Genomic DNA, 115,343 nt, shown 5'->3' with positions numbered 1-115,343 from the left:
GTTACAAAGGTCAATAGCAACTTACTTTTTAGAAACATAGTCATTCTTTAATCTATATGGTATATATTCTCGACATGAGCCAGCCCCGAAGTTTTGATGGTTGGGTACTGGATACTGACCCTGACTTTTGAGGTACCCTCGGCTTCGACCTTTCCTAGCATCGCATTCAGGGCAGTCGCATCCACCGAGCAAGTCCCGGACGCCTCTACATCCAACTCCACTCCCACACCGGAGAGTAGGGCCTCACTCGCACCTGAGACCTCCAAGTCCATCTCCTCAAAGTCCCCGCTGTGGGACAGAGAGGAGGCCCCGGAAATATCGTACGAAACCTTTCGGATCCACTGAGTACCGACAGAGGCACGAGAAGCCCCCTTGAGCTCCACCTCTAGGTCGTTGGCCTTTCCCAAAAACGACAGCTCGGAAGCCCCGGAGACCTCGCATTCCAAGTCACCAAACAGCAAATCCCGAGCATGCAGGCTAACCTTGCTCTGCCCCGCCAGCTTCAGCTCCCGGAGACGGGCTAAGTCCTTGAGGCCAATCCTCAGATCTATCAGAGTCGGCTTGGAAGAAAAGCCCAACACCGTCGCCAACGATTTCTTTTGGACGATGGACAGCTTATTGCCCTTCACTCGGACCCGGATATTGTCCAAGTCGGTTTGATTGAATCGCAAGGTTGTGCTATTGTCGTTCACTACAGTAACACGAAAAGCACCATCAATATGGAGTTCAGAGATATTCGCACTGATATTCCGCACGGTTTCTTGCGCCGACACAAAATTCATCGAAGACAAAACAGTCAACACCAGTGCCACCACTGTTACCCTAAAATATGGCTTCACACGCATGAGCTAATGTTCTTTTTTGGAGTTATAAATGGATACGATTGACGCAAATCTAATGAAATCCACGGCACTTTCATTGCACTCTAGATCCCGCAAGCGGTGGCAGGGACAAAGTGATAAAAGCGTGTGAAAGCACAAGAAGGCTCCCTCATGGTCATTGGAGGCTTTCACCTCACCACCATCCTCAATAAATGAAATTCTAAAGGTTAAAAAGTCATCCCGATGTACTTCCAAACTATTTTTCCCGGATGAAAAACTCAAAATCACTATGTGATTTATTCAGATCACTAAGTGGTTTATTCAAATCACTGTGTGATTTCTAGAAATCACACAGTGATTTTATCTTTTACTTGGACATAAGCAACTTTTTCTCCGACCTCGTCGGCTTTTTCTTCCCCCAAAAATTGTCCTCCCGAAGGTTCGGAGACAATCATGAACTACCCGGAACGAGTCATAATCTACAGGATTGAGACGCTATGCCTTTGGCGAAGTGATATTTTTGTGCTAAATTTGCACTGAGTTACCGAGGAGACATCTCGATCGTAACACCAAACGGTTCCTTAGCAAAGTGGTTATGCACCGGACTGCAAATCCGTTTACGGCGGTTCGAATCCGCCAGGAACCTCTTTCAATAAGAAGCATAGCGACTCCAATTCATTGAGTCCTATGCTTTTTTTTGTGCAAGCGCTCTCCACTCTTTTTTTTCATCAAGTCAATCAGCTTGCTCCATATGAGGCATATTTCTAGCTTCAATGATAAAATAGTACTTTTGCACATGGTGGCACTCGGTGACAGCCACCCTAGAGAATGAACTAACGTATGAATATAAATGATATAACGGACATCGGTAAATCTTGCATTGATTGCAGGTGTTCGTGTTGTTCGGACAATGGGAGCGGGATGCTGGAGAGTTTTGACTACCTCTATGACATTCCGGACCTTGCTTCAGACACGACCAAGTATGTAGAGATCAGCTTCAAAAGTACCAGAAAGGGGTTTTACGTCAACAGCTACGACCTTCCGCTCAAAAAAGGAGACTTGGTAGCCGTAGAAGCCAACCCCGGACATGACATTGGGACGGTATCCCTAACCGGGAAGCTGGTGCAGATACAGATGCGCAACAAGCGTATAAAGACCAACACCCCTCCTCTCAAAGTATTTAGGATCGCCAAGGCCAACGACCTGGAGCGCTACAAAGAGGCCAAAGCAAAAGAACAGGAAACAATGATTCGGAGCAGGCAGATTGCGAAGTCGCTTGCGCTGGAAATGAAAATCGGCGATGTAGAGTATCAAGGAGATGGGCAGAAGGCAATCTTTTACTACATTGCCGACAAACGTGTGGACTTTCGGCAACTCATACGAGAGCTGGCCAGTGAATTCAAAATAAAAGTGGAGATGCGACAGATCGGGGCAAGACAAGAAGCCGGTCTCATCGGTGGTATTGGGCCCTGTGGCAGACAACTTTGTTGCTCAAGATGGATGACCGACTTCAAGTCCGTGAGTACAAATGCCGCACGCATCCAGGATATTTCGCCCAATCCTCAAAAGCTAGCCGGACAGTGTGCCAAACTAAAATGCTGTCTCAACTTCGAAGTAAACACCTACTACGAGGCACAAGGACTCCTGCCAAACAAGAGTGTCGAGCTGCACACCTCGTCCGGAATCTACAAATACTACAAGGCCGACATACTCGCACAGCAAATCACCTACGTCCCTGCAGATGCGCCGGTGTCAATGGATGAAGCCTGTGTAATCTCTGCGGATCGCGCCAAGGAGATAATCGCCCTAAACGAACGTGGGCAAGAGCCATACAGCCTACAGAGCGACACAGAGGTTGGACACCCCCTCCCCCCGAAAAAGATCTCAAAAGACATCTTGGTAGACAGTAGCCTTACACGCTTTGACGCACCGGGAAAAGGACAGAAAAGCAAGTCACGAAAGCGGAACAGCCAAAAGCCAAAAGCCGCATCTCGCCCCAATACTCCAAGAGAAGATGAACCCAGGCCGGCACGAGAAAGGTCAACGAAAGAAGCAACCGAAAAAAAGCAAGGTCGAGGGCAAAACAGAGGAAACAAGAGCTGGGGCAGAAACCGCAACCAGAATCGCCCCCCAAAAACCAATAGTACGCAAGAATCCACCGGCAAGTAAACAATAGCATCCTATGCTCACTTACCTAAGAAGTGCGATAGCTATTTTGACTATAGTCGCTCTATCTCACGGTTGCACTAGGGTCAAGTCTCCGATATACAGTTACTTCTACGAAGTCAAGGACTCCAAGTGGTGCCAAACAGACGAGTACTTCTTCCCGGTCGCAATAACTCACGAGGTGGACACCACAGCCAAGTACACAGTCTCCGGTGTCATCCGGATAGCAAGTGACTATGCACTGAGGACCTTGCCAATAGGAGTAGTCATCGAATATCCGGATCATACCTTCAAGACTGAGACTGTGAAAATTGAGGCGCAAGACATGAGGAAAGATCAACAGGGCTACAACTGCACGGAGGTCTCTTTCGTGATAGCGGACGCAGAGATATTTCCTCACACCGGGATCTACAGCTTTAGTTACCGACATCTCTTGACCGACAGCATTGTCTCCGGTGTCCGAGAAATCGGAATATGGATTGAGCAACACCCATGAGTCTTATTTATCAACAAAGTGCCAAAGCCACGCTTGCCACACTGGTGGGGGCGTTTATTGGGTTCCTGACGACATTCTTTGTCCTTGTCCAATACCTTACGCCGGAGGAGATTGGGCTCACTCGATTGGTGGTCGAGGTTGCTATGCTACTGGGGGGCTTCGCTCTGCTCGCCACGCAGTCTTCGGCCATACGGTATTACCCGTCATTTCGGACAGAGGACGGACGAGATGGGGGCTTCGTATGGTACGCATTGGGGATACCGCTTGTCGGGCTCGTGTTGTTTTCTCTGCTATACTACGTGTTTCGGGAGCCACTAGTGAGCTATTTCACCCCTAGTGACAAGGCCGGAGGTGGGCTATTCCAAAAGTATTACCTCCTAGTCCTGCCCCTGATGGCTTTCACGATGTACATGACTGTCGGCGAAGTGTACAGCACACTAAAGCAAAGGGTGGTGGTTCCACGCACAATCCGAGAAGTCGTCCTAAGGGTCCTACTCTGCATTGCATATGTACTCTACGGCACGAGAGCCATTGATTCGCTTGATTCTTTCCTCGTCTTATTTGTCGGTTGCTACGGCGTATGTATGGTGCTGGACCTAGGGTACATGGCCCATATATCGCCCAGGTCTTTTACTTCTGACCTCACATTGCCAAGCCCATCGATCCGAAAAGACTTCCTAAACTACACCGGACTTACACTCGTCAGTGCCCTAGGCAGTAGCATCATTGCTCGGCTCGATCTCTTCATGGTTTCGGCCCAAATGGGACTTGACTATGCCGGGATCTACTCTATTGCCTTTTTTATCGTTGCAGTCATTGAGATGCCCTCCCGATCGATTACGGCTATCAGCTCTCCACTGATTTCAGCCGCACTTCATGAGCAAGACACTCCTCGCATCCAAAAGCTCTATAGGACAGTCTCTGAACAACAATTACTGGTAGGTCTCATCCTATTTACCCTGATCTGGACAAACATTGACTTCATATTTGAGGTGATGCCCAATACCCAAACTTACGCCCGCGGAAAGTGGGTGGTGCTTACGCTGGGGCTAGCTCGGCTGATCGACCTTTCGTTCTCGTTTGGCAACGCCATCCTCCGCTACTCACGACACTACATCTGGAGCCTGGTCTATACCATTTTCGTCGCCATCTTGACGGTATCACTCAACTATCTACTCATTGAGCAAATTGGCCTCGAAGGGGCCGCCCTCGCCACACTGCTCACGCTCATCGTCAGCTATATATTCCAGCAAGCCATCCTCTGGAGAAAGCTCCGACTCACACCCATCACCAAAGAGCATGGCTGGCTATTCATCACCACAGCCACGGTAGTCCTCCTCTGTACACTCATTGGCAAGACCTCCGGCATTGTGCCGGTACTCCTAAAAAATGCACTGGTACTGACGACGGCATACCTTTTGTTGAGGCGCACCAATTCATTCCGACTACTCCTTTCCGAAACAAAAGCTTTCATCCAAAAACTATGAAAAACACGACCCCAAACAAGACCGGAAAAACGACCTTGATCTCCTACAGCGGGATTGCCAAGCGACTTAGGACCATCGCTTCTTTCATAGAAGTCCTAAAAGAGACCGAAAAGGAGGCCGAGATCATTTGGTTCAGGACAGACAGCTTCAGTTGCCCATACAGTCGGCTATTCACTCTGTCTCCCAAGTTCGTGCCATCATCTATAACCATCAGAGACTCCAGCTGGACCGACTGGTTCTTGAACGACACCCCTCGCAAAGCCAATCTTTTCTTTCCCGCACCGTTTATATTCCTACGGTATGACCGCTTCATATCGCCCCAAAAAGTCTCCAAGCTAAAGGCAGAAAACCCAAAAGAACTCCTACACTGGCTACAGGCGCAAAATGAACAATGCCTTGTGGCAACCAACGAGCCTTTTGTGCAAAAAAGAGAAATGTACCAAGCCATTGATCCAACGGTAGAAGTAACAAACATCCGCAACTCACGCATGTCGGGGTGGTCGGACAACGTAGTCGGCATACATATCAACCGTCAACAGCGTGGATCCTCGACACAGGAGTGCCCGACGGACTTATTCATCAAAAAAATGCAATCAATGCTCGAAGCTGACCCGACCATACGCTTCTTCGTTGCCACCACATCAATGGATGAGCGCGAACGGCTCCAAACACTCTTTGGAAACAATGTGTTCGCACCATTCTCTATTAGCTCTCAAGATTCTGAAGAGGGGGTTATCGAAAGCTTTGGAGAGTTGTTGGCACTGGCGAATACCCGGAAAATCCTCACGACCCCAAACAGCTCATTCTCAGAGGTTGCAGCAGAGATCGGGCACATACCAATGGAGCAGTTGAGCATCTACAACCTCATCAGCGAATAAGGTCCCTGAACCACCAAGTGTGTGCCGAAGCAATTGACACCCCAACCCCGGCTGGAGATGTGGGTTGAATGTATCAGTATATTTCCGTAGCTTTGTCGTAACCATTGGGAGCAATGGAACCCTTACTGGCGAAATAGAGAGTACGATATTCGCGTCGGGCAATTGGGAAACTCATCAATACATTACACATCCGAGATCCTTGATCTATGTGATGTCTGGCCGCAACCCCTAGTAGGGTTCATCATTACGATGACAGCGGATTACAGAGCATAGGTCAGCCTCAAATCCTTATATTTCGGAGTTTTGTCACTATTTCCCGACGCGATTTTGAATAGTAGAGGCCCTAGAGTCACAACAGCGACTCTAGGGCCTCTATCATTTGATCGCCATGCTCCGCGTGGCTATTTCATCCGCTTTTATTATTTTTTAGGTTCGGAAAGTAGTCCACCGATGGGACCAAGAGTTTTGTATCGGACAAAAATCCCCCTCAAGTAATACCGGTGTATCACTCTAAGGACTCTTTCTGTGTATCTCAGCAGGGCGCATCGAGGAGTTGGTTCCGCCACTCCCCTTATTGGCACTGTGCCGACTAATCAACGCAACCGGAGAATATCTCCCTCCGCAGGGTAATAGTCATCGTTGAGGCCATTCAGCCTATAGAGTGACTTTAGCCGGATCCCATACCGCTGCGCGATGGTGTGCATGGACTCCCCCACCCGTACAACGTGCTCGTAGTATGGGGGCTCGGCCTTGGTGTGCTTGGGTTGGAGGTAGATGATGTCTCCGGATCGTAGTGGATAGCCTCTCGGAAAGTCGTTGTAGCGCTCCAGTACCCGCTCTGTGAGATCGAGGTCTCGTGCGATGCTCGCCAGATCATCATCCGACTTGGCAAGGGTGTAGTAGAGTCCATAGCTAATGTAGACCTCTCTAATGTCGGTGCCGGCCGGTTCTTGGGTAGCCGGGGTCTCGTATTTGAGGGGATTGGGGTCGACGGTGCGCGGTGGTTGCTTGGGTTCGTTGTAGCTGTAGGTGCGGGAGAGGTTTCCCTCGGTGATGAGATACAGCCGATAGTCCTCTATGATCTTGATCAGCTTATTGGCATAGCCCTTGTCGGTCGCATATCCTGCTCGTTGCAGTCCGATTGCCCAACTTTTGTAGTCCATGAGATCGAGGCGAAAAAGACTCCGATACCTCGCCTGAGAGCTAAGAAAGTAGCCATGGTCATCGTAGGACTCTTGGACTGTGTCATAGGCACGAAAACACTCGTTGGGACGATCATCGGAGTGGTAGGCTCTGCCACCTGTCCAGGAACGGTGACACTTGATCCCAAAGTGGTTATTGGCCTTGCGTGCCAATTCGCTCCGGCCTGCCGAGCTCTCGAGGAGTCCTTGGGCGAGGGTAATGCTGGCGGGTATTCCAAATTGTCTCTGGCTGACCAAGGCTCGTGAAGCATGAGCTTGGATGTAGCCGTCATAGGCACTCCGACCTGTGCCCAGGGCACCGGGGGAAACACGCCCCCCTCTGCGCTGTGACGCTCCACAGGCGGTGAGGAAAATAAATAGCGCACAAAAGCTGATGGCTTGACAAATGTACTTCATGGAAGATGGATAGCTAGCTTGCCAGAGGACAAACGAGTAGTAAGGGGAACGACATCATAGATACTCTGTCGGAGGCAGTAGTCGAGTGCCTGAGCGTGACCGGCTGAGACGAGTCGAGCAAAGTGGTCACTCTCTTTTAGGACCTTGTGCAGTCGGCTCGGATCGTAGGCTGCCAGCACGATTCGGAGGGCATCGGAGCCAATGGTGTGAGAGGCTCTGAGCTCAGTCGCCAAGGCGGCACCATACAAGGCATCCTCTAGGGAAACCTTTCCCTCCCAACCCGCAGCGGCAACTAGTACGTTTTTGTCTCTACAGTATTCGGCCACCGCAGCTAGATTGGTAAAGGCACCAATGACAACCGTCGTGTCCGGCTTCATTCCAAAGCAGGCATTGATGGTTTTGGTGCCGTTGGTGGTGGTGAAGTAGATCTCCTTGCCGGATACGGCACCGGCTGTGTACTCGAGTGGGTCGTTGCCCAGGGTGGCAAAGTCGCACTTTTTCACATTGCGCTCGGCACCAACAATGTACCTTTCTCGGGCTTTTGCTTTGGCCTCGTCCAGTGTCTCAATGGGGTAAATGGCTTTGACCCCATTGGCAAAAGCCGCAACAATCGTGGAGGAAGCTCGGAGAATATCAGCCATAATGTAGACAGTCTCCTCGTTCGGTGGATAGTGGGGGATAAGTGCGGGAGAGAGAATGATATCAATGGATTTCATTTGAATGAATTGATGAGTTTTTGGACCTTGGATGCGTCAGTTTGTGGATAATCACAGGGTATGATCTCTGGTCGAGACGGGCGGGCGATGTCGGAGTAGAGATGCGTGGCCGGGCTCGTAACCATGCTCTGGAGGGTGCCATGGATCTCGGTCACACCGGTCCGTGCCACCAAGTCTGCTGCATTTTCAGCCGTGATACCACAGCCTGCCATGACGATGATTCGCCCATCTGCTTTTTGTCGAAGCTTGCGGATCATGTCAGCGCCTAGCAGTGCGGAGGGTTGTCCACCGGAGGTCAGGACTCGGGTAAAGCCTAGGTCGATCGCCTGCTCGAGTGCGACCTCTAGGTCCGCAGACATGTCGAATGCTCTGTGGAGCGTAACCGGAAGCCCCTCGGCAGCGCGAAGCAACCGGTGATTGATCTCTGAGTCGAGCATGCCAGAAGCCGTGAGAGCGCCAAAAACAAATCCGGCGACCCCAAGCTCCCGAAAGGCGTACATGTCACTAAGCATCTGCTTGACCTCCAACTCGGAGTAAACAAAGTCACCGGCTCGTGGGCGTATGATCGGAAAGATAGGTATACCCACCTCTCGCAGTGCAACCTTTACCATACCCAGCGATGGGGTCGTACCCCCCTCGGGCAAGCCGGCGCAAAGCTCGATCCTATGGGCTCCGCCAGACTCTGCCTCAATGCAGGACTGGGGCGAATTGGCACAATTTTCGAATAGTATCATGGAAGTAATATATCATTGAGGCAGGTGAAGCGTAGCTCCTTGAATGATGAATCCCGAGATATGCCCGGATGCTCAATCGTAATAGTGTATGACTGCCCGGGAAGAATGTCGAGATAGTTGTCGGAGTATTTGGCACCCTGCCAGTGTGGGGTTTCGATGAATAGATCCTTCAACAAGACGGGTGAGGAGATCCGAAGGGTGAGCCTCCCCTCCTCGGCATAAAGTGTGGTATGAAGCTGAGACTTGGGAAGGCGCATCTCCTTGGGGAGTGCCGGATAAAAGACTTGCTCGGCTATGACTCGTCCAGAGGTGTCTGTCACCGTCATGCACACGTACATCTGCTTAGAGGCAAAGTGGTCGGGTGCTATTCGAGCAACGGGCTTGGAGCAAGGTGTGTGCGTCACAGTGGTAGAGTACCCTTGTGTCCACAAAAGTTGCCCACAAAAGTCATAGGCATCTAGCTGGATGCCTAGGAAGCCAGTGAGTGAGGTGCTATCCGAGACCAACCAAAGCCGATACTCGTCATCCTGCCGGACGAGGTCGACTATGGTTGGAGCGTACGCACGACATACCTTGTAGTGCATCGCCTTGTAGTTGCCCCAATAGTCTATGCTGGACCAACTGACGGTGGGCCAGACATCGTTGAGTTGCCAATACAGTGCCCCCATGTTTTCTGGATAGGCTCTTCGGATGGCACGCAAGGCATAATCCATGCCATGCCCTTGCAAGATCTGCCCGACATATACATAGTCACGAAAAGAGCTCGGTACCGGATAGGTGCGAGACATATAGTCCGTAATCCTTTCATTACCGATGAAAGACCTCTGCCGGTGGCGTAGTATCGGATGGTCAATGCTCAGACTATCCGTGCAACCATTTGGCAAAATGGACTCAATGGTTTTCATCTCCGGAAATGACTGAAATCCAAACTCACTGGCAAACCGGCCATGTCGTGTGTCAAAGATGGAAAAGTCCTCCGAGCCAAACCAAACACCCCAGTAGTGGCTATCTCCGAAGCTCAGGCTCTGGGGACGTCCCCAATTGGATGAGATGGGAGAGCCGTGGATGTAATCGACATGAGGGGCATAAGTCTCCACCAGATTCTTTAGGAACTTTCGGAAGAAACTATCGTAGTCTTCAGTCATCTTTTTCCACTGTCTATCGCTGTATCCATACTTTTTTTGCCAGCCCCAATGATTCATCCCCTCAAGGATTTCATTGTTTCCGCAAAAGAGGGCAATGGATGGATGGTTCCGAATACGGGTAAGCTGATCACGGACCTCTAGAGCAACACGGCTTCTGAAGACAGGGTCATTGGGATAAGTGCTACATGCAAAGGGAAAATCCTGCCAAATAAGAATCCCATACTGATCCGCCAAGCGATAAAACTCCTCCATCTCGTAATCTCCACCGCCCCACACGCGGAGCATATTGAAGTGGGCAGGGAGCAAATCTTCCCTGAATAGCTGTTCCAAAGACCGTCCGCCCCCACCGAAACGTCTGTCGTGAGGTAGGTAGTTTGCTCCCTTTATATACAGGGGCTTTCCATTGACGACAAAAGTAAAGCTTTCGCCAAGACTGTCCTTTTCTTGTAACAGTTTTATCTCCCGTATTCCAAAACTAAGGGTGTCAGTGGCTTGGTGGCTCTCGGAGGTTATGGTTCGGATCAATTGATACCGATCTTGCCTCCCTGCACCATTTGGGTACCACAGAAAGGGACTCCGGATCTCAAAAGTCACCGAGTCATTGCCCGTTGCGTTGATTTGCGTTTCATTGACTTTGTTTTGGAATGGATCGATAATGGCAATGGTTAGTTTGGCACCACGCTCCGTGAGGTATCCTGTAGCGGAACTGACGGAAACAGTCGCCGATCCAGGGTGTAGTATAGATCGCACGTAGCAGTCTTCAAGTGTAGGTCCACTGATACGCTCAAACCTTATAGGCTCACCAATGCCATAAGACAACATCCTTGGCCCCCAATCCCAGCCAAAATGATAGGGACTTTTTCGGACATAAGGGCTGTAGTGAATGACACTCCTGTCGTTGTCCGCTGGATAATTGACCCCGGCACTCAAATACTGGGCATGGGCAATCCTTGTGGGTGAGAGCATCCTTAGGACTAACCGATTTTTTCCGGGAAGAATGAACTTGCCGACAGAGATCGAATAACTGCGAAACTGGTCATCGGCTCGTGCGATGAGTGTGCCATTGAGATAAACCTCGGCATAGGTGTCTACTGCTCCCATAATCAAACGATAGTCAACAGCCGTTGAAAAATCAAGGCTGTCGACTATGAAAGCAGTACTGTATAGCCAATTTTTATCACTGACCCACTGAACACTATCCTCATTCGTTCCAATAAAATGATTGGGGATAATCCCATATTTTATCAGATCCTGCTGAAGTGTTCCCGGCAAAGTCACATCATAGGACTCATCGGCTCCCTCCATCTGCAGTTGAAAGTGACTGAGGACCTCTACCTGTGCAGTACTAGGTAAGTAAAACAGGAGCACTAACCAAATTCGGGCAAAAAGAGATCGGTACATCATAGTTTTACTTTCTTCCCTGGAAGCAATGCGCTTACCTCAAATTGATTTTCAGTATCCGTTCAATTTTAATTGTGAGGTATTGGCTTTACATCCAAGCACAACTCATCAAGTTGGGCTTGGTCAATGCGAGATGGGGCATCAATCATGACATCACGACCGGAGTTGTTTTTGGGGAATGCAATGGTATCCCGAATGCTGGAAATTCCAGCAAAGAGCGATACCCACCTATCAAAACCATAGGCAATACCGCCATGGGGGGGGGCACCGTACTGGAATGCATTCATGAGAAAACCAAACTGTTCCTTGGCCCTTTCGGGAGTAAACCCAAGGACCTCAAACATTTTCTCTTGAAGTTGACTGTCATGAATCCTTATTGATCCACCTCCGACTTCGACTCCATTTATTACCATGTCGTACGCATTGGCACGAACCGATCCTGGGTCTGAGTCCAAGAGATGTATATCTTCTGGTTTGGGAGCGGTAAAAGGATGGTGCATTGCATAGTAACGTCCATCCTCTTCGTTCCACTCCAACAAAGGAAAGTCTACCACCCAGAGGCAAGAGAAGTTACTGGGATCTACAAGTCCATCGTTTTTGGCGACCTCAAGCCTAAGTGCACCGAGTTGTTGACGACACTTTAGGATGTTGTCACCGCTTATGATAAGGATGAGGTCATTCCCTTTTGCAGACATTTTATTGGCAAGGAGCTGAAGTTTTTCTGCCGAATAAAACTTATCTATAGAGCTCTTGAATGTTCCATCCTCCTTGACACGAACGTACACTAACCCTTTTGCACCTATTTGTGGAGTCTTGACAAAATCGGTCAGTGCGTCAAGTTGCTTTCTAGAATAGTTATCACCGCCTTTCACACACAGGCCACCGATGTACTTTGCCTCATCAAAAACCTTGAATCCTTCGCCTTTCAAGACATCATCCAGCTCTACGATCTTCATGTCAAATCGAGTGTCTGGCTTGTCTGAGCCGTATAGTCGCATTGCGTCATGCCAACTGATACGAGGATAGGCCTCTTTTTGCTCAATATTAAGGATAGACTTGAAAAGATGCTTACTTAGTTTTTCAAAGATGTTCAAAACATCCTCCTGCTCCACAAAGCTCATTTCACAGTCTATTTGTGTGAATTCGGGCTGTCTATCCGCACGAAGATCTTCATCCCTAAAGCATTTGACGATCTGAAAATATCGATCAAAACCGGCCACCATCAACAATTGCTTGAAAGTTTGAGGAGACTGTGGCAGGGCATAAAACTCTCCGGGGTTCATTCTTGAGGGAACGACAAAGTCTCGTGCGCCTTCCGGAGTTGACTTTATTAGGACAGGAGTCTCTACTTCCATAAAGTTGAGATTGTCCAAGAAACTTCTGATCTGAATAGCCATTCTATGGCGAAGCTCAAGATTCTTTCGGACAACTTCTCGACGAAGATCAAGGTACCTATACTTCATCCTGAGTTCATCACCACCATCCGTGTTGGTCTCTATGGTAAAGGGGGGAGTGAGGGATTTGTTTAGGATCGTCAACTCTGATACTTCGACCTCAATCTCACCGGTAGTCAGTGTGAAGTTCTTGGCGGAACGTTCAACCACTTTTCCCGTAACCATAATTACGTATTCACGACCGATATGACCGGCAGTTTCAACGAGATCGGGATTACTTTCTGAACTAAACGTCAGCTGGGTCACCCCATACCTATCCCGAAGGTCTATAAAGACCATCCCGCCTAGCTTTCTGTTTTTCTGAACCCATCCGGCCAGGGTTACTTGCTGTCCGACATTGTCAATGCGTAGCTCACCGCACGTATTTGTTCTGTACATACTACTTAATTGTTCGAGTTATTTTGCATTAGCCGGTGTTTTGAACAAACGCACCAGCGTTATTTTATTTTCCGTTGCTCGGAGTATTTTGGCTTTGAAACCATGGGAAAGCGTAATCACCGCACCACGTTCCGGAATCCCTTGATAAGTATTGAGGATATACCCAGCCAAGGTCTTGTACTCATCACTCTCCGGAATATGGAGGTCAAATGTTTCGTTCAAAATATCAACCTCTGCTCTTCCTGAGATCAAGTACTCATCATCATTATCCTTGCGCATGATAACCTTGTTATTGTCATGCTCATCCTCTATTTCACCAAAAATCTCCTCCACCACATCCTCCAATGTCACTATACCAGCCGTACCTCCGAGCTCATCTACAACTATTGCAATATTTCTCTTTTTTTGCAAAAGCTTTTTCATGGCCTTTTCCACCGGCAAAGACTCAGGAATATAGATTGTTTGTTTTATATGTGAGCGCCAATCCGTACCGTCTTGATGGCATTTGAACATCTCAATACTGTGGATATAACCTATAATATCATCAATCGTGTCACGATACACCAGTATCTTGGAGAAGCCTGTCCTGTCAAAAAGCTGAATCAACTCCCCGATGTCATCTTTCTCCTCTATGGCGGCAATTTCATTTCTGGGGATCAAGCAGTCTCTTACTTTAAGATCAGAAAACTCAAGTGCATTCTGAAGTAGTCTAGCTTCCGATGCCACAGTTTCTTCTGGAGTCGCATTTGCTTCTATATAGTAGTCTAGATCTATCTTGCTAAGTGGCACAACACCGTTATCAGTGTTTTTTACGCCGAAAACTCTGAGCAGTATGGCCGTAACGCCACTTGCAATCAAAGTAATAGGCAAAAGCAACCAATACAAAAAAAATAACGGAATGGATGAAAAGCGGAGTTGAGCATTTGGACTCATTTTGGCAAGTGCCTTGGGGCAATACTCGCCAAGAACAATAATGATGGCAGTCGACACTAACGTCTGAACTAGAACTATTATGAGATCCTCCCCCCCTAGCAGTGTTCGCAAAGGTTTTTCCAACACCTTTGCCACAAGCATACCATAAATAACATTTACGATATTGTTTCCGACCAGAATAGTAGTGATATATTTCCCTGATCGATTGTAAAAAAAATCTTGGATCTGGGGGATCAGTTTACCTTTGGCCTTGTCCAACTCCACCTTAAGCCGATCTGCAGATAAAAACGCAATCTCACTTGAGCTAAAGAAAGCGGACAGAAGTAACGTCAGAAGAATAAAAACGTAAATCATTCGTCTTCTATTTTTCAGTGTGATTGATCACCCTACCCTTTACGGCTACATCCTTGACCACCGTATCAGGTACATTTTGTTTCTGAGGTGGATTTTTCTTCTCCCACTCATCTGTGGCAACACTATCAACACGTGCTACAGGCTTATCCTCAACATCCAAGTGGCCACTAGACGAATAAAGCTCGTATCGGGTCATACTTTGATTACTCTTGAACCCATACTTACTCGTCAAAAACTCACCGCCCGGTCGTTCAATACGTACCGAGTCGTGTGAATACACATCCTCATCCTTTTCATCCCAAAACAAGGTCTTCGCAAAAAAACGTTGTCCCTCTCTGTTGAGTAGTTTCACGTTTCCTTTGAGTTCCCATAGGTTTTTATCTTGGTAATAATATGCTGTGTCTGCTTGAATTGATGCCTCAATATTGAATAGTGTATCAAACTGCTCTACATACAGTCCTTCAGGAAAATACCATTTGCTCTCAGGAGCATCAAATGTGTACCAAACTTTGGTTTGAAGTTTGTATTTAGTAATACCACTATCAGAAATCAACGTATATACATTTTCCGTCATAGTCGTGAATGCGAGGGTGTCAGTTCCTCCATCAAGGAGGTCACTCCGCTTGGGACCACATGCAGTAACACTCACCAAAAAGTAAACAAAGAAGCATGCACACCACCATAGGCTGGGGTGTACAAGCTTCTTTGTTCTGGAGTCAAACTTTATGACCGATCGGCCGTCTTCCAAAGTATTGATTTACTTTGTTCTTATCGTGGTTGTTTCTCCGATCCAACCTCCTACCGTAAAAGAGTCACCTGCATTCAGGTCGGGGTGCATGAAGACATCTTCCTTGGATGGATAGTGCTGGCTATATTGCCCTATCAGACGGTTCGCTTCAGCAGTGATAGAAGAGTCCATAGCTTTCGCTTGTGTTGCCTTATCAACAACCAAACAGTACACTATGCGTTGACGAATCGGATCATCAGGATAAATATTTCGAGCGCTGGACGCATACATTGATGCAATGAGAAGCATTGGCGCGCCAAATCCCTTTTTGTTACTCATTGCCGAATTGGCATACGTACGTGCTTGTGCAAACTGTCCACGATCATAACACATCACCGCCAACATGTAGTACACTTCGCCTTTCTCATTGCTGTCATCACTCATTGAGACAGCTTCTTTGAAAAACTTCTCTGCACGATCATACTGTTTGTCACGATAGGCCTTGGTAGCAATACCTAGTGCAGCCTTGGCACTTGGCTCAATGTTGTACAAGTGTTCCGATGCCGCAAAATAGATTGGACTCTCGGTACAGCGGACACTCTGAAGTAGAGCTACTATTGTGGACAAAAACTCCTTGTCGCCTTTTTTCTCCTCTATCTGAGGGGCATAAATACGCTCCATTGTCTTGCAATCTGCAGCACCACTTGCAGCAAAAGCCGACTCTCCGGATTCCTTGAACTGCTCGTAATACTCAACCTTGGATTCATCTCCCTCAGCCTTTGCCAAGGCTATCTCATCTGCATAATAACCATCAACCATGAAATGATCCTTCACATACTGCTCTTTGTGGGATGGATCATGCGACATCTTTACTAGCGACGAATACAGATAATAATATAGTGCCAAGGGATCCGTTTTGGCTTTTTTCTCCGCAACAATAGGCTTTAGCTGATCATATATCATACCATAGTCTACTGCATCTCCGAAGTAGTTGATATAATCCGCTATTTTACTTCCCATGACATAGTCCACCCCATACTCCGGATCATTTCCAAAATACTTCAAGCGGGTATCATACATTTGCATCAGTTCTTTTTTGAACTGCTCCTTCTTCTCAGGGGTTTCTGCGTTTTCAATGTTCTTCTTCAGAATATCAGCACCAATTATATAAGTGTCCTTTGAGGCGGCGGGGCAGTTGTCAAAGACCTTTTTCCAAAAAGTGTAGGCATCAGCGTAGCTACCACTTTTGGCATAAGTCTTGTAGAACGTAATATTTCTCACGCAGTCAATGCTGTCTTTTCCGACACCATATGGCGTGTTACTTTGCACCCCTGTCTGAGCATAAGAGACTATCCCCACTACAGAGGCAGCAACAGAAAGTAAAAGCTTCTTTTTCATATCGTCTTGTTTAATTTATTACTTAACGTCAGAAGTCTGTGCAATCCGTCCTTACATTATGGATTCAGTCTTTTGACGTGTGGTTCTATATTTTGTTTAGTAAATTCTCAACTCTCTGAACCAAGTCTCATTAAAGGTAATTCCTAGGGTTAACTTGATTACGTCCAATGTGATGCCAGTTCTTTTTTTCTCGCCAAAGGTTCGATCATAGTTTAGTGAAAGGTTGAGCACAGAGGGGCGCTCTGTCCCAAAAAAGTTCACCGGCAACCCCATCCCCAAGGAAGCACCGATCGTATGAGTTTGTCCAACAGGAGAGAACTTCAGGTACGATCCTGAGTAAGACATACCCAACCTATACTTTATCACCTCGCTATACTTGCGAGAAAAAACATTCGGCAAATACTCAAAGCCAAGGCCTGCACTGTACGAGTCTTCAAAAGTCACCCCGTCGTTGCCAAATACGCTTGGTACCCTTCCCCATCCTGAGTAAGCGACATCCAGACCAAGCACATACTTATTGGGCCTAGTCCACGAAAAACCGACCGCCACTTCGTTTGGCAATCGAGTATTCATACGCTCCACTTTTGTCTCAATCTTAGGCCGCAAAGGGTCTCCTGCATTTTCATTACTTTGCACGGTGATGGTTGGCCTCAATGGCATTGTTGGACTATATGTAGCCCCGACAATCAAGAAATCCTTTGTTTCAGTATCCAATGGTTGCAAATACTGCATGCCCAAGTCAACCCCAAAATCTCTTAAACGAATCACATTCGTCATAATAGATTGAGACATATTGGTCGAATTGGGTGTCGTAGCGACCGTATGCGACAAGTGCCCAAAGAGGTAATTCACATTGGCCCCAATATAAAATCGATCAAAGACTCTTCCTGCCAATCCTAAGTATGCTTTTTGGATCGCACCCTTACCGGTGAATGTCTGGGTCAGAACAGCCTTATCCTCTTTTCCAATGGATGAAGTGGATACAAGGCCATAGCCGGAAAACGAAAAAGGCTTGACTCCAAAACTTAGTCCCAAAAGATTCCGATAAACCGGGAATTGTATTGCCACATATTCCAGCCCTCCTAGAAAGGCATTTCTGGAATGTTGGACATCTTGGAAACGCCCCATATTTACCGAAACACCAACATCCATAAGAAAAGAGAGCGAGTCAGTACCTGCATATGCGGCAGGATTCTTGAGGTTAATAACTTGAGAGTCATTCAGCCCGACTCCTACTCCCCCCATACCCTGCCATGCGACAGCTACCGGTCCCTTTAGGGTCCCATAAGCCATACGAGACAATGGATTGGATTGCACATCCTGAGCCTCCAGAGTCGTTATGGCAATGGATGATAGCAGAAGCAAAACAGTAAAAAACTGCATCCTATAGCCCAATCGATTTTTCTCAGTGTGGTGTGTATGCATTTCGTAGTGCCAGTATCTCATTGTCTTAGTTCTTAAACCTTCAAACGTCAACAGGTAAAAACACCCTATTTCGGACGCCATGCAAATATATCTTTTTTCCCCATACAACAAGTAAAGGTAGGCAAACCCATCAAGCCTCTCCCTGATGTCATTGCCACGCATTTGCATGCGTAAAGATACTAAACTTTCCCTTCACTCATAGAGTTTAGGCCAGCCATATTGGAGATAAGCATTCAAAATAACATTAGTGCAATCACGTATACCAAGGCCTAGGAAAACTTCTTTCGATATAGTTCATCCTTTAGAGCGCTGGATGACAACCATGTTTGCCCTGCGCCACACACTTTCGGGCACACTTCACAACACATTGACCAACAAGAGTATACGACCATTTCAAGTTTAGACGGATAGTGGAAAAATATTTCACGGATAGAAACGTTCGGTTTCACGGATAGAAGCAATCTGTTTCACGGATAGAAGAATTATAAAAGTAAGGAGTAAGAAAAAAACGGAATCGGACATGTGGCTTAATACCACAATACAATATGAGCAGATATCTAAACAGTCCGTGACCCGTCTACACTATTGGGAAGAAAACCGAATACACCGGAGGCATGAGACACTCAATCAGAGAAATAAATCCGACAATTAGGGTAAGAAAAGAAAATTCATTAACTTTGCGGTCCCAGCTAGAGCTTACTAGCTAAACAAGAATAACAGATCAAGTAAGGCGACAATGCTACGGAGGTGGCAAGCTTTATATTGAGAACCTATAAGTTTTGAATAAAATGACTAAAGCAGAACTGGTAAACGAGATTTACAAACGCACCGGAATTGAAAAAACACTTGTACTCCAGACCGTTGAGACGTGCATGGATGTCATAAAAGATACTATGGCATCACATGAAAATGTATATCTACGAGGGTTTGGAAGCTTTGTCGTAAAGCAAAGGGCACCAAAGACCGCACGGAACATTACGGAAAATGTGACCATACAGATTCCTGCCAGAAAGGTACCTACATTCAAGCCATCAAAGACCTTTACTGAAGCTGTAGATAAATAACAACCATCTGTCGTCAGACTCCTTATTTGTTATAGGTGCTCTCCCTCAGAAGACTAACTAATTATAAATACTAACATATAATCGAGTAAATATGCCAAGCGGAAAGAAAAGAAAGAGACATAAGATGTCTACGCACAAGCGGAAGAAAAGACTTCGTAAGAATCGTCACAAGAAAAAGAAGTAACCACCGCTCACTAATGATTATGTAAATGAGCGGTTTGGTGGCACACACACCTATAGATTTAGCCTATAGGTATGATGTTACAAAAGCATTGATTGTCGCTCATTTCACTGAAAATAGCCTTGGTTGATTTAGGACTCTGCTTATGGGGAGTCGTAATACGACCGGGGCTACTATTCTTTAACAACCCTTTATTTTAAGTACAACTCGCGTGAAAAGTGAACTGATCATAGACGTTCGTCCCAAGGAAGTATCTATAGCAGTCCTTGAGGATCGGCGCCTAGTGGAGCTACAGAGAGAGAAGCGAAACATATCTTTCTCTGTTGGGGACATCTACCTAGGCACCGTTAAGAAAGTCATGCCGGGACTCAACGCTGCATTTGTAGATATTGGTCATACCAAAGAGGCATTTCTCCACTATCGAGACTTGGGCAGCAGTTTCCTCACGGCACAATCATTCTTGGCGTCGCAAAGAAAATATGGGAAGAACTTTTCTCCAGAGCGGGTTAAACTAGAAAAACCGATTGACCGTGATGGGTCTATCGCAGATCGACTCAAACAAGGCGATGAGGTTATTGTCCAAATAACAAAAGAGGCCATTTCCACAAAGGGGCCACGATTGTCATCCGAACTATCATTTGCCGGTCGTTATTTGGTTCTTATACCCTATTCCGACAAGGTTTCTGTATCACAGAAAATCCGCAACAACGAGGAGCGCAACAGGCTAAAGCAACTAATACTCAGCATAAAGCCTCAAAATGTTTCCGTTATTGTCAGGACCTCGGCAGAAGGAGTGAAGGTTGCAGAGCTAGACCACGAATTACGAACCCTGGTCAAGAGGTGGCAGAAAGCTATTGATAACCTCAATAACATTCCCTCTCCATCAAATGCAGGTAAGCGTGGAGGCAACAAAAAGCTAGCCGATGAAAAAAGGCTAATCCATGAAGAATCTAGCCGAACTCTAAGTATCCTCAGAGACACCTACAACTCTGGCTTCAAAGACATATGGATCAACGACAAAGAGCTGGTTTCCGAAGTAACAGAGTACATTGAGTTGATTGACCCCGGCAAGGGAAATATCGTCAAATTTTACGATGACTCACAAAAGCCGATATTTGATCACTTTAATATTTCAAAGCAGATCAAGCACCTTTTTGGCACATCGGTAACCTACAAGCAGGGTGCATACCTCATCATTGAGCAAACCGAGGCCATGCATGTCATCGACGTAAACAGTGGAAACAGAGCCAGAGGATCAAAGCAACAAGAAGACACAGCCATAGACGTCAACCTCTCCGCTGCCGAAGAGATCGCACGCCAACTCAGGCTAAGAGACCTTGGTGGCATAATCGTGATCGACTTTATTGACATGAATTTGGCGGCCAACAGGCAGAAACTCTTTGAGTACATGAATGAGTGCATGAAGAATGATCGTGCCAAGCACACCATTCTTCCACTTACGAAGTTTGGTCTCATGCAGATTACCCGCCAGCGCGTGCGACAAGCGATGCGCATCGAAACAGAGGAGACCTGCCCCACTTGTCTCGGAACAGGCAAGGTACAGCCTTCCATTTTCTTTGTGGATACGCTAGAGCAACACATCAAGACGCTTACCGAGCAAAATATTCGTAAGTTTAAGCTACACGTCCATCCATATGTCGCTGCCTATATTTGTGCTCGAAAAGGAGGCATCCTTGGTATCGCCGGTCGTTCTATTCTCACAAACTGGAAGAGCGCATATACGAAGGGTATATCGGTCCAAGCTGACCAATCACTCGGACTACTTGACTTTGAGTTTTACGACAACGACAACAACGAATTGTCCCATATACTTGAAGATGCGACTGACAGCAGAGAAAAAGAAGAAGAGCTTGATGATTTGGACCAATAACTTTCTAGTTTAACTCATCTCACTTGTGGAGATGACGACAACCCTATGAAGAGCTTGAGGTGCTATGCGCCTCAAGCTCCTTTTTGTCACCATGAGTTGTGAGCATCATGATGTAGAGTATTGGCAAACTGAATTCAAGGAAATAGGTACCTTTGTGGTACGTACCTTGCGAAAGTAAGAGACAAAATTACGCAAATAACTATACCACTAAATATTTTTATGAGTAAAGGCTTGAAAAGAGTGCTTCAGATTCTTTGGGCCACATTCGGTCTTGGAGTACTTGCAACACTAGCTGTTTTTCTGCTGATTTCGACAGGTGTAATTGGCTATATGCCACCTATTGAAGACCTCCAGAACCCTATTGACAAATATGCATCGCAATTAATCTCCGAGGACAACGTAACTCTCGGAACTTTTGCGAGAGCCAATAATAATCGGCTATATGTAACCTACGACCAGCTTTCCCCAAAACTTGTCCAAGCATTGATTGCAACAGAGGACAAGCGATTTATTGATCACTCAGGCATTGACGTCCGTGGTGTCTATAGAGCATTGTTCAAAACGGTTGTTTTGGGAGATAAAAGCTCTGGAGGAGGAAGTACTATTACTCAACAACTAGCGAAACAACTCTATTCTCCAAAAGCGAATAGCATATGGGAACGAGCCTTACAAAAGCCGATAGAATGGGTTATTGCCACTAAGCTGGAGCGTTTTTATACGAAAGAAGAGATCATCACTCTTTATCTCAACCAATTTGACTTTCTCTACCAAGCTGTTGGAATAGAATCTGCGGCTCTTACCTACTTTAGTAGTACTCCAAAAGAATTGAAGACAGAGGATGCTGCGCTGCTCGTTGGCATGGCCAAAAACCCCTCTCTGTACAACCCCAAGCGATTTCCTGAGCGATCACGTGATCGTCGCAACGTCGTTCTGGACCTGATGGCCGACCAACACTACCTTACTAGGTCAGAAGCGGATAGTCTCAAGAGTCTGCCAGTAACACTAAAATTCAATAGGCAAAGCCATAGAGACGGATTAGCACCATACTTCCGAGAGTATATCAGGACTATTATGATGGCAGAAAAGCCTCGGAAGTCAGACTACAGAGGTTGGCAGATCGAGGACTACAAGCGTGATTTGTATGAGTGGGAAAACAATCCGCTCTACGGATGGTGTCATAAAAACAAAAAAAACAACGGGGAATTCTACGACATTTACACAGACGGTCTCAAAATCTATACGACTATCAACGCTCGCATGCAAGCTCATGCAGAGGACGCAATGGCAGAACACTTGGGCGGATATCTGCAACCTGCTTTTGACCGGGAAAAGAAGGGTCGCAAGTATGCACCGTTTTCAAGTAAAATCACATTGGAAGAACGTAGTGAGCTAATAGAACGATCTATCAAGCTTAGTGACCGGTACCGTACGATGCGAGAATCCGGAGCATCAGAGCTGGAAATTGCCAAAAGTTTTGACACTCCAGTAGAGATGACTGTCTTCACCTATGGGAAAAATGGAGAGAAGTTGCAAAAGGACACACTGATGACACCAAAAGACTCTATCCTGTACCACAAATCCTTCCTGCGTTCGGGATTTATGGCCATGGATGTGCAAACTGGAGAAGTCCGAGCATATGTGGGCGGTGTAGACTACAAAACGTTTCAGTACGACATGGTGACCCAAGGTCGTCGACAAGTCGGTTCTGTCATGAAGCCCTATTTATATGCCATGGCAATGAACGAAGGGTTCACACCTTGTGACCAAGTCATGCATGTACAGCCACATATACGGACCGAGTCCGGAAGCATTTGGACCCCCCGTAATGCGGGAGCAAAACGTGTGGGAGAGATGGTAACCATTGAGTGGGGGTTACAAAACTCCAGTAACTGGGTGACGGCATGGCTGATGAGTCAGATGTCGCCATATGCATTTGTAGATCTTCTCCATAGCTTCGGGATTACTGGTGAAATGGATCCTGTAATGTCCATATGCCTAGGAACTCATGACATCTCTGTCAAAGAAATGGTTTCCGGATTTTCTACATTTGCAACAGCCGGTATTCGTGCAGAGCCAATCTATGTAACCCATATTGAAGATCAGTATGGAAATGTGGTTGCCGAGTTTACTGGCAGACATATAGAAGTATTACCTGCAGAGGCGAGCTACAAGACTTTGCACATGCTTCGGAGTGTACTCAATGGAGGTACTGGTAGCCGAATGCGATTCCGGTACAATATAACCACAGATATGGGAGGAAAAACTGGAACCACCCAAAATCAATCTGATGGATGGTTTATGTGCTTCACCCCCAGACTATCAACAGGATGCTGGGTCGGAGGTGAAGATCGATCAATCCATTTTGACGGGATGGCCATGGGACAAGGAGCAAACACTGCCTTACCCATAGTGGCTAAATTTTTCCAAAAAGTATACAACGACAAAGAGCTCGAAAAACGTGCCAATTCACTTGGGATAGGCAAAGATCTAAAGTTCGGAATACCTCCTGAATATCAAGACCCCTGCAAGCAATCCGCTGGAGAACACAATGACCATCTTCCCGTACAACAAGGAATTGATGACCTATTTAATTAGTTTATACCCTAACCTCTGCTTTTTGGGATACACCACACTTGGTAGAACTTAAGTCAGAGCAAAGAAAGGGTAAGCTAATTTGTCCTACGTCGGATAAAATTTTCATCACCATGTCTACAGTAACATTGGCAATGAATAAAATTGAGGAGGATAGTATTGGTGAACTAAAACTAAGACAGGTATATGACAATATATCAGAGGACAATGCAAAATAATTAACTCGAAATCAATTGGCTAGCTCGTCATGAGCATTTGTCTCCCGCCATCATTCGCTACTCTCCTCAAAATCGTGTATCTTTGGTATAGAAGGAATATACAATAGCGACCTATTATATCTGCCACGGAACATGGGAAAATCCTCATCAATTCAAGAATACATAGATAAGCATAAAGAAGACTTTCTAGAAGAGCTTTTTAAGCTCATTCGGATACCGTCTGTCAGTTCACAGCCAGAACATGCCGCTGATATGCAGCACTGTGCAGAGTTATGGGCTGATCTATTGTTGAAAAGCGGAATGTCCTACTCCAGGATAATTCCGACAGCCGGCAACCCTGTTGTTTTTGCGGAGAAGATTTATTCACTTGATGCACCGACTGTCCTCGTATATGGGCACTATGATGTGATGCCGGAAGATCCTGTGGACAAGTGGATTTCTCCTGCATTTGAACCAGAAGTCAGGAATGGACTCATATATGCTCGTGGTGCAGATGATGACAAAGGTCAGTCCATGGCTCAAGTCAAAGGGTTTGAAGTGGCTGATAAGCTTGGTCTTTTGAGGTGCAATGTCAAGGTTATATTAGAAGGAGAGGAAGAGATAGGCTCACCTAGTTTGGAAGCGTTTTGCCAAGAGCATCGAGATCTTTTGTCATGCGATGTTATATTGGTTAGTGACACCGCAATGGTTGCAAAAGACATCCCTTCTATCACCGTTGGATTAAGAGGTATTTGCTATTGGGAAATTAAGGTGCAAGGACCAAATCGAGATTTACACTCGGGTAAGTACGGTGGTGCCATTGCCAATCCACTCAATGTTCTCTGCTCGCTGATCAGCCAACTGACTGATTCCAAGGGAAAGATTACTATTCCTGAATTTTACGATGATATCATAGAGCTATCCGACAGAGAGAGAGAAATGATAAGCAAGGTGCCTTTTGATGAAGAAGGTTTCAAAGCAGACCTTGGCATTTCCGAAACATCTGGAGAACTCGACTATACAGTCACTGAACGACTGACTTGTCGCCCCACCCTAGATCTATGCGGTATTTTTGGGGGATACACCGGTGATGGAGCAAAAACCATCTTGCCATCGGAGGCCACCGCCAAGGTATCATGCAGACTAGTCACCAATCAGGACCACGTAAAAATAGAGCAAGATTTGGCAAAGTACATAAAAGATCTAGCGCCAAAAGGAGTGAAAGTAACGGTCCAAGCTCTACATGGTGGTAAGCCCTATTTGTGTCCTGTGACCCATCCAGCATATCAGGTGGCAGAAGAGGCCTACGCCGCCACATATGGAGTAAAGCCTATAGCTATGCGTAGTGGTGGAAGTATCCCAATCATCAGCACCTTTGAGAAAGTGCTGGGGGTGAAAAGTATCCTTATGGGCTTTGGCCTCAATAGTGATGACATACACTCCCCGAACGAAAACTTTCCTCTAGACAATTTTTATAACGGCATTAGGACTGTTGCTGAGTTTTATGTGAGATATGGACATGGTGAACAATCAAAATAAAATCTTCATCAAAGACGTACGACTTCCAGATGACAGGATCGGAAGTATACTTATAGAGGGTAATACAATTACACACGTTGGGAAGGTGCCAAAGAAGTCAACAGAGGGTGCCTTGACTCTGGATGGAACAGACAAAGCTGCTATACCAGGACTGGCAAATACCCATACTCATGCTGCCATGACCTACTTCAGAGGGTATGGTGATGATCTAGACTTGATGGATTGGCTGAACAATATGATTTGGCCTGTGGAGGCTCATCTCACCCCTGAAGACGTATACTGGGGGGCAAAAATGGCCTGCGTGGAGATGATCAAAACAGGGACAACTGCTTTTCTGGATATGTACACCTATCCAGAAGCGACCGCTCAAGCCGTAGAGGAAAGTGGTATGCGTGCAGTGCTCTCGTACACTATGTTTGACCGAGGAAATGAACAAAGAGCTAAAATAGATCGGGACAACTTAAGCCACTACTACGAACTATTTCAAGGCTTTTCGGATCGAGTGCAATTTTCGGTAGGGCCACATGCCATATACACTGTGTCTGGAAAACAGCTGCAGTATGCACATCAGTTTGCCGCTGAACACGATCTTTTGGTTCACCTCCACCTAAGTGAGACATACACGGAGTGGAAAGACGCTTGCCGTCTATATGGCACCACTCCTGTTCGATATCTGAATAAACTTGGAATTTTATCACCAAGATTGGTGTTGGCTCACTCACTATGGATGGATAGTGAAGAGTTACAAATGCTTGCAGACAACGGCTGTAGCACTGTCCACAACCCAGCCTCCAACATGAAACTTGCGAGTGGGTTCAGGTTTAGGTACAACGAAATGCGCCAACGAGGGATCAAGGTAGGGATTGGTACAGATGGATGCTCTAGCTCCAATACATTAGATATGACCACAGCCATGAGGTTAGCCTCACTCCTTGCAAAAGCTTGGGAAGGAGATCCGAAAGTAGCATCAGCCCAGCAGATTTTTGACAGTGCCACAAAAAGTGGATACGAAATCTTGAGAATTAATGGTGGTGAAATAGCTGTAGGAAAAGTGGCAGACTTATGCCTAGTAGATTTGTCGGTACCCGAAATGACCCCGACTCACAACCTAACATCCAACATGGTCTATTCGGCCAGTGGTAGCTTTGTGAATACAACCATTGTTGATGGCACGATACTGATGCACGATCGAGTGGTGGAGAATGAGCAGGAGATAAGGAGTCAGTTCATGAAACATTGTCACAATCTTTTTGAAAGAAGTAAAAAATAAACCTATCATAAAAACAAGGAATCAAGACACCATGATGAAATATAGTGAATACAAGGAGGCGGCAGACTACCTACGCCAATATGTTCCGCAAGGGACAAAGTGTGCTATTACCCTTGGCAGTGGACTAGGAGCTCTGGCAGACAGGATTGAGGCAAAACAGATAATTCCCTATGGAGACATTCCCAACTTCCCTATTTCCACAGCCATCGGGCACAAGGGAAATATGATAATCGGCACCCTAGATGGTTCACCTGTCATCGCCATGCAAGGTCGTTTTCACTACTACGAGGGCTACGGGATGGATAAAGTGACCTTTCATGTCCGTGCCTTTAAGCTACTCGGTATTGAAACACTATTCGTATCCAATGCTGCTGGCGGTCTTGATCGCAAGTTTAGAGTCGGCGATCTAATGATTATCAATGATCATATCAACCTTTTGCCCAATCCTCTGATCGGTCCAAATGTTGATGAATTTGGAGTTCGCTTTCCGGATATGACTCGTCCATATGATGGGAAATTGATAGAAACCGCAAAAAAAATAGCGGCTAGTAAGGGAATAGCCCTACAAGAAGGAGTATACATTGGATGGACTGGTCCCTCATACGAGACACCAGCAGAATGCCGATTTTTGGAAACAATCGGGGGAAATGCCATCGGGATGAGTACGGTACCAGAAGTAATTGTGGCTAGGCATGCAGGAATAAGAGTCTTTGGAATGTCCGTTATTACCAACGAATGCTTTACGACAGCCGAAGGATATGAAAACGATGGAGACGATGTAATCAAGCAAGCCAATGCGGCATCGGAGCGTATGAGTAGCTTGTTTTCCGAACTCATCAAAACATTGTATTGAACGAACCAATCGTTTTGAAATAAGCCATTTGTTATTCTCTTAGTTTTCATTATTTTTGCACGCCGTGTAGTTTTGAGTAGCATACCCAAACGGGGCATATCAATATTTTACACAACCCAAAATAAGCGATTGAGATATGTACTGGACACTTGAATTAGCCTCCAAGCTGGATGACGCACCATGGCCAGCCACCAAGGACGAACTTATTGACTATGCACAAAGAACTTGTGCTCCTATGGAAGTTATTGAAAACCTACAGGAAATAGAGGATGAGGGCGAGACCTATGACTCCATAGAAGAGATATGGCCTGACTACCCAAGCAAAGAAGATTTTTTCTTTAACGAAGAGGAGTACTAAAACTCTGATTAGCTAGCAAACACAAATGCGCAACTTCACCTTCCAAAACCCTACCCGACTAATATTTGGTAAAGGAAGTCTCTCAGAGCTTCGTAGACAAATACCTAATGGAGCTCGGATTCTCCTCACGTTTGGTGGGGGCAGTGTCATCCGTAACGGGATACTGCAACAGGTGAAAGATTGTCTAGGCGGATTAGTTATTTTTGAATTTGGAGGAATAGAATCCAACCCTGATTGCTCAACCATTGACCGAGCGATTGCCTATGGGCGAGAGTGTGGTTGCACATTCTTAATTGCAGTGGGTGGAGGATCAGTGCTTGATGCGACCAAACTGATAGCAGCGGGGATCAAGACTCCTAGTTTGTCTGGATGGGAGATCGTAAAACAGAAACGATACACGGACATACTCCCATATGGAACGGTGCTGACCGTTCCCGCCACCGGATCTGAGATGAATAGAGGAGCGGTAATATCCAATAGAGCGAAAAAAGAAAAATTCTCATTTTACAGCGAATTCCCTCGTTTTTCCATATTGGATCCAACTTTTACTTACACTCTATCCGATCATCAGGTTGCCTGTGGTATTGCTGATACTTTCGTGCATATTCTTGAGCAGTACCTTACCTACCCTGGACAAAGCGGTGTCATGGATCGCCTATCCGAAGGCTTGCTCATGAATATCTTAGACTTTGCTCCTTTAAGGCTCAAGTCACCTGAGGACTATGACGTAGCTTGTGAGTATATGCTTTCGGCTACTGTTGGGCTAAATGGTTTTTTGTCAATGGGGGTTGATCAAGATTGGTCCACACATGCTATAGGTCATGAGCTGACCGCACTTACCGAAACTACCCATGGAGCTTCCTTAGCCATGATCCTTCCAGCACTCATTCAGGTGATGAGACCTGAAAAAGAGAGGAAGGTACTGCAACTCGGATCTCGCGTTTTTGGACTAATTACTCCGAAATTTGAAGAGGTTGTCAATTGCATCAAAGATTTCTTTCACAGTTTGGGGCTATTCGCATCAATAAAAGAGGCCAAAATCAGTCCTATCATCATTGAAGAAATTGAGCAACGTTTTTATGATAGAGGTTATGCCTTAGGAGAAAACGGGATTGTTACTCCTGAAAAGATCAGTAGGGTACTTCGGATATCTTCAGGATTATGACCTATAAAAATCTCTATATATTCTTGTCCGTTGTGGGACTGTGTATTCTCCTCTTAGGACGCTGTACACCACCTACTAACATAGGAGGCTTGACAGCGAACATTACAGAACACGTAGCCTCACAGGATGGAGACACTCTGAAGGTCATTATCACATCTAATGAGGACTGGAAGGCCACGACAAACGACAGTTGGTTGCAACCAAATATGGATCAGGGTATAGCCAATGGTCGAGTGAAACTGACAATAAAAGTGCAACCCAACCTGACCAATAAAGACAGAGTCGGGACGGTAAGTATTGCGACCTCATCTAGCTCAATCTCTATTAAAGTGACTCAACTACATGGAGATGTTGATGCCGAAAGGTATCAGTATAATATTCCGGTAATCTTTCATGTCTTATACAACAAAGAGTATGAGAAAGAATTGGTTGCAGACAACAAGCCAGCGGAGGGGCTGGAGTACTTTCCCCTCAATAGTAGCACGCTCCAGGAAATCATAGAGGAAGTGAACAAGATCTATGAGGGGATGCCTAAGGAACCACAAGATTGGGGATTTTTCAGGCATGCAGCATATGGTCACCGCCCCTTCCTTAACCTCAATGTGAAATTTAGCTTGGCCACAAAGGACCCAAGCGGGAAAACCCTTAATCCAATTGGTATAGTTAGGCACGAAATCAATGAACGTGAGGTAGATCCCATACTTGTCATGAATGACAAAAAGGGAGGAGTATACCATACCATGAGCTATCCGGTGACCGACTATGTCAATGTCTTTATTTTCCCATTTGCGACAAAGGGTGACAGCAATTACGTCACATTGGGGATAGCCCATCTTCCATACGGAACTACAAACAATCAGATTGCAGGGCTCAAGAACTTTGATAAAAGGGTAAGTAAGTTTGATAGTTACAATCATTGTGCCGTCATCAATGCCAAGGTATTTGAACCGCTGATGCAACGTCGCCTGCCCTTGCAATCAAGAGCTCCCATACAGACGATTGCGCATGAGCTAGGACACATCGTCGGACTATTCCATATTTTTTCAGAAAAGAAAGATGATAGTGGGGTACTAACAAACAATGAGCAAAACACCTGTGAAGACACGGACTACTGTAGTGATACTCCTAGCTACAATCGTTACAAGTACGAAGAAAACAACAAGATCATCATCCGAAGTGGTATAGGGGCACTCAACCGAGAACAAATATCGGGGTTGCTCAATCGTTTTACTTGTGCTCAGCAAAACATACTCTCAACAAATGTCATGGACTATGACTGGACTTACGGTGATCGCTTTGAGCTCCAACAAAAAGAACGTGTGCGCCAGGTGCTATACTACAGCATGTGTATCCCCGGGCTAAAACTAGCCGATCCTCCCCACGCTACAAGGTCGGATATGGAGCCGACTCCTGTTGTGTCCACTTGTCGTTCTACAATCTTAAAATGAAAACTCATAGACGATCACAATTCATCAAGTACCTGGCATCACGCGAATACGCACTCCTTTTGCTTATTATTGGGGCTGTCAACTTGATTCCCTTGGTATTTGTTACTGACGTTGAGCCAAAGTATGCAATAACGAATAGTATCAGCCCCTTGCTGGATGGCTGTAAAGCTTTTCTAGCCAGGTTGAACGACGGCATACTTACTTCGTCTTTGGCACTATTGCCATCCCTTGTTGCATACTTTCTTATTATCTTGAGAAGTTTTGCGTTCTTTAGGCAAAAGACCTCTATAGAGCGTGCTTTGCTTGGAGTATTTGTGATGCTTACTTTTGCAGGATTGCACAGCCATAGTCTATTTTTCGAAGGGAGTATTTTCCCTGTTGCATTTCTATTGTTATCACTTTATAGCATGTATTCTTGGATTGAAAAGGGTCACAACTCACTTCCTCCAATAACATCGGTGCTATGGGGATGTATGGCCACCTTATCTCACAGTCCGTGGATACTTTTGATTCCTATCTCCACTATTATACTATATATGTGGATACGAGGACAGCGTACATTGTTTATCCTCAGATCTACATTGTGCTATGCTGTGGCTACACTTTTGATAACAGCAATATGGTATTATTGGCAACTAGGGTCGTTATGCAACTATTACCTATTGCCTCAATGGACTTTATTTGGAAACCTACAATCAATTCTAATAGGACTGTTACCCTGGTGTGTTTTAGTTCTTTTTATTCCGTGGAAGCAAGCCCGTACTGCCAACCAAGAATTGCGAAAAACGCCCTACCACATTTTTGGAGCGGTAACGGCAGTAGTTTCACTGATGTTTGGCATCAACTCATCTGAAGAGTTCCAATTTTTAGCCCTTGTGGCGTATCCTTTTTTAGGGATGCTAGCGGCAGAGCTTCTTTTCTATTTGGCAAAAAGTAATCGCCCTCAATTGGTGTATTTTACTTGGCTACTAAATATCCTCGCTGCTTGCATTTGTTTAGGATTACTGCTAGCATTCATGGGGTTCGCAACATGCAGTGACCTTATTGGAGAGCAAGCAAAAACGCTAACCGTCATTCTGAATCAATATAATGGCATTACGGTTACGATGATGCTTTTGATATTTCTTGCTATGCTCACCACTGTTTATCAGTTGTATCGAAAAAGCTATAGCAAGCTGGCATACGCCAATATATTTTTAGTCTATATATGCCTGCTATGCATGGATTTGACCGTCACGTTGTATAGCTGTCTACCTACCAAGCCTCTAATAGACTTTTTTTCATTTCTGTAAAGTATGAAAAATTGGTGGAGTATTATACTACTCTCTTTCATGTTCTTTGGATGTGAAAGCACCCCACCAACCATAGGTACCCTAGTAGTCAATAGCGACCTCCCCTATACTGCGACTGGGACATTAAAGATTGGGCTAACCCTCAATCCCACCTCGGAGGGGCGTGACGTTTTGACTAAAAACATGATTGTCAATGGCTCATTTGATCTGGCCCCGACTCTCACAAATGGGAAATACGATCACACGGCAAAAACCGTCACAACGCCTAATGGGTATACGACTTTTTATCCTCTTCCTGATTATGTATATCCTTGGGTTTTATGTGGAGGAAAGGGTTTTATAAGGGTCGATACGAAATCTAATAAAACCAATAACCATTACTATACCATCACTATTGCTCAAAAAGACAGCATATCCTTTGCAACGCTGGAAAACAAGACTTATTTCAAAGTCAAAAAAGGTCAATCATTTAGATTCAAAGCCCATTTGCAAAGTGACAATTGCTCCCTTCGAGCTTGTCTTGTATCCCTATCCCCAACCCGTGTCATCAGCAATCTAACCAATATCACTCCATATAGCGACTGGAACGATTACCAGACCACTCTTACAGCACTAGAGGATCAAGACAGTGTTTGCCTCAGGATTCAGGCAATTCCATCAATGATAAGTATGGGGAATAGCTCTCATATCGAACCTAGTATTGATATTGATGACGTCTGGCTAGAACCAGAGAAGCGAATCTCATTGGACAAACTGCTAAAGCCTCTTTCTCCCTATTTCCTTAGATTTCCGGATGGTGCTACTGCGAATGGATTTTACCCTGGTACATACCCTCTTCACTTTCAAGGGAGTCACCCAGACTCCGTTCCTATATGGACCATACACGGGGCGGAATACACCGGAAGTTTTTCCGCTAGGGACTTCATCAATTTATCAAGAGCAATTTGTGCCCAACCCATCTTGGTTGAAAACATTGGGTTCACAGATCCCTCTGCAGCTCAGAGGATAGAGGATATAGCACTCGTAACTAAGCGAGCAGAGTACTTCAAGCACATTTTCCAAGTCGCTCAATACGACTCTCTCCTTCTACAACTCGGCTATAATATGCCTGCGGTAGAGTATCAAAAGCGCTTTACGGCAATTGAGAAATCTTTTATAGAAGACACGCTTCGTACAAACTTTATTTCAGGAACATGGTTGACCAATGATAAACAGCCGTATAGTGATTACATCTGTGACTTTGCTCTTCCTGTGCTCCTCAGTCCCGATTTTTCATCCCTTCTGCCCCCTGATGCGCTCCAATTATTTTCGCAATCACAGCCATTTATGCTAGGTGAAGTTCACTTTGCCTCTTCATTGACACTAGACCATTATATTCCTCCACTAACACTTCGGACAGCATTTCTTATCCAAGCAGAAAATTATGCTCATCTTATTAGGGGAATTGCTCTCTATCCCCTAATTTCTCCGAACATGGAAGATATGCCTATTCTCTTGCTGGAGGGTGGAGACTACCGTCCAACACCGCTGTACGACTACCTCTATCACTATGGAGAATATAGCGGAGAGATCCTAAGGAGAATTGAGAAAGACTCCAACGATGATAATGGTCTATATACCTCGCTTACCTCCAACAGTGACAACTCAATCTTTTTTTTAAAGCTCACAAATACAACTCGTCATCCCCTCCCTTATACCATACAGATGAAAGGTAAGGACTTTCGGCCAACAAAGTATAAGGCATTGCGGTTCAGACCAGAAAGTCCGACGACAGTTGGTGATCCTCGTCTAATGAACCAGTTTCTAACTGTTGAAGAAAAAGGGAAAGTAAAAAAGAAGCGACTCTTTCTTTCGATCCAACCATTTGAATCTGTTCTACTAAAAATGTACTCCGGTGAATAACTACGACAGATGCACAAATAACCGAAAGTGCTGCCGTCAGAAAAAAGAAGCAATGATGCCGTCAGATAGATCTATCCCGGACTGTGTCAACCGAAACTGTTCGTTTTGGACAACCTCTACATATTTTTCCTCTACCAACCTTCTCAGAATACCCAGGGTATGTGAATAGTATTCGGTGCCAAAACGCTCATTGATCTCCACAACATCAATACCATCAGAGGTTCGAAGGCGTGTCAGTATATATTCTTCGTACGCCAATCTCGGCGTGATCTTCTCATACGAACGCTCCAAAAAATGCGCCCCGGAGAGCAGTTGGCTACAATAAAGATTCAAGTCCGAGGGGTTCCATGACCTCCAAGGGTGCACATAGCTATGAGCCGAAGGGCCAAACCCCAAATATGGCACCCCTGCCCAGTAGCTTGAATTATGCAACGAGCGATATCCAAGCAAAGCAAAGTTGCTGATCTCATAGTGCTCATAGCCATGGCGTGTCAACATCTCGTGGACAAGATGACTCATCTCCAAGCTTAGCTCTTCATCGACTTCCTGCACTTTTCCTTCAAGCAAGTCTTTCCACAAAGGCGTTCCTTCTTCATAAATAAGATGGTAGGCCGATATATGTTCCGGCCTCAATGAGAGAGCCACCGACAAGTCATGAGCTAGTGTATCTATAGATGTTCCGGGAATGCCATACATTAGGTCTAGCGAAATGTTTTTGACACCGGCCTTTCTAAATGAAGTAAACATTTCCCTTGTCTCATCAGCGTCGTGACGGCGGGACAAAAATGAGAGGACGCCTGGGTCAAAAGACTGGGCACCAATGCTCACGCGATTTACTCCGGCTTGTATTATGTTCTGGATACTCAGATCACTCAAGTCTCCGGGATTACACTCCATAGTCACCTCGGCTTTTGGATCTACATGAAATACAGCTCTTATTTCTTGAAGAATCAAAGCGATCTGAGCACTACTGAGCAAGGATGGAGTACCTCCTCCTAGATAAATAGTTTGGACCGAGTGACCATTGAGCTCATATGCTCTTTGTCTGATCTCTACGAGAAGTGCATTAGTAAACCCATCACGTTGACGAGCATTAGTAACAGAGTAAAAATCACAGTACCTGCACTTTGTCTGGCAAAAGGGAATATGGATGTAGACTCCTGCCACAAGCAATCAAAAACCTCTTTATTTAGCGATTTCGTCTAATTCTACAAGCTTATTGATAATGGCGTAAATCGTTAGTCCAGATGGACTATGGATATTGAGCTTGCGGGCAATATTTCTCCTGTGCGTAATGACTGTATGGGTGGACAAAAAAAGCTCTTCCGCAATTTCTTTGTTGGTATGCCCCTTTACTACAGCAATGACCACTTCGCGTTCACGTGGGGTCAGCACTTGCTCATCATCTTGGTTGAGATCCACGGCAAGTGCATCTGCTATTAGCTCCTCTATCTCAGTCGGATTATCTCCAATCTCTATTTTTGCGTCAAAGTTTTTTTGATACTGCTTTTCCAATACCGTGATGCAGTAGGAGACAAACTTAGTATTCACAAGCCCTGTTTTCTCCTTGATTAGTGGGATCATTAGGTCACTGATAATGATAGGAGATACCAGGACAAGCTCCGGACGACGCTCTTTCAAGATATCCTGGATATTGTAAGGGTCGGTCACACGTGTTATGTGGCACTTGATATTGGTCTTTTTTTTGAGAAGATGCTCCATCTGTTGATTCAGATCATCAGTAGGGAGCGCAAGTAGAATTTCGTATTCCATAATGAAACCACGTCAGTGATTTTATTTTGACTTCCTGGCAGACTCTTCGATCTCCTTGATACAGGGTATGAAGATCAAGTCTTCAATGGCATTGTGTATATACAGTTCATCGCCACAAGTATATAGCTCATGCAGTGCGTTGTTCATTCGGAGAGGGTCGCCTCCGGTATAGTACTTGATGAGAATATTCTTTAGCTCAAGCATTTTAAGTTCTACCTGGTCATGCTTTTGTTCAAATATCTGTATAGCATAGGATGGTGAAGCCTCTCCCTTTAGTAGATTTTCCACATAGGGAAATACAACATTGTTTTCATACGACATATGTTGGTTCACTTCCTCTGCATACTCATCAAAATAACGCTTGATGACAAACTCTACATCCTGTGAAGTCGTACTGAGTACATCTAGGATGCGTGTGCGAATCTGTGGCAAGCGGTACTCTAAAAAGTAGGAGTGGCTCCTTTTTAAGAACTTTATGAGTAGCGGAATATCCAATTTTTGCGGAACTCCACCCGTGGCGTGATGATTGGCAAGATCTCCCCATAGGAGAAAATGAACCAAGTAGATGAATGTATCAACATCAATGTTGTATTCTTGACAGACTTCCTTGATCGTCTTTTCCCCCATGCCTAACTTGATATCAAAGTTGAAAATAAGAAGAAAAATACAATAGTGATCACATAGTAAGTCTGCCATCTTTGACGATGGAGTATAGTGGCGTTTAGCTTTGCCACAAACGGGGGAGGTTCTGTATTGTGTTGTCATAAAAGGATTGCTTATGTTCTAACCATACCGAGGCCTGTTAACTCCTCTAGTCTTGTCGAATATCAAATATAGTCAATTTCGCCAACATCTGACAAGCAGTCACCATCTAGCCAGTGAGGCACTTTTTGGCTGGTTCACATTTTGAGTTGCTGAGACGGGATAGAAAGGATCTAAATCTTTGATCCGTCTATGCGAACGCTTCTATCCGTGAAAAGTTTTGCTTCTATCCGTGAAACCGATCGCTTCTATCCGTGACACTTGAGGTCCTCTACAAGCGTCTGATTTTCAATGCCTCCAAAAGGCACTTTTTCACCCCTGAAATCGAATGTTTTCCAATCGTTAGTGGGACAAAAGTAGATTAAACAAACTCCACCCTAAGGGAGGCTAACCCCCTTAGGGTGGATATAAGGCATTACTCTTGTGTTATGAGTAAAAACGCAATCCCCATGGCCAAGAGTAATGTTCTCTACATATTGTACTCCAATACTTGATCCGCTTGCAATGATCGAGGAATATCAATGATTCTTTGATTTGAACTTCCACGAAAAGGTAAATCGGGATCATAAAGTCTTTGTACAAATGGGCCATCAACAAGTACATCTATGTACGTCAACAAGTCTTTGGCACTCGGCAATCGCAAGAGGTCTTCATATAAAAAACCGGTATAGCACCAGATTGTCTTTTGGGACTGCGTTTTGACTTTGCGTGCCAACTCTGCAAATCCCTGTGCTTGGTAAAAGGGGTCACCACCTGAGAATGTGACATCAGCGTAGCGTTGATCCAAAATAACCTGCAACAACTGATCGACAGTATATAGCCTACCGCCCGAGAAACTCCATGATTGAGGGTTGTGGCATTCCGAACAGTGGTGTGCGCATCCGGCACAGTATATAGACGTCCGAAAACCCGGGCCATCAACCGTTGTGTCCAAAAGAATGTCGAGTACCCGGATCTCTGAAGTGCTATTCATGAATCACACGATCATTTAGCTCTGCCAACTTGGCGCTATTCCATCGATCCGTTGTGCCTACCAAATACCCTGTTATCCGTTGCAGACGATCTACATTTTCACTACCACACTTAGGACAAACTTTTTCGCTTTTCTTGGCATCCTCATGGCCACAATCCAAGCATCTGTTTCGCGTGTGATTGACTGACGCATACCCCATATTTAGGTCATCCATCATATCTACAACTTTTTGTATCGCCTGAGGGTTGTGAGCTGCGTCACCATCAACCTCAACATAAAAAATATGACCGGCTCTCGTCAGCTCATGATAGGGAGCTTCAATCTCTGCCTTGTGCTGGGCACTGCATTTGTAGTAAACCGGAACATGATTGGAATTGGTGTAGTAGTCGCGGTCTGTCACTCCCTCAATAACGCCATAATCTCTCTTATCGCGCTTCGTGAACCTTCCTGCCAAGCCTTCCGCAGGAGTAGCCAATATTCCAAAGTTGTGCTGATATTTTTCGGAGAACTCATTGGCTCTATCACGCATGTGCCTAATAATTCTCAGCCCCAAATTTTGGGCCTTTTCGTTTTCTCCATGGTGGTAGCCGATCAGGGCTTTTAGTGCTTCTGCGAGCCCAATAAAGCCAATCCCCAAAGTTCCCTGATTGATAACCTTCTCGATGGTTTTCTCTCCCTCCAGTTGGTCGTGATTTACCCAAAGCGATGACATCAACAAGGGGAATTGTTTTGGTGCCGCCATCTTTTGAAAATCAAATCGATCATTGAGCTGAGAAGCGGTAACATCAAGGAGGTTGTCCAATTTATGAAAAAACAAAGCCAGTCGTTCTTGCTCCTCTGAGACATTACGACACTCTAGCGCCAATCGCACAAGATTAAGGGTTGAAAACGACAAGTTTCCACGTCCAATAGCTGTCTTTTCACCAAATCTATTTTCGAAGACCCGCGTCCTACACCCCATGGTTGCAACCTCATAGTAGTAGCGATGGGGGTCATCAGCTCGCCAAAGCTCGTGTTGATTGAATGTGGCGTCAAGATTCAAAAAGTTAGGGAAGAATCTCCGCGCACTCACCTTACATGCCTGCAAGTATAGGTCATAGTTGCGATCACTAGGCAAATAGTTCACCCCTCTCTTTTTCTTCCATATTTGTATGGGGAAGATAGCTGTCTGTCCGCCACCAACGCCCTCTTCTGTGCTATTGAGCAACTCGCGAATGATACAACGACCCTCCGCAGAGGTGTCTGTTCCATAGTTGACAGAGCTAAACACCACTTGATTACCGCCTCGTGAGTGAATGGTATTCATGTTGTGTATAAATGCTTCCATAGACTGGTGAACCCGTGTCACGGTTTCGTTGATAGCATGTTGCAATAACCGCTCTTCTCCATCTAGCGTGCCAAGATCCTTGATGACAAAGTCATCGACCTGGATATCATATAGGTGAGATAGATCTTGATTGGTTAGTCGCTCAAGTATTTTTAGCTCTTCAACAAAACTACTCCTGACGAAAGGTGCCAAATAAAAGTCAAATGCAGGAATTGCTTGTCCACCATGCATTTCATTTTGCGCTGTTTCAAGAGAAATACAAGCGAGCACCGAAGCCGTCTCAATTCTTTTTGCCGGACGTGATTCTGCATGACCTGCATGCAGACCATTTTTAAGTATTTGATCAAGGGGGTGCTGTACGCATGTCAGGCTACGTGTGGGATAGTAGTCTTTATCGTGAATATGAAGAAGGTTGTCTCGCACAGCGTACTTAGAAGATGGAGAAAGCAGATAATCATCCACAAAGGGCTTGGTCGTCTCGCTCGCGAACTTCATCATCATACCCGCAGGGGTATCTGCATTCATGTTGGCATTTTCTCGCGTTATATCATTGGACTTCGCCTCTATTATCTCCAAAAATATATCCTTCGTCTTTGCCTTTCTTGCGACATTTCGCTGATCGCGGTAGGCAATATACTTTTTTGCCACATCCCTGCGGTCGCTTTTCATGAGTTCTTCCTCGACAAGATCTTGAACCTCCTCCACTGTCATCTCTGTCTTACCTACACCACAGATATACTTAGCAATAGAGCATGCCAATTGCTCGTCTTCTCCTAGGTCAGTGTGTACCATCGCTTTTTTGATAGCCGCACATATCTTCTCTCCGTCAAAGTCTACGACTCTTCCGTCACGCTTTACAACAGTCCTTATCATGGTCGTGTGATTGTTTGTGTGATCTACTTAGTTATTTTCATTGCTTTTATCTGACGCAAATCTAGCCAGAAAAAGTCAAACGGTAAAACATTTTGGGGAACTTTTTCTCTAGGATTCAGAAAAAAGTTCCCCAAAATGAATAACAAACACCTATCCTCGGCAGAATTCAAGGATATATCTCATAGAAACTAATGACTAATGACTAATTAATGGATATTACGATCATTTAGCTCACGCTGATACAATGCAGCGTTTTTCAGATGCTCATTATAGGACTCAGCAAAGGTATGGTAGCCGCTAAAGTCATGCTTGGCACACATATATAAATACCGATGGCTGGTCGCATTGAGAACACCGTCTATAGCCTCTTGGGTTGGCACCCGTATAGGCCCTGGAGGCAACCCCTTTATCCGGTAAGTATTGTATGGGCTATCCACACTCAAGTGTGTTTTCAGTAGACGTCTAATACTGAAATCCTGCAAAGCGTACTTGACTGTCGGATCAGCCTGAAGAGGCATGCCACGCTCTAGCCGGTTTAGATACAACCCTGCTATCATTGGGTATTCGTCAACTTTGTTGCTTTCTTCCTGAACAATCGAAGCCAACACAACTACCTGTCGAGGTGTTAGGTTTAACGACTGCGCTTGCTTTTGCCGATGTGCACTCCAAAATCGACTATATTCGTTGACCAATTGAGCGACTAGATCGTTCGGAGAAATGGACCAACAAACCTCATAAGTTTTTGGAAGGATGTGGTAGAGTGCAGTGCTGTCGCTAATACCCAGCTTTTGAAGCATAGTGGTATCTGTCATAGCACGGGCAATGGAGAGACTATCAGACATCACCTGTCGCGATACATTTTTCCACATAGATCCTGACTGCCTCACGGAGCCTATTGTTAGAGCCACTGGTGATTGTAACCCATAGAATAGTAAGTTGTACACCTGCCTAGTAGTACTGTTTCGTCCAATTAGATAGGCACCCACCTTGGGTGAGGTTGCGGATCTAGTCAGCGAGTACAAATACAAGTCAAATGAGTGCGACGCATTCATCGACACAGAGATTGTGTCTGTCACAGACTTCCATGTAGAGCCAGGATATACATATACCCACACCCCACCCTTACCATCAACATTATAGTTGGGCAAACGAAATAATCGGTTATAGGCATACAGAAAGATCAAAGAGAGAAGTGCAATCCCTCCGGCAATTGGGAGCACAGACAGTTTTTCTCTCTTTTTCATAGAAAACGCAGGACAATAGGTCTAGGGTGCGCTAAATATTTAGCAACTCAACGATCTCATTGAGCTCTTTGGCTAGCCTTGCATCCGTTGCCTTCAGTGAGTCGACACTCTTATGCCCATAGATCACAGTAGAGTGATCCCTATTTCCCAACTCTCGACCTATTGCCTTGAGTGATGCGTCGGAGTACTCTTTTGCCAAATACATGGTCACCTGCCTAGCTGTCGTGACCACTCTCGTGCGCTTCCTGCCGACAATATCATCTTTAGAAAGGTTATAGTACTCTCCAACCACCTTCAATATCTCGCTGATCGTAAGTACATTTTCTTCAATACCAACCGTTTGAGCCATCACTTGTTTAGCAAGCTCTAGATTCAAAGGATGGTCACTAAATAGAGAATGCGCCAGTAGAGAGGTTAGCGTTCCTTCAAGATCACGCACATTGTCCTTGGCATGCTTAACGATGAAATTAAAAACATCATCAGACAACTCAACACCCGCCTCGTCCACCTTATTCCTTAGAATAATCTTCCGAAGCTGTACGTCAGGCCTTCCAATTTCCACAGTAAGTCCCCACTTCAGTCGTGTATACAGCCTCTCTTCCAGTCCTTTGAGTTCTGCCGGAGATCGGTCGCTCGTAATAACGATCTGCTTTCCTAGCAACTTAAGGTTGTTGAATATCTGAAAGAATGCATTTTGCGTTGCAACCGCATCACTTAGCTCCTGAATATCGTCAATCAGCAGGACATCTATATTTTGATAATAGTCAAAAAAATTGTCCGTATTTTTATCCACAATGGTAGCTGTGACAAACTGACGCTTGAACGTCTGGGCCGGTACGTAGACAATTTTTTTATCTGGCATTCTGGTAACGATCTCGTTACCAATGGCATGCATGATATGTGTTTTTCCAACCCCGGATGCACCGTGCACAAACAAAGGATTGAAAGCATTCTTTCCTGGACTCTCAATAATGCCTATTGCAGCAGAATAGGCAAGACGGTTGCAGATACTTTCGTGGAATGCATCCAACGATAGACGGCTATCCAGGTGCGTCAAAAAGGGGGCCTTTTTCTCTACTTTTCCCTCGGAAGAGGCCATATCAACCCTTTCTCCATCCGTTGGTTCAAGAACTTGACGATTATCAGGTATCTGATACTGAAGTTGCACACTACGACCAAATGCCACCATCAGCCCCTTAGACAGCACTTCTAGATAGTTCTGTTCAATACGCATATAGCACTCGGTTGAAGGTACGCGTATAGTTAGGACATTATTTTCCCAATTAATAGGTCTGATCGGCTCGAACCACTGCTTGTAGTCGTCCGTCGTAGCAGGAAGTTTTTGTTGCACTACTTCCAAAAATCTATCCCATTGGGTCTTGAGCGCAGCGGTCATTTTGCGAGTGATACCTAATTTATCTTGTCTATTAAAACGCGATTCACACAATTCCGAAATCTCTCCGAATATGCGAGTCCTCGAAAATATCTATTGAGTTTTTCTGAGCAAAAAAAAGAAGCCTTTAGAGTCCCGGAAGTGCCCCCTCTTCAAGCTTCTCACCGCAAAGATTATCAAACATTTTGAAACAAAAAAATGAGAATCTGCCCCCATTGACGCATAGTAGTAGGATTCAAGACATTACAAATACACAACTGATAGACAGCCACTTAAAGCCACTCAAACACATAACGATCTGTATAAAAGGTCCTTTGAGAAAGTGCCGAAAAAATGTTAATAAAAAAACAACACAAAGTTGCTATACTCAAACATTCTGACACTACAAAATCAACTGCTTTCGACTTTGAAACAGGCTAGTTCCAGGCTCAAGTACAAGGTCGTCCAAAATCAACATACGTATGGGCAAAAGGAATATTTTCTCAAGCGCACACCTTTTTAATCTTATGCATCGCAATTAGCCGTGAAGATCACTTATACACTCATTAAATATAAGTTAATCGCCGATCATCCAACCAGTTTTGCCAACCATGGTTTGCAAAACTAAAAACTTATACCTAAATTTGGCGAGCATTACGAATAGGCTGTACCTAAAAGTAGTGACCACATATACATGGAGCAGTACTTGGTGAAAAAACTTTGATGGAAGCTTTCTACAAAGCATACAAACGCATGAAAAGGGCAGACCCTCAACGTGTAATACGGCGTGATCTGATGGACAAAATTGATCGCAACGACCGACTGATATGCATCAGAGGACCACGTGGCATAGGGAAAACCCGTTTTTTATTGGACTTCGCACAAGAGCATTGGCCGGCAGAAACCTCTCTCTATGTGAACATGAACCACTTCTACTTCTCTGTGTATGCTCTGACGGACTTTGCCAAAGAATTCTCTGCCTCTGGGGGAAAAGTCCTATTGCTAGACCAGATATTCAAGTACCCACAGTGGGTTAGCGACCTAGAAAAAATCCATCGAGAACTCCCGGATCTTACCATCGTCTTTAGCACTTCATCAGTGATGACCCTAGATGAAGACTTTGGCGCACTAAAAGAGATTATAAGAGTATACGATCTCCATGGCTTCTCGTTCAGGGAGTTTCTCAACTACCACTCCGGGCTAGACTTCAAGCCCATTAGGTTTGAGGATCTTCTCCGTCACCACAGATACTATGCCTCACAGGTTGTGAGTGAGTTGCATCCGCACGATTACTTGCCAGCCTATCTAACACAAGGATATTACCCACCGGAAGTAGATAATACACTATTCGGTGAGTTATTGGTCAAGAACCTCAACATGCTTCTAGAGGTAGATATAGTATATATCCGTCAGATTGACCCTTCATACCTACATAAGCTCCGTCAGCTTCTGTACGTTTTGGCAACGGACAAGCAGGCCAAACCCAACATAACAAAGCTCAGTGAGGCCATTGGTGCAAGCCGTGCGACTGTCATGAACTACCTCAGGTACTTGAGTGATGCGGGTATGATCCGCTTACTATACAAAGGGGAAGCCACATTTCCTCGCAAGCCCGACTCGGTTTTCATCAACGATACAAATATCCTGAATGCTATTTATCCGCACGAGCCAACAAATGCCGATATAAGCAAGGTTTTTGTCCTATCTCATGTGCATAACGCAGGACTGAGTGTAGAAATCTCGGAGGTCTCTTCAGCAGACTTCGTCATTGACAGAAAACATCACATCAAAACCCTACCACATGCCGGTGTTCGATCAAGAAACGACACCTACTATGTGTTGGATGACATCATGGTGGGAGATCAAAACCGGATTCCACTATGGTTATTTGGTTTTTTATATTAAATATTAAGCACACCATTTGAATACAGAAAACAAAGTCCATATATATTTTCACTAGAAACGATATGAGTAGTAAAGAGAAAAAATTCATCACATGCGATGGTAATACCGCAGCCGCTACAGTGGCATACATGTTTAGCGAAGTGGCCGCCATTTACCCCATCACTCCATCGTCTACAATGGCAGAGTTGGTTGACGACTGGTCCGCAAATGGCCGTCATAACCTATTTGGTGAAACCGTCCGGGTACAAGAGCTCCAGAGCGAGGCCGGAGCAGCTGGAACCATCCACGGATCGCTACAGGCCGGAGCTCTGACCTCAACTTTCACAGCCTCCCAAGGTCTGTTGCTGATGATCCCCAACATGTACAAGATCGCCGGAGAGTTTTTGCCCACAGTTTTCCATGTGGCTGCAAGATCTATTGCGCGTCATGCACTATCTATTTTTGGAGATCACCAAGATGTAATGGCGGCTCGGGCTACAGGATTTGCTATGCTCTCCACAGGATCAGTACAAGAGGTTATGGACCTGGCTCCTGTCGCACACCTAGCTACTATCAAGACCAGGGTGCCTTTCATGCACTTCTTTGACGGTTTTCGGACCTCACATGAGATTCAAAAGATAGAGGCTATTGACATGGAGGATCTACGTCCGCTCGTAGACATGGACGCTGTGAGAGCTTTCAGAAAGCGTGCCCTCAATCCAGATGCCCCAGTAACAAGAGGCACTGCACAAAATGGCGACATCTATTTTCAAGCCATTGAAGCCGGGAACGGCTTTTATGAAAATGTAGCAGGAGCGGTGCAGCACTACATGGATGAGATCGCAAAGATTACTGGAAGGCAATACCATCTTTTTGACTACTACGGAGCAGAAGATGCTGAGGATGTGATCATCGCCATGGGATCAGTCTGTGAGACAGCAAGAGAGGTCATTGACCATCTTCGTGAACATGAAAACCGAAAAGTCGGACTGCTCTGTGTACACCTATATCGTCCATTCTCAGCAGACCACTTCTTATCCGCCCTACCCGAGTCGGTAAAGCGCATTGCGGTACTTGACCGAACCAAAGAACATGGTGCAGACGGAGAGCCCCTCTTCAAGGATGTGAAGAGCGTGTTTTATGGTAAAGAAAAAAGCCCAGTTATCGTTGGCGGTAGGTATGGACTGTCGTCCAAAGATGTCACCCCCGAGCAGATCTTGGCAGTCTATGACAACCTTAGGATGTCAATGCCGAAAAATGGCTTTACAATAGGTATCAATGACGATGTAACCTTTACTTCACTTCCACTCAAAGATGATTTTGAGATCAACACCGGACTTTATGAGGCCAAGTTTTATGGTCTGGGCTCTGACGGCACAGTGGGAGCCAACAAAAACTCCGTCAAGATCATAGGTGAAAACACAGACAAGTACTGCCAGGCATATTTCCAATACGACTCCAAGAAGTCAGGAGGCTTCACTTGTTCACACCTACGCTTCGGAGACACTCCGGTTCGATCAACCTATTACGTCAACAACCCACACTTTCTAGCCTGTCACGTACCTGCATACCTACGCATGTACGATATCACCAAAGGACTCAGAAAGGGAGGCACCTTCCTTCTCAATGCCATCTGGGACAAAGAAGACATTGAGGCACATATTCCTAATCGTGTAAAGCGTTACCTAGCAAAAAACGACTGCCGTTTCTTCATCATCAATGCGACAAAGATCGCACAGGAGATCGGCATGGGCAATCGTACCAACACAATATTACAGTCTGCCTTCTTCAAGATTTCAAACGTCATCCCCTACGACCTAGCAGTTGAGCAGATGAAAAAATTCATCGTCAAGAGCTATGGGAAGAAAGGCGAAGACGTAGTCAACAAAAACTATGAGGCGGTAGCGCGCGGTGAACAAGTGGTAGAGGTAGAGGTAAAGCCGGAATGGGCTAACCTACCAGATGACGTAGATCCCAAGTATGAGACAGACACACCATTTATTACCAATATTGTTCGCAAGGTAAACGCCCAAGCAGGCGATTCTATCCCCGTCAGCTTCTTCAAGGGGTACGAAGATGGCACTTGGGAAAACGGCACAGCAGCTAGCGAAAAACGTGGTGTGGCAGCCAATGTTCCCGAATGGAATAGCGAAAACTGCATCCAGTGCAACCAGTGTGCATACGTCTGTCCTCACGCTACAATTCGTCCATTCTTGCTGGATGAGGCCGAAGTAGAAAAGGCGCCAGAAGGCTACAACACCCTGAATAGTATCGGTCGCACACTCAAGGGAACACAGTTCCGGATCCAAGTGGACGTAATGGACTGTCTCGGTTGTGGCAACTGTGCTGATGTTTGTCCAGGCAACAAAAATGGCAAGGCACTGACGATGCTACCACTCGAGTCTCAGCTAGGCCAAGCTCCTCTCTGGGACTTCTCAGTACGCGAAGTGACCAACAAGGCACACTTAGTCGATGTGCGCCAAAATGTTAAAAACTCGCAATTTGCACAACCCCTCTTTGAGTTTAGTGGTTCATGCGCCGGGTGTGGAGAGACTCCGTACGTAAAGCTCCTAACCCAACTCTTTGGAGATCATCAGATCATAGCCAATACCACCGGATGCTCATCAATATACTCAGCCTCCGCACCATCAACCCCGTACACTGTGAATGCGTGTGGACACGGACCGGCATGGGCCAACTCACTATTTGAAGACAATGCTGAATTTGGATACGGTATGTACCTAGCATACCAAAAACTCCGGACTCGACTTGTAAACCTAGCAGAGGAGATTGTATCCGGCCAAAAGGCATGTGTCAACAACGAAGCAAAAGCACTCCTTAGCCAGTGGCTAGAAAATAGAGACGATGCTGATAAGTCACGCGAACTGGCTGACCAGATCACGGCTTCAGTAAAAGACAGTGACTGTGACGCCTGCAAGGCAGTCAGCGAACTCTCACACTATTTGGCTAAACGCTCTCAGTGGATTATTGGAGGTGATGGTTGGGCATATGACATCGGCTACGGTGGTTTGGACCACGTCTTAGCTTCTGGTGAAAACGTAAACGTACTGGTACTTGATACCGAAGTTTACTCCAACACGGGTGGACAGAGTTCAAAGTCCACTCCGAGAGGAGCTGTAGCCAAATTTGCCGCTGGTGGACGTCGTATACGCAAAAAAGACCTTGGCATGATGCTTGCCTCCTACGGATATGTATACGTAGCACAGGTAGCCATGGGAGCCAATCAAGCCCAATGCCTCAAAGCCATCCGCGAGGCCGAAGCCTACAACGGGCCATCCATCGTGATATGCTACTCACCATGTATTGAGCATGGACTAAGGAGCGGCATGGGCAAATCTCAAGATGAGGAAAAACGCGCAGTAGAGTGTGGCTATTGGCACCTATGGCGCTGGGATCCAACTTTGGAAGAAGAAGGAAAGAATCCATTCCAGCTTGACTCCAAAAACCCGGATTGGGACAAATTCCATGACTTCATGATGGGGGAAGTTCGTTACCTATCACTGAAGAAACAATTCCCCGAAGAGGCTGAGCAACTATTTGCCGCAGCGAAAGCAGATGCTCAATATCGCTACAATAAGTACAAACGATTTGAGGCGATGGAGTATCATAGCAACGATGAAAATGAGGTGACCGACAGCCAACAATAAGGATTGGTAATCACCCAATAACTATCCCTAGTCGGGTGCGTCAAAACAATAGTTTTGGCGCACCCGATTCTCGTTTCGAAACACTTTTCGAAAAACCGGAGGTGACACACATTTACAAAGATAAGCCCAACAGACTGCTCCAAAATCTTCTGTACTGAAAGGGCATTGATATCACCAAACTGTCACGAGTACACAAAACAAGGGTTTATTTACGCTGTTAGATATAGACAAACCTTTTAATTAGGTACCTTTGCGCATCATGGCACAGATATTGTAGGTACTCTATTGATCAAATGCCACAACGACAACATATGTTTTGATAGAAAGGTAGACAACCAATCACAATGATAGATATTGATATAGATATGGACCTCACAGATGGAAGTGCAAGTCTCAAGCAGATGATGCCTATGATCCTACCAGATGATGACTACTCTGCAACCTATGACGAAGACATCGCACGTTTGCCAAAAACACTGCCCGTACTTCCTTTGCGAGATGCCACAGTATTCCCCAACGTTGCCATACCGGTAATAATAGGCAGAGACCGCTCCAAAAATCTACTCAACTATTTGGAGACTGCCCCCAACAAACACATACTGGCGGTCACTCAAAAGAATCCGACAGAAGAAGATCCGACTTCTGTCAAGGCTGTGATAGCCGAGGGGACCATCGCAGAAGTCCTTAGGGTCATGCAAGTCAATGAAGATCTTCTGACCATAATCATACAAGGCAAACGTCGCGCTCATTTGGACAGCTATACCCAACGAGAGCCTTTTTTGAGAGGTCGCTATACACCTATTGAGGATTATAGTCCCGGACAAGGAGACATGGAGTACCAACAGCTTGCCAAGTCTCTGCTTGAGACCATGATCCGAGTCCTGATAATGCGTGGGGACGCGCCAAAGCCGTTTGTAGAGTCTCTCAAGCAACTACGAAACCCGGAGACCATCATCAACTTTGCGTCCAATAACTTCCCGGAAAAGATGGAAGAGAAAATATCTCTCCTCTTGACCAGTGACCTCAAGCAACGCGGTTACATAGCCCACAAGCTACTCAGCATCATCTGCGAACAAGAGGAAGTGCGTCAGCAGATCCTACAACGCACCCGACACGAGATGGACAAACAACAAAAGGAGTACTTTCTCCAACAACAGATGCGTGTCATCCGCAAAGAAATCGAGGACGATGAGGACGAGGCCACAGACCTTCTGAATAGAGCTTCGGAGAAGAAATGGAAAGAATCTGATCTAGACAACTTTGAGAAAGAGATCAAAAAACTACAACGCATGGCTCCGCAAAGTCCGGACTACAGCATACAGTTGCAGTACCTGGAGACCCTGTTGGAGTTACCATGGCAAGAGTTTACGGCAGACAACTTTGATATAGGCAGAGCACAAAGCATATTGGACCAAGACCATTTTGGCTTGGACAAAGTAAAAGAACGCATCCTCGAACACCTTTCTGTCCTCAAGCTCAAGGGAAACCTTCACGCACCTATCCTCTGCTTATATGGGCCTCCTGGTGTAGGAAAGACCTCTTTGGGCAAAAGTATCGCCAACGCACTTGGTCGCAACTACGTAAGAATATCCCTTGGTGGACTACACGACGAGGCCGAGATACGCGGACACCGTAGGACCTACATCGGGGCTATGCCCGGTAGGATCATCAAGGGTTTTTTGAAAGCCGGCAGTAGCAACCCTGTCTTTGTACTAGACGAGATTGACAAGCTAGGCAATGACTACAAGGGTGACCCGTCATCTGCCCTTCTGGAAGTATTGGATCCCGAGCAAAACAACACCTTCCACGACAACTATCTAGACATTGACTACGACCTGAGCCAAGCCCTTTTCATTGCCACGGCCAATAGCGTCGGAGACATTCCCCCCGCCTTACGAGATCGTATGGAGATGATCGAGGTAACCGGTTACATTCAAGAAGAGAAAGTGGAGATCGGCACAAAACACCTTTTGCCCAAGGCACTAAAGCAAGTAGGACTAAACGATGGAGATATCCGGATATCTCGCCCCATCCTTGCAGATATCATTGAGGACTATACCAGAGAGAGTGGAGTCCGTGAGTTCGACAAGCGCATCAGCGAAGTGATCCGCAAAGTGGTCAAAAAGGCCGCACTCGCCAATGAGGAGTGCATAGAGACCTACTTCCCTGTGAGCCTCAAGAAAAGTGACATCAAGACCTACCTCGGCACCCCCAAGTACAGCCGAGAAAAGTACGATGGCAACAAGTATGCAGGTGTCGTCACCGGCCTTGCATGGACAAGTGTCGGTGGCGAAATCCTGATGGTGGAGAGTGCACCAAGCCCAAGCAAATCCGGGAAAATGACCATCACCGGGAACCTGGGTGATGTAATGAAAGAGTCAGCTATTTTGGCACTTGAGTACCTCAAGAGTCATGCCCAGATGTACGACATTCCTACAGAGATTTTTGATTACTGGAATGTACACATACACGTACCCGAGGGGGCCATCCCCAAAGACGGTCCATCTGCCGGAATAACCTTGGTCACATCATTGGTCAGCACATTCACACAACGGCAGGTATTGCCCAACATAGCCATGACCGGAGAAATCACTCTCCGAGGAAAGGTCCTCCCCGTAGGAGGTATCAGAGAAAAAATACTGGCGGCCAAGCGCTCGGGGGTGACCAAAATCATCCTCTGCAAGGAAAACCAAAAAGACATCAATGAGATCAAGCCGGACTACGTGAAAGGACTAGAGTTTGTGTACGTCACCGACATCAGTGAAGTCATCAGCCATGCCCTCTCCAACGACAAAGTCGACCACCCGATAGACCTCATGGAGCGCGTCAGAAAAGCTCACGAAGCAGAAAAAGTAGCACATCAACGTAATCAAAACAAGTAATAGCATGTCACTCCAATGCGGAATAGTAGGACTGCCCAACGTCGGCAAGTCGACACTTTTCAACTGTCTCTCCAACGCCAAGGCACAATCTGCCAACTTCCCTTTTTGTACCATTGAGCCCAACGTCGGCGTCATCACTGTCCCGGACAATCGGCTCAACGAACTGGCGGATCTAGCCCACCCACAACGCATCGTCCCAACAACTGTGGAGATTGTAGACATCGCAGGGCTGGTAAAAGGGGCAAGCAAAGGTGAAGGATTGGGCAATAAGTTTCTTGCCAATATTCGAGAAACAGACGCCATCATACACGTACTCCGTTGTTTCGATGACCCCAATATCACCCACGTAGACGGTGACGTCAACCCCGTGCGAGACAAAGAGGTCATTGACACCGAGCTTCAGCTCCGAGACCTTGAGACGATAGAGACACGAATGAAAAAAGTTGAGCGTCAAGCAAAATCTGGCGAAAAAGATGCCAAGATACAGTACGAACTACTGGAGCGCTACCATATGGCACTGTCCGAGGGAAAGAGTGCTCGTACCGTGGATCTATCCGAGGAGGAGGAAAAGCTCACCCGCGACTTCTTTCTTCTGACCAATAAACCGGTTCTTTATGTCTGCAACGTAGATGAGGACTCCGCTGTAAGTGGCAATGCGTATGTTGATGCCGTAAAGGCCGCCGTGGCTGACGAAAATGCGGAAGTACTTGTCCTAGCCGCACAGACCGAGAGTGACATTGCCGAACTCGACACATACGAGGAGCGAAAGGAGTTTCTCGAGGCAGTAGGGCTCAAGGAGAGTGGCGTGAGTCGCCTTATCCGCTCAGCCTATGCTCTGCTCGACCTAGAGACGTTCTTCACCGTTGGTGAAGTAGAAGTTCGGGCATGGACCTACCACAAGGGGAGCAAAGCCCCGCAGTGCGCCGGTGTGATCCACTCGGACTTTGAGAAAGGGTTCATCCGAGCAGAGGTCATCAAGTATAGCGACTACATCCACTACAAAAGCGAACAAGCTGTGCGCGAAGCCGGAAAGCTGAGCGTAGAGGGAAAAGACTATGTAGTGGAGGATGGAGATATCATGCACTTCAGATTCAACGTCTAGGTTCATTGTTTTCCCCCAAAAACGACAGAGGAGCCTTCTGGGGCTCTTCTGTCGTTTTTTTCTTGCTTCAATAAAGGCAGAGATCGGACGGGAACCATATTTTGCCTACATTTGTCAATCCTAGGGCGACAAAAGCCTTGGTCTACCAATCAAAATAGAAAAGAGACACCATGGAGGAATTCGGACAAAACAACTATGCCATCTGTATTGGCCGGTCATTTGGAAGTGGAGGGGCAGAGTTTGCCAAAGCACTAAGCCTGAGACTGGGTATTCCGATGTACGACAAAAACATATTGGACCAAGCCGCTGCGGATGCCAATATCCGTCGTGAGCTTTTTGAGCGGATAGATGAGTGCAACAACTTTGACATTCCTATGATCTACGGTGCCGGCTTCACGGTCCCGAGTTCGTTTTTCGTCTACACCGACAACTACCTCTCCAACGAAAACCTATTTCGCATGCAGGCGGATACCATCCGTGAGCTGGCCCAAAAAAGCTCTGCGATCTTTGTAGGCCGATGCAGCGACTTTGTCCTACGCGACCACCCACACCTTTTGTCCATCTTTGTCGCCGATGACGAGCAACACCGTATGCTTAGGATACAGGAGCGAATTGAGGATGTCTCCGACGAAGACGGTGCCCGAAAGATTATGGAGAAGTTGGACAAAGAGCGACGTGAGTACTACAACTACTACACGGGAGGACACTGGGGAAGGGCCGAAAGCTACGATCTTTCCCTAAAGTTGTCGCTTTTTGGCATAGATTATGCAGTTAGTCTGGTGGCGGATCTGATCCGACAACTCGGATTTCCCGACAAACGGACTCCAACAGCATAGACCGCCACTGAGACAAAACACTAGAAAACAATCAGACCCCAATGCCTTCACAACACAACATGAACATACCCCAAAAGTCCTCCCTCCACCGACCGGTCTGCATGGCTGTCAACACTCCGGAGTCGGAGGACCTCAGTGAGTACGATGAGCTAGCCGGCACAGGCAAGGCCAGTGGCACAAACGCACAGACCACTCGCCCTACACCCAAGGAGCCGGACCGGAGTGGTAGCAATAACGACACCCCGACACTCGACAAGTACGGAGTATCGCTCAATGACCTGGCAAGAGCCGGCAAGCTTGACCCCGTATACGGACGGGAAGAGGAGCTCCACAGAGTGGCACAGATACTAGCACGCAAGCGCAAAAACAACCCCCTCCTGATCGGCGCCCCCGGCGTAGGCAAGACCGCTGTTGTTGAAGCACTGGCACAAAAAATTGTCAACAACGATGTTCCCCTCTTCCTTCTCAACAAAAAGATTATCTCCGTAGATCTAGCCTCCATCGTCGCCGGAGCCATGTACAGAGGACAATTTGAGGAGCGTATGAAAACCATGATCGACGAGCTCCGAAAAAACCCACACATCATCCTCTACATAGACGAGATCCACACCCTCATGGGCGGAGGCAACAGCCAAGGGGGCCTAGACGCTGCCAATATCCTCAAGCCCGCCCTTTCGCGCGGTGAGATCCGTTGCATCGGAGCCACCACTCCGGAGGAGTACCGCAAGACGATCGAAAAAGACGGCGCCATGGACCGCCGATTCCAAAAAGTGACCATTGAGGCACCGGACAGCTCGCAGACACTCAAAATTCTCCAAAAGCTAAAGCCCACCTACGAGATGCACCACCACGTTCTCTACACCGACGATGCACTCCGAGCCTGCGTCCGCTACACCGATCAGTACGTCACGGATCGCTTCTTCCCTGACAAAGCGATAGACGCCATGGACGAGGCCGGGGCCTATGCCTACATGAATAGTCAAAAGCCTATTGACTTCTCCATCTACGAAGATCGGATCCAAGCCGCACGGCAAAAAAAACTCCAAGCCGTCAAGGACGGCAACTATGAGGATGCCTCTAGATACCGAGACGAAGAAAAGCAATACGCAAGTCGACTGGATCAATTCAAAAAAGACCTCGAGGCCGGCAAGTACCAAGAAGCTCCGGTCAGTGTGGATGTCGCCACAGTCGAGCACATCGTCAGCCTATCGAGTGGAATACCGGTCTCATCATTCACCCGAGACGACCTTACCTCACTCGCCGGACTCTCCGACCGACTCAAAGCTAAAGTCAAGGGGCAAGACCACGTCATAGAAGCCGTGTCTGGCGCTATCCGACGAAACAAGATCGGGCTACGAGACCCGTCACGCCCCATTGGCACCTTCCTCTTTCTCGGCTCATCCGGAGTCGGCAAAACCCACCTATCCAAACAATTGGCACGAGAGCTTTTTGGATCAGAAGAGGCCATGATCCGGGTAGACATGAGCGAATTCATGGAACGACACACCGTGTCGCGACTCATCGGAGCACCCCCGGGATATGTAGGCTATGACGAGGGTGGAGAGCTGACCGCCAAGGTACGTCGACGCCCCTATTCCGTCATCCTTTTTGACGAAATAGAGAAAGCACACCCCGATGTGCACAACCTCCTACTCCAGTTGCTTGACGATGGCATACTCACCGACAGCAATGGTGGAAAGGTCAACTTCAAAAACACCATCATTATTATGACCTCCAACGTCGGCACACGCCAGCTCAACGACTTTGGTGCAGGCATCGGCTTCCGCGATGAGCAGGCGGACCTCCACAAGCTCTCTGAAGAGGTGATCAAAAAGTCCCTAAAAAAAGCCTTCTCCCCGGAGTTTCTCAACCGCATTGATCGCATCGTCACCTTCAACCCCCTCACGCCGGACATTATCCGAGACATCGTGGATATTGAGCTAGAGGCACTCAATCAGAGGATTGGGGAGATGGGCATGACCATCACCCTCACCTCGGAGGCAAAAGACTTCTTGGCAGAAAAGGGATACGACCCGGCCCTCGGAGCACGCCCTCTACGGAGAGCTATCGCCATGTACGTAGAGGAGGTGATTACCCAAGCCCTACTCGACGAAACAGCCCACCGAGACGGGTCCTACACCTTGAGCGTCAATAGCGACCACACCACTCTCAAGCTAACTCCCTTGGAGAGCTAGTACATTATCTCACAACATCGGCACATGCACCAAGCGAAAGAATGCCATGCCACTCGGAAGCGACTGCAGTATCATACTAGGAGACTGCAGTCGCTTCCGTTTTAGATTAAAGCCTCCTATGAGACTATAGTTTCAGTCCGTAGAAACTACAGTTTCAGTCCGTAGAAACTACAGTTCCAAGCCGTAGAAACTACAGTCTCATACGATGGGACCAATGTTTTCTCAAAAATGGACTAAAACAAGTCGTCTACCTGTAAAAAGAGTAGTACATTTGTGACAGAAAATAACCCACCACTTAACAAACAAGAACTAAGGACAACAAACTACTGTCCTAACTTTATTACCTTAAATTATTATGCTATCTACAGCACGCAACACCACACCTCCGGATCTTTATTCAATCTGTACCTCCGAAACTTGCCCCAAGCGCAACAACTGCCTCCGTGCACTCATTGCACCTGAGGCCCTCAAGGAGAAGCAATTCTACATGCAGATCAACAGGAGCCACCCAAGCCACAGAGAAGGTGAGGGGTGCAAATTCTTTCAGTCCGAGCAGCCAGAACGCTACGCTTTTGGATTTTCGAAGGCAATGAACAGCCTTAGCCATACCAATTACGATGCCTGCACGAGGTACTTGACATCTAGATTTTCCAAGTCTACATTTTACCGCAAAAAAGGTGGCAGACTACCCATCTCTCCCGCTGAGCAAGAAGAGCTACGCAGTGTCCTCCTTGACTATGGATACAACGGAGATATGGAGGCTATTTTTGACCGATACGAGCTACTGATCACTTGGGAATAACGGCGGGAGTGGAGCGTCCATTGTGGACACATTGCACTGTGACCGGTCATCTTCGGCATCGGTCACATTTTTGTGTCGCTACGGAAAGCGTTATCTTTGACCCACAAAAACAAGAAGTCTGCGGATCTTTCACACACTCACACTACACGATATGAAAAAAAACTTGGCAACCACCCTGCTTTCACTGATCACACTTCTCAGCTTGTCTGTCGGCTGCTCGGGACGCAAGGGCGAGGAGGTACCGGATTTTCCGGCGGACCCACTCACTTATGTCGACCCTTGGATAGGCTCTGGCGGACATGGACACGTCTTCGTCGGTGCGGGCGTACCGTGGGGAATGGTGCAGCTAGGGCCTACCGGAATACCTGAGGGGTGGGACTGGGTCAGTGGCTACCATGTTTCGGATAGCACGATCATTGGTTTTTCGCACACCCACATGAGTGGTACCGGGATTGGTGACCTGCTGGACCTGACGGTGATGCCGGTCACGGGCGAAGTAACACCGGGACGTGGCACAGAGGCTGACCCAAGCAGTGGCCAGTGGAGCTACTCCGTCCGCAGCCGTGAAGTGGTGCGTCCAGGATACTATAGCACGCACCTGGAGCGTTACGGGATAGATGTGGAGCTGACGGCCACTACTCGCGTGGGGTTGCACAAGTACACCTTTCCCAAAGATGCTGAGCTTCCGGGGGTCATCATTGACCTAGTCAACGGTGGTAATTGGGACCGCCCTACCGATGTATTGATCCGACAAGTGGACGACCACAAGGTAGAGGGTTACCGCAGGAGTACGGGCTGGGCAAAGGACCAAGTGGTCTACTTTGCGGCCGAGTTTTCCGAGCCCATCAGTGACCTAGAAGTGACCGTTGACGGGAAAGCACAGAGTCGCGAGGGACAAGGAACAGAGCTGTACGCCCGTGCCAATCTCTCGGAGGCCAACCGCCAAGTACTCGTAAAAGTAGCTCTCTCTCCGACAAGTATCGAGGCCGCTTGGGCCAATATGGTCGCCGAGCTACAGGGATGGGACTTTGAGCATACCCAAGCGCAGGCAGCCGACCTTTGGCGCAAAGAGCTGGGCAAGATTCGGATGACAGCTAAGCGTGAGGAGACGATGCGTGTCTTTTATACCGCACTCTACCATACTATGATTGCGCCATCAGTCTATGCGGATGTGGATGGATCGTACATGGGAGCGGACCTAAAGGTGCACTCCGACCCAGGATTTGTGACACGTACCACCTTTTCGCTCTGGGACACCTACCGAGCCGCTCACCCACTGATGACACTGATCCACGGTGACCTAATGAAAGACATGGTCGGCACCCTCCTCAGCATATATGAGAAGCAAGGGAAGCTCCCGGTATGGCACTTTTATGCCAACGAGACCAACACCATGGTCGGCAACCCCGGGATACCCGTGCTTGCCGATGCTATCCTCAAGGGGTATGTCAAGGACAAGGAGAGGGCCTACACTGCGCTGAAGAATAGTGCCATGCTCGATGAGAGAGGACAAGACCTCCGCAAAGAATACGGCTACATCCCTTGCGACAAAATGGCCGAGAGTGTCGCCTACGATCTGGAATACGCTCTGGCGGACTGGGCTGTGGCCAAGGTTGCCAAGAGCCTGGGACACACTGAGGACTATGACTACTTCCTCGATCGAAGCCAAAGCTACAAGCATTTATTTGATCCCGAGACGGGCTTCATGCGGGGCAAAAGTGCCACGGGGCAGTGGAACACCCCTTTCAACCCCTTCTTCTCCAACCACCGCGAAGACGACTACTGCGAGGGCAATGCCTGGCAGTACACCTTCTTGGTTCCCCACGATGTTGAGGGGCTCGTAAGCCTCTTTGGGAGCGAAGAGCTATTTTTGGAAAAGCTGGACAGCCTCTTTACCGTACCTAGTGAAATTGCCGGCGAAAACACGTCACCGGACATTTCCGGAATGATTGGGCAATTTGCGCATGGCAATGAGCCAAGCCACCACATCCTGTACCTCTACAGTATGCTGGGACATCAGGATAAGGCCGCACCACTCCTGAGACGTGTGATGAACGATCTTTACCATGCCCAACCCGATGGACTGAGTGGTAATGAGGATGTGGGGCAGATGAGTGCGTGGTATATCCTGTCGGCATTGGGTTTTTATCAGCCGGAGCCTGCCGGTGGGCGGTATTTCTTTGGCTCTCCCATCATTGATGCGGCAGACCTGAGTGTGAGAGACGGTCTCTTTCAGATAAGAGTCCACGACAACAGCGACCGAAACGTATATATCCAAAAGATAGAACTCAACGGCAATCCGCTCAACAAACGCTGGCTGGACTACGAAGAGATAGCGACGGGAGGACGCCTAGATATCTACATGGGAGATCAACCCAATAAATGGTAATAATGAAGAAAAAACTTGTCGCCCTAACCGGTGCCGGAATAAGCGCCGAGAGTGGACTGAGTACCTTCCGAGATTCGGACGGTCTGTGGGAAAACTACAGAATAGAGGAGGTAGCGACACATGACGCACTCCTGAGAAATAGGGAAATGGTAGTACGCTTTGCCAACATGCTGCGCAAACAGTGCGTAACTTGCCAACCCAACCTCGCACACCGGTTGCTAGCTGATCTAGAAAAGGAATACGAGGTCACAGTCATCACCCAAAACATAGACAACCTCCACGAAAAGGCCGGTAGCAGCCACGTTATTCACCTACATGGCAACCTCATGAAGTGTTGCACTATGGATCGCCCGGACATCCCCCTCGACTTGCCCAACGGGGAACTGGAGATGTCGCCTGACGCCACAGACAAAGAGGGCAATCTACTACGGCCGTTCATCGTCTACTTTGGCGAACCGGTCCCTATGATGGATGCCGCCATCAAGGCGACACGATCGGCCGACATCTTTGTGGTCATTGGCAGTAGCCTCAACGTCTACCCGGCTGCCGGTCTGACCTCGATCACTCGGCCCAATATCCCGTGCTATGTGATCGACCCCAAGCCGGTACGATCCGCTGTGGGCTTTGAGCAAATCACAGCGACTGCCTCGGAAGGAATGCAAGAACTCACAAGAAGACTACGAAATGTCTGATATGACTTGGAGCTCACTCATCAGTGATCGACGATTTGGACTCGAACACCATGAGCAAAAGCAGAGCAATAGGACTGACTTTCAGCGAGACTATGATCGCTTGATATTCTCCGCACCATTTAGAAGGCTGCAAAACAAGACGCAAGTCTTCCCGCTTCCGGGCCAAGTCTTCGTCCACAATAGGCTTACGCACAGCTTGGAAGTAAGCTGTATCGGTCGCTCACTCGGCACAGAGATCGGACACCACCTCAAGGAGAGAGAGCCGGATCTGTGGTTTGATTTTTCGGATATAGGGGCAATCGTCTCAGCAGCCTGTATCGCTCACGACATGGGCAACCCTCCATTTGGACACGCCGGCGAACGAGCCATAACGGCCTATTTTACAGAAGGCAAAGGGGCTAGATGGGAGCAACAAGTCCGGGATGAAGGAGGACGCTGGGAGGACTTCTCGGCCTTTGAAGGCAATGCCAACACCATTCGCCTATTGGCGCACTCATTCCAAGGAAGACGGGAGGGGGGCTTTGCCCTAACATACAGCACACTATCCTCCATCGTAAAATATCCCTATACTTCCGTTTGCTCGGAAGGTAAGGGAAAATTTGGATTCTTTGCCACGGAAGAAGAATCCTATAAAAGAATCGCCACACACCTAAATATAAAGCAACTGTCCGGACCCAATGAGCCACTACGATTTGCCCGCCACCCCCTTGTCTACTTGGTAGAGGCTGCAGATGACATCTGCTATCAGATCATGGACTTGGAAGATGCGTTCAAACTCAAGATCCTGACATTTTCCGAAGTCAAGGAGCTCATGCTGGCTTTCATGACCCACGCCGAACAAGAGCATGCTCAGCAAATAGAGAAACGAGTGTACGATACCAATGAACTTGTCGCCTACTACCGCTCTTGTGCGATAGGAGTACTTGTTCGTGCCACAGTTGCAACCTTCAAGAAACACGAAAAGGAGATCCTTGCCGGCACGCTCGACAAGAGTCTGATCCAGTCCATGGATGCCCCTATACGAGATGCCTACATGCATGCTCGAAAGGTGGCTTTTGACAAGATCTACTTTGTCAAAGAGGTGTTGGACATTGAATTTGCCGGCTTCAGAATCTTTGAATTCATACTCGACACTCTCATCGATGCACAGATCAATCCGGAAAAAGCCTACTCTAAACTGTGGTTTTCTCGCATTCCCGAGCAGTACAATATGTTTAGACCCACACTCTATGGCAAGATACAGTCTGCGCTTGACTATATCAGTGGCATGACAGATGTCTATGCGTTGGATCTATACAGAAAGTTCACCGGAATGAGTCTTCCTGCCATATGATAGACAGCCAGTTTTTTGAAAACAAACGCGTAGCTTTTTATACCCTCGGGTGCAAACTCAACTTTGCCGAGACCAGTCATCTTGCCCAAGCTCTACACGAGCTTGGAATGATTACAGCCTCGGATGGGGAGCAAGCAGATCTCTGCCTAGTCAATACTTGTAGCGTGACCGAGGTGGCAGATAAAAAGTGTCGGCAACTCATTCGGCGAATTCATCGACAGCATCCGAACGCCAAGATTGTGGTGACGGGGTGCTATGCTCAGCTTGATCCGAAGCGGATCTCAGAAATAGAGGGCGTGGACCTTGTACTTGGAGCCGGACAAAAAGGGGATCTGGTACAGTACGTCCAACAAATGAAACGAGGAGATGTACTTGATGGTAGCGGACATATCCTTCACAGTCCGATTGGTGATGTCCGTGCGTTTGCTCCATCGGTGTCACGCGAGGGACGGACACGACACTTCCTCAAAGTCCAAGACGGATGCGACTATAGCTGTAGCTATTGCACAATCCCGATGGCTCGGGGGCGCAGTCGCAACGGCGCCATAGCAGACCTTGTACACCAAGCCGAAAAGGTAGCGCAAGAGGGAGGTAAGGAGATTGTCCTTACCGGAGTAAATGTCGGAGACTTCGGTCGGAGCACAGGAGAATCATTTCTGGGTCTTATACGCGCACTAGATCAAGTAGAGGGGATTGAGCGCTTTCGGATTTCCAGCATAGAGCCCAACCTAATCACTGATGAGGTGATTGACTTTGTCGCACACTCGCAGCATTTCGTTCCACACTTCCATATTCCCCTACAGAGTGGATCCGATGCTGTCCTAAAACTCATGCGCAGACGCTACAAGCGAGATGTTTTTGCACACAAAGTTTCGGCCATACGAGAGTTGATGCCTGATGCATTCATCGGAGTAGATGTGATTGTTGGTACTCGTGGTGAAACAGAGGAGTATTTTCAAGAGAGCTATGACTTTATCAGCACTTTACCAGTGACCCAGCTACATGTCTTCAGTTACAGCGAACGACCGGGTACCGATGCCCTCAAGATTAACCACATCGTACCGCCACAGCAAAAGCACCTAAGGTCGCAGCGGTTACTTGCACTGAGCGAAGAGTTGCTACGGGCATTTTACGACTCACAATTGGGGACCACACGGAAGATGCTTATTGAACACTCACACGACAAAGACTACCTGTATGGCTTTACAGAAAATTATGTCCGAGTCCGCATTCCTTGTCAGCCCGACTTACAAGGAGAGGTTCGACCCGTTTTTTTGTCTTCAAGAACACTCGATGACCCCCAGGTACTTGAGGGACGACTCATCTGAAAGTATCAATTTTCAACGGAGGCTATGAAGAAAAAAGTTGCGGTAATTATTCTAAACTGGAATGGTCTCGCACTTCTGCAACGATACCTGCCCACTGTACTTAAATACACAACACAAGAGTTGGCAGATGTGATTGTTGCAGACAATGGAAGTACAGATGAGTCAATGGACTACCTCAGTGAGCTAGGTGTATCTACAATTGCACTGGATAAGAACTACGGATTTGCAGAAGGCTACAACCGTGCCATTCGATATGCCGAAGGGTATGAATACATACTCCTCCTCAATAGCGATGTGCGTGTCACCGAACAATGGCTAGAGCCTCTGGTAGCACTACTGGACCATAGTTCTACCATAGCAGCCGTACAACCATGCATTCTCTCTGACCGTGCCCCCCACATGCTTGAGTACGCCGGTGCTCTTGGTGGCTATATAGACTATCTTGGCTATCCATTTTGCAGAGGTCGAATCTTCGACACACTGGAACAACATTCCGGCAAATACGGTCTGTCCCCCATGCCTGTATTTTGGACAAGCGGAGCTTGTATGCTTATACGCCGTGAGCTATACCTTAGTGCCGGAGGGTTTGACCCCTCTTTTTTTGCACATCAGGAGGAGATTGATCTTTGCTGGAGACTTCAGGCAATGGGCTACTCTCTCTTTGTAGTGCCGGCAAGCACGGTGTACCACTATGGGGGCGCCTCACTGGATGCGGCTAATCCCCAAAAAACATTTCTCAACTACCGAAACAATCTTCAAGTCTTAGCCAAAAACCTTCCAAAATCGGTTCGGTTTCTGACCCTTTTCTGTAGGTTCTTCCTTGACCTGCTTGCCATGATTTACTTTCTTATTACCCAAGGCCCTCAAAGTGCTTGGTCGGTAGCAAAAGCATGGAAGGCATTTCTGATGACTCGACCAACACCAATACATGTGAAAGTCAATCGTTACGTCGCCTATAAAAACTTGTACCCTCACTCAGTGTTGTTTCGCTACCACTTTCGAAAGGAGCACCACTTTGACCAATTAAAGAATCACCCCTAATACATGAATACTCGCTGGATCCTAATACCGGTACTTTTCGCAATCCTATTACCACTCAACGCCTGCTCCTCACCTGAAGAAAAAGCAGCACACTCATTGCTTGAAAAGGCACATATTGAGTACACGAATGGAGCTTATGATATCGCCATTCAGCTATTGGACAGCATACATACGACCTACCCTACACTCATAAAAGAGCGGCAAAGGGCCTTGGCACTCTCCCAGGAAGTAAAGTTCGCAAAAAGCACTGCGGACTCAGCCAGGGTAGCTCCAATGCTCGAAGAGGCAGTGCAATCGTTAGAGAAAATGCATCGAGACTTTAGCGAGCTCAGCTATCCCGATCTGCCAGATGAAACAATACTAAGATACAAAGGACTAGACGCCTCCTCTAATCCCCGACAGCCATTCCTTGATGCCTACTTGGAGCACAACGGACGACTGCAACTCATTGCCGGATGTGCCTCTCGAAAGCTCCAAAGAATTGAATACATCACCGCATTGGAGACAAGAGGCGACACCTACGTGTCAAGTGACACGATTCCCTATGAAGGTGGACGAAACTACCGCTTCACATCGGACAACCTTGTATTTGAGCGACTGACATTATCCACCGATGCCGGGAAACGGATTGCTGCATTTATCGCAACAATCCCTATTTCCACTCCTATCCGAGTCACATTCTTCAGTGGCACAGGAGAAAAGAAGCATAGCTTTGTACTCTCTCAAAAAGAACGCACAGCCATCAAGGGGTGTTACGACTACTTTAGCACCTATGTTTCCATAAAAGATATGGAAGATATCCTAAACAAGCATGAACAACGCCGACTGCGCTACAATCTAGCCAAAGTCTGAGACATCTATGCACAACAAAGGACAGCTCTGATGACAAAGTCGGTGCTGCCTTTCTAAAAGCCCCACTGCGCAAGATATTGCAGTGCCCACCCTTCCTTAGCGCATGGGGATACTACTAACTTGACTAATGAAAAATTTTAAGCTAACTTTGTGACAAGAACCGAGGTGAAAGTGACCTAAGGCACTAGCACCTCTCACTTGCATACAAGTACCACCAGATCACAGAGCAATGAACGTATCGTATAGCTGGCTAAAAAAGTATATAGACACAGATCTCTCTCCGCAAGAGATCGGTGCAATCCTTACCTCTACCGGATTGGAGGTAGGGACTGTCACCGAGCACCTAAGTATCAAAGGGGGGCTAAAGGGGATCGTAATAGGCAAAGTAAAGACCTGTATACCACACCCCAACTCAGATCATCTAAGCATCACCACAGTTGATCTTGGCCCGGAGCTTACTCCGGATGGACCAATACAAATCGTGTGCGGAGCACCAAATGTAGCCACAGGTCAGACCGTGCCGGTAGCAACCATTGGGACCGTCTTGTACAGTGGAGAGGAAAGTTTTACGATAAAGAAAGGACGCATCCGAGGTGAGGAGTCTTATGGCATGATTTGTGCGGCAGACGAGATCGGTGTAGGCAGTGGGCACGATGGAATCATGGTTTTGCCGGATGATCTACCGGCTGGGTTACCTGCAGCAGAGTACTTTGAAGTCAAAGAAGATGCAATCATTGAGGTAGATATTACCCCAAACCGCATTGATGGAGCATCCCACTATGGTGTGGCGCGAGACCTTTACGCATACCTCTCAACTCATAGCTACGAGACACAGCTACACAAGCCGAAAGTCTCCACGATCAAGGGAACGGGAGAGCCTATAAAGATCACGGTAGAGTCCCCGGAAGCTTGTATCCGATATACGGGGGTGGTTATCAAGGGGGTAAAGGTGGGCGAAAGCCCCGACTGGCTCAGAGGAGCACTAGAGCTGATCGGACAAAAATCTGTGAATAATGTGGTGGATGTCACCAACTATATACTCCAAGAAATCGGCCAACCCCTCCACACCTTTGACCTCGCTACCATCAGAGGTGGAAGCGTACACGTGCGCTTGGCCAAGAAAGGAGAGAAAATAGTCACACTAGACCACACCGAGCAGGAGCTCAATGAGGCAGACCTCTGTATCTGCGATGACCATGGTCCCATGTGCATCGCCGGAGTCATGGGGGGGATAGACTCAGGGGTTACGGACAAAACCACGGACCTCTTTTTGGAGTGCGCAACCTTTCACCCGACCTATATTCGAAAGACAGCCCGAAGGCACGGCATGAATACAGATGCCTCATTTAGGTACGAAAGAGGATTGGATCCTGAGGTAGTACCCTATGCTCTGGCGCGTGCGGTTGACCTAATCCAAGAAGTCGCTGGAGGACAAGTGGCAAGCAATGTCTACGACTACTATCCCAATGTTTTGGGACCATATGAGGTAGAGCTATCGCTATCCAAAACGAACAGACTGATCGGAGTAGAAATTTCCAAGGAAAAAATCTTGCAGATACTGAATGCCTTGGAGATCAAAGTAACGGAAGACAGAGGTGATGCATTGAGCTTGAAAGTTCCACGCTATAGATATGATGTCACCCGAGATGTTGACGTAATCGAAGATATTCTGAGAATCTATGGCTACAACGAAGTGCCGATAACCAACACTCTGACTAGTACCATTTCGCCGGAGGGCTACACCGACAAAAGTATGCGACTGCAACAAGTCATCAGCGAACAGCTCGTCGGTTCAGGGTTCAACGAGATACTCAACAATTCACTTTCAAAAGCAGAGTACTATCAGTCGGACGAAGAAAGCAAACACTCTATTCGACTCCTCAATCCGTTATCTGCAGACCTATCCACTCTGCGTATGAGTATGGTACATGGTGGGCTGGAGACAGTAGAGTACAATCTCAAGAGAAAGGCGACCAACCTGAGGCTCTTTGAATTCGGAAACACTTACCGAAAAGCAGACGAATGCGCATCTCAACCCCTCAAGGGCTATGAAGAGACCTATACCCTTGCACTATGGATGACAGGGGACGACTTGTCCGACAACTGGTGTACCTATGGCAAAAAGCAAACCCCATATGAACTAAGTGCCGTTTTGAACAATATTCTGAGACGCATCGGTCTATCTAGTGGAGAATACAAGGCTACACAAATCGAGGACACTTCCTTCTTTGAAAAAGGTGTGGAGCTGACACTCAAGGGTGGAAAGAAAATAGGCAGATGGGGCGTAATCAGCCACAGTATGCTGGAGCTTCACGATATTAACACACCTGTCTTTTATGCAGAAGTTTTGTGGAACAATCTTCTAGAGAGGGTATTGGATCGCACGCCAAAAATCAAGGATATTCCACGCTTCCCGGCAGTAAGGAGAGACTTCGCGCTTGTATTGGATAGCCACATCCCATTCTCCGAGGTAGACCGAGTGGCTAGGGAGGCTGAGCGTAAATTGCTACAGAATGTTGTGCTCTTTGATGTGTACGAGGACAAGCGCCACCTTCCAGAGGGCAAAAAATCCTATGCCGTAGCTTTTACCCTCCTAGATACAGACCAAACACTATCGGACAAAGTCATTGATAAAACTATGAACAAAATCTACTCCGCTCTCAATCGCGAGCTAGGAGCCGAACTAAGATAAACAAAGAACAACACCATCCAATGGGAAGAGCATTTGAATACAGAAAAGCGAGAAAACTAAAACGCTGGGGCAATATGGCCCGCACCTTTACGAAGCTAGGTAAAGAAATTACCATAGCGGCAAGAGAAGGAGGGTCTGACCCTGAAACCAACCCACGCCTGAGAGTCCTGATCCAAACCTCCAAAAAAGAAAACATGCCCAAGGACAATGTTGATCGTGCCATCAAGCGAGCAACCGAAAAGGACTTCTCGGACTATAAAGAGATGAACTACGAAGGATATGGGCCTCATGGTATCGCAATATTTGTCGAAACAGCGACGGACAATACTACTCGCACCGTTGCAAATGTTCGGAGCTTATTCAATAAGTATGGTGGAAACCTCGGGACGACCGGAAGCTTGGAGTTCCTTTTTGACCACAACGTAATCTTCCACGTTGACCTCAAAGGACAGGACGTAGACACAGACGAGTTGCTACTTGAGCTAATTGACTACGGTGTGGAAGAGGTTGAAGTCGAGGATGGTGAGCTCGTCATTACGGGAGACTTTGTATCCAACGGAGACATCCAAACCACCCTTGAAGGTAAAGGGTACGAAATCTGCTCGGCTGACTTTGTCAGAATACCTAAAGACACGAAAGAGGTAACCCCGGAAGAGCGCGAATCCATCAACAAGCTAATAGAAAAACTGGAAGATGATGATGATGTGCAAAACGTGTTTACCAACATGGCTGATGACAGCGAGGAAAACAACTAATCTCCTCGTACCGATAGTATCAATGATATTTTAGCTCTGAGAGGCTCAAAAAGTACCCACCTACTTTTTGAGCTTCTCTCAATAAAAAAGATGTTGAACACTCTCCCTGACCTCCTAAGTCATTTCTCAAAAACCAAGACTCTAAACAAGCTCAAACGACAACTAAGTCATCAACGCATACAGCTATCAGGCTTGCATGGCTCTGCTCCGGCGCTGGTGCTAAAAAGCTTAGAGTCTCCTCTTCTCTGCATTGCGCCGGATGAAGATGCCGCCGGCTATCTCTTCAGCGACTTGGTTGCCTTAGCTGACCAACAAGAGACCTCGGAGGTTGTATTCATGCCCTCTCTCTACAAAAGAGGGATCCGCTACGGTCAGAGGGATGCCGCCAACGAGGTACTCCGCTCTCAGGTAATCGATGCACTTCGTTCGGGGACTCAGCCACAGATTATCGTCACCTTTCCTGCGGCCTTGATGGAGTTGATCCCGGATGCAGATACACACGACGAGCGCAAGCGTATCATACGAGTGGGCGAGGAGATCCGGCGTGCACCATTTAGGGAAAAACTCTGGGATCTAGGATTTGAGGAGGTTGACTACGTCTATCAGCCCGGGCAATTTGCCGTCCGAGGAAGTCTCATTGACATCTTCTCATTTGCCCAAGAGGAGGCGATCCGCATAGACTTCTTTGGGGACGAGGTGGAGAGTATTCGCACCTTTGATCCCGAGACACAGCTCTCACACGACACCCTCGAAGAGGTCACGATATTGGCAGCCATGGACACTGCGACACCGACCGTCTCGCTTCTCTCCATACTTCCACCGGTGTATCGGATCTTCATTCCACAGCTCTCCTTCCTGGACTCCACACTGGAGGAGCTCTTCACTCAGCCCCCGGTACACCCCGAGGACAACCTTTTTGCCACACTGGAGGAGATGCAAGCCATGCTACAAGCCCCCGAGAGCGTACACAGCGAGCTGAGCCGTCGATCAATTCTCGCTCAAGATATCCCCCTCGACCGAAAAGGTGACTGGCTTGAAATACCCTTTTCTCAGCGTCCCGAGCCGCTCTTTCACAAAAACTTCGACATCCTCTCCGACACCCTACTCGGTCTCCAAAAGAAAGGCTATGACACAGCCATCATGAGCAACCAAAAAAGCCAGATCGATCGGCTGAAGTCCATTTTTAGCGATCAAGACAAAGGCGTGACCTTCCTCCCTATACTGCCGACATTGCACGCCGGCTTTGTGGACGATGAGCTCCGCGTAGCACTCTTCTCGGACCACAATATATTTGAACGGTTCCATAATTACCAGCTCAAGAGCGACCGGATCCGACAAAGAGCCTCCGCCCTTACGCTCAAGGAGCTAAAGACCTTTGAATACGGTGACTATATCGTACATGCCAACCACGGGATAGGCACCTTTGGTGGCCTCTTTACTGTGGAAAAAAACGGTAAGTCCATGGAGATGGTCCGACTCAACTACAAGGGAGGCGACAGCCTTTACGTCAGCATCCACTCCCTGCACCACATTTCCAAGTACAAGAGCAAAGACAACGAAGAGGCACCCACTCTGAGCAAGCTGGGCACCGGTGCCTGGGATAAGATTAAAGAGCGCACCAAAAAAAAGGTCAAGGACATCGCCCGAGACCTCATCAAGCTATATGCCGAGCGACTCAAAGTCAAGGGCTTTGCCTACAGTCCGGACTCCTTTCTCCAAAGAGAGCTGGAGGCCTCTTTTCAGTACGAAGACACACCGGACCAAGAGCAGACAACCGCCCAAGTCAAGGCAGACATGGAAAAACCCATCCCCATGGATCGACTCATCTGTGGCGATGTCGGATTTGGCAAAACGGAAGTTGCCATCCGAGCGGCCTTCAAAGCCGTGACCGACGGCAAGCAGGTCGCCGTGATGGTCCCAACCACAGTCCTCGCCTACCAGCACTACCGCACGTTTGTCAAAAGGCTCGCTGACTTTCCTTGCCGAGTCGAGTACCTTAGCCAGAGCAAAACACCCAAGGAACGAAAAGTACTACTCGAGGATCTAAAAGCCGGCAAGATCGACATCATCATCGGCACCCATACACTAGCCGGCAAGACCGTGGAGTACAAAGATCTGGGGCTGCTGATCATTGACGAGGAGCAAAAGTTTGGAGTAGCCGTCAAGGAGCGACTGCGCAAGGCACGCACACACATCGACACCCTCACTATGACTGCCACCCCCATACCGCGTACTCTTCAGTTTTCGCTCATGGGGGCACGTGACCTCTCCAAAATCCAGACCCCCCCCCCCAACCGCTACCCCATTCGCACCGAACACACCGTCTACGACCCGGTAGTTATCGCCGAAGCCGTCAATGCCGAGCTAGCACGAGATGGGCAAGTCTTCTTCATACACAATCGGGTACACAATATCCATGACATCGCTGATGACCTACGCCGAGCCGTACCCGGTGTACGCATCGGCATAGGCCACGGACAAATGCCCACCAAAGAGCTGGAAAAAGTCCTACTCGCCTTCATGAACCACGAGTACGACATCCTCCTAGCCACAGCCATTGTCGAAAACGGCATCGACGTTCCCAACGCCAATACCATCATCATCAACGATGCCCAACGCTTTGGGCTCAGCGATCTCCACCAGCTGAGAGGGCGTGTCGGCAGAGGCAACAAAAAAGCCTACTGCCTCCTCCTCACCCCACCCCTACGCGACCTCACCCCCAACGCCAAAAGACGCCTTGAAAGCATCACCACCTTCTCCGAACTCGGCAGTGGCATCCACATAGCCATGCAAGACCTCGACATCCGAGGAGCTGGCAACCTACTCGGAGCAGAGCAGAGTGGCTTCATTGCTGACCTGGGCTACGAGACCTACAAGCGAATACTGGAGGAGGCTGTCTTGGAGCTCAAAAACGATGAATTTGCAGACCTTTTCGACACCGATGAAAAAAGCAGCACCACCAGCATTTCTGCACAAAAAGACTACGTCTACGAGACCACACTCGACACCGACATGCCCGCCTTTTTCCCCGCCACCTACGTACCCGGTGACAACGAGCGGATCAGCCTATACAAAGAACTGGACAGCCTAACCACCGAGCAAGAGCTGACAGCCTACCTTGACAGGCTAAAAGACCGATTCGGCTCCCCTCCACTTGAAGCCCTAGAGCTAGTCAACGTCGTACAGCTCCGCATGCTGGGCAAAAAGGCCGGAATCGAGCGGCTTGTCCTAAAAAACAAGACACTCATCCTCACACTGGTACAAGATCCGGAGAGCAGATACTTCCAGAGCCCAATATTCAGAAACATTCTCAACAACGCAGGCACAACCCTGGTAGGCAGAGTACACTTCAAAGAAGAAAACGGCTCACGGAGCATCACCATGAAAAACGTAAACAGCCTGAAAGAAGCACACGACCTCGTCCAAAAACTGATTTCCAGACCCGAAATCGACTAAAAGAGAGCATTATTCTCGACCCAACTCATACGGCTCAGTCACACATACGTGGCTGAGTCCTTATCCTAATACTCACAAAGTGGATCAATCAAAGGCAAACCTCACACCCTCACACCCTCATCCACCTGAACAGCTTCCCTCGCTCATTCCCTTCTAGAGCTTTGTACGACAGCTTCCACCTAGGGAACTACAGTTTCCTCCGTATGAAATTACAGTTTCCTCCGCATGAAACTACAGTTTCTTCCGTATGAAACTACAGTCTCATCAGATGGGACTGGAGTTTTAGCCTCTGAGACCAAAGTCTCCGCCTCGGAGTGCAAAGTTTCAAGGCAGAAGAATGTAAAAAAGTTAGTTTTTGGTATCTTGGGTAGCAATTCGGGTACCACAAATAAAGAAGGCAACCGTCCCCACCCAACTAGGCATAAACAACTAATTACTCACGACAAGAACCATCATAAACAAGCCAGTACCGGAGAATGGCCTTCGGCCAAAAGGGAACAAAGGCCAAAAGCCGGGACACAACACAAATCTTTTCAAAACCCACAAAGGAAATGTTCAAAACGACACGACTACTGCTCCTCCTGCTGGCAGTGCACTTTTTGACGCCAAGCGTCTACGCAGGAAACAAGTTTGACCACATACGGCCGACCAAAAACATCATCGTGATGATTGCCGATGGTACCTCCATCAGCGCTGTATCCCTCGGTAGGTGGTATCAGCGTGTCCAAAACCCGGACAAAATCCACCTAAACCTTGATCCCTACCTCAGTGGCACCATACTGACCTACTGCTCCGATGCCCCGATCGGAGACTCAGCACCGACAACCAGCTCATATATGAACGGTGTACCAAGCATGGCCGGATTTGTGGGTACATACCCCCAAAGCACCGACCATGACCTGATTCCACTGGAGCCGGAAATGGCGTATCGGCCGGTAGTCTCGGCATTCGAAGCTGCACGACTCGGACTGGGCAAACGCGTGGGACTCGTAGCCACATCGGAATTTTGCCACGCCACACCGGCCGACTGCATGAGTCACTACTACCGTCGCAACAGCTATGAATACCTGATTCCACAGCTCGCCCAAAATGGAGTAGAAGTACTCTACGCCGGTGGAACAGCCCTCGTGAACCCCGAGATAGAGAGCTACCTCAAAAAAGACGGCATCAAGCTCTACCGAGACGACATGAGTGCTCTAAATGCCCCGGAAGATAAAGTGTGGGGCCTCTACGGAGTCAGAGATGTCACCTACGACCTTGACAGAGACCCAGCCAAAGTTCCCTCACTCGCACAGCTCGCTAAGGCGGCCATCAACCATCTCAACCAAAACAACCCCAATGGTTTTTGCCTAATGATTGAAGGTAGCAAGATCGACTGGGCCGCACACTCCAACGATGCCGTGGCTGTTGCAACCGAGATGCTCGCCTTTGACGAAGCATTCGCCGTAGCACTGGACTTTGCCCAAAAGGACGGCAACACCACAATCATAGTCACCGCTGACCACGGCAACAGTGGCCTAAGCATAGGCCGACGAAGCCTCGGAGGTAAATATGCCGAGACCTCATACCGCGACCTTTTTGGCGCACTGACCAATATCAAAAAAACATCCTGGGGCCTCAAGAATATTCTCCTCGAAACCCCGGAAGACCAAGTCGCACAAGTTTTTGAAAAAGAGTCAACGATCACCCCGACCGACACACAGGTGGAAATTCTAAAGGTCCTGAGGCATATCGGACTACAAAAGAAAGCCAAAGAAACAGCCACCGATCCCGAGACCCTCCTCAGCGAAAAAGCCTACCTCGAGCTACAAGCCAACCCCTACCCCAACACTCTGGAGGGATACATTGCCGCACTGTACAACCAACACATGCACATCGGATTTACCACCTTTGGGCACACGGGAGAGGAAGTCTTCCTCGCTTCGTACGCGACCACTCCCGACCAGAGACTCTACGGGATGAATACCAATATCGACCTGCACAACTACATCCGAGCCATCATTGGGTTAAAAGACAACATGGTCGACCTATCGCACAAATACTTTGCTCCCCACTCGGAGGTTTTCAAGGGCTACAAATACACCCTGAACGGAGACAAAGGCACAGATAAGGTGCTGACTGTCAAAAACGGCAAAAAGACCTTGGTCGTTCCCGCACTTCGCAACGTGGCTTACCTCAACGGAGTTGAACACCGTCTCCCCCTCACAACCGTCTACATGGACAAGACTAACCAACTCTATATCCCGACAGAGCTTGTTAAGCTAATCAAGTAACAGAGCAGAGTTTGCAACCATTACCCAAGGAAGGGACCACAGCCCAAAGGCTTGGTGCCTTCCTTTTTCGTTTTAGGTTTTATTCAAATGAATCTGTATATTGTGGAGGTAAAGAAAAACCAACAAAACTATGAAACAACGGACAACCATAACCACAAAAAAAGTCGGCTTCAGAGGCGAGTTTTTACTGGACGGAGCATCGGCCAAAAGTACTTGGAACCAAATATCCAGCTCTCGAGGACTATCCGAGTGGTTTGCTCCCCATGTCGACCTTACAGGTGTGAGCGTGCATGTGTTTTGGGATGACAAAGGAGATGACCGGGAAGCAATGATCACAGATGCCGCAGACGGAATCTACATTCAGTGGAACTGGGAAGACGACCCCGAAAGCTACATTCGAATGCAAATCGTCACCACCGAACTATCCCAGACAGTCTCACTCCTAGTCGAAGACCACGATCTATCAATGGAGACAGATACACTTAGCGCTCTTTGGGAAAAGCACATCGATCGTCTCCGGACAACCCTCGGCATCGGCTAAGTCGCCACTCATGCAAAGCAAGAGCCCGGCAAAAGGTGCACACAAGGGCCTTTTTTCAACGGGAGCTTTTGAGTAATTTTGTGGCCATGAAATTTGACATACTAAAGAGCGACCCCGGCTCCCAAGCAAGAGCGGGGATTTTACATACGCCACATGGCGACATACACACCCCCATATTCATGCCAGTAGGTACGGTGGGGTCGGTAAAGTCGGTGCATGCGCACGAGCTAAGAGAGGATATCAAAGCAGAGATTATCCTTGGCAATACCTACCATCTATACTTACGCCCCGGGACAGCCGTACTGGAAGCAGCCGGTGGGCTACAAAAGTTCAATGCTTGGAACGGTCCTATCCTCACCGACAGTGGTGGCTTCCAAGTATTCTCACTGGCGCACAGACGCAAGATGACGGAGGAGGGGGTTACTTTTCAGAGCCACATCGATGGCAGCCGACACCTCTTCACTCCGGAGAAGGTAATGGAGATTCAGCGTAGTATAGGTGGAGACATCATCATGGCCTTTGACGAGTGTCCTCCGGGAAATGCCTCCTACCGTTACGCTCGCAAATCACTAGACCTGACCATGAAATGGCTGGATCGTTGCTGGAGCCACTTTCACACAAAGACCACATCACTATATGGATATAACCAAGCCCTATTTCCTATCGTACAAGGGTGTGTTTACCCCGAGCTACGTCGCGAGGCCGCAATGAGAGTGGCAGACTATGGAGCGGACGGAAATGCGATTGGCGGGCTAAGCGTCGGAGAAACGACCGAGGAGATGTACGAGATGATCGAGGTGGTAAATGACGTACTTCCCAAAGAAAAGCCAAGATACCTGATGGGCGTGGGCACACCTGCAAATATCCTAGAGGGAATCGAGCGTGGCGTGGATATGTTTGACTGTATAATGCCCACTCGCAACGGGCGCAATGGACAGCTCTTCACCTGGCAAGGAACTATAAATATGCGCAACCAAAAATGGCGCAACGACCACACCCCCCTAGATCCCCAAGGAACCAGTCGAGTAGATCACATGTACACACGTGCCTACGTTCGTCACTTGATACACAGCGATGAAATACTTGGGCTACAGATTGCCAGTATTCACAACCTTGCCTTTTATCTCGATCTAGTCCGTACGGCTCGCGAGCATATCTTGGCAGGAGACTACACTACTTGGAAAGCCAGCGTACTTCCTGCGCTATCCCAACGACTATGAGAAAGAATCGCTGGGATGACTGGTGCCGAAAGATCGGCATCAAGAGGATTGACAGGTACATTATCGGTCGCTTCTTGGGGACTTTCCTTTTCACGCTCTCCCTGATCATGGCCATAATCGTAGCCATCGACATACAGGAAAAGCTAGACATTATCCTAAATCCTGAGGTCAGCAGGCTCGTCATTCTCCGATACTACATTGCCCTTATCCCATACTTTGCGATACTTCTGACCCCCCTGTTTATCTTTTTGTCGGTCGTGTTTTTCACAAGCAAACTAGCGGCACGATCCGAGATAATTGCGATGCAGGCTGCGGGCATGAGCTTCAAGCGTCTTCTTTTTCCCTACATGGTATCGGCCGGGATAGTGGCGACTGTCTCTTTTTTGTTTTCCAGCGAAATCATCCCCAAGCTGAATGTTTATCGGGTTAGCTTTGAAGACACCTATGTATTTCCAGACATGAAAGTCGTCACGGACCGGAATCTGCAAGTGATGGTCGCTCCGGGGGAGGTAGCTTTTTTTAGCACGTTCGAGTCGGACGACAACACCGGCTACAACTTTTCGCTTGAGAAGTACGACGAAAATAAGTTGGTCAGCAGAATGACTGGGCAGACCATCACCTACGACAGCCTTTACCACTGGACAGTACACGACTACCACATCCGAGACTTTGAGGGCCTGGTGGAAAAAAACAGCTCCGGAGATGTGCTGGACACTATGTTGCTCATCACACCTAGCGACTTGGTAGTGGCATGGCAGGGAGGAGATCAGATGACCACAGGAGAACTCTACGACTATGTCAAGAAACAGAAAAAAAGAGGCGTCGGAAACATTCAGTCGTTTCAAGTAGAGTTTCACAGACGCTTTGCGTCCATCCCTGCGGCTTTTATCCTTACGCTCATAGGGGTAGCGCTGAGTGCCCGAAAAGTAAAGGGAGGAACTGGGCTGAATATCGCCATCGGACTGCTATTGTCCTTTAGCTACATCTTACTCTTCATGATCTCCACCTCCTATGCCGTGAGCGGTGCGTTGGCTCCTCTTATGGCCGCCTGGCTTCCCAACCTGATCTTTATGCCGATAGCCTTTTTTTGCTATCTAAAGGCCCCACGCTAACCCTCCTCCTCCCATGCCGGCGCCACAAGGACTATATGTACAAGTACTGGTACCCTTACCTCTGGACCAGCCGGAGTACACGTACATTCTGGACTTGGAGCACTCAGTGGATCCTACAAAATTGATCGGAAAGCTTTGCTTTATTCCCCTCGGCAAGGGCAAAACATACACCGGGGTGATCACCAAAATCCCGGAGACTCCCCCAGCTCCAAATATCAAGTACAAGCGTATCCTAGCACTACTACCCTACCCTGCTCTGCCACCTACCACCCTAAAACTCTGGAGATGGGTGGCAGAGTACTATATGTGCAGCCTAGGAGAGGTATACCGAGCCGCTGTGCCGGCACCTTTTCGGCCGGATGGAGAGCAACGCTACCGAATATCTGGGGAGGTGCCGGATCTCGGTGAGGCGTTACAGGCTTTTGTGGAAGAACACTCCACATTCTCTCTAAAAGAGCTGAGGAGAGAGTTTCCGGATGAGTACTCCTACCTACTGCAGAAGCTAATAGAGCTAGACGCCATCGTAGCCACAAATGAGCCCAGGATCTACCGCAAAAAAGAGGTTATCGATTGGGCCCTATCTCCCCTTTTTCTCGCCTCCCAAAACGAGCAAAGCCGAGTACTGGAGTTACTCAAACGCAGTCGACAGACCAAAGAGGTGGCCGAACGTATCATTGCGCAAAAAGAGGCAGTGGACACCTCCCCCGTCACGCTCTCGCAACTTGGACAAAGACTCGGACTCAGCAACTATGCCCTAAACAAACTACGAGACTTAGGGGTGATCGTTGAGCAGAGAAAAAGCACGCCCCAATACGTACAAGCAGGAAACAACATGCCCTGTGACACCGCCCCAGACTTTAGCAACAAAAGCATCCTACTCCACCACCTCCCCTTCTCGTCCGTTGAGGAGCGTCTCCACCTAGTCCACCTAAAGAAAGCTGTAGAGTCCGACCATGGGCAGTATCTGCTCCTCCTACCATCTCAGGAGTGCCTAGAGTACGTGGAAGAAAAGCTACAGCAAGTACTTGGGGCGCAATACCGCCCCTACCACAGTGGATGCACACTTGGCGAGAGACATCACACCTGGCACGATGCACTAAAAGGCACCCCTGGAGTATATGTGGGACTGAGAGCCGCAGTCTGGCTCCCCATACCGCGACTCAAAGAGATTGTGGTGGTGGACGAAGAAGACATCGGATATAGACAGTATGAGCCAACCCCCAGATTCACCGCCTCCAGTGTTGCACTCATGATGGCCATGTACTGTCGCGCCAAGACCATTTTGACCTCAGCCAGTCCCTCCGTACAGAGCATGCTCCTTGCCATACAAGGCAGATACAACCTGCTCGAGACACCGACCAAGCACCCCAAAATGCCTACAGTCACCGCTGTAGACATGAATAAGGCATTTGAGCAAAACAAGGTGCAAGCAAGGATGCTCTCATTCGAAATGTCTCGTGCCATCACCACTACTCTGCATGAAAAGCGCCCCATACTCCTGATGTACCAACGGAAAGGATTTGCCAAGTACGTAGAGTGCACCGCCTGTCACTGTGTCCCCACCTGCCCAAAGTGCCACACAGCCTACCGCTACTACAGTGGCAGTCGCAACCTCGTCTGCCCCGTCTGCGGACACTACGAAACACTACCCGACCGCTGTCCAAACTGCAACCAACACACTCTACAAGCTGTAGGTACCGGAGTCGAACGTTTGGCAATGGCACTCAGGCAACTCTATCCGGGCGTGAGCGTTGGACTATGGGACGGCCAAAACAAGCCAAACACACAGATCACCATCTGTACTCTATACACACCACCGCTTGAGCTACTACACCGAGCCGGAATGATCGGAGTCATCCAGCTTGATCTACTCGTGATGAGACCGGACTTTCGTGCAAATGAATACACCTATCGCTACCTGATGACCTGCCTTACCGAGGCAAGAAACGCAAAACACCTCCTCGTACAGTACTTCGTCCAAAGGCCAAATGCGCTTGACGCCATCATGCAGCACGACTACAAGCTCCTCCTTGATCATGAGCTACACGAGCGACACCTCGTGAAGTTTCCCCCTTTTTCACGCCAGCTGGATCTCGTCCTACAGTCAGACAACCGACAAGCTGTATTTGAGCTAAGCCAAACTCTCACACAACAAATCGGTCTCCAACTCCCCACCCTCAGCATACTGGGTCCAACTCCATTGCCCTCCTACAAAAAGGACACCGACATCGGCTACCGGATCACCCTTCTCATCCCCTTGCAAGAAAACCTCAGTAACCTAAGGGCACTTTTGCACAAATGGCGAAAAGAAATTCTGACACAGCACAGAGGTAGCTCACTCTACATCCACTTCGACATGGATCCCCTGTAGAATGACGAGCCCATCCCTCCGTAGCTCTTTTCCAAAACAGGACTAAGACCAAACACAACCAACAGCCACAGTTTTCCACACCGTGAAGACAGCAGTTTCTTCCCCATGAGACTACAGTTTCTTCAGTATGAAACTACAGTTTCACCCGATGGGACTGGAGTTTTCGCCCATAAGACTGCTATCCTATTCCGAGAGGAGATTTCCATACTCACGCGGAGCCGATTCCGGCGGAGTAAAACAAAAGTCTCCTCCGAGGAACGTGTATATTCCTTGGAGGAGACTAGTCGTTTTAGGACGAATGGGGTGTTCTGCTCTGGTAAGCAGTGCTAAACTTTCAGAGATTGATGGTTACCGCACCGAGGACTCCTATTCCTGGTCGAGAATAGTCTATCCAGCGACTTTCGCGCTGATTGATGAGGTTGGTGCCCATGAGAGATAGCCCTAGGTTTTTGTGCAGTTTGTAGCTTATCCGAGCGGATAAGTCGGCCACAAAGGGGATCCGTCCGTACTCTTTTTGCCCCACTGATCGCAAATACTTTATACCACCAACGCCTTGGAGATTGCAGTGGGCGGTGAGTGACGGCAGTATCTGATAGTCTACAGATAGGTTCATCAGGATTGCCGGCCTTCCGGATAAGTGTACTTTGTTTTTGGCCAAGATGTAGTTGTTGTACTGCATGCTTCCGACAATTTCCAGACCTCCTGCGTATATATATCGCGCACTCGCTGTGAGGTAGGCCAGCCCCACATTATTTTTTCTCTGCGGTAGAAAAGTGGTGAAGGGGAGTCCGTGAGCTTGGTCTTTTGGGTCCGGCGTGGCACTGTCGTATGCCCAGTCGTAATAGTCTCGGTAGCTTGCATAGCCACCTCGGAGGTCAAGCGAGAGCCCGGATATGCTTCCGACTTGGACTCCGATAGTAGCATCGTAGTCGGCAAGTGTCATAGCTTTCGAGAGCGAGGTGGGTAGGCTGTAGCGATTGAGCCTGTAGAGTTCACGGAAACCTGTGACCTCCCCCCCTCCTTTTACTGTCGCAAATACTGAAAGGTCGTCCGTGGCTTTCCACTTGGCAGTGATATTGGGTGAAATATGGAGCTTGGTTGAGACCCCATTTAGGAACTGGATGTTGGCCCCACCACGTAGCGATAAGTCCTGATAAACATATGAGACATACGGACTGACAGAGAAGACCATGGGAGTCGAGGTCTCAAGAGTTGGGAGACGTTTGGCAGAGACTTTGGTTGTTTTGAAAAACAAGTCAGCACCAAAGTTGAAGTCATAGGTAAAGATGCCGTATGCCAGTTTTCCTCCGATCAGTAGATCAAGTCCGTTTGCGTTGTTTTTGTCTGTGGCAGAGGCAGGTATTGGCAAGGATTGGCGTCCATACCCAAGGGTACCATACAAGCTGTATTGCCAAGGCGATCTAAGGATGAGCGGTGCCGGACTAAGGTTAAAGTCTATGGCACCTCCTACCATTTGATAGAGGGGGTAGCGGGGCTGTGCTCCATCCGGTGGAGTGGTGCTCATAACGGCGTGCCCGAAGTAGGTCTGCATGTTGTTGTAGGCTTTGGCCGATACGTTGAGCAAGCGATCGGGCAACTTGTGCCCATAGCGGAGGACTACATTGGTGTCGTGCGTATTGTTGAGCGCACGGAAAGACTTGGAGTCACCGGGGACAAGGTCCTTTAGAGAGCAGTGGTCGATGGCAAGATCAACAATGCCGTTTTCCCCGGCTCTAAAAAGAAGTCCGGTATTGAGGCCGAAGCGAGTCGGATAGCCCCCGAAGATCCTAGCATGCCAAGTATGTTGCTTGGGCAAGGAAGCATAGCTCCGGTACACGGGGTCGAAAAGATGAGGCCTAACCTCCATCCTTACCCCATAGGTTGTATTGGCGAAGTTAAGAGACTTTAGTCGGGTGTCACGCTTAGTGTCAAGAGGATTGAAAAACTCTTTGGTAGCCTGCTCTGTATCCGGGATGTACTCACGCTCTAGGATCATTTCTCTCTGTAGCGTGTCGGACTGCTCTGTGTGGGTATTGCTTTGCGCAAAAGACATGGAGCTACCAAGTAACAATAAGCACAGGATATTTATTTTTCTCATCTGGGTTTGCTTTCTTCAATAAAAGGATCAGTGCGATGCCGCTTTATAGTGTTGCCAGTTTCTGATTGATCATATCGACAATTCCGTCGGTGGTATTTGGATAGCTGCCTTGCACGCTTTCGTAGTAAGCGCGTGCCGACTCCTTGTCTCCTAGTTTTGCATAAGTGTCTGCGAGCAAAATGAACCCCCGCGCAAGCCAGTAGGCATTGGATGAACCACGAGTGGTTAGGGCATTCATGCTACGCTGAACCTCGGCATATTTGCCGTGGTCATAGAGATCAAGTGCCAAAATCACATCAGCCATATCGTGGGTGTTGACATTGGGAAGCTGCTTGAGTAGGCGAGCATAGGCAAGGGCTTGTCGCTTGTTGTTGGCTTTGGCGTAGCATTCGGCCGCATAGCCGATAATTTCCGCTTTAGTCCGATCATTCACCTTGAGGTTTCCCATGGCAACATCTTCGGCAAGCTTGTACACAAACTCGGTGCTGTGGCTATTCATTGCCCGCTCACCAGCAAGACGAACAGCATTGCTGCACTCTGTGACATCTTTTGCATAGCCGGCTTTCGCCAAGTAGGCTTCAGCAGCTCTTCCGGGTTGATTGAGTTTGTCATAGGATGCGCCAAGCAAATTGTACACCTCACCAGCAAGGGCAGGATCTAAGCTACGACTGCCAAGCCTCTCAAGTGCTAAGGCGGCACTTTGGTAATTTTTTAAGTTGTACTCAATAAGCGCCTTGCTGTATATAGCCCGATCTATATAGGCACCGTTGGGATAATCATTGATATACCGATCAAGTGCCGATTTGGCTTCCTGCGGAGTAGCGGAGGCCACCAATCTCTCTGCGGCCAAGTAGCTCATTCTATCAAGTTCTTCGGCCGAAAGAGTACTGTCTAGACCCGTGTTGTGCGCAAGAGAGGTGTAGCGGTCAACCTGATTGAGCTGAATACTAATGGACTTCAGATCCTGCAGTGCTATCTTGGCCTCGTCACTTTTGGGATAGTTACGGATAACACGCTCATAGGCTTGCGCTGCATCATTTAACCTATTTTGGTTGAAGTAGGAGAGCGCAAGCTGGAGACCAACTTTTGGGGCCAGATCACTTGAACTGTGTAGCCGGAAAAAACGCTCAAAGGCATTGCGAGCACCCTCCTCATCCCCCGCGAGGGCCAAGCTTTGCCCTTGCTCAAAAAGGGCTTTTGGAGCAAGCTTTGAAAGAGGGTATCTTGTAGGCAACTGAGCCAAGACAGCGGCTTTGCCTCTATAGTCCTTTTGCAATCCAAGTACGACACCTCTGCTATAGAGTGCATAGTCGGCTTCGTTGCCACCCGCTTGCTCTGCTTTTTCAAAAAAACGTTGTGCCTCTGTATAGTCTCTCTTCTGAATCCTTATGTCACCAAGTCGATTGAAGACTCCGGACCGCTCGTTCGCACCCAAATCATTGTTGTCCGACAAGTAGGCGAGAAAAGCCTTTTCTGCATCCGAGTACTGTTTTGTATTGAAGTACGCATACCCGAGTGTGTAATAGGCATTTTTATTCAGCGGCAGATCCTTGGGGCGTTGCTTGAGGTAACTGTTGGTATTTTGGATGGCATCTGAATACTTGCCTTGTTGATACGCCGCCTCACCAAGCCACAAATAAGCCTCGGCCACACTTGTCGCATCGCTAGCAGTGCGAATAATATCCCGATACTGATCAACAGCCTCTGTAGCTTTGCCCTTGGCAAGTGCTTGGTTGGCCTTCCCTAGTCGTACCCTGTCCCGAACGCGCTTGAGTCGCTCAGGCATAGGAACTATGGAGTTGAGCTCTTTCAGTGCCAAGGAAGTGTTGGGTTCATTTAGGTACGCATCCTCCAAATAGCCGATTGCCATTGGGCAATACTCACTGTCGTGGTGTTGACGGATAAAACCAAGCAAACGACCTGATCCAGGTCCCACTCGCCCCGGAGCACTACTATATACCGCCAAAGCTGAGTTATAAGCCGCTGTTTCTGTCAGTGGCGTAAAAGCATTGATCTCAACAGCTTGATCAAAGGCAGCACCTGCAGTAGCGATATTTTGCGAAGCTAGGTGCCCTAGGCCAAGATAATAGTAGGCAAGTTGTGCCATGAAGTCTTTTTGCCCGGAAGGCACACGCTCCAAGTAGCGAATAGCCTCGGAGCTTCTTCTCAGTTCGACCAACATTTTTCCCAAGGTTAGGAGCTCTAGTCGTCCCGGATTATCCGAGCGCATGACATAGTCGGACAAATACTCCACGGACACTTGCTTTTGCCCAAGGTTAGCCGAAGCAAGGCCGGCTGTTTTGAGCAAAGAGAGATTAACCGCCGGATCCAGATGTGGCATAGACAGTCCTTGACGTGCGATACGGAGCGCCTCCGAATACTTTGTTTGCGAAAGTTCTCCTTCGGCAATATATGCAGTGGCATAAGTCCCATAAATAGCATGGCCCTGTATTTTTTTCAAAAGCGAAAGGCCTTTCTCTGCCTCACCTGTTTTTAGATAAAGGTAACCGGTATAAAAGGTTGCGTCCTCACGAAAGGTGTCGGAATACACAAGTGGAGCAAACCTTCGGAGAGCCTCCGCATACCTACCCTCACGCATCAGTGCATACGCAAAATAGTAGTCCGTTGCGACAGCCATACGCTCCGGCAGTTGCTCTGTGTCCACCCTTCTGTACCAAGGGATAGCTGCACTATACTGCTCACGTATATAGTACCAGTCTCCTAATCGCGCACATGCATATGGCAAATATGCAGAGTGGGGATATTGCTCAATGAAGTGTAGTAGCTTGACCTCGGCTTCTCCGGCATCAAGAACTCCTCTGGCAACAGCATCCAAAAAACGAGCCTCTTCCTCAAGGGCCGGTAGAATCCAAACATCTCGATAGACAGGCACAAGCCCCTCTATCACCCCCACGTTACTCTGTAGCTGAGAAGCCTCACGCGAGCGCAACAGGTGATCCAGCTGATCGTCATAAGTCTGAGACAGTGCGCTCGAGGATAAGCATAGTGCCAGGGCAAAAAATAGAGATTTATACTGCATACATTTAGTCCAAAATAACGATGTACAAGTTAGTCAGTACCAAAGTTACCCATTTTCTGCACAATGCGATTTATACGAAGGAGTACAGCCCTGCCACATAGTCTCCTTTCTAAATTTGAAGCACTGTCACACTTCAGGGTGAAATGTGCCACACGCATGTCAAAACCTAATAAGTTTTTTGTCCCGATATTTTTTGTGTAAATTCGCACGGCAATGTATGTGGCAAACATTCTAACTATTGGTCGCCATATTTTGTGAACAAACACGATTTTGGCATCTGCCCCGACCACACAGACGACCGGTATCGCGTGCATGGTCACCTGAGGCTACCTTTAGGATGGACCTAGCACCCCGTAAACAAAAAGACACAGATCAAGAAAATCCAATGAAGAATTTCCTCAAGATGACATTGGCGTCCTGCTTGGGAGTCATCCTTGCAAGTGGCGTTGTTATGATTCTTTTTTTCACACTTCTCAGCTCAGCTGTAGGAGCCTTAGTTAACTCCTTCTCCGGATCCAGCGTTACAGCTGTAACCCCCACTGATGGATCCGTACTCCTCTTGGACTTGGAGGGAACTCTATCGGACCAGTACACGACAGACTACTTTGAGGATCTTTTCAACCAGGGTAGGCAGAAAAACTTTGCATTGCCAGAGATTCTCCGTGCTATAGCTGCTGCAGAAGACGACCCCATGGTAGAGGCCATCATACTAAAACTTGAAAACTGCAATATGGGTTTTGCCAGCGCACATCAGTTGCGAGACGCTCTAGAGTCCTTCAAGCAGTCGGAGAAAAGAATTTACGCCTACTCAGATCTGTTTTATGGGTATGGAAACTACTATGTAAGTAGCGTAGCGGACAAGATTTTCGCAAACCCCAAAGCCACATTGGGTATCACCGGACTAGGCTCCACAGTGCTGTTTCAGCGTGGTCTACTTGAAAAACTAGGGGTCAAAATGGAGGTGTACAAGGTAGGTACGTTCAAAGGGGCTGTAGAACCTTATGTCCTTGACAAGCTAAGCGATGCCAACCGCATGCAGATACAGACCTATCTGGATGGACTGTGGAACGGGACACTATCCCAGATAGCCTCTAGTCGCAACATTTCGACAGAGGTGCTTCAAAACTTTGCTGACAGCGCACTCTTCTTGAAAGGGATTGAAGAAGCTGTAAACCGCAACCTGATAGACAGTCTAGTCTATGAGACAGACCTAGATGGCATTCTGGCCAAGGAGGTCCTAGGAGATGAGAATGCTGATCTCAACATCCTACGAGTCAATGACCTTCTCTCTCCAACAGACGAAAAAGCAGAAGGCAACATCGCGATCCTATATGCCGAGGGAAACATCGTAGACCTCAAGCCTGAGAACAACCCATTTGAATCAGACATCAAGCAAATTGACCCGCGAGTCGCCGAGCAACTAGCCGAGCTTGCAGAGGATGACGATGTTGATGCTGTTGTCTTTAGGATTAACAGTGGTGGAGGGTCTGCCAGAATGTCCGAACTGATTGCTCGTGAAGTCATCCGACTAAAGGCAAAGAAACCTATTGTGGTATCTATGGGCGACTATGCCGCCAGCGGAGGATACTATATTGCGTCCAACGCAACCAAAATCCTTGCTGACCCATACACTCTGACCGGCTCAATTGGTATTTTTGGACTAGTTCCCAATTTCACAGGCACAGCTGGCAAGATTGGTCTCACCCACGATACAGTCAAGACGGCCAAGATGGCCGACTTTATGAGTCCACTTCGGCCATCTACTGCGGAGGAAAAAGCAGTTATGCAGGAGATGATCGAAAAAGGCTACGATGAGTTTTTGACCCGTGTGGCTCAGGGACGCAACCTAACAAAAAAGCAAGTAGATTCAATTGCACAAGGAAGGGTCTGGCTAGGCAGTGATGCCCTAGAAATTGGACTCGTGGATCAACTCGGCAATCTGCAAGACGCAGTAGAAGAGGCTGCTAACTTAGCCGATCTCAGCGACTACACTATTACCGATTACACCCAGGTAATGAGCTGGACAGAGGCTCTTTTCGGCTTTGACTTGGGAAAAACGGTCCGTTCGTTAATGCTCAGTCCTGAAGAAAGAGCCATGAGAATGGTCAATAAACTGACCAAGGAAATGAGTGGGATCCAAGCCGTTCCCCCCTACCCTCTGACAAACATACGTATGGAGAACCAAGAGTTGATTTACGACCTAGGACAGTAACGTAAACAAAGAGAGTGAAATGAAGAGACGTGGCAATATCCTCCTGAAGCTTCCGGCCATACTGTATGGAATCGGCAGCTGGCTGAGGAATGTCGCATTTGAGCTACAATTACTCCCATCGATCAAACCCAACATTCCTACCATTTGTATCGGAAATCTCTCTGCCGGTGGAACAGGAAAGACCCCACATGTGGAGTTGCTGATCCGATTATTATCCCCCAAGTATAAGGTAGCAGTTCTCTCAAGAGGCTATGGACGCAGTAGCAAAGAGCCAATCATAGCAGGCCCAACGGATACAGCACAGACAATCGGTGACGAGCCATTTCAGATCAAGAGAAAGTTTCCGGAGATCATGGTCTATATCGATGCTAACCGTCGAAGAGCACTTGCATGCATGGAGGCTATGCCGGAAGCAATCAGGCCAGACGTGGTGTTAATGGATGATGGATTTCAACACCGATATGTGATTCCGACATTCAATATCTTGCTCACCCCATTTCACCTTCCCTACACTCAGGATGACTTGCTACCGTATGGTAACCTAAGAGAGTCAATGTCCGGAGCAATTAGAGCAGATAGCATCATTGTGACCAACACTCCGCCGGATACGAAGCCTATCGGAATACGAAACATAAAGATGGAGCTAAACACCCTGGACTACCAAGAAGTCTATTTTAGTCGTATAGTGTACGAAGAGGTGACGCCACTATTCTCTGATGGGAACGACATTTATCCGAGCACAAACACACCTATCCTAGGACTAGCCGGAATAGCTGACCCAACAATATTCATAGATACCATAAAAAACAGCTACCAGCAAATATTAGACATGCTTCTCTTTCCGGATCATCACGCATTCACGACTCAAGACATTGACAAAATCGTTGACCAACTTGAAGATGACCCCGATGCTGTGCTCCTAACTACCGAAAAAGATGCCATGCGCCTACTTGCCTACGAAAGTATTCTTTCTGAGGATGTCAGAAGACGCATTTGGTACTTGCCCATACAAGTATACCTATCTCCTAAAAACACAAAGCGATTACTCGAAAGAGCGGACCGTGCCATCAAGTACAATACTCTCCACTACTAGATCCCATGGATGTCAAAGAAATAAAAGTCATCAACAAGAGCAACAACCCACTTCCCTCCTATGCCACACCTGGATCTGCCGGACTTGACATCTGTGCTTTCTTAGACCGAGCTACAACCCTGCAACCAATGGAGCGAAAACTGATCCCTACCGGTCTCTACTTTTCAATTCCCGTAGGATATGAGATCCAAGTACGTCCCCGAAGTGGATTGGCAATCAAGCACGGCATCACACTTGTCAATGCTCCTGGAACAATAGACTCAGATTACCGGGGAGAGCTTGGACTACTTATCATCAACCATTCAACCGAACCATACACCATCCAACCGGGCGAGCGTATTGCACAGCTAATACTATCTAAGTACTCTCAAGTAACCTGGCAGGAAGTTGACACCTTGGACACAACAGAACGGGCTTCCGGAGGATTCGGGCACACTGGCAAGTGAATGTCCAAAAGATGACAGAATCATCCAAAACTGACAGAAAGAGTAGTTATAGAAGAGATGGATCAGTCTTTGCATTCAGCATTTGTGTGAAGACTGTAAATCAAATTACCATAATATGAACAACAAGAAACATAAAAAAGATAGAAGCGACGAGCAACAAGATGCGATGACAACCCGTGAGATAACAGATGATACAGAAGTAACCACGGAAGAGACACAAAACCAAGTACCAGAAGAAAACAAAGAAAGCCTTCTAGCACAAGAGCTTGAAAATCTCAAGGACACACATCTACGCCTTAGGGCCGAGTACGAAAATTTTCGGAAAAGAACGCTTCGTGAAAAATCCGATCTGATCAAATATGCCGGAGAGAAGGCTATTAGTGCATTCTTAGAAGTAGTTGATGACTTTGATCGTGCACTATCCAACATTCCAGAGACTGAAGAGAATAAAGAACTTCGGGACGGAGTGGAATTGATACGTCTCAAGATGCTCTCCAAACTCAAGTCACAAGGAGTAAACGAAATGGAGGTGATCGGCAAGGACTTTGATGCTGAGGAGCATGAGGCTGTAGCAATGGTACCGACAGATGAGCAAGACAAAAAAGGGAAGGTAATTGATTGTGTCCAAAAAGGCTATACGCTCAATGACAAAATAATCCGTCACCCAAAAGTGGTAGTCGGTCAGTAAGAGGACCCATATATAATACGTTGGAAATTTAAGACTAAAAACATGCAGGGCACAAAGCACGTGACCGGCGTGTCTCTTTGAAAGACAAAGCAGATAAATGACCAAAAGAGATTACTACGAAATACTTGGCGTCTCCAAAGATGCCTCGGATGACGAGATAAAAAAAGCATACCGCAAAACAGCAATAAAATACCACCCCGACAAAAATCCCGGGGACAAAGAAGCTGAGGAAAAGTTCAAAGAAGCGGCTGAAGCATACGATGTACTTCGTGACCCAGACAAGCGAGCTCGTTATGACCAGTTTGGGCATGCTGGTGTTGATGGAATGACCGGCGGGGCTAGCGGTACAGGTGGCATGAATATGGAAGATATCTTTAGCCAGTTTGGAGATATTTTTGGCGGATTTGGCGGATTTAGTGGATTTGGCGGGTTCTCAGGTAGACAAGATGGTGGAGGCTATCGGTCTCGTGGAGGAGACATTCGTATCCGAGTCAAGGTAACCCTACAAGACATCCTCAATGGAGCAGACAAACGAGTCAAAGTTCGCAAGGATATCGCGTGCAAACACTGCCATGGCAGTGGTGCCGAAGAAGGGAGCAAAGCAGAGACATGCCCGACTTGTCACGGATCGGGTACGGTTATCCGGACACAAGACAGTATATTTGGTCGTGTACAGACACAATCCACTTGTCCGACATGTAGTGGCTCAGGTCAGATTATCAAGAACAAATGTAAATACTGCCATGGATCCGGCGTTGAGCGAGGCGAACAAGAGGTTAGCTTTCACATACCTCCCGGAGTGGCAGAAGGTATGCAGATGACAGTGAGCGGAGCTGGAAATGCGGGCCCAAACGGAGGTGTAGACGGCAACCTTCTTGTATTATTTGAAGAAGTACCCGATCCCGACTTTATCAGAAACGGCAATGACATCGTCTACAGTCTACTCCTCCCGATACCAACAGCACTAATGGGTGGTAAGGTAGAAGTGCCAACACTAGATGGACGTGTTCGTGTGACTATAGAGCCAGGGACACAACCCGGCAAGATACTCCGTCTCCGCAACAAGGGTCTTCCAAGCACACGTGGTTCAGGAAAAGGCGACCAACTCATTTCGGTACAGATTTTTGTTCCCAAAAACCTGCGTGATTCTGACTTAAGACTGGTGCAACAGCTAAATGACATTAGTGCATTTTACCCAACAGAAAAAGACAAGAAACAATTCATCGCTGATCAGAGGATGAAGTTTGATCGATACGAAGACTAGTTGTATCACAACAGAGAAGATAGACCCTCTAGGTAATATAGTCATCAAAAAGCTAGGGTGTGTCAAAACAATAGTTTTGGCACACCCTAGCTTTTTGACTTTTTGCCTACAGCACATGTATAGTCTTTGACATCACAATCTCATAAAAGAGAGGGTGCCCCGGACACGTCCGGAGCACCCTTTTCTCTCTCTCTAAATGAAAGCAACTAACGATAGAGCTTGATTTCACTAAAGCCTACCGCATACCCCCATCCATCCACTCGCTCAATATGGATGATCACAGACTCTGCATCATTAATAGGTTCGATTAATTTGATAAGTCTAAATTGATCAGGATTGCTGTACAAAGCAGGAGGATCCATAATCTCAACATTCCCGAGTGCATGCTCCACTCCATTTTTGTCTAAGTACTTGAGTTTAAGCTCAGAGGGAAATGTCTTTAGAGACATGCTCCCCCAAAATTCCTCTTGCTGAGCTCTCAGACCAATAGCCTTGAGAGATCCTCCAATACCATCTATCCTGAACGGGTAACCAACATAGACAGATATCCCTGTCATCGGATCACCATCCGTAATGGCGGTATAGTCACCATCTGGCATACCCTGAGTGTACTCAGCACTTGAATTGAGCGAAAGTTGCCCCACGGGGATCTGTTCCAGTCCGTCATCAGTCTTCTCTACACTCCACAGTCCATGGACATGATCATGGCTTATATGTAGGATGACATTGAAGTCCGAAGTATTAGAGGAAACTTTTGCTCCCTTGTCCTCAGACATCAGTCGCAATGGAATGCAATAGTACCCCTCATCTAAAGACTTAATATCCAAAAGTTTCACAGAAAACTTATCAACACTCTCCACTTTTCCCGCCGGAACGGTGACTGTACTTGTCACCAGTTCGTATAGCTTTGGAGCAAGAATGCCCACCTTTGACATAACCCGGGGAGCTAGCTTGGCTTCAAAAGGCTTGGCCTCTGTGTTGACCATCACCTTTCCAGTGTAGTCATTTTTGATAGGAGAGGTCAACCTGAGAGGGAAACGTACAGTTCCGTCTTCTGCTTGGAATTCCAAGCGCCCGTTAAGAGTATAAAATGTGGCCTCTGTGACAAGTTGTTGCATGCCATTTTCGCGGACATAGGACCTTGTAGAATAGTCTTCTGACACGGTATCTGATGGGAGCAATAGTGTTCCTATCCGAGAGTCCTTACATGACGTAAATGCGAGTGCAGCGAGGACACAGATGAACGCACAGCATTTATTATTATATTTATTCATGTGTTGTTGCCTTTCAGTATTACTTTTACTTAAACATTACATCCGGCGTCCATACTACCGATCCGCCTCCCGGAACAGTGGCATCGGGGTTCTTTCCCGTAGCGTCTTTGAAGGTATTACCTGTTCCTTCGTCTAGTCTCCAATAGCCTATGAGTCCTTCGCTCTGAGGATTGCAGTTGTACATGTTATCCTGCAGTTGCTTTGGCGTACGTGCCACCTCCCATAGGCGGAGCTGAGCAACTTGAACATTGGCTCTCAGATAGTCGGTATTACCAAAGCCTGGAGTCTTTCCTAGCCACACCTTGCCGGCCGGCAGATCAAGCTGGTTATCAAGTTCACCGTTGACATAGATATAGAGTTTGGTATCAGCACAAACCATTGCAATATGGTACCAAGTGTTTTCCTCAAAGAGCATATTGCTATTGAGTTGAGTTCCTTTAGTCTTGATCTGAAAGCGATTGCCCTCTATTGGTGCATCACCAAAGCGACAGAAAATTTCACCATCACGATGCTCGCCATCAACCTCAGCTCCGCTTCCCCATCCGCCAAAGAGTGCTTGGTTGTTGAGCTGGCCATGACGCTTACCCAGTAGGTCCGCCTTTACCAAAAACTCAACAGTCCAATTGACCAAGCCGTGTTCTTCAGCGAGATTGAATCGGAGGTTGGAGCTAGAGTTCATGGTCAGAACAGGTTGAATAGCCTTTTGCTTGAGGATATATACAATCCGGTCACAGCCATCCAGCAAAGTGTACGAACCACCCGGAGAAGCTATCCTAAAACCTATGGCATAGCTCTTACCTGAGTCCTTGAGTTCCTGGGAGAGCGGTGGTATCTCTATTACAATCGGGTCGGATAGGACTTCTCCTTTCTTAATAACAGTAGAGGTCCCTATGAGCTTGTAGCCCTCAAGGGGGAGGGGCTCTAGCTCAGTCCCATTGACCTGATTGTATGCCTTGACCACCTCGGCATCAGGTAAATATTGCACCTGAATGTCCTCCTTGGCCGGCTCAGAAACTTGGATATTGAACTGAGTCGTAGTTGCACTCTTGGCTACCTCTACATTTAACCCCGTGTTGACTGCAGTTTTTGTCTGGGATATGTATACTTGGCCACTAAGAGGAGTATATGCTTGCTCCATCTTGCAGCCGGATAGTGTGGCAATCATCAGTCCTGCGGTAGCTGTCAGGATCCTTGTCACATATTGTCTATTGTTTATTATCATTTCTTTATCTAAAATAGATGAGAATTTAGTGTATAGCGGGATTCATGATCTGTATCGCACTTCTCAGGTATGGGTAGGTACCTTTTTTCCCTTGAACACGATACTCATATTCCATGTGAAAGGCACCAACTCCGCCTTTGCGGTATTTCTGACCTTTCCAATCACACATGTACTTAGCGAACCAAATTAACTGAGGATCGCCATCATACGGACTTTGACCACCTTTGGCTGCCGCACTCTCAAAGTTGGCACACCAAATCATCTTTCGGGCGACCTCCTCGGGAGTCATATGATCTTTGTAGTGATCCATCACGTTCGCATACCTAGAATCCAATGACCCAGGATCTGCATCGCCATAGGCTTGTATAATAAAGTAATTGAAATACTTGCCATAGTCCTTACCAATAGCGGCCGGCTCACCATCGATTACGAATAGCTTTTTGCGTCCTTCCTCGGTCTCAGCCAGCGGGCCCATCATCTTGCCGAATGTCTCCACAAAAAGATTGATGCGATGGCGGGTACCGTTTTTGTCATAAGCCCACAACTCTTTGTTGGTTTCGAATGGCTGGCCATACGAAGGCTCTGCATCAATATCAAGACCGTCTAGGTCATACTTGATGATTGTATCAGCAACAGCCTTAGCGTACTTGATAATAGCGGCATCAATAGTCTCCGGTGTACTCACCCACTGACCATCCTTCTCTACATCCCAGCCCCAAAAGCGGTGTTGCCATTGGTTCCAGCTAACCCCTTGCTTCTGTAGCTCTTCAGGGATAGGAGGAGTGATCGCATCACCGATCTGAAACATGAGGATACAAGCTAGAGCCCGAGTTCCCTTTACTTTTTGGACGTATTTAAGGTCGGCACGACGTATAGGATCAATGTTCCTCCAACCGCCCCATAGCGATACAAAATCCACGCTATCGGGAAGCCCCCTAAGGGAATATTCGTAGTCTAGCCCTTTGCCTGTCCAGTTTCCATACCAACCGAATGCAACCTGATGGTCACTATCATACTTGTATCTCCTGAGATTTTGATAGTAGGGAATGTTTTTATCTCTAGCAATAAGGGCATCAATCTCAGATGGATCAATATAGGATGCACCTTCTCCGACATGGCTGCTACGGGTGAGGTCAATACTGTATAGAGGCTCTGCGTCGGTCATCTTTTTGCACGAAGATGTCCCCATAGCCAACATACAGAGCAAGAGTGAAATATAGTACTTGAATTGCTTCATATTGTGAGTTATTTTTCAAAATTAGGGGATAAGACTTACTTCTTTTGCCACCACATTTTTGTTGCATAGTCATTTCGACCACCAAGCTGAGACTCCATTAGGCTAAAGTTTTTCGGATCCTTTGTTGCCTCTGATGAGGCGTAGGGGATTCTGTTCGCCGTCTTTAGGCTGGCATAGCCTGGTGTGGGTTGCACCGGTGGATAGATGTTGGGATAGCCGGTGCGCCGGATATCAGCCCATGCCTCAGAACCAAGGGGATATAGTGCAATCCATTTTTGGATCATGAGTCGCTCAAGCTTTTGTTCAAAGGGAGCGGCATTGTCCCAAGCAACGGTCAAGTTGCTAAGCGGTGCACTATTTCTACCATATCCATTAGGAACATTGATATAGGGCATCGGTTTGTCATTGTTGTTGGCAAGGTACTGATCAGCCTGATCAACACCCCACTGCTGGAAGGAAAGGCGCACACCCTTATTATACCAGTCCTGCGCACTACCGCCTACGTTCCATCCTCTCAGATCACCCTCTGCACGCAAAAAGGCAACCTCAGCAGCGGTCATCCAAATACTGGCTTTATCTTCCGGCCATATTGCTTGAGAATAAAGCTCAAGAGCCTTAGCTTTCACCCCTATAAAGGCTCCTGCTTGTAGCCCTACAAGACTGCGATCAGCCGGAGTTTTGGCCGGGGCAAAGTACTTTTCGGCACGAGGATCATGATAGCCACTGAGGTAAGCGTCCATCTCTGCAGACATGACCGCATCACCCCACTCCACCGAGGTCTTATAGATTCCGGCCGGCTTGTACTGATAGGTTAGGTTGTCTCTATTTGTTTCGATAACCCCATCACGGATCGCCTTTTCACCTATAGTCCGTGCCAAATCAGGCTCTACAAGGCTCATCCGAATAGCCATGCGCAACTTGAGTGAGTTTCCAAAAAGTGCCCATCGTCTGATCTCTCCTCCGTAAATCACATCGGCCTCCGGGAAAAGAGTAAAAGAGGGGTCAGCCACAAGTGCTTTTGCAAAATACTCCGTAGCTGTGTCCAGATCTTTCAGGATAGCTTTGTACACCTCACTCTGTGGGGCAAAGGCTCCCGGCTCAGTTCCACCAAAAGGGAAAGGACCGTAGGTGTCCGTCAGATTGAGCAGAGCATGAGCTCGCAGAATAAGTGCCCAGTAGTACACGGGGCTTTCTTTTCCTGCTTCATCTATTATATCCTGCATAGCTCTTGACAGCCGTGGCCAAATTGTGCTGTATGGGAAATTGATCCATCCATCAGGAGCATTGTAGGTGCTGGTCTTAGCATTATTCCATGCATCCTTTGTCTCAGCGAAATAGCGACCGTAGATGTTACCGATCAGGTCATAGGTCATCTGAAAATCGTTTTCCTGTTGAGGGAAAGAGATGTTGAACATCACCTTGAGTGCATTCTGCCCGGACAGATTGTCCGTCTTCAGCTCTTCGGAAGAAACCGATCCTATTGGTCGATTGATTTCCTCAAATGAAGAACATCCTCCCATCAGAAATCCTAGGCATAGCAACCCAATAGCTACAGTCTTTGTATGCGTAGTACTCATAGTCTTTGCTGTCATTAAAATTGAACCTTTGCGGTGAATCCAAAGCTCCGCATTGAAGGCTGCATAAAGTAGTCAAATCCCTGATAGTATGTCCCGGTCGAAGCACTCAGCTCAGGGTCAAAAGGAGCCTTCTTATAGATCATCAAAATGTTGTTGGCATTCACACCCAGGGTGATTCTTGCCTTGTTGGCAAACCAGCCCTCCGGAAGGGTGTAGTTGAGGTGCATTTGCTGTAGTCGTACGTTTGTAGCGCTGTAGATGTAGTTTCTCCACAGAGGCTTTTCTCCTGCTGTACGTTTGTAGTACTCCTCGGCAGAGAGTAGGCCTAGGTTGACTTTCACACCTCCTTTTTCTCTCAGATCCGCTGATGCTTTAGACACCCCATACTGATCAAGGTAGGCTTGTGTCTGAGACATCACGATACCACCGATACGCGCAGATATCAAAAAGCCAAATGAAAGGTCCTTCCACTCAAAGTCATTGAGAAGACCCATGTTAGCCGATGGCAGAGTGGTACCTCTATAGACAGGGTTTGTCAGATTTTCCGGTACAATCGTGTTGTTCTCAACCATTGGGTAACCCTCTTGGTCGCGCTTGATGGACGTGTAGTCGTAGACGTCGCCCATGGTGCCACCCTTGGACAGCACTACCTCGATACCATTGAGCCCACCCATCTTGATTGACTCAGAATCCTCGGACAAAAGCTTGATGATTTTGTTCTGGTTGGCACTAAAGGTATAGCGCGGACTCCATGCAAAGTCACCCCACTTCAATTGAAGACCGGTGGACAACTCAATACCTTGATTTTGGACATTACCGGTCTGTACATACTCCTTGTCGTAGCCGGTTGCGGCTGATGCGGGTCTCAGGAAAGTCTGGTTGGTGGTATTGGAGCGGTAGAGTGTTAGGTCAACATCCCAGATGCTAAAAAACTTACCGGTCAGTCCTACCTCCCAAGAGTTGGTTCGTTCAGGGAAGAATGTCTCCGGGAACTTGATGGTCGAGCCCTTGTAGCCCCCGGTCTCCGGATCAAAAGAGTAGCGATAGGGACTTGCAATATTGGGAGAAATAGCAGAGCCCACACTTGCCCATGATCCCCTCACTTTGAGGTAGCCCACATACTTTTTATACTCTGTTGGGATGTACTCGCTTAGCAAAGCGGACACTCCGACCGAGGGATAAAAGAACGACTCATGAGAGGTCCCGGCAAGCGCAGAGTCCCAGTCATTTCGTCCTGTAATCGTAAGGAAGTAGGTACTCTTATAGCCAAGCTCTGCACTTCCAAAAGCCGAATAAATCAAGTGGCGCACACCTCCAAATATTGGAGCATTCTCTTTTTTGCCTGCCGCATAATCTATCGCATTGGGCGTAAAGATATTGGATGGAGCCCGAAGCCCTCCTCTAAAGCCTTCCGATCGTGTACTCGAATAGTTGGCAGCCCCACCGATGTTACCGGCGATTGAGAAGTATTCGCCTACGTTGAGATTGAGGTTGGCAATCAAATCCCAATAGAGGGCTTGCTCCAAGCCATTCTCATACGAGTAAAATCCATACGGTGAATGGGCAAAAATAGTGGCAGTCGATGCGTGCCGCTTATCTTCGTTTTTGATCTTTGTATTGTCGTACCTAAATCGAGTAGAGAGATCCAGCCAGTCGGTCACTTGCGCCTTGAGCGAGGCGGCTGCCATGTACCGCTCTCTGCTGTTGGTCCGGATCATTCGATGCATTGTCCAGTAGGGGTTCTGGGAGTTGAGGAGCTCACCATACCTCCAGTTTTGCTCGTATATCCTACGGATAGGGTTGTAGGTCTCATAGAGTCGCACACTGTCAAAGTTGTCTCCTCTCGGAAAAAGATAGAGCATAGGCAGTGGGTTGAAATACTGTCCTTGCGCCATCAGGTTCTTGTCCTGGGCTTGGATATAGTTGAGGCTCAGGTCCAGGGTAAAGAGGTCATCCAAGAAGGTAGTGGTGTTACGTGCAGTGACATTGTACCGGTCATAGCCTGAGTTGGGCAAAATTCCCCTCGCGGTTGTCGATCCGAGAGAGAGGTAGGTCCTACTCTTCTCATTACCCACATTCAGGGCGACGGTATTCTGGATATTCATACCGGTTTTGAAAAATCCGGTTGGGTCATACTTGCCATACGGTGCACTAGCTTTTTCCCCCCAGCTTGCGATCTCGCCCGGGCGATTGATGTAGCTGTCCTGAAACTCCGGTAGCACAAATGGACGCAAAAACTGCGAGCTGTTGCTGATCGTCACACTCACGCGCCCTGCTTTCCCGGATTTTGTGGTAATCATGATAACCCCTTGGGCGGCGGCAGATCCGTATAGGGCGGCAGCAGCGGGTCCGCTCAGCACCGTAAGGCTCTCAATGTCATCAGGGTTGATGTCGGATATTCCCTCACCACCGGGTTGTTCACTAAAAGCTCCACCCCCTATATTTCCTTTTGACGTGTTAAACATTGGGACACCATCAATCACGTAGAGTGCCTGGTTGCTGGAGTTGATGGACTTGGGGCCACGCATCACGACACGTGTGGCACCACCGAGTCCTGCCGACGAGGCATTGATATTCACTCCGGCTACCTTTCCACTTAGCGCATTGATGAAGTTGGCATCCTTCACAGTAGTCAGTGCGTCACTCTTGATCTCCTGTACATTGTAGGAGAGTGCCTTTTCCGAGCGTTTGATACCCAAAGCCGTTACCACAAGCTCATCCAGGACCTCAGTATCCTCATGTAGCACAATGCGGATGCTGCTCTGGCCTTCCAGCTTGGTATCCACCGCCTTCATCCCAATGTAGGAGACACGGATAGTGGCTTGCTTGGACACATTCTTCAGGACAAAGCATCCATCCATGTCGGTCAATGTACCGAGACCACTCTGCCCCAGCACTTGTACCGTCGCACCCGGGATCGGTTGGTTGTCAGTGTCCACGACAGTCCCCTTTAGCTCCATGGTCGACTGGGCATAGAGGCCAATCGCCATCCACATTAGGGACAGTAACAATAATAGTCTTCTTTTACTCATAAAATAGTTATAAGGGTTGGACATATAGCACACAGGCTCACCGGCCTGTGCCTAAAAAGGGACCCTCTGATCTACCGAAAAGCAGACCAAAGGGCAACAAAAAAACCGCCCCTCCGCAAGTGCAGAAGAACAGTAAAAATGGACTATATAATAAAAAGGTGAGGCGAGACGCCCCCTCTCCCAAACGATAAGCGGCTGTAAGTCTACGGAGGAGTTGGTACAGAGTGTGTAGCGAGAGTCTCTCTCTCTCTCTTCTCTCCCTTCTAAATTTCACCGATATAGACAAACTATTCACGCTAAAAAACTCTAAAACAAGAACCTACGATAGGATCAACTTCAGAAATTGCGTACCACTGTTGTGATCTTTTCATATTCTTTTGCGCAAACATACACAAATTCAGCAACACAGCAAGGCTCAAAAAGTCGTCCGGATCCCGCCGGCGGTGATGGGCGACAAGCTAACGAAGGGGAAAAAGCGCAAGAAAGCGTACCCTTTGACACAACCCCCAACAATTGGTATTCCAAAGGGCTAAAAAGTCAGCCCTCTGTACTTCCAAACTATTTTTCCCAGATGAAAAACTCAAAATCACTATGTGATTTATTCAAATCACTAAGTGGTTTATTCAAATCACTGTGTGATCTCTAGAAATCACACAGTGATTTTATCTTTTTCATGGGAGAGGACCATCTTTTTCTCCGACCTCGTCGGTTTTTTCTCCAAGGGAAAAAACTTTTCCCCCTAGCCCGACAAAGTACCCGACACGAGCCGTAAGGGAGCTCAAGTCAAAGCAGGGTATGGCACTAACTCTGGGAGGGGCCTAGATCGTAGTAATGATTAGGAAGTTAACACACAAACGGCTAAATTTGTGGGCAAAGCAGTATTAGTATGTGGTTTTTGCAAAGTGAGTTTTATATCTAATCATACGGAGGAGTTTTCCCCTTGTGACAAGGGAGTCTGTTTTGGAGAGTTGGTTGCTCTTGTGGAGGAGCGAGTGGCTCAGGGGTTTCCTTTTGCCTGTTTTAGGTTGCCGAGCGAAGGTTCGGTGGTGCGAGAGGTTGGTCTTGGGGGTGTGGCCACTGCCCGTGCGTTGGATCCGATGGAGTTGCGTGGTGGCACTGCGAGGGATGGTTTTGTGATGGCACCTTTTGCCACCTCCACTGCGTCTCCCAATCTTTTGGTCAGTGAGCGTAGTGGTGGCTATCGAGTGGTGCATCTATCGGGGGACACCGGTGGGCTCACGGACAACCATAGGCCCGTGAGTGGTATCCCCAGTTTGTTGCCCGATGGTTATCGTACAGCCTTTGAGCGTTTTTTGGGATACCTTGACGAGGGAAGTGTGGAAAAGCTGGTACTCGCCCATCGTATGGAGTTGCCGTGTATCTCATCCGATGAGATTGTCTTGGCTTTTTGGCGGGCGCTCGCCCATTATCCCGGTGCTTTTGTATCGCTGTGCTATACGGTGGAGGCGGGGCTTTGGCTTTGCGCGTCACCCGAAGTGTTGTTGCGCGGTGCGGGGGGCAGATATGAGACTGTGGCGCTGGCTGGTACCATGACTCGTGGGCATGGTGACTGGAGTGAGAAAAATCGTCGTGAACATGGGTATGTGCATCGATTTATTTCTGAGGTGTTGACCGAGGAGGGCATTGAGTTTCGGGCTCACGGGTTGCAGACAATTTACTCGGGTAGCTTGCAACATCTGTGTGCCGGTTTTACGCTGGAGTTGCCCAATGGGTATGCTCCGATCGCTTTGGCTGAGCTTTTGCACCCCACTCCAGCCGTCTGTGGCACGCCTCAGGGATTGGCTCGTGATATGATCTTGGGGGCGGAAGGGATTGACCGCTCGTACTATGCCGGATACGTGGGGTGGTGTGGGGCTCCGAATCGTGGGGGAGAGGTAGATCTGTATGTACATATACGCTGTATGCAGTTGTTACCGGGCTTGTCGCTCAGGCTGTATGGAGGGGGCGGTATCGTGTGTGGCTCAGAGCTGGTGAGTGAGTGGGAGGAGGTACTGCACAAGCTCTTGGCCGTCTATGGACTTATTGGTGGTAAAGTGGTGGAGGTATGATGGCGCAGCGTTTTGTGATAAATGATCTTGTGTCTCTGCTTGGTGGGCTTGGTGTCCGCGATGTGGTGTTGTGCCCCGGGAGTCGCAATGCTCCATTGGTTCATGCTCTGAGTCATGGGCTCGAAAAGGCGGTGTGTCACTCAGTGGTCGATGAGCGCAGTGCGGGCTTTTATGCTCTCGGGCTGTCGCTTGGGAGTGGGTTGCCTGTAGTTGTGTGTTGCACGTCCGGTTCGGCTGTCGCTAATCTGCTACCTGCAGTCTCCGAGGCATTTTACCAAGGAGTCCCATTGATCATTGTCTCAGCGGATAGGCCTGAGTGCTGGCTTGGGCAACAAGCTGGCCAAACCCTCCCGCAACGTGACCTTTTTGGGGCCATGGTGCGTCGTGCGGTGTATTTGCCGGAGCCACACTCCGATGAGGATCGATGGTACTGCAATCGCCTTCTAAATGAGGCTCTTCTGGGTGCTTTTTATCCGGTAGTGGGTCCTGTGCACATCAATATCCCGATTAGCAACCCAAGTGTCTGCCTACAGGAGTCTCCCGAGGTGGCTCTTTCGATCGGCAACACTGCTGTCTCCAAAGGACTACAAGGAGGCAGACTGGTGCGTCACCACTTCTCCTGCCAAGTGGAAGCACCCGACTTGGAAAAATTGCTGGAGCGACTTGGTCGTTTTGAGCGAAAGATGATCTTGGTGGGGCAGAGGGCTTGGGGCGTGGATCTTGACAAAGGGGGTGGGATGCCTTTTCCACAAAGTTTGCGTGAGCATTGTCTCTGTATCGGTGAGTCTCTTTGCAACAGTGAGGTGGAGATCTGCTCGCTGGATGCACTGCTTGGCTCGCTGAGCGAGGAGGGTCGTCGTTCGTTGCAACCTGACCTGCTGATAACACTCGGTGGCCATGTCGTATCCAACAAGATGAAGCAGTACTTGCGTGACTATCCACCGATGGAGACGTGGCAGGTGTCACCGGATCCAGCAGTGGTGGATCTTTTTTGGGGGCTTACGGATCTTGTGACAACGAGAGTAGAGCCTTTCTTGGAAGCATTGGCCCACCATCTCAATAGGGATGCGGGGGGGAGCCGGTATGCCGAAGAGTGGCGAGAGCGTATCGCTCACCTTCCGGCTCCACAGGCTCGTTTTTGCTCGCTGGGGGTGATCGGCTGTCTGCTGAGCAAGTTGCCGCGGGAGGGGGTAGTCCTTCACCTGGCCAATAGCTCGGCTGTACGGTATGCGGAGCTATTTCGCAAAGATCATCTCCTACTGACCTTTTGCAATCGTGGCACCAGTGGGATCGAGGGTTCACTATCGACAGCACTGGGCTTTGCCCGTCGTCGTCCGGAGCTACTGCACGTCCTCGTCATAGGGGACTTGAGCTTTTTCTACGACCTCAATGCCCTAGGACTACCCGAGGTGGGGAGCAATGTGCGGGTGCTACTGCTCAACAATCAGCAGGGGAGTATCTTTCACAGCCTGCCCGGTCTGGAGATGGACACCGTGAGCGAGCGGTATATCACCGCCACACATTGCCTGCAGGCCAAGGGGTGGGCAGAGAGCTGTGGCTGGGAGTACCTGTCGGTACACGACGAGAAGGAGCTGGTAGCGGGTATGTCGCACCTTGCGGGACAAGCGGATCGTCCACGCCTTTTCGAGGCCTTTCTCTCCTCCGAGGACGAAATGGATGAGCTGAAGAACTATTTCAAGCAATTAAAACAAATCGATCATGATCATGAGTGAAAAGAAGATACGGGAGTGGACTCCCATCAAGAAGTACGAAGATATCCTTTTTGACTACTACAATGGCATCGCACGTATCACGATCAATCGCGAGCGGTATCGCAACGCTTTCACCCCAACCACCACAGCCGAAATGAGCGATGCGCTACGGATATGCCGTGAAGAGCAGAGCATCAACGTGGTGGTACTGACAGGAGCCGGCGACAAGGCTTTTTGCTCCGGGGGCGACCAAAATGTCAAGGGGCGTGGCGGATACATCGGTAAGGACGGAGTGCCTCGGCTGAGTGTCCTGGATGTCCAAAAGCAGATCCGCAGCATTCCCAAACCGGTCATAGCCGCCGTCAACGGCTACGCTATAGGCGGTGGACATGTACTACACGTCGTCTGCGATCTGTCGATAGCCTCGGACAATGCCATCTTCGGCCAGACCGGTCCACGGGTAGGGAGCTTTGATGCAGGATTTGGCTCCTCCTACCTCGCCCGAGTGGTTGGGCAAAAAAAGGCACGAGAGATCTGGTTCCTTTGTCGCCAATACTCTGCTCAAGAAGCCCTAGAGATGGGATTGGTCAATAAGGTCGTACCGCTTGCCCAACTCGAGGATGAATATGTACAATGGGCCGAAGAGATGATGCTCCTCAGTCCACTGGCCCTCCGTATGATCAAGGCCGGACTCAACGCTGAGCTAGACGGACAAGCCGGCATCCAAGAGCTGGCCGGTGACGCCACCCTCCTATACTACCTCACCGACGAAGCCCAAGAAGGGAAAAACGCATTCCTGGAAAAGCGCAAGCCCAACTTTGACCAATACCCCAAGTTTCCCTAAGATGTCACCACTAGAGAGCATCCTCCACCTCCCCACGCTACTACCACAACTCCGAGAGCCGGTCACCCTCTCCATTGAGCCCTACACCCTGTACTTCCGACGCCCTGCCAGGACCTCTCGTGGCGAGTACCGCACCAAGCTCGTCTACATTCTGAAGCTCCGGAGCGTAGCCAACCCACACCTCATTGGCTACGGCGAGTGCGCTCCCATGCCACAGCTTAGCTGTGACGACCTTCCCCACTACCCCACTCTACTGCAACAGTTGGCACACACCCTGGCACAAGACCCACATCTCCTAGACCCGGCCATGCTACGTGCCTATCCCTCCATTGCTTTTGGCCTAGCCACAGCCATCTCCGGCCTCCTTGCCACACGCCGGCACCACAACTTCCCCACCCCTCCTCTCTGCGACACTCCCTTCACACGAGGCGAAGCCACCATCACCATCAACGGACTCATCTGGATGGGCGAAAAAAACTACATGTACCGGCAGATCAAAGAAAAGATAGCCCAAGGCTTTGGGTGTCTAAAACTAAAGATCGGCGGCATAGATTTTCAAGAAGAGCTCCGGCTACTCCGCTACATCCGCCGGAATTTCACTCCTCAAGAAATAGAGCTCCGAGTGGATGCCAATGGTGCCTTTTCGTCCGACACAGCACTAGAGAAGCTCAAGCAACTCAGCGACCTACAGCTACACTCCATCGAGCAGCCCATCCCTCCCTCACCACACCACTGGGAGACCCTGGCCACACTCATAGAGAAAACCCCTCTGCCCATCGCACTAGACGAGGAGCTCATACCCCTACATGCCACCGAGAGCAAGATCGATCTACTCGACCAAGCTAAGCCCCACTACCTCATCATCAAGCCCACACTGCACAGCGATCCCGATGAATGGATAGAGCTGGCCAACCAACACCACATCGGGTGGTGGGCCACCTCCGCACTGGAGTCCAATATCGGGCTCGCCGCCATAGCACAGTGGGTGAGCCAATACCCCATCCAATGCCCACAAGGCCTGGGTACAGGAGCACTCTACCAAAACAACACCTCCTCCCCACTCATCCTCCAAAAGGACCAACTCCACTATCACTCCTTCCCCAAAAACTGACGCACCATCAACTCCACGTGCCAACCGAACAACTCTATATAGGAGACACCCTCCTAACCCCCCAACGACTACACACTCTGCCCACTCCGGTGCCCCCTACTCTCCGGCCACTCCTCTCATTTCTGTCCGAATGGTGGTACCCTCTCACCACTCACATCACCGCACAGACTTCCGGATCTACCGGCACGCCCAAGCAAATCAAACTGGAAAAAAGTGCCGTGCGACGAAGTGCCCAGAGGACCAACCAATACTTCGGCATCAGCAAGCGCCAACGCCTACTCCTCGCCATGGACCTCCGCTACATAGGTGCCAAAATGATGGTCGTACGAGCCGCTATCGCCGGAGCAGAGCTGGTCGTTGTCCCCCCGACCTCCCACCCCCTCGCCACACTCTCCACACCGCCACACTTCGTCTCACTTGTACCACTGCAGCTCCACCACACACTGGAGACCCCATCGGAGCGACAACTCCTCAGCCGGGTCCAACAGCTCATCATCGGTGGAGGTGCAATACACCCTCACCTCCTAGAGTGGCTCGATACTCTCCCCATACCGGCCTATGCCACATACGGTATGACCGAAACCATCTCGCACATCGCACTACGACGCCTCAATGGCACCCACGCCACACAGTGCTACTATCCGCTGGACGGCGTACAGCTCACACTCGGCACACAAGGAGAACTAATCATACACGACCACCTCCTCTTTCCCAACCAACCCCCAATCATCACCAACGATCTCGCTGAGATCCACCCCGACGGAGGATTTGTCATCAAAGGACGCACCGACAACATCATCAACACCGGTGGCGTCAAGATAAGCCCCGAGCAAATTGAGCAGACCCTCAGCCACATCCTACGAACACCTCTCGCCATCAGCTGGATACCCGACAGTGCTCTAGGGCAAAAAACAGTCCTCGTACTCCAAGCCTATATCATACCCGACAACCTCGACACCATACTACAAAAACACCTCCCCCCATACCACAGACCCAAAGAGGTACGCCTCCTACCACAACTTCCACACAACCCCAACGGCAAACTCGACCGGAAAGCCCTCCACCGGCTCCTTCTCTCCGAAGAGTAGGTGCACTAAGACTGGAGTCTCATGCAGAGAAAACTAAAGTCTCCTCCGAGGAGACTGGATTTTCCTCGGAGGAGACTAATTCTCAATCACAATCAGAAGAGCTATGACACCTAACGGAAGTCCTGCACCTTCATGTCGACACACTTGGGCTTTAGGAAGATAATTTGCGACAAAAGTGCAATCAACACAACCCCGGCCAGCACACTAAAGGCCAAGCCTAGGCTGTCCTCTCCTGCCCAACGCCCCATCATATTGGTGATCATGGCACCGGTACAGACCTCTCAGTTGCCTGAAGTAGCAAGGGTTTTCGAGCTCAATGAGATCCGCAAACATGGTCTCCGCCATAGTGGACAGAATCTGCCGATCAAGGTAATTGAGCGGGGCTACGCTCCAGAGCATACCTACGACTACTCACTTGTATCAGGATCTATGCTTGATCGTTGCGATGTTGTCCATACCTGAGTAACGTCTTCGTTAGGGGAAAAAAGGGCTTATTTTTCAATCTCGCCACACAAGAGCATGCTCTTGACAAGCAACCTAGGGATGTGGAAGGGGCCTTTGAAAAGATTGCCCTTGGCGGGCTGCGCCACACTGCCATCACGGTGCAGGTAGCCGTACCACTCGCCATACTCTGTATCTCGCAAGTGGCTCCAAGCCCAGTCGTGAGCCTGACGGTGCCAAGCCTTGTACTTTTCGTCTCCGGTGAGGAGGTAGGCGTAGAGGGTGGCAATGACGGCTTCGGTCTGAGGCCACCAGAACTTCATGTCCTGAGAGTAGTCCTGTGCCGGAAAGCCCTTGCAGTCCTTGAAATTGATGATTCCGCCATACTTTTCATCCCAGCCCCAAGCCCAAGCGTCGTCAAGCACCGTGAGCGCAAAGGTCTGCGCCTCCTTGGCCCACTCTGCTCCGGCAAAGGTCCGGCTCGCCTCCATCAAGAACCACGCCGTCTCGATGCAATGCCCTGGGTTGATGACCCTACCATTTAGCGTATCGATCAGCTCGCCCTCAGGGGTCACCATCTCCAGAAGGCAGTGGTACGAAGGCTGGTAGAACTTGTCCTTGATCAGTCTGAACGAAGTATGTGCCTGCTCCTCAAGAACCGGATCGCTCACGACCGAACTGAGCACAGCGGCAACATTCATCATGATCATGGAGATACTGTGGCCTAATGCCGGCTGGTTGGCTGTGATGTACTTTGGCTCAAGCACACCAGGTGTGGCAAGCCAACTCCTGACTTGCTTGAATAGTTTCAATGCCCGATCGGCATAGATCATCTTGCCTGTCGCTTTGGCATACTCGACCCACCCGATGATCGCAAAGCTCTCGGAGAAGACATAGCGACGCTTACGCAACGGCGTACCATCTTGCTTCACTTCAAAGTACATTCGCCCATCGGAGGGATCGAAGCATTTTTCGAGAAACGGGAGAATCACTTCGCACGCCTCCAGCCACTCCGAGCGTCGCTCCACATGGTTGTATGCATACGCAAAAGCGTACAAGCTACGCCCCTGAAACCACACCGACTTGGTGCTATCCATTAGCGTTCCATCGCGGTCAATACAGGTAAGCATCCCTCCATACTTTCTATCCAGTCCATACTTTAGCCAAAAGGGGAGTATCTGCTCTACTAGCTCCTCCCGATAGAGTCTTCCGTAGTGTTGAAAATCCATATACCTTATTTTATTAGTGTTTATTACAATGCACAAAGAAATCTATTGTCTCCAGTTGACGCTTGATCTCCGCTTCTTCCCCAGTGTCAATATTTCGGAAGGGGATTCGATGAGGCCAAGGTCAAGGCCCAAAAACTTCAGGATACGCTTCCCAGCCACGATATTTCCTCCAAACTGTGCGTTCACGTTGAGTTCAGCATACTGGGGGATTATGTCATAATTAACTTCCCTCCCATCAGCGGTAAAAGGAGTAAACGAAGGCGTGATCAGTCCATTAATCTTTCTAAACTTGCTCATACACGTGATCACAAAACATGTCTAAAGTATAATAGCTCATCCCTACCACTTCGGTATGCGCCAGATATCTGGCGTACGCACCCTGGGCATTCGTTCGCCGCCGACCATATAAAGCGCATCCGGAGAGATCGCAAGTCCTGCCCCTGCCGTAGCATAAGCCGCACTCTTGAGATCTCTCGTCTCGCCAACAGCCCATCTGTACCACCTACAAAGTAAAGCTCACGTCCATCATCCGAGACCAAAGATGCACCATAACCAACCGGCACAGCCAAAGAACCTAAAGAGCAAGTCTCTGATAGCGTACCATCACTTGAAATACGAACCTCTAATACCGAGCGATAAAATACTTTGCCAAAAGGAGATGAAACTGGGAAATTGCACCACCAACCGTAAACAAGCCAATTTTCCACACATCCTGCATTCAGCCCGGAAGTCCCCTCCCCAAAGGCCGACTCTCTCTCATCCAACACATCAAAACGAGGATGTAACTGCTCAGGCACGCCAAACAAGGACTCCACACGCTTATCACCATTCATACACGAATAGAAAAATAAAAAAGGCATGAAAGGCAACAATCCGGTTACAGTATTTACAATACTCCTCATCAAACAACCTACGCTATTGAAGAAAAACTAGCTTTTACAGTCTAGTTACTAAATTATAATCTTCTAATAGAGCAAAACTACTAAAAACATCAAACACTTCAATAGCAATATCAAAATATGGGCTAGGCTGATCATACTGTGGGGTAGTTTTGGACAAAAAATAGTAACTTTACAAAGGACACTAGATCAAACCTAGCGTTGAAACCTTTTTGCCAAGCAAATTCATGAGTAGCGAGAACATTGTCATCCCAATAGAACAAGTCGAAATAAGCAACCTATCACCTGAAGACCAAGCCCTAGTGGAGCAAGCCAAAGCTGTGGCAAAACATGCTTACGCACCTTACTCACACTTCCGAGTAGGAGCTGCACTTCGTCTAAATAGTGGCAAGATCGTCACCGGATCCAATCAGGAAAATGCAGCCTATCCCTCAGGTCTTTGTGCCGAACGCACGGCTCTTTTCTATGCCGGGGCACAATATCCGGACGACCCAGTAACTACTCTAGCCGTAGTGGCCATACGCGAAGATGGCAAGCTGGCAACCATAGCCGCCCCTTGTGGCGCTTGCCGACAGGTAATGATAGAGGTGGCAGATCGATATCATCAACCCTTCTCGGTTATTTTAGCCGGAGAAAACACAGCCAAGATTATAGCAGACTGCCGTGACCTTTTACCCATCAGTTTTGATGCCTCCAGCCTCTGATCTGCATGAGTAACTTTGTTGTTTCTGCTCGAAAATATCGTCCGAGCACCTTTGCCAGTGTAGTGGGGCAGGAAGCACTCACCACGACACTCCGAAACGCTATTCTACAAGACAAGTTGTCTCACGCCTACTTGTTTTGTGGACCCCGCGGTGTCGGAAAGACCTCTTGTGCTCGGATTTTTGCGAAGACAATCAATTGTCTCCACAGGACCCCGGATGGTGAAGCTTGCAATGAATGCGAGAGCTGTGTAGCTGCCAACGAACAACGATCCTACAATATCCTAGAGCTAGATGCCGCCTCCAATAACTCCGTAAACGACATCCGCCAGCTCACGGAGCAAGTCTACATTCCACCCTCTATTGGAAAGTATCGGGTCTACATTATAGACGAGGTGCACATGCTGTCAAGCAGTGCCTTCAACGCTTTCCTCAAAACACTTGAAGAGCCACCGGCTCATGCTATATTCATCCTCGCCACAACAGAAAAAAACAAGGTCCTCCCAACAATCATATCACGTTGCCAAGTCCATGACTTCAATAGGATCACGCCGGAGGACATTGTAACCCATCTCAGGCACGTGGCAGAAAACGAAGGCATCCAAGCAGAACAAGAGGCCCTTCAGCTAATAGCGATCAGTGCTGACGGAGGAATGCGCGATGCGCTCAGTATATTTGACCAGATCGCCGGATTTGGGAACGGCACCATCACGATCAAGGGGGTAAGGGACAACCTCAACCTACTTGACGAAGACGAGTACTTTCAGCTCCTGGCGTACATTCTACAAGGAAAGCACACCCAGGTACTTACACTGGTCGATACCCTCCTCCGCCGTGGATACGAGGGAGATAATATTATGCGAGGCTTCTCCAATTTCTTACGAAATGTGCTACTTTCTCAACACCCAGAAACAGCAAAAATTGTAGAAGCACCGGACTCTATCCGACAACGGTTACTCAAAGCCGGGCAATACTCCAAAACCCAACTCTTGTGGGAATTTCTAAAAATCAGCACAGCTTTTGGGACTCAGTATAGGAGCAGTAGCCAAAAACGCCTAGCACTCGAAGTCGCCCTACTCAAAATGGTGGAGTTGTGCCCCACAAGTGTACTCTACCCAGAGCTGCAGACAGGCACTTCCGAAGGTACGAGTAATGCCGGCAATGCAAAACAAGAGGCATCCAAAGTCTCTACAACGGTTAGAGAAGACAACCAAGTACAGCCTACAAAGGTCAACACACCTCAACCGTCCCCCAAGACCTATCGGCAATCGGTTCAACCAATAACTACAACGCAGGACAGCACACAAAATAACGCGCCAACACAGAAAAAGATATCCAAAGCTCAAGAACACTTTGGCTTCAACCTACTGACAGGCAAAACAACTAGCGAAGAACAAAAAGAACTAAGCGAAAAACAAACAGCCCCATCTGAGCTAAGAAATAGCACCTTCTCAAATGAGGAGCTACACAACGCATGGAGTAGTTACGCCGCCAAAATTCCTAAAGGGCAAATGCTTGTACGGCATGCCATGCTCAACTACAAGCCAAACATTACCCCTGGATCCATTGCCAATCTAAAGATAAAGGTAAGTAACGACACGGAGGCCAAACAACTGGACAGTCAACTTGGGCAGATACTCCGATACCTTGCAGATAGGCTTCACAACGACAGTATTAGGATAGAGATAGAGATAGACGAAAAGATACAGGATGAAGAACTAAAGACACCGGAAGCAAAGTTTGAGCACTTTGAGAAAGTCAATGAATGGTTTTCAAAATTTGCAGACGACTTAGCTCTCCGCCCCATGAGTTAATATTTAACCAACTATAAAAACAAAAAAACAGAATGAAAAGACTAAATTATTTGCTTTGTAGCAGTGTGGTTGCTACATTTTTGACGATCCCGGCACTCGCACAAGAGCCCCAAGAGAAACCCGAAGAGTACCGATTTACGACCATCAAGGAAGCAAAAATCTCACCGATCCAAGACCAAGCCAATAGTGGAACCTGCTGGTCATACAGTGGTCTCGGATTCCTCGAAGCCGAAGCATATCGCCTTACCGGCAAAGAAGTAGTGCTATCCCCTATGTTTATCGTATCACAGTGCTACAAAGACAAGGCTAGAGATTACGTCCGCTACCACGGTAATCTAAACTTCGCACAAGGTGGTGCATTTGGCGATGTCCTCCATGTACTCCGGAGCCATGGTGTGGTTCCTATGGAAGAAATGTATGGACTAAACTATGGGACAACCCGTAACGCACACTCCGAAATGGAAGCTGTTGCAAAAGGATTTGTCGAAGCCCTAGTTAAAGAAATGGAGAAAGCCAACCACCTCTCAACTGCTTGGGGAAGAGCATTTGACGGCATCATTGATGCCTATCTCGGAAAAGCACCTGAGAAGTTCACTTTTGAGGGTAAAAGCTACACACCTAGTACATTTGCAAAAACACTGAAACTAGATCCCAATAACTACGTCTCGCTTACATCATATACCCATCACCCATTTTACAGTAGCTTTGTCTTGGAAATTCCGGACAACTGGCGCCATGGATTATCCTACAACCTTCCGATCGAAGAGTTGATCCAAGTGATCGATAGTGCCATAGATAACGGATACACGGTGGCTTGGGGGTCAGATGTCAGCGAAATCGGCTTCACCCGAAACGGACTAGCAGTACTTCTTGATGTCGAAGCAGCAAATTCAGATCACGGTTCGGACCAAGCACGCTGGATTGGCACATCAGGAAATAAAAACAGACTCTCAGTAGGTCAGCTAATCAATACGCCCGGTGCACCGGAAATCAAGGTAACCCAAGAATATAGGCAAAAAGGATTTGACAACCTAACAACCACCGATGACCACGGGATGCTGATCTACGGCCTGGCACAAGATCAGACCGGCAAACCTTTTTATCTCGTGAAAAACTCATGGGGTGATGCCGGAAAATACAATGGCATATGGTATGCGTCCAAGGCATTCGTGGCCGGAAAGACAATGAATATCATCGTCCACAAAAATGCAATCCCCAAAGCACTTCGTGCAAAACTAGGAATTTGATATAGCCAAGAGCTACCATACAATAACAACTAATGAGAGAGGAGGTGTCTAAGACACCTCCTCTCTTTTGATATGCTGGTCAAAGGAAAAAACATTTAGTTAGGTATATAAAAACAGAAAAGGATGTCTCACGACATCCCAAACCTTTCTTGTTTAACCTTTAATCTAATACTATTATGAAAAAACCACGATGCAAATGTACGTACATTTTTCAATATAGCCAAATCTTATCCTCTCTTTTTCCTCACAAACCGAGCAAATCACCTACATATTGTCAGTTATTAACCTTTAGATGCGGCAGGATACACGCCTTATCGAATTCTTAACATTAGACTAAGACATAGGAATGATGGGTCAACGCGTGCATTTAGTTGCAAATTCGACGTCAACTGATAACGTACTAAGGCAAAATAATGAACACCATCTCCTCGCAACATTGAGGGAGTGTACATGTATGGCATGTATCCGAGCTGACCGCGAATCATAGTTCTATACAAGCGATAGTACTGTATGCCTGCTTCAGCTGCAATCTGATTTCCACTATATTTCAATCTTGTGTAGAGTGACGTGCCAAGTGGATTGTGCATTTGCTTGGCAAACTGCAGACCGGCACGCACGTTCCATGACGGAGTTAGCATACAGTCACCCCGAAAACGCATTGTAAACCGTTTTTGGTTACTGCCCATAGATACATATCGTGCAACAGCCGAGGTCTGCCATGGATCACCGGTATGATAGATACTTGCAGAAAAGACATGACCTGGAATAGTGGCATTAGGACTCATTCTCCGAAATCGCTCAAGATACAAACTGCCAGTAACCATATAAGCAATCTCGCCTCTCCACATCAGGCGAAGTCCTCTCTCGGAGTACCCCTCGGGAGGATAACTATTGGGCGTCGAATAAGGGCTAATAAAGCGGTCGCCATAGTAGTGTCCCTGAAGTGTAAGTGTCCCCATAGTGCCATTTCGATAAGCTAACGCTGCTTGGACAGCACTCCTGCTCTTTTCAGCAAGTACAAGTTCCATTGTGGACCGAAATCCTCCTTTTGAATAACTCATACATAGGCTGTTTTGCAACAACAGGTGACGCTGAGGGTACAGCCGATACGGTAAGAGTGCTTCGCCACGACTGCTGCGATAGCGGTACAACATTGAGTTAAGAGCCAACTCTAGGCTAGGCATACGATAGCTGAGATACCCACCTACCATCTCACAACGAGCTGTATGCCGGTGTTCGCGTTCAAGGTTTGTACGCCTTAGTCCAGAGCGATACAGGGTGCGTATGTGATCTTTTTCGATACGCGCATCGGTTGGCTCATAGCCTGCAAAAAGCAAAAAGGAGAGCGGAGAGGGGGATCGATAGTGAAGAGCCACTCCTCTCAGATATCCACTTTCGCGAAAAGAACGATGTGGCTTGAGTTGCCCCACCCATGTTCCGACTCCACTTCCGCCGTACTCAAGTTTTGAAAAATAACCACCGCTCATCCCAAGCAAAAGCCCATGTCCAATAGTCAGCTGATAGTCTCCAAGAACAAGTCTGTAGTTTGGCATATCCCATCGAAAACTGCCTGTCAGATAATCAAATACTCCACTTCTCAAAGGTAGCCAAGGTTCACTTATGTCTTTTTGTCCGGCAAAGTGCCATGAGAGTTTCTCCCCCATTCTCCCCTCGTACTTCAACTCTACAGAGTTTGATAATCGATCCTTGGGCCGTAAGGAGGAGCCTACAAAAAAATCATGTCTTGCTCGCAAAGTGCCGAATGAGTAAGGATTTTTCCCCACATATATAAAAGGCTCCAAGAGCTCTAAATAGGCTGAGGATAACTCCGGTGTAGCTTCCTTTATTTCATAGACACTGACAAAGCCCCCCTTTTGAGATCTGAGCAAAAGAATATTACGTGCGATAAAATCATCAATAAATGGGAGCTGTACAATTTGCTCCGCCGTAGCATTATTCAGGTCGAGGGGATGCTCGAGCAAGTCCGTGAGTTGCTCAATGATTACCTGCCGATCACTACTCTCATCGCTGGGCAAAAGTTCAAGGATTCTCTCTAAACTTTTGGCCACTTGTGCAAACATAAGTATCGGTCCCAAAGCCCATACAAAAAGGACGCCTAGAAGCCGATGCCAAAACATATCAGTGAGCCTCAAGCCAATTTTTACCTACACCAACATCAACAAGAAGAGGAACTTGCAATTGTGGCATGACGCCCTCCATCTCAGAGCGAATAAGCGTAACCAAAGTTTCGACCTCGTCGGAAGGACTCGTAAAGCACAACTCGTCATGTACTTGCAAAATCATCCTTGCACGCAGATGTTCTTTTTCAAGCCTATCTTGGACGCGGATCATTGCCAACTTGATAATATCTGCCGCTGTTCCTTGAATAGGCGCATTGATTGCATTGCGCTCTGCTGCACCACGTACGTTGGCATTTTGCGAATGAATATTGGGCAAATATCTACGACGTCCAAAGAGAGTCTCAACATAGCCTAGAGAACTAGCCTTGCTAATTGCCTCATCCATATAATCCTTGACAGCCGGAAATGAATCGAAGTAACTTTTAATCAGATCACTAGCTTCGGCACGAGGTATAGCAAGGCGACTACTCAGCCCATACGCTGATATCCCATAAATAATCCCAAAGTTTGCTGTCTTGGCTCTTCTACGATATTCCGGCGTAACAGCTTCCGGATTTACTCCATAGATATGACCGGCCGTTGCCGCATGAATATCCAAACCCTCATTGAAAGCCCGAATAAGATTCTTATCTCCACTGAGATGCGCCATGATACGCAATTCTATCTGCGAATAGTCTGCTGAAACAAAAAGGTCACCTTCCTCAGGATGATGCCCCGTAAAGGCCATACGGACCTGCCTTCCAGCCTCATCTCGAACTGGAATATTCTGAAGATTAGGGTCAGAGCTTGATAGGCGTCCTGTCGCAGTTACGGTTTGATTGAACGTGGTATGAAGGCGCCCATCAAAAGGGCTAATGTACTGTGGTAAGGGCTCAACGTAAGTATTCAAGAGCTTTCTCTGCCCACGATAGTCCAGGATCATTTTTATAATGGGGTGAAGATCACTTATCTTTTCCAAAGTTTCTTCATTTGTCCTATACTGACCGGAGGGGGTTTTGGCTGGTTTCTCTACAAGTTTCAGATGATCAAAAAGGACTTCTCCCACCTCTTTTGGCGAGCCAATATTAAATGGTTCACCGGCACAATTGTGTATTTCTTGCTCTAACGTTCCAAGATTATCCTCCATTTCCGCCACTACGTTTTTCAATAGTAGCGCATCTAGCTTTACCCCTTCCTGCTCCATTTTCAGCAAGACCTCCATCAAAGGCATCTCCATATCATAGAATAGCCTCCGAAGGTCATCATTCGCCTCTATCTCTGGCTTGAGTGCTTCATATAGCCGGAGTGTGACATCAGCATCCTCTGCCGCATACGGCAACACTTTTTCCGGGCTGATCTGCCCCATTGTCAGTTGTTTTTTTCCACGTGCGCCAATCAAGTCTTCTATCGGCATAGGCTTATAGCCTAAATAGGCTTGAGCCACGTAGTCAAGCCCATGTCTTTGCTCGGGATTGATAAGGTAGTGTGCAATCATGGTATCCCAATACGGCCCTTGCGAAATCACTCCATATCGCGATAAAATCTTTAGATCAAACTTTAGATTCTGCCCAACCTTCAACACTTCCTTATTCTGAAAGAGCTTTCGAAAAGGACGCAACTGCTCAGTGGCTTCTACTTGAATTGGAGACAACGGCAGGTACCACGCTTCATGTGGCCTAATAGCAAAGGAAATACCGACAATAGGATCCACCAATGGATTAAGACCTTCTGTCTCGGTATCAAAAGCAAAAGCAACCGATTGCTCAAGACGAACAGCCAACGCCTCTATCGCCTTGGGATCATCTAGAAGTTTGTAGTCATGAGGCGTATTCTCTAGGTCACGCATCGTTTTCACAGTATTTGCCTCGGGTATAGGAAGGTCAAAGAGAGAACGTTCACGCGGTTTGACCGAAGACACCTCAATCTCAGAGTGTAACTTGCTTAACTTGCTATTGAGCTCCAACTGGGTGTAAATCTCAGACAACACACCATAGTCTGCAGGATGCATCCGCAGATCTTCCAATTGAAAATCAACAGGAACGTCAAGTACTATTTTCACAAGCTCTCTAGAGTGCATGAGCTGCTCCCTATACATCAGAAGATTATCCTTGACAACCTTGCCCGGAACATCATCTATGTGATCGTATATTCCCTCAATTGTCGCAAAGCGTTGAAGGAGTTGTGCAGCAGTCTTCTTCCCAACCTTTGGCACGCCTGGGATATTATCCGAAGCATCACCCATCAGGGCAAGGTAATCAATTACCTGCCCCGAGTTATTCAAATCATGTAATTCTGCCACCTCTTTGGGTCCCAATTCCTGGTACTCACCTCCTTTTAGTGGTCGTAGTATGTGTATCCGATCAGTTACCAACTGGCCGTAATCCTTATCGGGTGTGATCATATAGACCTCCATCTCCGTGTGTTTATCAGCCACTCGGTGCGCAATGGTGCCAATCACATCGTCAGCCTCATAGCCATCAACGACAAACATCCTTACCCCACGCGCCTCTATTATCTTTTTTATAAATGGTATTGCATAGCTTATAGCCTCAGGAGTACGCTCTCTCTGAGCTTTGTATTCGGGGTACATCTTGTGCCTAAATGTAGGGGCAGGAGGATCAAAAACAACCGCCATATACCCATCATCACCGACACGGCTGAGTATATCATCAAAAGTATTGAGAAAGCCTACCACTGCAGATGTATCATCACCCTGAAGTGTTAGTCGTGGACGATTGAGAAAAGGAAAGTAGCCCCTATAGATTAGGGCATAGGCATCAAGTAAGTATAGTTTTTGAGACATAGAGTTCTAGCTAGTTTACGGTAAATCAAAGGTAGACCTTTTTCTAGAAATTCCCAATCACTTACTCTCTTAGATCTAAAAGGGAAAGGAGAAGGCTAAAAGAAATAAAAAAACCAGCTTGTCAGATAACAGACAAACCGGTCTAGCATATTCGGGGATTAAACTCCTAGATATTTGAGCAATATAGACATCCTTTCATCAAAAGAAAGAAAAAATAAACAAGGGCGACAAACAAGTAGACACGCAGGCTGTAGAGCATCACCAACGATCATTGCGATCACCAATGCCTCCACAGAAGACCCTGTGCCACCTCTCAACCAAGAGAAAACCCCGTATCTACTACCAGGTCTTCACTAACTCAGTATCGTTCATCTCGTTGTAACCAAAATCCTTACTCTATATTCAGAGCAGATCTCCAAAAACCAAGCTTCCCGGATTTGGCTCCAGAAAGGAGGTGTTCCAGCCGCACCT

The 115,343-nt window shown here is 47.9% G+C and carries 80 protein-coding genes and 1 tRNA gene (1 of these 81 running past the window's edge); 52 read left to right on the top strand and 29 right to left on the bottom strand.

All coding sequences use genetic code 11. The annotated features are described in order from the left end of the window. Positions 1-38, bottom strand: partial view of a S9 family peptidase gene (locus tag AC1EK1_RS05365; RefSeq protein ID WP_480306005.1) — the start only. 2,146 nt of this gene lie to the left of the window's left edge; only the first 38 of its 2,184 coding nucleotides appear in the window; it begins with the start codon at positions 36-38; its stop codon lies off the left edge, out of view. 9 nt (positions 39-47) lie between these two features. Then, entirely contained in the window at positions 48-845 is a 798-nt protein-coding gene (locus AC1EK1_RS05360) for a GIN domain-containing protein (protein ID WP_480306003.1), read from the bottom strand. A 551-nt stretch (positions 846-1,396) separates the two neighbouring features. Here AC1EK1_RS05360 and AC1EK1_RS05355 point away from each other — a divergent pair. From AC1EK1_RS05355 to AC1EK1_RS05335, 5 genes are all read left to right on the top strand, one after another. Further along, positions 1,397-1,467 (top strand) — tRNA-Cys (locus AC1EK1_RS05355). Positions 1,468-1,661: 194 nt separating this feature from the next. Next, positions 1,662-2,990 carry a PSP1 domain-containing protein gene (locus AC1EK1_RS05350; RefSeq protein WP_480306001.1) on the top strand — a complete coding sequence of 443 codons (1,329 nt, stop codon included), beginning with the start codon at positions 1,662-1,664 and terminating at the stop codon, positions 2,988-2,990. Positions 2,991-3,003: 13 nt separating this feature from the next. Next, entirely contained in the window at positions 3,004-3,483 is a 480-nt protein-coding gene (locus AC1EK1_RS05345; RefSeq protein WP_480305999.1) for a gliding motility lipoprotein GldH family protein, read from the top strand. Next, positions 3,480-4,970 carry a lipopolysaccharide biosynthesis protein gene (locus AC1EK1_RS05340; RefSeq protein WP_480305998.1) on the top strand — a complete coding sequence of 497 codons (1,491 nt, stop codon included), beginning with the start codon at positions 3,480-3,482 and terminating at the stop codon, positions 4,968-4,970. Before AC1EK1_RS05345 ends, AC1EK1_RS05340 begins: the two co-directional genes overlap by 4 nt. Then, positions 4,967-5,848 (top strand): O-fucosyltransferase family protein, encoded by an 882-nt coding sequence (locus tag AC1EK1_RS05335; RefSeq protein WP_480305997.1) that lies wholly within the window; start codon positions 4,967-4,969, stop codon positions 5,846-5,848. The genes AC1EK1_RS05340 and AC1EK1_RS05335 overlap by 4 nt, the downstream gene beginning before the upstream one ends. 593 nt (positions 5,849-6,441) lie before the next feature. Here the strand turns inward: AC1EK1_RS05335 and AC1EK1_RS05330 are convergent. From AC1EK1_RS05330 to bamG, 9 genes are all read right to left on the bottom strand, one after another. Continuing rightward, complete coding sequence (locus tag AC1EK1_RS05330) at positions 6,442-7,446, bottom strand: glucosaminidase domain-containing protein (protein WP_480305995.1); 1,005 nt, start codon at positions 7,444-7,446, stop codon at positions 6,442-6,444. Further along, on the bottom strand, positions 7,443-8,162 hold the full coding sequence (locus AC1EK1_RS05325) for a 2-phosphosulfolactate phosphatase (RefSeq protein WP_480305993.1): 720 nt from the start codon (positions 8,160-8,162) through the stop codon (positions 7,443-7,445). Before AC1EK1_RS05325 ends, AC1EK1_RS05330 begins: the two co-directional genes overlap by 4 nt. Further along, the gene (locus AC1EK1_RS05320; protein ID WP_480305991.1) at positions 8,159-8,896 is read right to left on the bottom strand and encodes a copper homeostasis protein CutC; all 738 of its coding nucleotides are present in this window, start codon (positions 8,894-8,896) and stop codon (positions 8,159-8,161) included. The genes AC1EK1_RS05325 and AC1EK1_RS05320 overlap by 4 nt, the downstream gene beginning before the upstream one ends. Beyond that, positions 8,893-11,445, bottom strand: coding sequence for a glycoside hydrolase family 2 protein (locus AC1EK1_RS05315; protein ID WP_480305990.1), 2,553 nt, complete (start codon positions 11,443-11,445; stop codon positions 8,893-8,895). The genes AC1EK1_RS05320 and AC1EK1_RS05315 overlap by 4 nt, the downstream gene beginning before the upstream one ends. Before the next feature lie 65 nt (positions 11,446-11,510). Continuing rightward, positions 11,511-13,274 (bottom strand): aspartate--tRNA ligase, encoded by a 1,764-nt coding sequence (gene aspS, locus AC1EK1_RS05310; protein WP_480305988.1) that lies wholly within the window; start codon positions 13,272-13,274, stop codon positions 11,511-11,513. A gap of 18 nt (positions 13,275-13,292) precedes the next feature. Beyond that, positions 13,293-14,561, bottom strand: a complete 1,269-nt coding sequence (locus AC1EK1_RS05305; protein WP_480305987.1) for a hemolysin family protein — start codon at positions 14,559-14,561, stop codon at positions 13,293-13,295. Between the two features lie 7 nt (positions 14,562-14,568). Further along, complete coding sequence (gene lptC / locus AC1EK1_RS05300; protein WP_480306098.1) at positions 14,569-15,210, bottom strand: LPS export ABC transporter periplasmic protein LptC; 642 nt, start codon at positions 15,208-15,210, stop codon at positions 14,569-14,571. Positions 15,211-15,318: 108 nt separating this feature from the next. Beyond that, positions 15,319-16,686 carry a tetratricopeptide repeat protein gene (locus tag AC1EK1_RS05295; protein ID WP_480305986.1) on the bottom strand — a complete coding sequence of 456 codons (1,368 nt, stop codon included), beginning with the start codon at positions 16,684-16,686 and terminating at the stop codon, positions 15,319-15,321. Between the two features lie 96 nt (positions 16,687-16,782). Beyond that, a complete protein-coding gene (gene bamG / locus AC1EK1_RS05290) occupies positions 16,783-18,132 on the bottom strand; it encodes a BamG family beta-barrel-assembly machinery protein (protein WP_480305984.1) in 1,350 nt (449 codons plus the stop codon). Positions 18,133-18,899: 767 nt separating this feature from the next. Here bamG and AC1EK1_RS05285 point away from each other — a divergent pair. From AC1EK1_RS05285 to AC1EK1_RS05235, 11 genes are all read left to right on the top strand, one after another. Then, positions 18,900-19,175 carry an HU family DNA-binding protein gene (locus AC1EK1_RS05285; protein WP_480305983.1) on the top strand — a complete coding sequence of 92 codons (276 nt, stop codon included), beginning with the start codon at positions 18,900-18,902 and terminating at the stop codon, positions 19,173-19,175. 392 nt (positions 19,176-19,567) lie between these two features. Next, positions 19,568-21,247: an Rne/Rng family ribonuclease gene (locus AC1EK1_RS05280; RefSeq protein ID WP_480305982.1), complete on the top strand. Its 1,680-nt coding sequence runs from the start codon at positions 19,568-19,570 to the stop codon at positions 21,245-21,247. Positions 21,248-21,466: 219 nt separating this feature from the next. Beyond that, positions 21,467-23,842 carry a transglycosylase domain-containing protein gene (locus AC1EK1_RS05275; RefSeq protein WP_480305981.1) on the top strand — a complete coding sequence of 792 codons (2,376 nt, stop codon included), beginning with the start codon at positions 21,467-21,469 and terminating at the stop codon, positions 23,840-23,842. Between the two features lie 347 nt (positions 23,843-24,189). Then, a complete protein-coding gene (locus tag AC1EK1_RS05270; RefSeq protein ID WP_480305980.1) occupies positions 24,190-25,575 on the top strand; it encodes a dipeptidase in 1,386 nt (461 codons plus the stop codon). After that, positions 25,556-26,845 (top strand): amidohydrolase, encoded by a 1,290-nt coding sequence (locus AC1EK1_RS05265; protein ID WP_480307264.1) that lies wholly within the window; start codon positions 25,556-25,558, stop codon positions 26,843-26,845. Before AC1EK1_RS05270 ends, AC1EK1_RS05265 begins: the two co-directional genes overlap by 20 nt. A 34-nt stretch (positions 26,846-26,879) precedes the next feature. Continuing rightward, the gene (locus AC1EK1_RS05260; RefSeq protein ID WP_480306096.1) at positions 26,880-27,698 is read left to right on the top strand and encodes a purine nucleoside phosphorylase I, inosine and guanosine-specific; all 819 of its coding nucleotides are present in this window, start codon (positions 26,880-26,882) and stop codon (positions 27,696-27,698) included. A gap of 136 nt (positions 27,699-27,834) precedes the next feature. Further along, positions 27,835-28,056 (top strand): DUF2795 domain-containing protein, encoded by a 222-nt coding sequence (locus AC1EK1_RS05255; RefSeq protein WP_072518308.1) that lies wholly within the window; start codon positions 27,835-27,837, stop codon positions 28,054-28,056. 25 nt (positions 28,057-28,081) lie between these two features. After that, entirely contained in the window at positions 28,082-29,221 is a 1,140-nt protein-coding gene (locus AC1EK1_RS05250) for an iron-containing alcohol dehydrogenase (protein WP_480305977.1), read from the top strand. 89 nt (positions 29,222-29,310) lie between these two features. After that, positions 29,311-30,669 (top strand): zinc-dependent metalloproteinase lipoprotein, encoded by a 1,359-nt coding sequence (locus tag AC1EK1_RS05245; protein ID WP_480305976.1) that lies wholly within the window; start codon positions 29,311-29,313, stop codon positions 30,667-30,669. Then, positions 30,666-31,961 carry a hypothetical protein gene (locus AC1EK1_RS05240; RefSeq protein WP_480305974.1) on the top strand — a complete coding sequence of 432 codons (1,296 nt, stop codon included), beginning with the start codon at positions 30,666-30,668 and terminating at the stop codon, positions 31,959-31,961. The genes AC1EK1_RS05245 and AC1EK1_RS05240 overlap by 4 nt, the downstream gene beginning before the upstream one ends. Before the next feature lie 183 nt (positions 31,962-32,144). Next, positions 32,145-33,863 carry a hypothetical protein gene (locus AC1EK1_RS05235; RefSeq protein ID WP_480305973.1) on the top strand — a complete coding sequence of 573 codons (1,719 nt, stop codon included), beginning with the start codon at positions 32,145-32,147 and terminating at the stop codon, positions 33,861-33,863. 36 nt (positions 33,864-33,899) lie between these two features. Here the strand turns inward: AC1EK1_RS05235 and hemW are convergent, their stop codons facing one another. From hemW to dnaA, 7 genes are all read right to left on the bottom strand, one after another. Continuing rightward, positions 33,900-35,030 (bottom strand): radical SAM family heme chaperone HemW, encoded by a 1,131-nt coding sequence (hemW, locus tag AC1EK1_RS05230; RefSeq protein WP_480305972.1) that lies wholly within the window; start codon positions 35,028-35,030, stop codon positions 33,900-33,902. Positions 35,031-35,048: 18 nt separating this feature from the next. Beyond that, positions 35,049-35,636: a response regulator transcription factor gene (locus tag AC1EK1_RS05225; RefSeq protein WP_480305971.1), complete on the bottom strand. Its 588-nt coding sequence runs from the start codon at positions 35,634-35,636 to the stop codon at positions 35,049-35,051. A gap of 21 nt (positions 35,637-35,657) precedes the next feature. Then, positions 35,658-36,263 carry a hemerythrin domain-containing protein gene (locus AC1EK1_RS05220; protein WP_480305970.1) on the bottom strand — a complete coding sequence of 202 codons (606 nt, stop codon included), beginning with the start codon at positions 36,261-36,263 and terminating at the stop codon, positions 35,658-35,660. A gap of 604 nt (positions 36,264-36,867) precedes the next feature. Continuing rightward, positions 36,868-37,371, bottom strand: a complete 504-nt coding sequence (nrdG, locus tag AC1EK1_RS05215; RefSeq protein ID WP_480305969.1) for an anaerobic ribonucleoside-triphosphate reductase activating protein — start codon at positions 37,369-37,371, stop codon at positions 36,868-36,870. Continuing rightward, positions 37,364-39,571, bottom strand: coding sequence for an anaerobic ribonucleoside triphosphate reductase (locus tag AC1EK1_RS05210; RefSeq protein ID WP_480305968.1), 2,208 nt, complete (start codon positions 39,569-39,571; stop codon positions 37,364-37,366). The genes nrdG and AC1EK1_RS05210 overlap by 8 nt, the downstream gene beginning before the upstream one ends. Before the next feature lie 206 nt (positions 39,572-39,777). Further along, complete coding sequence (gene mltG / locus AC1EK1_RS05205; RefSeq protein WP_480305967.1) at positions 39,778-40,815, bottom strand: endolytic transglycosylase MltG; 1,038 nt, start codon at positions 40,813-40,815, stop codon at positions 39,778-39,780. Between the two features lie 31 nt (positions 40,816-40,846). Beyond that, positions 40,847-42,211 (bottom strand): chromosomal replication initiator protein DnaA, encoded by a 1,365-nt coding sequence (gene dnaA / locus AC1EK1_RS05200; RefSeq protein ID WP_480305966.1) that lies wholly within the window; start codon positions 42,209-42,211, stop codon positions 40,847-40,849. Between the two features lie 699 nt (positions 42,212-42,910). Between dnaA and AC1EK1_RS05195 the strand changes: the two genes are divergently transcribed. From AC1EK1_RS05195 to AC1EK1_RS05095, 21 genes are all read left to right on the top strand, one after another. Next, positions 42,911-44,092: an AAA family ATPase gene (locus AC1EK1_RS05195; protein ID WP_480307261.1), complete on the top strand. Its 1,182-nt coding sequence runs from the start codon at positions 42,911-42,913 to the stop codon at positions 44,090-44,092. A 62-nt stretch (positions 44,093-44,154) separates the two neighbouring features. After that, entirely contained in the window at positions 44,155-47,739 is a 3,585-nt protein-coding gene (gene nifJ, locus AC1EK1_RS05190; protein ID WP_480305964.1) for a pyruvate:ferredoxin (flavodoxin) oxidoreductase, read from the top strand. Between the two features lie 344 nt (positions 47,740-48,083). Next, on the top strand, positions 48,084-50,621 hold the full coding sequence (gene lon, locus AC1EK1_RS05185) for an endopeptidase La (RefSeq protein ID WP_480305962.1): 2,538 nt from the start codon (positions 48,084-48,086) through the stop codon (positions 50,619-50,621). A gap of 4 nt (positions 50,622-50,625) precedes the next feature. Beyond that, on the top strand, positions 50,626-51,723 hold the full coding sequence (gene ychF, locus AC1EK1_RS05180; protein ID WP_480305961.1) for a redox-regulated ATPase YchF: 1,098 nt from the start codon (positions 50,626-50,628) through the stop codon (positions 51,721-51,723). 170 nt (positions 51,724-51,893) lie between these two features. Beyond that, positions 51,894-52,559, top strand: coding sequence for a cytidylate kinase-like family protein (locus AC1EK1_RS05175; protein WP_480305960.1), 666 nt, complete (start codon positions 51,894-51,896; stop codon positions 52,557-52,559). A 59-nt stretch (positions 52,560-52,618) separates the two neighbouring features. Further along, entirely contained in the window at positions 52,619-54,754 is a 2,136-nt protein-coding gene (locus AC1EK1_RS05170) for an ATP-dependent Clp protease ATP-binding subunit (protein ID WP_480305959.1), read from the top strand. Between the two features lie 355 nt (positions 54,755-55,109). Continuing rightward, on the top strand, positions 55,110-55,556 hold the full coding sequence (locus AC1EK1_RS05165) for a DUF6078 family protein (protein ID WP_480305958.1): 447 nt from the start codon (positions 55,110-55,112) through the stop codon (positions 55,554-55,556). A gap of 151 nt (positions 55,557-55,707) precedes the next feature. Continuing rightward, positions 55,708-57,945: a GH92 family glycosyl hydrolase gene (locus AC1EK1_RS05160; protein WP_480305957.1), complete on the top strand. Its 2,238-nt coding sequence runs from the start codon at positions 55,708-55,710 to the stop codon at positions 57,943-57,945. A 2-nt stretch (positions 57,946-57,947) separates the two neighbouring features. Further along, positions 57,948-58,637 carry an SIR2 family NAD-dependent protein deacylase gene (locus AC1EK1_RS05155; protein WP_480305956.1) on the top strand — a complete coding sequence of 230 codons (690 nt, stop codon included), beginning with the start codon at positions 57,948-57,950 and terminating at the stop codon, positions 58,635-58,637. Between the two features lies 1 nt (position 58,638). After that, a complete protein-coding gene (dgt, locus tag AC1EK1_RS05150) occupies positions 58,639-59,970 on the top strand; it encodes a dGTP triphosphohydrolase (protein ID WP_480306095.1) in 1,332 nt (443 codons plus the stop codon). Further along, positions 59,967-61,298, top strand: coding sequence for a tRNA (N(6)-L-threonylcarbamoyladenosine(37)-C(2))-methylthiotransferase MtaB (gene mtaB / locus AC1EK1_RS05145; RefSeq protein ID WP_480305955.1), 1,332 nt, complete (start codon positions 59,967-59,969; stop codon positions 61,296-61,298). The genes dgt and mtaB overlap by 4 nt, the downstream gene beginning before the upstream one ends. A gap of 24 nt (positions 61,299-61,322) precedes the next feature. Continuing rightward, the gene (locus AC1EK1_RS05140; protein ID WP_480305954.1) at positions 61,323-62,339 is read left to right on the top strand and encodes a glycosyltransferase family 2 protein; all 1,017 of its coding nucleotides are present in this window, start codon (positions 61,323-61,325) and stop codon (positions 62,337-62,339) included. Between the two features lie 3 nt (positions 62,340-62,342). Further along, entirely contained in the window at positions 62,343-63,191 is an 849-nt protein-coding gene (locus AC1EK1_RS05135) for a hypothetical protein (protein ID WP_480305953.1), read from the top strand. Positions 63,192-63,420: 229 nt separating this feature from the next. Beyond that, positions 63,421-65,883 carry a phenylalanine--tRNA ligase subunit beta gene (pheT, locus tag AC1EK1_RS05130; RefSeq protein ID WP_480305952.1) on the top strand — a complete coding sequence of 821 codons (2,463 nt, stop codon included), beginning with the start codon at positions 63,421-63,423 and terminating at the stop codon, positions 65,881-65,883. Positions 65,884-65,903: 20 nt separating this feature from the next. Further along, a complete protein-coding gene (locus AC1EK1_RS05125; protein WP_480305950.1) occupies positions 65,904-66,638 on the top strand; it encodes a YebC/PmpR family DNA-binding transcriptional regulator in 735 nt (244 codons plus the stop codon). 90 nt (positions 66,639-66,728) lie between these two features. Next, positions 66,729-70,094, top strand: a complete 3,366-nt coding sequence (gene mfd / locus AC1EK1_RS05120; protein ID WP_480305949.1) for a transcription-repair coupling factor — start codon at positions 66,729-66,731, stop codon at positions 70,092-70,094. A 551-nt stretch (positions 70,095-70,645) separates the two neighbouring features. Beyond that, a complete protein-coding gene (locus tag AC1EK1_RS05115; RefSeq protein ID WP_480305947.1) occupies positions 70,646-72,367 on the top strand; it encodes an alkaline phosphatase in 1,722 nt (573 codons plus the stop codon). Between the two features lie 130 nt (positions 72,368-72,497). Next, complete coding sequence (locus AC1EK1_RS05110; protein WP_480305946.1) at positions 72,498-72,908, top strand: START-like domain-containing protein; 411 nt, start codon at positions 72,498-72,500, stop codon at positions 72,906-72,908. Positions 72,909-72,994: 86 nt separating this feature from the next. Continuing rightward, complete coding sequence (gene tgt / locus AC1EK1_RS05105; RefSeq protein WP_480305945.1) at positions 72,995-74,128, top strand: tRNA guanosine(34) transglycosylase Tgt; 1,134 nt, start codon at positions 72,995-72,997, stop codon at positions 74,126-74,128. Next, positions 74,125-75,240: an LptF/LptG family permease gene (locus AC1EK1_RS05100; protein ID WP_480305944.1), complete on the top strand. Its 1,116-nt coding sequence runs from the start codon at positions 74,125-74,127 to the stop codon at positions 75,238-75,240. The genes tgt and AC1EK1_RS05100 overlap by 4 nt, the downstream gene beginning before the upstream one ends. A gap of 13 nt (positions 75,241-75,253) precedes the next feature. Beyond that, a complete protein-coding gene (locus AC1EK1_RS05095) occupies positions 75,254-77,611 on the top strand; it encodes a primosomal protein N' family DNA-binding protein (protein WP_480305943.1) in 2,358 nt (785 codons plus the stop codon). Positions 77,612-77,945: 334 nt separating this feature from the next. Here AC1EK1_RS05095 and AC1EK1_RS05090 read toward each other — a convergent pair whose 3' ends face one another. Both AC1EK1_RS05090 and AC1EK1_RS05085 read right to left on the bottom strand, forming a co-directional pair. After that, on the bottom strand, positions 77,946-79,709 hold the full coding sequence (locus AC1EK1_RS05090) for a TonB-dependent receptor (protein ID WP_480305942.1): 1,764 nt from the start codon (positions 79,707-79,709) through the stop codon (positions 77,946-77,948). A gap of 43 nt (positions 79,710-79,752) precedes the next feature. Next, entirely contained in the window at positions 79,753-82,749 is a 2,997-nt protein-coding gene (locus tag AC1EK1_RS05085) for a tetratricopeptide repeat protein (RefSeq protein ID WP_480305940.1), read from the bottom strand. A 385-nt stretch (positions 82,750-83,134) separates the two neighbouring features. Between AC1EK1_RS05085 and sppA the strand changes: the two genes are divergently transcribed. The 5 genes from sppA (at position 83,135) to dnaJ (ending at position 88,452) form a co-directional block, all read left to right on the top strand. Beyond that, a complete protein-coding gene (gene sppA / locus AC1EK1_RS05080) occupies positions 83,135-84,961 on the top strand; it encodes a signal peptide peptidase SppA (RefSeq protein WP_480305939.1) in 1,827 nt (608 codons plus the stop codon). A gap of 19 nt (positions 84,962-84,980) precedes the next feature. Next, positions 84,981-86,054 (top strand): tetraacyldisaccharide 4'-kinase, encoded by a 1,074-nt coding sequence (gene lpxK / locus AC1EK1_RS05075; protein ID WP_480305938.1) that lies wholly within the window; start codon positions 84,981-84,983, stop codon positions 86,052-86,054. A gap of 5 nt (positions 86,055-86,059) precedes the next feature. Beyond that, positions 86,060-86,500 carry a dUTP diphosphatase gene (gene dut, locus AC1EK1_RS05070; RefSeq protein ID WP_480305937.1) on the top strand — a complete coding sequence of 147 codons (441 nt, stop codon included), beginning with the start codon at positions 86,060-86,062 and terminating at the stop codon, positions 86,498-86,500. 115 nt (positions 86,501-86,615) lie between these two features. Then, positions 86,616-87,188 carry a nucleotide exchange factor GrpE gene (locus AC1EK1_RS05065; RefSeq protein WP_480305936.1) on the top strand — a complete coding sequence of 191 codons (573 nt, stop codon included), beginning with the start codon at positions 86,616-86,618 and terminating at the stop codon, positions 87,186-87,188. A 97-nt stretch (positions 87,189-87,285) separates the two neighbouring features. Further along, positions 87,286-88,452, top strand: coding sequence for a molecular chaperone DnaJ (dnaJ, locus tag AC1EK1_RS05060; protein WP_480305935.1), 1,167 nt, complete (start codon positions 87,286-87,288; stop codon positions 88,450-88,452). Positions 88,453-88,658: 206 nt separating this feature from the next. Here the strand turns inward: dnaJ and AC1EK1_RS05055 are convergent, their stop codons facing one another. Genes AC1EK1_RS05055 through AC1EK1_RS05035 form a run of 5 tightly spaced genes read right to left on the bottom strand, consistent with a single transcriptional unit; the run spans position 88,659 to position 96,794 of the window. Next, the gene (locus AC1EK1_RS05055; protein WP_480305933.1) at positions 88,659-89,726 is read right to left on the bottom strand and encodes a DUF1735 domain-containing protein; all 1,068 of its coding nucleotides are present in this window, start codon (positions 89,724-89,726) and stop codon (positions 88,659-88,661) included. 25 nt (positions 89,727-89,751) lie between these two features. Beyond that, positions 89,752-90,948, bottom strand: a complete 1,197-nt coding sequence (locus AC1EK1_RS05050) for a BT_3987 domain-containing protein (RefSeq protein WP_480305932.1) — start codon at positions 90,946-90,948, stop codon at positions 89,752-89,754. Between the two features lie 25 nt (positions 90,949-90,973). Next, positions 90,974-92,185, bottom strand: a complete 1,212-nt coding sequence (locus AC1EK1_RS05045) for a glycoside hydrolase family 18 (protein WP_480305930.1) — start codon at positions 92,183-92,185, stop codon at positions 90,974-90,976. A 35-nt stretch (positions 92,186-92,220) separates the two neighbouring features. Continuing rightward, entirely contained in the window at positions 92,221-93,762 is a 1,542-nt protein-coding gene (locus tag AC1EK1_RS05040) for a SusD/RagB family nutrient-binding outer membrane lipoprotein (protein ID WP_480305928.1), read from the bottom strand. 14 nt (positions 93,763-93,776) lie between these two features. Continuing rightward, positions 93,777-96,794, bottom strand: coding sequence for a SusC/RagA family TonB-linked outer membrane protein (locus AC1EK1_RS05035; protein ID WP_480305927.1), 3,018 nt, complete (start codon positions 96,792-96,794; stop codon positions 93,777-93,779). 968 nt (positions 96,795-97,762) lie between these two features. Here AC1EK1_RS05035 and AC1EK1_RS05030 point away from each other — a divergent pair. The 6 genes from AC1EK1_RS05030 to AC1EK1_RS05005 all read left to right on the top strand — a co-directional run bounded on the left by AC1EK1_RS05030 (position 97,763) and on the right by AC1EK1_RS05005 (position 104,080). Next, entirely contained in the window at positions 97,763-98,863 is a 1,101-nt protein-coding gene (locus tag AC1EK1_RS05030; RefSeq protein ID WP_480305926.1) for a chorismate-binding protein, read from the top strand. Next, positions 98,860-100,596 carry a 2-succinyl-5-enolpyruvyl-6-hydroxy-3-cyclohexene-1-carboxylic-acid synthase gene (gene menD / locus AC1EK1_RS05025; RefSeq protein ID WP_480305925.1) on the top strand — a complete coding sequence of 579 codons (1,737 nt, stop codon included), beginning with the start codon at positions 98,860-98,862 and terminating at the stop codon, positions 100,594-100,596. The genes AC1EK1_RS05030 and menD overlap by 4 nt, the downstream gene beginning before the upstream one ends. Beyond that, on the top strand, positions 100,589-101,419 hold the full coding sequence (gene menB / locus AC1EK1_RS05020; protein ID WP_480305924.1) for a 1,4-dihydroxy-2-naphthoyl-CoA synthase: 831 nt from the start codon (positions 100,589-100,591) through the stop codon (positions 101,417-101,419). The genes menD and menB overlap by 8 nt, the downstream gene beginning before the upstream one ends. Position 101,420: 1 nt before the next feature. Beyond that, positions 101,421-102,530, top strand: a complete 1,110-nt coding sequence (locus tag AC1EK1_RS05015; RefSeq protein ID WP_480305922.1) for an o-succinylbenzoate synthase — start codon at positions 101,421-101,423, stop codon at positions 102,528-102,530. Between the two features lie 17 nt (positions 102,531-102,547). Continuing rightward, positions 102,548-103,618, top strand: a complete 1,071-nt coding sequence (locus AC1EK1_RS05010) for an AMP-binding protein (protein ID WP_480305921.1) — start codon at positions 102,548-102,550, stop codon at positions 103,616-103,618. Between the two features lie 132 nt (positions 103,619-103,750). After that, positions 103,751-104,080 carry a hypothetical protein gene (locus tag AC1EK1_RS05005; protein WP_480305920.1) on the top strand — a complete coding sequence of 110 codons (330 nt, stop codon included), beginning with the start codon at positions 103,751-103,753 and terminating at the stop codon, positions 104,078-104,080. A 29-nt stretch (positions 104,081-104,109) separates the two neighbouring features. Here the strand turns inward: AC1EK1_RS05005 and AC1EK1_RS05000 are convergent, their stop codons facing one another. Then, positions 104,110-105,288, bottom strand: coding sequence for an AGE family epimerase/isomerase (locus AC1EK1_RS05000; protein WP_480305919.1), 1,179 nt, complete (start codon positions 105,286-105,288; stop codon positions 104,110-104,112). 42 nt (positions 105,289-105,330) lie between these two features. After that, positions 105,331-105,585 carry a hypothetical protein gene (locus AC1EK1_RS04995; RefSeq protein WP_480305918.1) on the bottom strand — a complete coding sequence of 85 codons (255 nt, stop codon included), beginning with the start codon at positions 105,583-105,585 and terminating at the stop codon, positions 105,331-105,333. A gap of 829 nt (positions 105,586-106,414) precedes the next feature. Between AC1EK1_RS04995 and cdd the strand changes: the two genes are divergently transcribed. Genes cdd through AC1EK1_RS04980 form a run of 3 tightly spaced genes read left to right on the top strand, consistent with a single transcriptional unit; the run spans position 106,415 to position 109,949 of the window. Continuing rightward, a complete protein-coding gene (gene cdd, locus AC1EK1_RS04990; RefSeq protein WP_480305916.1) occupies positions 106,415-106,891 on the top strand; it encodes a cytidine deaminase in 477 nt (158 codons plus the stop codon). Between the two features lie 5 nt (positions 106,892-106,896). Then, on the top strand, positions 106,897-108,702 hold the full coding sequence (locus AC1EK1_RS04985) for a DNA polymerase III subunit gamma/tau (RefSeq protein WP_480305915.1): 1,806 nt from the start codon (positions 106,897-106,899) through the stop codon (positions 108,700-108,702). A gap of 32 nt (positions 108,703-108,734) precedes the next feature. Next, positions 108,735-109,949 (top strand): C1 family peptidase, encoded by a 1,215-nt coding sequence (locus AC1EK1_RS04980; protein WP_480305913.1) that lies wholly within the window; start codon positions 108,735-108,737, stop codon positions 109,947-109,949. 311 nt (positions 109,950-110,260) lie between these two features. Here the strand turns inward: AC1EK1_RS04980 and AC1EK1_RS04975 are convergent, their stop codons facing one another. Further along, the gene (locus AC1EK1_RS04975) at positions 110,261-111,856 is read right to left on the bottom strand and encodes a hypothetical protein (RefSeq protein ID WP_480306094.1); all 1,596 of its coding nucleotides are present in this window, start codon (positions 111,854-111,856) and stop codon (positions 110,261-110,263) included. Between AC1EK1_RS04975 and AC1EK1_RS04970 the strand changes: the two genes are divergently transcribed. After that, a complete protein-coding gene (locus AC1EK1_RS04970; RefSeq protein ID WP_480306104.1) occupies positions 111,824-112,006 on the top strand; it encodes a hypothetical protein in 183 nt (60 codons plus the stop codon). The two genes, AC1EK1_RS04975 and AC1EK1_RS04970, sit on opposite strands and share 33 nt — an antisense overlap. Positions 112,007-112,088: 82 nt before the next feature. Here the strand turns inward: AC1EK1_RS04970 and polA are convergent, their stop codons facing one another. Continuing rightward, positions 112,089-114,872, bottom strand: a complete 2,784-nt coding sequence (gene polA, locus AC1EK1_RS04965; protein WP_480305912.1) for a DNA polymerase I — start codon at positions 114,870-114,872, stop codon at positions 112,089-112,091. Between the last annotated feature and the right edge of the window lie 471 nt (positions 114,873-115,343).

The organism is Porphyromonas sp. C0026D3, assembly GCF_056590775.1.
Note: the sequence above shows the minus strand (reverse complement) of the source record. Positions and strands in the feature narration are given on the sequence as shown.

Bases quoted from the DNA above. Each gene is read 5' to 3' on its own strand.
- AC1EK1_RS05005 (WP_480305920.1), top strand. From the start codon at position 103,751: ATGTCGACACACTTGGGCTTTAGGAAGATAATTTGCGACAAAAGTGCA.
- AC1EK1_RS05250 (WP_480305977.1), top strand. From the start codon at position 28,082: ATGCGCAACTTCACCTTCCAAAACCCTACCCGACTAATATTTGGTAAA.
- AC1EK1_RS05160 (WP_480305957.1), top strand. From the start codon at position 55,708: ATGAAAAAAAACTTGGCAACCACCCTGCTTTCACTGATCACACTTCTC.
- AC1EK1_RS04995 (WP_480305918.1), bottom strand. From the start codon at position 105,585: ATGAGCAAGTTTAGAAAGATTAATGGACTGATCACGCCTTCGTTTACT.
- AC1EK1_RS05295 (WP_480305986.1), bottom strand. From the start codon at position 16,686: ATGAAAAAGAAGCTTTTACTTTCTGTTGCTGCCTCTGTAGTGGGGATA.
- AC1EK1_RS05090 (WP_480305942.1), bottom strand. From the start codon at position 79,709: ATGAGAAAAATAAATATCCTGTGCTTATTGTTACTTGGTAGCTCCATG.
- AC1EK1_RS05115 (WP_480305947.1), top strand. From the start codon at position 70,646: ATGTTCAAAACGACACGACTACTGCTCCTCCTGCTGGCAGTGCACTTT.
- AC1EK1_RS05350 (WP_480306001.1), top strand. From the start codon at position 1,662: ATGAATATAAATGATATAACGGACATCGGTAAATCTTGCATTGATTGC.
- AC1EK1_RS05000 (WP_480305919.1), bottom strand. From the start codon at position 105,288: ATGGATTTTCAACACTACGGAAGACTCTATCGGGAGGAGCTAGTAGAG.
- AC1EK1_RS05340 (WP_480305998.1), top strand. From the start codon at position 3,480: ATGAGTCTTATTTATCAACAAAGTGCCAAAGCCACGCTTGCCACACTG.
- AC1EK1_RS05285 (WP_480305983.1), top strand. From the start codon at position 18,900: ATGACTAAAGCAGAACTGGTAAACGAGATTTACAAACGCACCGGAATT.
- menD (WP_480305925.1), top strand. From the start codon at position 98,860: ATGATGGCGCAGCGTTTTGTGATAAATGATCTTGTGTCTCTGCTTGGT.
- menB (WP_480305924.1), top strand. From the start codon at position 100,589: ATGAGTGAAAAGAAGATACGGGAGTGGACTCCCATCAAGAAGTACGAA.
- AC1EK1_RS05360 (WP_480306003.1), bottom strand. From the start codon at position 845: ATGCGTGTGAAGCCATATTTTAGGGTAACAGTGGTGGCACTGGTGTTG.
- AC1EK1_RS05135 (WP_480305953.1), top strand. From the start codon at position 62,343: ATGAATACTCGCTGGATCCTAATACCGGTACTTTTCGCAATCCTATTA.
- AC1EK1_RS04985 (WP_480305915.1), top strand. From the start codon at position 106,897: ATGAGTAACTTTGTTGTTTCTGCTCGAAAATATCGTCCGAGCACCTTT.
- lpxK (WP_480305938.1), top strand. From the start codon at position 84,981: ATGAAGAGACGTGGCAATATCCTCCTGAAGCTTCCGGCCATACTGTAT.
- AC1EK1_RS05270 (WP_480305980.1), top strand. From the start codon at position 24,190: ATGGGAAAATCCTCATCAATTCAAGAATACATAGATAAGCATAAAGAA.
- lon (WP_480305962.1), top strand. From the start codon at position 48,084: ATGATAGATATTGATATAGATATGGACCTCACAGATGGAAGTGCAAGT.
- sppA (WP_480305939.1), top strand. From the start codon at position 83,135: ATGAAGAATTTCCTCAAGATGACATTGGCGTCCTGCTTGGGAGTCATC.
- AC1EK1_RS05220 (WP_480305970.1), bottom strand. From the start codon at position 36,263: ATGGGGGAAAAGACGATCAAGGAAGTCTGTCAAGAATACAACATTGAT.
- AC1EK1_RS05095 (WP_480305943.1), top strand. From the start codon at position 75,254: ATGCCGGCGCCACAAGGACTATATGTACAAGTACTGGTACCCTTACCT.
- AC1EK1_RS05065 (WP_480305936.1), top strand. From the start codon at position 86,616: ATGAACAACAAGAAACATAAAAAAGATAGAAGCGACGAGCAACAAGAT.
- AC1EK1_RS05255 (WP_072518308.1), top strand. From the start codon at position 27,835: ATGTACTGGACACTTGAATTAGCCTCCAAGCTGGATGACGCACCATGG.
- AC1EK1_RS05315 (WP_480305990.1), bottom strand. From the start codon at position 11,445: ATGATGTACCGATCTCTTTTTGCCCGAATTTGGTTAGTGCTCCTGTTT.
- AC1EK1_RS05100 (WP_480305944.1), top strand. From the start codon at position 74,125: ATGAGAAAGAATCGCTGGGATGACTGGTGCCGAAAGATCGGCATCAAG.
- AC1EK1_RS04980 (WP_480305913.1), top strand. From the start codon at position 108,735: ATGAAAAGACTAAATTATTTGCTTTGTAGCAGTGTGGTTGCTACATTT.
- AC1EK1_RS05225 (WP_480305971.1), bottom strand. From the start codon at position 35,636: ATGGAATACGAAATTCTACTTGCGCTCCCTACTGATGATCTGAATCAA.
- AC1EK1_RS05165 (WP_480305958.1), top strand. From the start codon at position 55,110: ATGCTATCTACAGCACGCAACACCACACCTCCGGATCTTTATTCAATC.
- AC1EK1_RS05050 (WP_480305932.1), bottom strand. From the start codon at position 90,948: ATGATAATAAACAATAGACAATATGTGACAAGGATCCTGACAGCTACC.
- AC1EK1_RS05170 (WP_480305959.1), top strand. From the start codon at position 52,619: ATGAACATACCCCAAAAGTCCTCCCTCCACCGACCGGTCTGCATGGCT.
- AC1EK1_RS05015 (WP_480305922.1), top strand. From the start codon at position 101,421: ATGTCACCACTAGAGAGCATCCTCCACCTCCCCACGCTACTACCACAA.
- polA (WP_480305912.1), bottom strand. From the start codon at position 114,872: ATGTCTCAAAAACTATACTTACTTGATGCCTATGCCCTAATCTATAGG.
- mltG (WP_480305967.1), bottom strand. From the start codon at position 40,815: ATGAAAAAGAGAGAAAAACTGTCTGTGCTCCCAATTGCCGGAGGGATT.
- AC1EK1_RS05055 (WP_480305933.1), bottom strand. From the start codon at position 89,726: ATGAATAAATATAATAATAAATGCTGTGCGTTCATCTGTGTCCTCGCT.
- AC1EK1_RS05335 (WP_480305997.1), top strand. From the start codon at position 4,967: ATGAAAAACACGACCCCAAACAAGACCGGAAAAACGACCTTGATCTCC.
- cdd (WP_480305916.1), top strand. From the start codon at position 106,415: ATGAGTAGCGAGAACATTGTCATCCCAATAGAACAAGTCGAAATAAGC.
- AC1EK1_RS05125 (WP_480305950.1), top strand. From the start codon at position 65,904: ATGGGAAGAGCATTTGAATACAGAAAAGCGAGAAAACTAAAACGCTGG.
- dnaJ (WP_480305935.1), top strand. From the start codon at position 87,286: ATGACCAAAAGAGATTACTACGAAATACTTGGCGTCTCCAAAGATGCC.
- AC1EK1_RS05325 (WP_480305993.1), bottom strand. From the start codon at position 8,162: ATGAAATCCATTGATATCATTCTCTCTCCCGCACTTATCCCCCACTAT.
- AC1EK1_RS05085 (WP_480305940.1), bottom strand. From the start codon at position 82,749: ATGCAGTATAAATCTCTATTTTTTGCCCTGGCACTATGCTTATCCTCG.
- AC1EK1_RS05140 (WP_480305954.1), top strand. From the start codon at position 61,323: ATGAAGAAAAAAGTTGCGGTAATTATTCTAAACTGGAATGGTCTCGCA.
- bamG (WP_480305984.1), bottom strand. From the start codon at position 18,132: ATGAGATACTGGCACTACGAAATGCATACACACCACACTGAGAAAAAT.
- AC1EK1_RS05040 (WP_480305928.1), bottom strand. From the start codon at position 93,762: ATGAGTACTACGCATACAAAGACTGTAGCTATTGGGTTGCTATGCCTA.
- AC1EK1_RS05260 (WP_480306096.1), top strand. From the start codon at position 26,880: ATGAAATATAGTGAATACAAGGAGGCGGCAGACTACCTACGCCAATAT.
- AC1EK1_RS05235 (WP_480305973.1), top strand. From the start codon at position 32,145: ATGATTGTCAATGGCTCATTTGATCTGGCCCCGACTCTCACAAATGGG.
- AC1EK1_RS05305 (WP_480305987.1), bottom strand. From the start codon at position 14,561: ATGATTTACGTTTTTATTCTTCTGACGTTACTTCTGTCCGCTTTCTTT.
- mtaB (WP_480305955.1), top strand. From the start codon at position 59,967: ATGATAGACAGCCAGTTTTTTGAAAACAAACGCGTAGCTTTTTATACC.
- dnaA (WP_480305966.1), bottom strand. From the start codon at position 42,211: ATGACCGCTGCGCTCAAGACCCAATGGGATAGATTTTTGGAAGTAGTG.
- aspS (WP_480305988.1), bottom strand. From the start codon at position 13,274: ATGTACAGAACAAATACGTGCGGTGAGCTACGCATTGACAATGTCGGA.
- ychF (WP_480305961.1), top strand. From the start codon at position 50,626: ATGTCACTCCAATGCGGAATAGTAGGACTGCCCAACGTCGGCAAGTCG.
- AC1EK1_RS05155 (WP_480305956.1), top strand. From the start codon at position 57,948: ATGAAGAAAAAACTTGTCGCCCTAACCGGTGCCGGAATAAGCGCCGAG.
- AC1EK1_RS05195 (WP_480307261.1), top strand. From the start codon at position 42,911: ATGGAAGCTTTCTACAAAGCATACAAACGCATGAAAAGGGCAGACCCT.
- mfd (WP_480305949.1), top strand. From the start codon at position 66,729: ATGTTGAACACTCTCCCTGACCTCCTAAGTCATTTCTCAAAAACCAAG.
- AC1EK1_RS05110 (WP_480305946.1), top strand. From the start codon at position 72,498: ATGAAACAACGGACAACCATAACCACAAAAAAAGTCGGCTTCAGAGGC.
- pheT (WP_480305952.1), top strand. From the start codon at position 63,421: ATGAACGTATCGTATAGCTGGCTAAAAAAGTATATAGACACAGATCTC.
- AC1EK1_RS05035 (WP_480305927.1), bottom strand. From the start codon at position 96,794: ATGAGTAAAAGAAGACTATTATTGTTACTGTCCCTAATGTGGATGGCG.
- AC1EK1_RS05330 (WP_480305995.1), bottom strand. From the start codon at position 7,446: ATGAAGTACATTTGTCAAGCCATCAGCTTTTGTGCGCTATTTATTTTC.
- AC1EK1_RS05265 (WP_480307264.1), top strand. From the start codon at position 25,556: ATGGTGAACAATCAAAATAAAATCTTCATCAAAGACGTACGACTTCCA.
- AC1EK1_RS05210 (WP_480305968.1), bottom strand. From the start codon at position 39,571: ATGATAAGGACTGTTGTAAAGCGTGACGGAAGAGTCGTAGACTTTGAC.
- AC1EK1_RS05045 (WP_480305930.1), bottom strand. From the start codon at position 92,185: ATGAAGCAATTCAAGTACTATATTTCACTCTTGCTCTGTATGTTGGCT.
- nrdG (WP_480305969.1), bottom strand. From the start codon at position 37,371: ATGAATAGCACTTCAGAGATCCGGGTACTCGACATTCTTTTGGACACA.
- dut (WP_480305937.1), top strand. From the start codon at position 86,060: ATGGATGTCAAAGAAATAAAAGTCATCAACAAGAGCAACAACCCACTT.
- tgt (WP_480305945.1), top strand. From the start codon at position 72,995: ATGAAATTTGACATACTAAAGAGCGACCCCGGCTCCCAAGCAAGAGCG.
- AC1EK1_RS05275 (WP_480305981.1), top strand. From the start codon at position 21,467: ATGAGTAAAGGCTTGAAAAGAGTGCTTCAGATTCTTTGGGCCACATTC.
- AC1EK1_RS05175 (WP_480305960.1), top strand. From the start codon at position 51,894: ATGGAGGAATTCGGACAAAACAACTATGCCATCTGTATTGGCCGGTCA.
- AC1EK1_RS05320 (WP_480305991.1), bottom strand. From the start codon at position 8,896: ATGATACTATTCGAAAATTGTGCCAATTCGCCCCAGTCCTGCATTGAG.
- nifJ (WP_480305964.1), top strand. From the start codon at position 44,155: ATGAGTAGTAAAGAGAAAAAATTCATCACATGCGATGGTAATACCGCA.
- AC1EK1_RS05345 (WP_480305999.1), top strand. From the start codon at position 3,004: ATGCTCACTTACCTAAGAAGTGCGATAGCTATTTTGACTATAGTCGCT.
- AC1EK1_RS05240 (WP_480305974.1), top strand. From the start codon at position 30,666: ATGAAAACTCATAGACGATCACAATTCATCAAGTACCTGGCATCACGC.
- dgt (WP_480306095.1), top strand. From the start codon at position 58,639: ATGACTTGGAGCTCACTCATCAGTGATCGACGATTTGGACTCGAACAC.